101 protein-coding genes and 2 tRNA genes (2 of these 103 only partly in view) are annotated in these 115,343 nt (G+C 30.6%); 32 read left to right on the top strand and 71 right to left on the bottom strand.

Annotated elements, in window-relative coordinates:
* The 3 genes in view from bamA to GFV00_RS04960 are tightly spaced (at most 18 nt apart) and all read right to left on the bottom strand, a layout consistent with a single transcriptional unit that may run on beyond the window.
* On the bottom strand, window positions 1–1,610 hold the 5' portion of the coding sequence (gene bamA, locus GFV00_RS04950; RefSeq protein ID WP_160556990.1) for an outer membrane protein assembly factor BamA. The gene continues 955 nt to the left of window position 1, outside the view; only the first 1,610 of its 2,565 coding nucleotides appear in the window; its start codon is at window positions 1,608–1,610; the stop codon falls past the left edge of the window.
* 18 nt (window positions 1,611–1,628) lie between these two features.
* The gene (locus GFV00_RS04955) at window positions 1,629–2,378 is read right to left on the bottom strand and encodes an isoprenyl transferase (RefSeq protein ID WP_160556989.1); all 750 of its coding nucleotides are present in this window, start codon (window positions 2,376–2,378) and stop codon (window positions 1,629–1,631) included.
* A gap of 13 nt (window positions 2,379–2,391) precedes the next feature.
* A complete protein-coding gene (locus GFV00_RS04960; protein ID WP_160556988.1) occupies window positions 2,392–3,258 on the bottom strand; it encodes a DUF6089 family protein in 867 nt (288 codons plus the stop codon).
* A 262-nt stretch (window positions 3,259–3,520) separates the two neighbouring features.
* On the opposite strand from GFV00_RS04960, the gene GFV00_RS04965 reads away from it, so the two are divergent.
* On the top strand, window positions 3,521–4,498 hold the full coding sequence (locus tag GFV00_RS04965; RefSeq protein WP_160556987.1) for a polyprenyl synthetase family protein: 978 nt from the start codon (window positions 3,521–3,523) through the stop codon (window positions 4,496–4,498).
* Between the two features lie 197 nt (window positions 4,499–4,695).
* Here GFV00_RS04965 and GFV00_RS04970 read toward each other — a convergent pair whose 3' ends face one another.
* From GFV00_RS04970 to GFV00_RS04995, 6 genes are all read right to left on the bottom strand, one after another.
* A complete protein-coding gene (locus tag GFV00_RS04970; protein WP_160556986.1) occupies window positions 4,696–6,741 on the bottom strand; it encodes a S9 family peptidase in 2,046 nt (681 codons plus the stop codon).
* Window positions 6,742–7,067: 326 nt separating this feature from the next.
* Window positions 7,068–8,477: a DUF6056 family protein gene (locus GFV00_RS09700; protein ID WP_221411011.1), complete on the bottom strand. Its 1,410-nt coding sequence runs from the start codon at window positions 8,475–8,477 to the stop codon at window positions 7,068–7,070.
* Window positions 8,478–8,749: 272 nt separating this feature from the next.
* A complete protein-coding gene (locus GFV00_RS04980; RefSeq protein ID WP_160541763.1) occupies window positions 8,750–9,994 on the bottom strand; it encodes an NADH-quinone oxidoreductase subunit D in 1,245 nt (414 codons plus the stop codon).
* Between the two features lie 30 nt (window positions 9,995–10,024).
* The gene (locus GFV00_RS04985) at window positions 10,025–10,519 is read right to left on the bottom strand and encodes an NADH-quinone oxidoreductase subunit C (RefSeq protein ID WP_160557297.1); all 495 of its coding nucleotides are present in this window, start codon (window positions 10,517–10,519) and stop codon (window positions 10,025–10,027) included.
* 17 nt (window positions 10,520–10,536) lie between these two features.
* Window positions 10,537–11,085, bottom strand: a complete 549-nt coding sequence (locus GFV00_RS04990; protein ID WP_055424507.1) for an NADH-quinone oxidoreductase subunit B — start codon at window positions 11,083–11,085, stop codon at window positions 10,537–10,539.
* Between the two features lie 38 nt (window positions 11,086–11,123).
* Window positions 11,124–11,489 carry an NADH-quinone oxidoreductase subunit A gene (locus GFV00_RS04995; protein ID WP_160556984.1) on the bottom strand — a complete coding sequence of 122 codons (366 nt, stop codon included), beginning with the start codon at window positions 11,487–11,489 and terminating at the stop codon, window positions 11,124–11,126.
* Between the two features lie 244 nt (window positions 11,490–11,733).
* Between GFV00_RS04995 and GFV00_RS05000 the strand changes: the two genes are divergently transcribed.
* Entirely contained in the window at window positions 11,734–14,211 is a 2,478-nt protein-coding gene (locus GFV00_RS05000) for a TonB-dependent siderophore receptor (protein ID WP_160556983.1), read from the top strand.
* Between the two features lie 324 nt (window positions 14,212–14,535).
* Here the strand turns inward: GFV00_RS05000 and GFV00_RS05005 are convergent, their stop codons facing one another.
* The 6 genes from GFV00_RS05005 to GFV00_RS05030 all read right to left on the bottom strand — a co-directional run bounded on the left by GFV00_RS05005 (window position 14,536) and on the right by GFV00_RS05030 (window position 24,376).
* Window positions 14,536–15,300, bottom strand: coding sequence for a TIGR03915 family putative DNA repair protein (locus tag GFV00_RS05005; RefSeq protein WP_160556982.1), 765 nt, complete (start codon window positions 15,298–15,300; stop codon window positions 14,536–14,538).
* A gap of 16 nt (window positions 15,301–15,316) precedes the next feature.
* Window positions 15,317–16,573: a putative DNA modification/repair radical SAM protein gene (locus GFV00_RS05010; RefSeq protein ID WP_160556981.1), complete on the bottom strand. Its 1,257-nt coding sequence runs from the start codon at window positions 16,571–16,573 to the stop codon at window positions 15,317–15,319.
* A 248-nt stretch (window positions 16,574–16,821) separates the two neighbouring features.
* Window positions 16,822–17,964 carry an efflux RND transporter periplasmic adaptor subunit gene (locus GFV00_RS05015; RefSeq protein WP_160556980.1) on the bottom strand — a complete coding sequence of 381 codons (1,143 nt, stop codon included), beginning with the start codon at window positions 17,962–17,964 and terminating at the stop codon, window positions 16,822–16,824.
* 10 nt (window positions 17,965–17,974) lie between these two features.
* Complete coding sequence (locus tag GFV00_RS05020) at window positions 17,975–22,282, bottom strand: CusA/CzcA family heavy metal efflux RND transporter (RefSeq protein ID WP_160556979.1); 4,308 nt, start codon at window positions 22,280–22,282, stop codon at window positions 17,975–17,977.
* A gap of 193 nt (window positions 22,283–22,475) precedes the next feature.
* On the bottom strand, window positions 22,476–22,892 hold the full coding sequence (locus GFV00_RS05025; RefSeq protein WP_160556978.1) for a hypothetical protein: 417 nt from the start codon (window positions 22,890–22,892) through the stop codon (window positions 22,476–22,478).
* Between the two features lie 68 nt (window positions 22,893–22,960).
* A complete protein-coding gene (locus tag GFV00_RS05030; protein ID WP_160556977.1) occupies window positions 22,961–24,376 on the bottom strand; it encodes an exopolysaccharide biosynthesis polyprenyl glycosylphosphotransferase in 1,416 nt (471 codons plus the stop codon).
* 149 nt (window positions 24,377–24,525) lie between these two features.
* Here GFV00_RS05030 and GFV00_RS05035 point away from each other — a divergent pair, with 149 nt between their 5' ends.
* Entirely contained in the window at window positions 24,526–25,629 is a 1,104-nt protein-coding gene (locus GFV00_RS05035; RefSeq protein ID WP_185149984.1) for a glycosyltransferase, read from the top strand.
* Here the strand turns inward: GFV00_RS05035 and GFV00_RS05040 are convergent.
* From GFV00_RS05040 to GFV00_RS05080, 9 genes are all read right to left on the bottom strand, one after another.
* Window positions 25,571–26,851 (bottom strand): O-antigen ligase, encoded by a 1,281-nt coding sequence (locus GFV00_RS05040; RefSeq protein WP_306434006.1) that lies wholly within the window; start codon window positions 26,849–26,851, stop codon window positions 25,571–25,573. The two genes, GFV00_RS05035 and GFV00_RS05040, sit on opposite strands and share 59 nt — an antisense overlap.
* Complete coding sequence (locus GFV00_RS05045; protein ID WP_160556975.1) at window positions 26,826–27,893, bottom strand: hypothetical protein; 1,068 nt, start codon at window positions 27,891–27,893, stop codon at window positions 26,826–26,828. Before GFV00_RS05045 ends, GFV00_RS05040 begins: the two co-directional genes overlap by 26 nt.
* Window positions 27,886–28,947 carry a glycosyltransferase family 4 protein gene (locus GFV00_RS05050; protein ID WP_160556974.1) on the bottom strand — a complete coding sequence of 354 codons (1,062 nt, stop codon included), beginning with the start codon at window positions 28,945–28,947 and terminating at the stop codon, window positions 27,886–27,888. Before GFV00_RS05050 ends, GFV00_RS05045 begins: the two co-directional genes overlap by 8 nt.
* 9 nt (window positions 28,948–28,956) lie before the next feature.
* Window positions 28,957–29,955 carry a glycosyltransferase family 2 protein gene (locus GFV00_RS05055; protein WP_160556973.1) on the bottom strand — a complete coding sequence of 333 codons (999 nt, stop codon included), beginning with the start codon at window positions 29,953–29,955 and terminating at the stop codon, window positions 28,957–28,959.
* Window positions 29,952–31,091, bottom strand: coding sequence for a glycosyltransferase family 4 protein (locus GFV00_RS05060; protein ID WP_160556972.1), 1,140 nt, complete (start codon window positions 31,089–31,091; stop codon window positions 29,952–29,954). Before GFV00_RS05060 ends, GFV00_RS05055 begins: the two co-directional genes overlap by 4 nt.
* A gap of 638 nt (window positions 31,092–31,729) precedes the next feature.
* Window positions 31,730–32,584, bottom strand: coding sequence for a dTDP-4-dehydrorhamnose reductase (rfbD, locus tag GFV00_RS05065; protein WP_160556971.1), 855 nt, complete (start codon window positions 32,582–32,584; stop codon window positions 31,730–31,732).
* A gap of 3 nt (window positions 32,585–32,587) precedes the next feature.
* Complete coding sequence (rfbC, locus tag GFV00_RS05070; RefSeq protein ID WP_160556970.1) at window positions 32,588–33,142, bottom strand: dTDP-4-dehydrorhamnose 3,5-epimerase; 555 nt, start codon at window positions 33,140–33,142, stop codon at window positions 32,588–32,590.
* Window positions 33,143–33,150: 8 nt separating this feature from the next.
* Window positions 33,151–33,639 (bottom strand): thioesterase family protein, encoded by a 489-nt coding sequence (locus GFV00_RS05075; protein ID WP_160556969.1) that lies wholly within the window; start codon window positions 33,637–33,639, stop codon window positions 33,151–33,153.
* A 123-nt stretch (window positions 33,640–33,762) separates the two neighbouring features.
* Window positions 33,763–34,854 carry a DegT/DnrJ/EryC1/StrS aminotransferase family protein gene (locus GFV00_RS05080; protein ID WP_160556968.1) on the bottom strand — a complete coding sequence of 364 codons (1,092 nt, stop codon included), beginning with the start codon at window positions 34,852–34,854 and terminating at the stop codon, window positions 33,763–33,765.
* Window positions 34,855–35,064: 210 nt separating this feature from the next.
* Here GFV00_RS05080 and der point away from each other — a divergent pair, with 210 nt between their 5' ends.
* A complete protein-coding gene (gene der, locus GFV00_RS05085; protein WP_160556967.1) occupies window positions 35,065–36,372 on the top strand; it encodes a ribosome biogenesis GTPase Der in 1,308 nt (435 codons plus the stop codon).
* A gap of 66 nt (window positions 36,373–36,438) precedes the next feature.
* Here the strand turns inward: der and GFV00_RS05090 are convergent, their stop codons facing one another.
* From GFV00_RS05090 to GFV00_RS05120, 7 genes are all read right to left on the bottom strand, one after another.
* Window positions 36,439–37,779 carry a quinol:cytochrome C oxidoreductase gene (locus tag GFV00_RS05090; RefSeq protein ID WP_160556966.1) on the bottom strand — a complete coding sequence of 447 codons (1,341 nt, stop codon included), beginning with the start codon at window positions 37,777–37,779 and terminating at the stop codon, window positions 36,439–36,441.
* Window positions 37,780–37,786: 7 nt separating this feature from the next.
* Entirely contained in the window at window positions 37,787–38,428 is a 642-nt protein-coding gene (locus GFV00_RS05095) for a cytochrome c (protein ID WP_105296733.1), read from the bottom strand.
* Entirely contained in the window at window positions 38,412–38,954 is a 543-nt protein-coding gene (locus GFV00_RS05100) for a DUF3341 domain-containing protein (RefSeq protein ID WP_160541743.1), read from the bottom strand. Before GFV00_RS05100 ends, GFV00_RS05095 begins: the two co-directional genes overlap by 17 nt.
* The gene (gene nrfD, locus GFV00_RS05105; RefSeq protein WP_160557295.1) at window positions 38,941–40,341 is read right to left on the bottom strand and encodes an NrfD/PsrC family molybdoenzyme membrane anchor subunit; all 1,401 of its coding nucleotides are present in this window, start codon (window positions 40,339–40,341) and stop codon (window positions 38,941–38,943) included. The genes GFV00_RS05100 and nrfD overlap by 14 nt, the downstream gene beginning before the upstream one ends.
* A gap of 19 nt (window positions 40,342–40,360) precedes the next feature.
* Entirely contained in the window at window positions 40,361–43,552 is a 3,192-nt protein-coding gene (locus tag GFV00_RS05110) for a TAT-variant-translocated molybdopterin oxidoreductase (RefSeq protein ID WP_160556965.1), read from the bottom strand.
* Between the two features lie 26 nt (window positions 43,553–43,578).
* Window positions 43,579–44,901, bottom strand: a complete 1,323-nt coding sequence (locus GFV00_RS05115; protein WP_160556964.1) for a c-type cytochrome — start codon at window positions 44,899–44,901, stop codon at window positions 43,579–43,581.
* A gap of 259 nt (window positions 44,902–45,160) precedes the next feature.
* Window positions 45,161–46,291 carry a DNA polymerase III subunit delta' gene (locus tag GFV00_RS05120; RefSeq protein WP_160556963.1) on the bottom strand — a complete coding sequence of 377 codons (1,131 nt, stop codon included), beginning with the start codon at window positions 46,289–46,291 and terminating at the stop codon, window positions 45,161–45,163.
* Between the two features lie 320 nt (window positions 46,292–46,611).
* Here GFV00_RS05120 and dnaB point away from each other — a divergent pair, with 320 nt between their 5' ends.
* Window positions 46,612–48,168 (top strand): replicative DNA helicase, encoded by a 1,557-nt coding sequence (gene dnaB, locus GFV00_RS05125; protein WP_160556962.1) that lies wholly within the window; start codon window positions 46,612–46,614, stop codon window positions 48,166–48,168.
* A 123-nt stretch (window positions 48,169–48,291) separates the two neighbouring features.
* On the opposite strand, the gene rplT is transcribed toward dnaB, so the two are convergent.
* The 19 genes from rplT to nuoE all read right to left on the bottom strand — a co-directional run bounded on the left by rplT (window position 48,292) and on the right by nuoE (window position 66,828).
* Window positions 48,292–48,639, bottom strand: coding sequence for a 50S ribosomal protein L20 (gene rplT / locus GFV00_RS05130; protein WP_160556961.1), 348 nt, complete (start codon window positions 48,637–48,639; stop codon window positions 48,292–48,294).
* Window positions 48,640–48,761: 122 nt separating this feature from the next.
* Window positions 48,762–48,959: a 50S ribosomal protein L35 gene (gene rpmI, locus GFV00_RS05135; RefSeq protein WP_105296740.1), complete on the bottom strand. Its 198-nt coding sequence runs from the start codon at window positions 48,957–48,959 to the stop codon at window positions 48,762–48,764.
* 64 nt (window positions 48,960–49,023) lie between these two features.
* Window positions 49,024–50,832, bottom strand: a complete 1,809-nt coding sequence (locus GFV00_RS05140) for a hypothetical protein (protein ID WP_160556960.1) — start codon at window positions 50,830–50,832, stop codon at window positions 49,024–49,026.
* 44 nt (window positions 50,833–50,876) lie between these two features.
* Window positions 50,877–51,395 (bottom strand): translation initiation factor IF-3, encoded by a 519-nt coding sequence (gene infC, locus GFV00_RS05145; RefSeq protein ID WP_255410571.1) that lies wholly within the window; start codon window positions 51,393–51,395, stop codon window positions 50,877–50,879.
* 48 nt (window positions 51,396–51,443) lie between these two features.
* On the bottom strand, window positions 51,444–53,366 hold the full coding sequence (gene thrS, locus GFV00_RS05150; protein ID WP_160556959.1) for a threonine--tRNA ligase: 1,923 nt from the start codon (window positions 53,364–53,366) through the stop codon (window positions 51,444–51,446).
* Between the two features lie 187 nt (window positions 53,367–53,553).
* Window positions 53,554–54,036: a Cys-tRNA(Pro) deacylase gene (gene ybaK / locus GFV00_RS05155; RefSeq protein ID WP_160556958.1), complete on the bottom strand. Its 483-nt coding sequence runs from the start codon at window positions 54,034–54,036 to the stop codon at window positions 53,554–53,556.
* 45 nt (window positions 54,037–54,081) lie between these two features.
* Entirely contained in the window at window positions 54,082–55,416 is a 1,335-nt protein-coding gene (locus GFV00_RS05160; RefSeq protein ID WP_160556957.1) for a dihydroorotase, read from the bottom strand.
* Between the two features lie 18 nt (window positions 55,417–55,434).
* On the bottom strand, window positions 55,435–55,767 hold the full coding sequence (locus GFV00_RS05165; RefSeq protein WP_105296745.1) for a multidrug efflux SMR transporter: 333 nt from the start codon (window positions 55,765–55,767) through the stop codon (window positions 55,435–55,437).
* A gap of 1 nt (window position 55,768) precedes the next feature.
* Window positions 55,769–56,794, bottom strand: a complete 1,026-nt coding sequence (gene ruvB, locus GFV00_RS05170) for a Holliday junction branch migration DNA helicase RuvB (RefSeq protein ID WP_105296746.1) — start codon at window positions 56,792–56,794, stop codon at window positions 55,769–55,771.
* A gap of 415 nt (window positions 56,795–57,209) precedes the next feature.
* Window positions 57,210–58,682 carry a NuoM family protein gene (locus tag GFV00_RS05175; RefSeq protein WP_160556956.1) on the bottom strand — a complete coding sequence of 491 codons (1,473 nt, stop codon included), beginning with the start codon at window positions 58,680–58,682 and terminating at the stop codon, window positions 57,210–57,212.
* A 27-nt stretch (window positions 58,683–58,709) separates the two neighbouring features.
* Entirely contained in the window at window positions 58,710–60,602 is a 1,893-nt protein-coding gene (gene nuoL, locus GFV00_RS05180) for an NADH-quinone oxidoreductase subunit L (RefSeq protein WP_160556955.1), read from the bottom strand.
* A gap of 3 nt (window positions 60,603–60,605) precedes the next feature.
* A complete protein-coding gene (nuoK, locus tag GFV00_RS05185; protein WP_105296749.1) occupies window positions 60,606–60,929 on the bottom strand; it encodes an NADH-quinone oxidoreductase subunit NuoK in 324 nt (107 codons plus the stop codon).
* Window positions 60,930–60,961: 32 nt separating this feature from the next.
* Window positions 60,962–61,456 carry an NADH-quinone oxidoreductase subunit J gene (locus tag GFV00_RS05190; RefSeq protein WP_105296750.1) on the bottom strand — a complete coding sequence of 165 codons (495 nt, stop codon included), beginning with the start codon at window positions 61,454–61,456 and terminating at the stop codon, window positions 60,962–60,964.
* Between the two features lie 5 nt (window positions 61,457–61,461).
* Window positions 61,462–61,959, bottom strand: coding sequence for an NADH-quinone oxidoreductase subunit I (locus GFV00_RS05195; RefSeq protein ID WP_105296887.1), 498 nt, complete (start codon window positions 61,957–61,959; stop codon window positions 61,462–61,464).
* Window positions 61,960–62,038: 79 nt separating this feature from the next.
* The gene (gene nuoH, locus GFV00_RS05200; RefSeq protein ID WP_160541730.1) at window positions 62,039–63,088 is read right to left on the bottom strand and encodes an NADH-quinone oxidoreductase subunit NuoH; all 1,050 of its coding nucleotides are present in this window, start codon (window positions 63,086–63,088) and stop codon (window positions 62,039–62,041) included.
* Window positions 63,089–63,100: 12 nt separating this feature from the next.
* On the bottom strand, window positions 63,101–64,093 hold the full coding sequence (locus tag GFV00_RS05205; RefSeq protein WP_160556954.1) for a 2Fe-2S iron-sulfur cluster-binding protein: 993 nt from the start codon (window positions 64,091–64,093) through the stop codon (window positions 63,101–63,103).
* A gap of 24 nt (window positions 64,094–64,117) precedes the next feature.
* Window positions 64,118–64,921: a hypothetical protein gene (locus GFV00_RS05210; protein WP_160550006.1), complete on the bottom strand. Its 804-nt coding sequence runs from the start codon at window positions 64,919–64,921 to the stop codon at window positions 64,118–64,120.
* A 13-nt stretch (window positions 64,922–64,934) separates the two neighbouring features.
* A complete protein-coding gene (gene nuoF, locus GFV00_RS05215; RefSeq protein ID WP_160556953.1) occupies window positions 64,935–66,266 on the bottom strand; it encodes an NADH-quinone oxidoreductase subunit NuoF in 1,332 nt (443 codons plus the stop codon).
* 31 nt (window positions 66,267–66,297) lie between these two features.
* Window positions 66,298–66,828, bottom strand: a complete 531-nt coding sequence (nuoE, locus tag GFV00_RS05220) for an NADH-quinone oxidoreductase subunit NuoE (protein ID WP_105296755.1) — start codon at window positions 66,826–66,828, stop codon at window positions 66,298–66,300.
* A 410-nt stretch (window positions 66,829–67,238) separates the two neighbouring features.
* On the opposite strand from nuoE, the gene GFV00_RS05225 reads away from it, so the two are divergent.
* A tRNA-Leu gene (locus GFV00_RS05225) sits at window positions 67,239–67,320 on the top strand.
* 283 nt (window positions 67,321–67,603) lie between these two features.
* Here the strand turns inward: GFV00_RS05225 and GFV00_RS05230 are convergent.
* The 4 genes from GFV00_RS05230 to GFV00_RS05240 all read right to left on the bottom strand — a co-directional run bounded on the left by GFV00_RS05230 (window position 67,604) and on the right by GFV00_RS05240 (window position 69,851).
* Entirely contained in the window at window positions 67,604–67,807 is a 204-nt protein-coding gene (locus GFV00_RS05230) for a hypothetical protein (RefSeq protein ID WP_160556952.1), read from the bottom strand.
* Window positions 67,808–67,887: 80 nt separating this feature from the next.
* On the bottom strand, window positions 67,888–68,781 hold the full coding sequence (locus GFV00_RS05235) for a CPBP family intramembrane glutamic endopeptidase (protein WP_160556951.1): 894 nt from the start codon (window positions 68,779–68,781) through the stop codon (window positions 67,888–67,890).
* 126 nt (window positions 68,782–68,907) lie between these two features.
* Complete coding sequence (locus GFV00_RS09795; protein WP_255448782.1) at window positions 68,908–69,039, bottom strand: hypothetical protein; 132 nt, start codon at window positions 69,037–69,039, stop codon at window positions 68,908–68,910.
* A 482-nt stretch (window positions 69,040–69,521) separates the two neighbouring features.
* Window positions 69,522–69,851, bottom strand: a complete 330-nt coding sequence (locus GFV00_RS05240) for a multidrug efflux SMR transporter (RefSeq protein ID WP_160541723.1) — start codon at window positions 69,849–69,851, stop codon at window positions 69,522–69,524.
* Window positions 69,852–70,175: 324 nt separating this feature from the next.
* Between GFV00_RS05240 and thrA the strand changes: the two genes are divergently transcribed.
* From thrA to GFV00_RS05270, 6 genes are all read left to right on the top strand, one after another.
* Window positions 70,176–72,623, top strand: coding sequence for a bifunctional aspartate kinase/homoserine dehydrogenase I (gene thrA, locus GFV00_RS05245; protein WP_160556950.1), 2,448 nt, complete (start codon window positions 70,176–70,178; stop codon window positions 72,621–72,623).
* Between the two features lie 264 nt (window positions 72,624–72,887).
* Complete coding sequence (locus tag GFV00_RS05250) at window positions 72,888–73,829, top strand: homoserine kinase (protein ID WP_160556949.1); 942 nt, start codon at window positions 72,888–72,890, stop codon at window positions 73,827–73,829.
* Between the two features lie 24 nt (window positions 73,830–73,853).
* A complete protein-coding gene (thrC, locus tag GFV00_RS05255) occupies window positions 73,854–75,149 on the top strand; it encodes a threonine synthase (protein WP_160556948.1) in 1,296 nt (431 codons plus the stop codon).
* Window positions 75,150–75,399: 250 nt separating this feature from the next.
* Window positions 75,400–76,107, top strand: a complete 708-nt coding sequence (pyrH, locus tag GFV00_RS05260) for a UMP kinase (RefSeq protein ID WP_105296761.1) — start codon at window positions 75,400–75,402, stop codon at window positions 76,105–76,107.
* Window positions 76,108–76,150: 43 nt separating this feature from the next.
* A complete protein-coding gene (gene frr / locus GFV00_RS05265; RefSeq protein WP_160541719.1) occupies window positions 76,151–76,705 on the top strand; it encodes a ribosome recycling factor in 555 nt (184 codons plus the stop codon).
* 79 nt (window positions 76,706–76,784) lie between these two features.
* The gene (locus GFV00_RS05270) at window positions 76,785–77,639 is read left to right on the top strand and encodes a prephenate dehydrogenase (protein WP_160556947.1); all 855 of its coding nucleotides are present in this window, start codon (window positions 76,785–76,787) and stop codon (window positions 77,637–77,639) included.
* A gap of 158 nt (window positions 77,640–77,797) precedes the next feature.
* Here GFV00_RS05270 and GFV00_RS05275 read toward each other — a convergent pair whose 3' ends face one another.
* The 6 genes from GFV00_RS05275 to GFV00_RS05300 form a co-directional block, all read right to left on the bottom strand.
* Entirely contained in the window at window positions 77,798–78,307 is a 510-nt protein-coding gene (locus tag GFV00_RS05275; RefSeq protein WP_185149985.1) for a DUF2480 family protein, read from the bottom strand.
* Between the two features lie 21 nt (window positions 78,308–78,328).
* Complete coding sequence (gene trmD, locus GFV00_RS05280; RefSeq protein ID WP_160556946.1) at window positions 78,329–79,009, bottom strand: tRNA (guanosine(37)-N1)-methyltransferase TrmD; 681 nt, start codon at window positions 79,007–79,009, stop codon at window positions 78,329–78,331.
* Window positions 79,010–79,286: 277 nt separating this feature from the next.
* On the bottom strand, window positions 79,287–79,478 hold the full coding sequence (locus tag GFV00_RS05285) for a hypothetical protein (RefSeq protein WP_160556945.1): 192 nt from the start codon (window positions 79,476–79,478) through the stop codon (window positions 79,287–79,289).
* Between the two features lie 91 nt (window positions 79,479–79,569).
* Window positions 79,570–79,971 (bottom strand): hypothetical protein, encoded by a 402-nt coding sequence (locus tag GFV00_RS05290; RefSeq protein ID WP_160556944.1) that lies wholly within the window; start codon window positions 79,969–79,971, stop codon window positions 79,570–79,572.
* A 114-nt stretch (window positions 79,972–80,085) separates the two neighbouring features.
* Window positions 80,086–80,781: an NUDIX hydrolase gene (locus GFV00_RS05295; protein WP_160556943.1), complete on the bottom strand. Its 696-nt coding sequence runs from the start codon at window positions 80,779–80,781 to the stop codon at window positions 80,086–80,088.
* Window positions 80,782–80,786: 5 nt separating this feature from the next.
* Window positions 80,787–81,263 (bottom strand): Lrp/AsnC family transcriptional regulator, encoded by a 477-nt coding sequence (locus tag GFV00_RS05300; RefSeq protein WP_105296768.1) that lies wholly within the window; start codon window positions 81,261–81,263, stop codon window positions 80,787–80,789.
* A 228-nt stretch (window positions 81,264–81,491) separates the two neighbouring features.
* Between GFV00_RS05300 and GFV00_RS05305 the strand changes: the two genes are divergently transcribed.
* Together GFV00_RS05305 and GFV00_RS05310 are read left to right on the top strand one after the other, a co-directional pair.
* Window positions 81,492–82,397 carry an ion transporter gene (locus GFV00_RS05305; RefSeq protein ID WP_255570961.1) on the top strand — a complete coding sequence of 302 codons (906 nt, stop codon included), beginning with the start codon at window positions 81,492–81,494 and terminating at the stop codon, window positions 82,395–82,397.
* A 21-nt stretch (window positions 82,398–82,418) separates the two neighbouring features.
* Complete coding sequence (locus GFV00_RS05310; RefSeq protein WP_160556942.1) at window positions 82,419–82,850, top strand: nucleoside deaminase; 432 nt, start codon at window positions 82,419–82,421, stop codon at window positions 82,848–82,850.
* An 11-nt stretch (window positions 82,851–82,861) separates the two neighbouring features.
* On the opposite strand, the gene GFV00_RS05315 is transcribed toward GFV00_RS05310, so the two are convergent.
* The 4 genes from GFV00_RS05315 to GFV00_RS05330 form a co-directional block, all read right to left on the bottom strand.
* A complete protein-coding gene (locus GFV00_RS05315) occupies window positions 82,862–83,926 on the bottom strand; it encodes an inorganic phosphate transporter (protein ID WP_160556941.1) in 1,065 nt (354 codons plus the stop codon).
* A gap of 9 nt (window positions 83,927–83,935) precedes the next feature.
* Window positions 83,936–84,577 carry a DUF47 domain-containing protein gene (locus GFV00_RS05320; protein ID WP_105296771.1) on the bottom strand — a complete coding sequence of 214 codons (642 nt, stop codon included), beginning with the start codon at window positions 84,575–84,577 and terminating at the stop codon, window positions 83,936–83,938.
* A gap of 68 nt (window positions 84,578–84,645) precedes the next feature.
* Window positions 84,646–86,580, bottom strand: coding sequence for a DNA primase (gene dnaG / locus GFV00_RS05325; protein ID WP_160556940.1), 1,935 nt, complete (start codon window positions 86,578–86,580; stop codon window positions 84,646–84,648).
* A gap of 262 nt (window positions 86,581–86,842) precedes the next feature.
* The gene (locus GFV00_RS05330) at window positions 86,843–87,955 is read right to left on the bottom strand and encodes an efflux RND transporter periplasmic adaptor subunit (protein ID WP_160556939.1); all 1,113 of its coding nucleotides are present in this window, start codon (window positions 87,953–87,955) and stop codon (window positions 86,843–86,845) included.
* 224 nt (window positions 87,956–88,179) lie between these two features.
* On the opposite strand from GFV00_RS05330, the gene GFV00_RS05335 reads away from it, so the two are divergent.
* Window positions 88,180–90,060: an ATP-dependent DNA helicase RecQ gene (locus tag GFV00_RS05335; RefSeq protein WP_160556938.1), complete on the top strand. Its 1,881-nt coding sequence runs from the start codon at window positions 88,180–88,182 to the stop codon at window positions 90,058–90,060.
* Window positions 90,061–90,109: 49 nt separating this feature from the next.
* Window positions 90,110–90,769, top strand: coding sequence for a uracil-DNA glycosylase (locus GFV00_RS05340; protein WP_160556937.1), 660 nt, complete (start codon window positions 90,110–90,112; stop codon window positions 90,767–90,769).
* Window positions 90,770–90,808: 39 nt separating this feature from the next.
* Here the strand turns inward: GFV00_RS05340 and GFV00_RS05345 are convergent, their stop codons facing one another.
* The 3 genes from GFV00_RS05345 to GFV00_RS05355 all read right to left on the bottom strand — a co-directional run bounded on the left by GFV00_RS05345 (window position 90,809) and on the right by GFV00_RS05355 (window position 93,858).
* Entirely contained in the window at window positions 90,809–91,858 is a 1,050-nt protein-coding gene (locus GFV00_RS05345) for a hypothetical protein (protein WP_160556936.1), read from the bottom strand.
* Between the two features lie 116 nt (window positions 91,859–91,974).
* On the bottom strand, window positions 91,975–92,553 hold the full coding sequence (gene lptC / locus GFV00_RS05350) for an LPS export ABC transporter periplasmic protein LptC (RefSeq protein ID WP_160556935.1): 579 nt from the start codon (window positions 92,551–92,553) through the stop codon (window positions 91,975–91,977).
* A gap of 33 nt (window positions 92,554–92,586) precedes the next feature.
* Entirely contained in the window at window positions 92,587–93,858 is a 1,272-nt protein-coding gene (locus tag GFV00_RS05355; protein WP_105296778.1) for an OmpP1/FadL family transporter, read from the bottom strand.
* A gap of 169 nt (window positions 93,859–94,027) precedes the next feature.
* Between GFV00_RS05355 and GFV00_RS05360 the strand changes: the two genes are divergently transcribed.
* Window positions 94,028–94,100: transfer RNA gene (locus tag GFV00_RS05360), tRNA-Phe, on the top strand.
* 317 nt (window positions 94,101–94,417) lie between these two features.
* Here the strand turns inward: GFV00_RS05360 and GFV00_RS05365 are convergent.
* A complete protein-coding gene (locus tag GFV00_RS05365) occupies window positions 94,418–94,969 on the bottom strand; it encodes a hypothetical protein (protein WP_160556934.1) in 552 nt (183 codons plus the stop codon).
* Between the two features lie 387 nt (window positions 94,970–95,356).
* On the opposite strand from GFV00_RS05365, the gene GFV00_RS05370 reads away from it, so the two are divergent.
* Window positions 95,357–95,620 (top strand): hypothetical protein, encoded by a 264-nt coding sequence (locus tag GFV00_RS05370; protein WP_146105549.1) that lies wholly within the window; start codon window positions 95,357–95,359, stop codon window positions 95,618–95,620.
* A 64-nt stretch (window positions 95,621–95,684) separates the two neighbouring features.
* Window positions 95,685–97,568: an ABC-F family ATP-binding cassette domain-containing protein gene (locus GFV00_RS05375; protein WP_160556933.1), complete on the top strand. Its 1,884-nt coding sequence runs from the start codon at window positions 95,685–95,687 to the stop codon at window positions 97,566–97,568.
* Window positions 97,569–97,586: 18 nt separating this feature from the next.
* Here GFV00_RS05375 and GFV00_RS05380 read toward each other — a convergent pair whose 3' ends face one another.
* Window positions 97,587–98,300: a Crp/Fnr family transcriptional regulator gene (locus GFV00_RS05380; protein ID WP_255448154.1), complete on the bottom strand. Its 714-nt coding sequence runs from the start codon at window positions 98,298–98,300 to the stop codon at window positions 97,587–97,589.
* 85 nt (window positions 98,301–98,385) lie between these two features.
* On the opposite strand from GFV00_RS05380, the gene GFV00_RS05385 reads away from it, so the two are divergent.
* The 9 genes from GFV00_RS05385 to GFV00_RS05430 all read left to right on the top strand — a co-directional run bounded on the left by GFV00_RS05385 (window position 98,386) and on the right by GFV00_RS05430 (window position 108,959).
* A complete protein-coding gene (locus tag GFV00_RS05385) occupies window positions 98,386–100,770 on the top strand; it encodes a heavy metal translocating P-type ATPase metal-binding domain-containing protein (RefSeq protein ID WP_160556932.1) in 2,385 nt (794 codons plus the stop codon).
* A 143-nt stretch (window positions 100,771–100,913) separates the two neighbouring features.
* On the top strand, window positions 100,914–101,096 hold the full coding sequence (gene ccoS / locus GFV00_RS05390) for a cbb3-type cytochrome oxidase assembly protein CcoS (protein WP_105296782.1): 183 nt from the start codon (window positions 100,914–100,916) through the stop codon (window positions 101,094–101,096).
* A gap of 21 nt (window positions 101,097–101,117) precedes the next feature.
* Complete coding sequence (gene ccoN, locus GFV00_RS05395; RefSeq protein ID WP_160556931.1) at window positions 101,118–103,349, top strand: cytochrome-c oxidase, cbb3-type subunit I; 2,232 nt, start codon at window positions 101,118–101,120, stop codon at window positions 103,347–103,349.
* A gap of 209 nt (window positions 103,350–103,558) precedes the next feature.
* Window positions 103,559–104,563, top strand: a complete 1,005-nt coding sequence (locus GFV00_RS05405) for a cbb3-type cytochrome c oxidase N-terminal domain-containing protein (protein ID WP_160556930.1) — start codon at window positions 103,559–103,561, stop codon at window positions 104,561–104,563.
* A 157-nt stretch (window positions 104,564–104,720) separates the two neighbouring features.
* Window positions 104,721–106,181 (top strand): cytochrome c oxidase accessory protein CcoG, encoded by a 1,461-nt coding sequence (gene ccoG, locus GFV00_RS05410; RefSeq protein ID WP_160556929.1) that lies wholly within the window; start codon window positions 104,721–104,723, stop codon window positions 106,179–106,181.
* A gap of 2 nt (window positions 106,182–106,183) precedes the next feature.
* On the top strand, window positions 106,184–106,645 hold the full coding sequence (locus tag GFV00_RS05415; protein ID WP_160556928.1) for a FixH family protein: 462 nt from the start codon (window positions 106,184–106,186) through the stop codon (window positions 106,643–106,645).
* Window positions 106,636–107,367 (top strand): sulfite exporter TauE/SafE family protein, encoded by a 732-nt coding sequence (locus GFV00_RS05420; RefSeq protein ID WP_105296788.1) that lies wholly within the window; start codon window positions 106,636–106,638, stop codon window positions 107,365–107,367. The genes GFV00_RS05415 and GFV00_RS05420 overlap by 10 nt, the downstream gene beginning before the upstream one ends.
* Before the next feature lie 65 nt (window positions 107,368–107,432).
* Window positions 107,433–108,179, top strand: coding sequence for an ABC transporter permease (locus tag GFV00_RS05425; protein ID WP_185149986.1), 747 nt, complete (start codon window positions 107,433–107,435; stop codon window positions 108,177–108,179).
* Between the two features lie 3 nt (window positions 108,180–108,182).
* Entirely contained in the window at window positions 108,183–108,959 is a 777-nt protein-coding gene (locus GFV00_RS05430) for an ABC transporter ATP-binding protein (protein WP_105296789.1), read from the top strand.
* Window positions 108,960–108,973: 14 nt separating this feature from the next.
* Here GFV00_RS05430 and GFV00_RS05435 read toward each other — a convergent pair whose 3' ends face one another.
* Window positions 108,974–110,071: a mannose-1-phosphate guanylyltransferase gene (locus tag GFV00_RS05435; protein WP_160556926.1), complete on the bottom strand. Its 1,098-nt coding sequence runs from the start codon at window positions 110,069–110,071 to the stop codon at window positions 108,974–108,976.
* On the bottom strand, window positions 110,068–110,682 hold the full coding sequence (locus tag GFV00_RS05440) for a SprT-like domain-containing protein (protein ID WP_160556925.1): 615 nt from the start codon (window positions 110,680–110,682) through the stop codon (window positions 110,068–110,070). Before GFV00_RS05440 ends, GFV00_RS05435 begins: the two co-directional genes overlap by 4 nt.
* Window positions 110,683–110,850: 168 nt before the next feature.
* Here GFV00_RS05440 and GFV00_RS05445 point away from each other — a divergent pair, with 168 nt between their 5' ends.
* From GFV00_RS05445 to GFV00_RS05460, 4 genes are all read left to right on the top strand, one after another.
* Window positions 110,851–112,080: a regulatory iron-sulfur-containing complex subunit RicT gene (locus GFV00_RS05445; protein WP_160556924.1), complete on the top strand. Its 1,230-nt coding sequence runs from the start codon at window positions 110,851–110,853 to the stop codon at window positions 112,078–112,080.
* 19 nt (window positions 112,081–112,099) lie between these two features.
* Window positions 112,100–112,552 (top strand): gliding motility lipoprotein GldH, encoded by a 453-nt coding sequence (locus GFV00_RS05450; protein ID WP_160556923.1) that lies wholly within the window; start codon window positions 112,100–112,102, stop codon window positions 112,550–112,552.
* Window positions 112,553–112,573: 21 nt separating this feature from the next.
* Window positions 112,574–114,982 carry a penicillin-binding protein 1A gene (locus GFV00_RS05455; protein WP_160556922.1) on the top strand — a complete coding sequence of 803 codons (2,409 nt, stop codon included), beginning with the start codon at window positions 112,574–112,576 and terminating at the stop codon, window positions 114,980–114,982.
* 225 nt (window positions 114,983–115,207) lie between these two features.
* On the top strand, window positions 115,208–115,343 hold the 5' end (the start) of the coding sequence (locus tag GFV00_RS05460; RefSeq protein WP_105296795.1) for a LysE family translocator. 542 nt of this gene lie beyond the right edge of the window; 136 of the gene's 678 nt are visible here — the first part of the coding sequence; its start codon is at window positions 115,208–115,210; the stop codon falls past the right edge of the window.

The raw sequence follows: 115,343 nt of genomic DNA on the forward strand, positions 1-115,343 counted from the left end.
GAAGTAGGCCTTTTACCTGTAATCCATGGTTCTGTGAATGAAATGCTGTAATTCTGATAATTACTTCCTGCTTGGGCTCTTAAAGATATACTTTGTCCATCACCAGAAGGAATAGGTTTCCAAGCTTTTTTCTTGAAAAAATCATTAAATGAGAAATTACCAAAAGTTAAACCTAAAGTTCCAATAAAACGATTTCCTCCATAACCTCCTTGTAATTCTATTTGACTGTTTGTTCCCTTTTCTTCTAATTTATAATTAACGTCTACCGTACGAGTTTCAACATTCGGTGTAATATCAGGGCGCAAAGTCTGTGCTTCAAAGTATCCCATTTGGGCTAATTCCATAATGGTTCTTTGTATATCTTCTTTTGAGAAAAGATCTCCGGGTCTTGTGCTTAATGATCGTTGGATCACGTGATCATGGGTTTTGGTATTTCCTGAGAAAGTAACTTTGTCCCAATAAGCTTGTTCTCCTTCTCTTATTTTAATTTCTATATCTATCGTATCATTTCTAACTGCTTTTTCAATGGGAATTACATTGGCAAAAACATACCCGTTATTATAATATAGTGTTGAAATATCATCGTTTTTTTCTGATCCTGATACTTTTTTATTGAAACCTACCGCATCATAGGGTTCTCCTTTTTTATATCCGATAACTTTTGAAAGTGTCTCACTAGAATATGCAGAATTTCCTGAGAAAGTTACATTTCCCAGATAATATCTTTTTCCTTCTGATACATGAACATCTATATCAAAATTCTTTTTATTGGCTCTGAGCACAGTATCTGAAGTTATTTTTGCATCTCTAAAACCATACGATTGAAAAGTTTCAACAACTCTATTTAAATCTTCCAGGTATTTTTCAGGAACATATTTTGATTTCTTCCAAAAGCGATAAAATCTTTTTTGTTTAGTATTTTTGAAAGCTCGTGATCTGACGGTTAAAGCTTTTAATACTTTAGTTCCTTCTATTTTAATTGTTTTAACTTTAACTCTAGGACCTTTATCTATAGTTACATTCCAATTGACTAAGTTAGGATCTGTTGGATTGGTCGATTCTTTAATTATTGCTTTGGCATCCGGAAATCCTTTATCTGTATATTCATTTCTTATGGAGTTTTGAAGTTTAGAACGCAGATCATCGGTAATTTTAGCCTTTGTTTTAAGACCATTGTCTTTTATTAACTTTTCGCCTTTAGATTTACTGATTCCATGAAATTTTACAGTACCTAAATCCGGAAGTGCTACCAAATTTATACGAAGGTATACCTCATTGTTGATTACTTTAGTTAAAAAAATTTCTACGTTAGCGAAAAGCTTAGAATCCCAAAGTTTTTTGACTGCCGTGTTAATTTGCATTCCCGGTATTTCCACAAAATCTCCTTCATACAACCCCGTATACCTCATGATTTGATTCTTAGAATATTTATCGGTTCCGGTAATTTTGATTTCTTTAATACGTAAAGCAGAATCGTCTTTTTTAATAGGGTCTATATCTTTTTTAACATCAGCCTTTGGTTCTTGTGGTGATATTTGAACACTGTCTGCAACCTGACCAAATATAAATATGTTTACTGAGAATAAAACGGCCGCTAATAATATCTTCATGTACACTTTTTACTTCTTTTACTTTACTTTTAATTGTTCACTTATTTTCCCGAATCTTCTTTCTCTGCTCTGATAAAAATCTAATGCTTTTAAAAATTCTTCTTTATTAAAATCAGGCCATAATGTATCTGTAAAATATAATTCTGCATATGCTATTTGCCAAAGTAAAAAATTACTTATTCTTTGCTCTCCACTCGTTCTAATGAGAAGATCTACATCCGGTAGATCGTTTGTATATAAATATTGATTAAAGGTATCTTCATTTAATTGTTCCAAAGATATTTCGTTATTTGAATAATCCAGAGCAATTTTTTTGGCAGCATCTAGAATTTCATTTTTAGCACCATAACTTAATGCCAATGTCAATGTGCCCCTTTGATTATTGCATGTATCTTTGGTAAGCAGGATTAATTCCTCTCGGACGTTAGTTGGAAATTTATCAATATTGCCGATAACTTTAACTCTAATACCTTTTTCTTTTAATTTTTTTGTTTCTTTTTTTATAGTGTTAATCAATAGACTCATCAAAGAATTCACTTCTAAAATAGGTCTATTCCAATTTTCTGTTGAAAAAGCATATAAGGTAAGATAGGGAATATTTGCATCATCACAAAATTCAATCGCCTCTCGAACTGCTTTAATAGCATTTTGATGGCCAAGACTACGAATCATACCTCTTTTTTTAGCCCATCTTCCATTACCATCCATAATAATGGCAACGTGTTTAGGCATTTTATTTTCTTCTATAAATATATCTTTTTTAGACATTAATAATTATAATTTAATAACAATAACATGGAGGTCTTCCAAATGTGTAAGTAAGATTTATCCCCCATATTAAATACCAATCGTTACTTTTATATGTATTACCTGTTTGATGTTTTCCTATGATTTTAGCATTTCTTCTATTTATCTCATCCTTAAGTTTAGGGTCTACATTACTTATATTGTTTAATTGAGGATCTATGTTTATAGTTATATTTTTGTTTTTTATAGAACTATAATCAAGATTATCCTGGAATGTATATCTCGCTCCTATTTCAAGAGATAATAACCAATCGTATTTAATTTTAAATTTATATCCCACGCCAAAAGGAATATTAAAATCGAATTTCATAGATTTCTTATAATTTTCTTCTGTTACAAAATCCTGATAATTTAAAGGATATCTGTAAGAACCATTATAATCTTTAGCTCTCGTATGATTAATTGTATATTTCCTGTCATAAAACCCATATCCGCCCACTCCGGCAAATATATATGGAGAAGAACCTGAATATTTTATATCATTGATATCAAAGAAATAATATTCAAATAAAACTGAGGTTTCAAAAATGGTATTACTTCCTGATATTTTTCTTTTAAATCTATAATCTTCACTTGCTTTCTCATCGTCAAAATAGACTCTGTTATAAATTAAATTTAAACGTAAACTTTGTCTATTATCTAAATTATACCTATAAAGTACTCCTAGAGAAATTGGAATTCTATACCTATCCATAGGAAATATTTCAATATAATCGGTTTTACCTATATCACCAATTATATTGGCTCTTCCAATAGATATTCCTACTTCATTACGTTGAGCTTTTATATGCATTAAACAACAAGTACAAATCAGAATAATCAGTAAGAAAACTTTTTTCATTTTAATTTAATATTATTTCACGTAATTGCATAATTGCTTTAAACGTGAAATAAAGTCATTTTGTTGCATTATCCTTTGCAATATTATGTATCTTCTCAAGCAACAAAGATAATAATTCTTTTTATGTTTATACTCTTTATTTTGTTATTAACTTATTTTTAGTATATAACCTTTATTTTAATTATCTTTTTACCTCTTCTTTATAAAATAAAATGGAAATTTCAAATTAAAATATGTAAAATTTGATTATTTTTGAAACCTAATGTCCAAAGTTACTGAACAAATTAAAATCCCAATAGCAGATGAAATGAAGCTTTTCGAAAAAAGGTTCTATGAATCCATGAAAAGTAAAGTTCCCTTATTGGATAGAATCACCCAGTTTATAGTTAGAAGAAAAGGTAAGCAAATGCGTCCCATGTTTGTTTTTTTAACTGCTAAGCTTACCGGCACTGTAACGGATAAAACATATCGAGCTGCTTCATTGATCGAACTTATCCATACAGCCACTCTTGTTCATGACGATGTAGTAGATGAAAGCTACATGAGACGAGGTTTTTTTTCAATAAATGCTTTATGGAAAAATAAAATTGCTGTTTTAGTGGGCGATTATCTCCTATCAAAAAGTGTATTATTAGCTACTGATAATCAAGATTTTGATTTATTATCTATTATTTCCAGAACTATACGAGAAATGTCTGAGGGAGAACTGCTGCAATTGGAAAAAAGTAGAAAACTTGATATTACGGAAGAGGTCTATTTCGAAATTATACGTCAAAAAACGGCTGTATTAATATCTGCCTGTTGTGAATCCGGGGCACGTTCTACCTATGCTTCGGATGAAAATTCCGAAAAACTTCGCCTTTTTGGAGAATATACCGGAATTGCGTTTCAAATAAAAGATGATTTGTTTGATTATACAAGTACTAACTTAATCGGAAAACCGGTCGGTATTGATATTCAAGAAAGAAAAATGACGCTTCCATTAATTTATGTGCTTAACAACGCAAGTAAAGAAAATAAAAAATGGTTGATAAATTCCATTAAAAATCACAATAAAGATAAAAAAAGAGTTGCTGAAATAATCAAATTTGTAAAGGAAAATGGGGGGATTAATTATACGATTGATAAGATGAATGAGTATAAGCAAAAAGCGCTCGATATTTTAATTAATTTTCCAAAAAATAAAAATAGAGATTCATTGGAATTGATGCTTAAATACGTTATTGAAAGAAAACACTAAATTACCTCGACTTATTTCTTCAATTTGCAATTATTTTCATATTAGTAAAATCCAAAAAATTATTTATTTTTTACCTATAAGTAAACTTATATTTACCACGCGCCAACATATAAATATCTATAAAAAATTATATTGGAATTAGGTAAGGAAATTTAAAAAATAATTAAATCATTTTTCAAATTTCCTAAAGTCATTTACTAGTTTAATTTATTTTCTAAATATAAATAAAAGGCATATTCCAAGGCTACTTCTTTTAAGGATTCAAAACGTCCGCTAGATCCTCCATGCCCTGCATCCACATTAGTTTGAAGTAATAAAAGGTTAGAATCTGTTTTCATATCCCTAAGTTTAGCCACCCACTTGGCCGGTTCCCAGTATTGTACTTGAGAATCATGTAAGCCGGTTGTTACCAACATATTGGGATATTCTTTATTTTCAACATTATCATAGGGTGAATACGATTTCATATAATTATAGTATTCTAGTTGATTCGGATTACCCCATTCATCGTATTCTCCCGTCGTTAAAGGAATACTGTCATCTAACATAGTTGTAACTACATCTACAAAAGGTACATCTGCCACTACTCCATGAAATAGTTTGGGGGCATAGTTAATAACTGCTCCTATTAATAATCCACCGGCACTACCTCCATTGGCATATAAATGATTAGACGATGTATATTCTTTTTTGATTAAATATTCAGCACAGTCTATAAAATCGTAAAATGTGTTTTTCTTTTTTAACATTTTTCCATTTTCATACCAAGGCCTTCCTAAATCTTCTCCACCTCTCACGTGAGCAATTACATAAATAAAGCCCCGATCTAACAAGGATAACCGTATGGAGCTAAATGTTGCATCCATTGAATATCCATAGGATCCATAAGCATATAATAACAAAGGGGTATTTTTAGATGGCTGAGTGTCTTTCTTCATTACTAAAGATAAAGGGATTTGTACTCCGTCTCGAGCTTGAGCCCAAATTCTTTTAGTAACATAGTTATCTTTATTAAAATTACCCAAAACTTCTTGCTCTTTTAAAACCTTTTTTTCTTTGGTGCGCATATTAAAATCAATATCGCTCCACGGGGTGGTCATTGAAGTATAACGATATCTGATAATATCCGTATCGAAATCTCTGTTTACAGAAGTTCCTACTGTATAAACTTCTTCTTCGAAAGGTATCTCATAATTAATTAAATTATCCCAACTCTTAATTTTTATATGAGTTAACCCTCTTTCTCGTTCTTCAGTTACTAAATAATTTTTGAATAGTTCAAACCCCTCCAATAAAAATTCCTTATTGTGTGGTATTACTTCAATCCAATTTTCAATTGAAGTATCTGTTATTGGGGTCTTCATTAATTTAAAATTAGTTGCCCCGTCTTTGTTCGTAAGAATATAAAAAAATCCTTCATAATGATCAAAGGAATATTCCACTCCCCTAATCCTTTCTTGAAATATTTTCCATTCAGCTTCGGGATGATCGGCAGGAATAAATCTATATTCATCTGTTAAGGTACTTCCGGAGGCTATTACAATATATTGTAAGGATTTAGTTTTGGTTACATAGACATTAAATGTTTCGTCATGTTCTTCAAAGACCAAAAGGTCTTCCTCTTGAGAAGTTCCTAAAATATGTTTATATATTTTAGATGAACGTAAAGTTTTAGGGTCTTGTACGGAATAAAAAATGGTTCGGTTATCATTGGCCCATACTACATTTCCTGTGGTATCTTTTAATTCATCGGAAAGTATTTTGCCGGTTACCAAATTTTTTATTTGAATGGTATATATTCTTCGACTCACTGTATCAACTGAATAACAAGCCATGGTATTATCCGGACTAACGCTAACACTCCCAATTTGGTAAAATTTATGTCCTTTGGCCATCTCATTGACATCAAACATAATTTCTTCTTTGGCTTCTAAAGAGTCTTTTTTTCTTATATAGAGAGGATATTCTCCTCCTTTTATGTATTTGGTGATGTACCAATATTGATTGAATTTATAGGGAACGGACTCATCATCTTCTTTTATCCTGGACTTCATTTCCTCAAATAATTTTTTTTGCAATATATCGGTAGATTTCATCTGCTCTTTTGTATAAGCATTTTCTTCCTCCAAATATTTTATTACTTCAGGGTTTTCTCTATCATTAAGCCAATAATAATTATCAATTCGAATATCGTTATGGGTAATTAATTTTTTAGGAATTTTTTTTGCTACCGGTGCCTTCATAGATACTTTATTTATATAAACATCAAAAATAAGGGTAATACTATAGAAAATCAATTATATTAGTCTTTTTCTTTAAAAGCGTTTTTTTAATTGAAATAGATCTATTATATTCGTAAGTAATTGTTAATATTTTAATAATTAAATTATCTTATTAGTCCAGAGATTTGTTCTAAACTTAATACATTTAAATTGTAGTATAATGATTGATTTAATTATGGAATTTTTATAATATATTTTAGGAATATTCACAAAAATAAAACCTATTAGTAATATTATCTTATTACCCTTTAGAATTGCCGTTTAAATACTATTTTAATGTCAAATTATTAATTATCAGCATTAGATCTTCGTAATATTATAGCTTTTTTACCAAAAAAAATGGCCATATTTTGATTGTAAAAGTGGTTGTTTGTTTCTTTAAGATCACTTCTTAAAATTGTTTTAGGTATATTTTTAATTGGTTTAACATAAACAGTATCTTTTTTAGAATTACGAATGGTATTGTATCTTTCTTTCATCTCTTCTTTATACTTTATCATATTTCCAGTTAATACATCCTTATATGAATTATAAAGATTATTTGAAAAATTATAAATATTCTTATCTCGTATAGTAAATGTGTAACTAAAGACTATTAATAATAAAATTGCTAATAAGGTATAAGGTGAAAATTTGATGGTATTAAAAAAAGGTAAGGTTACAATTTTATAGGCAATGATCATAGACAATATATTCATAGCAAAGAAAATCACATTTACGGTTCGTAACGGCGGAAAAAATCCTACCGACCATAAACTAGGAAAAGAACCTAAAAACATAAATATCAAAAAGGTAATAATATAAAATATATTTGAAAATTTTAAAAAAGGTAGATCAATATTTTTAAGCCAATTTCTTAAATTATAAAGCACTAATAGATGAATTGAAAATACTATTATAAAATATCTTATAATTATTACAGTAGTCTTCCATAACATGCTTATTATACAATTAACTAAAGACAAATGATATTGAGCAGTAGTTGAAGATCTGAATTTGTTTCCTGGAGATACCAAAATATACATGGTTAAAATCCCAGCGAATATTAGTAAACTTAAATAAAATGTATTAATTTTTTTACTATTGTAATAACTACATGAAATTAATAAAAATATAAAAATATCTAAATATATCATGGAAATTTCATTACATCCAATGATTAAAAATATTAGTAAAAATGATAATATTTTGTAAATTAAACTATGATTTCTATAAAGTTTTAATATAATTCCAATAAAAAATAAAGATAAAATATTACCCAAATGATATGTTGCTGAACCTGCTAACCAATAGAATGCAGAGGTAATTTCTGGCAACATAAAAAAATAAGTAAAACAAAAAGTAGATAATAAAATTAAAGTAAATTTTTTATTTAGTGTAATTTGATAAAACATGAAATAAGAACCGATAACAAAAAGAAATATCATTAAAAAAGAAATAATACGATATCCATCAAACCATCCAAAATAAATTGGATCAGTAATAAGTAAACCAGTAGAGGTATATCTACTCCCCCAATTCATATAATCATTAATTTGTACCTCTAAAAAACTTTTATGTCTTAGCTTTAACGCATATACATAATCATCGAGAATTGGTTCTGTATAGAAACTTAATATTAAAAGAGGGATAAGCGATGCTATAAATAAGATTATTATGCTCCAATTAAAAAAATTTGAGTAGATAGAAATTTTCATATTTGTTTTACTTACAAAATATTTATCTAACAAAAATATTAAATTTTACTCTAACTCTCTTATTTCTCTATCTTATATATTAAACCATATATTTTTTATAATTATTTGAAAAATATAAAATTTTAAAAATATTACTATTTTATAATTATTTTTACAAATCGTCTACAAATAAATTTTAAATATTATTATATTAGTATAATTACATAAAAAAACTCTCAAAAATGAGAGTTTCAATAATTTATATTAGTTTAATTTTGTGTTATGTAAACTCTTTATGCATCAAGTTCACCTGCAATCACGTTTAAACTTCCTAACGTAATAATAGCATCAGACAGCATTTGGTCTTTGATTAATTCCGGATAGGCTTGATAATAAATAAAGCAAGGTCTTCTAAAATGTAATCTATAAGGACTTCTTCCTCCGTCACTAACCATATAAAATCCTAATTCACCATTTCCTCCTTCAACTGAATGAAAAACTTCACCGGTTGGAATATCTGTTTCTCCCATGATAATTTTAAAATGATAGATAAGAGCTTCCATACTGGTATAAACATCAGGCTTATCCGGTAGATAATATTCGGGAACCTCTACATGATAATTACCTTCAGGTAAATTTTCATAAGCATTTTTAACCAATTTGAAACTTTCCCTCATTTCTTGCAAACGAACCATAAAACGATCGTAAGCATCTCCTGAAGTCCCAATAGGAATAATAAAATCAAAGTCATCATAAGAAGAATATGGGCTCATGACTCTCACATCATAATCTACCCCTGCTGCACGTAAGTTCGGACCGGTAAATCCATAATTCAAAGCTCTTTCAGCTGAAATACCTCCTACCCCGATCGTACGGTCCATAAAGATTCGATTTCTTTCCAATAATTTAGCAAATTCTTCCAATCTTTTTGGAAATTCTGCAATAAATTCTTTAATTAATTGATGGAATTTAGGACTGAAATCTCGTTCAAACCCTCCAATTCTTCCAATATTGGTTGTCATTCGAGCTCCGCAAACCTGTTCATAGAGGTCATATATCTTTTCTCTATCCTGAAATACATAAGTAAATCCGGTTAAAGCACCTGTATCAACTCCCATTACTGAATCGCAAACCAAATGGTCCGCAATTCTTGCCAACTCCATAATAATGATACGCATATAATCAATCTTTTTGGATACTTTCACGCCCAAAAATTTTTCCATGGTCATATGCCATCCCATATTATTTATGGGAGAAGAGCAATAATTAAGTCTATCGGTTAAGGTGGTTATTTGCGAATATGTTCTTCTTTCAGAGATTTTTTCAAATGCACGGTGAATATATCCAACGGTTGATTTTGCTGAAACAATCCTTTCCCCATCCATTAATATTTTATTTTCAAAAATACCATGGGTAGATGGGTGTGTTGGTCCTAAATTTATTTTTTGCAATTCTCCATCGACTTGTTCCTTCACAATGTATTTGTCCACCGTATTGGATAAATCGACCAAATCACTTATATTTTTTTGTTTAGACATTTTTTAATTCTAACTTTTATAATTTACTAATTATCTGCCGAACATGGCATCATTCTTATCCGTACGGGTAGTATCTTCCAGCGTATATTGTTTTAAAAGCGGATGATAGTCCATATCATCCCTGTTTAAAATCCTTGTTAAATTAGGATGTCCTTTAAATACTATTCCGTAAAAATCAAAAGTCTCTCTTTCCTGCCAGTTAGCTGCAGAATAAATTGAGGTAACCGAATCAATTTCAGGATTCTCAATAGAAAAGAATGCTTTAATTCGTATTCTAAAGTTGTTTATGAAACTATGAAGATGGTAAATAACTCCTAATTCCGATCCTTTATTATCGGGATAATGTATTCCGCACACATCAGTTAAAAAATCAATTTTTATCTCATGATTTTTAATAAATGTTAGTAAGGAAAGTACAATATCTTTTTTTATTTCAATGGTTAAAATTCCATCCGGCTCGTATGCCCTTATAATACCATCACCAAACTCATCAGATATGAGTTGCAATACCAATTGATTATCTATAATTTTTCCTTCCATGATTACGATATTTCATAGGATTTTAACAACTCTTTATATTCAGCAGATTCTCTTCTTCGTAAGCTTTCATTTCTAGCTATTTCTTGTATCTGCATAAAACCTTCTATAATTTGTTCGGGTCTTGGAGGACAACCGGGTACGTATACATCAACAGGTATAACTTTATCTATTCCTTGCAATACAGAATAGGTATCAAAAATTCCACCGCTGGAAGCACAAGCTCCAACAGCCATTACCCATTTAGGTTCTGCCATTTGAGTGTATACACGTTTTAAAACCGGAGCTAATTTTTTGGATATCGTTCCGCAAACCATTAAAAGGTCTGCCTGTCTTGGCGAAAAACACATGTTTTCTGCTCCAAAACGCGATAAATCATAATTGGCAGCTTGTATAGCCATAAACTCAATTCCACAACAAGAGGTAGCAAACGGTAACGGCCATAAAGAATATGACCTTGCCAATCCTATAATTTTATCAAAACTTCCGGCAAAATATCCGGGCCCACTTACTCCTTCAGGAGCATCAACAATCTTAACTTTTTTTTCTGCCATGTCTTTTTTAAAAAATATTTAAAATAGATATTTTATTCCTATTTTTCCCAGTCTAATGCTCCTTTTTTAACTACATATACGAATCCTAAAAGAAAAACCGAGATAAAGGTTAATACTGCTAAAAAGCCTTCAACCCCAAAATCTCTGATATTCAACGCATAAGGATAAAAGAAGATAATTTCAATATCAAATAGTACAAATAATATTGCTGTTAAAAAATATTTAACTGAAAAAGGCGAACGGGCATCACCTTCATAAGAAATCCCGCATTCAAAGGTATCATCCTTAACTTTACCGTGTACTCTCGAACCTAACATTGCTGAACCGACCAGTGCTATCACACTGAAACCCAAAGCAACTGCAACCTGTATAAGTACCGGAACATAATCTATAGGTAAACTCATCCTTTCTAATTTATTATACTTTCTAATTTAGATTGCAAAGTTAATATATTTTTTAGAGTTGATCTCTATTTAAACCTGTAAACATCACCTAATTAGTCCTTATTTTATTCATATTAAAAAAAACCTAAAAAAACACATATCTTGTTATATTTTAACTGTTTACAAAAAAAGATAATATAAAACATTCTTTTTATTTGTAATTGGTCTAAATTAAAATTATATTTGCCTAAAAATAAAAATTATTATGAAAAAAACATACATAGCTTTTGTTCTTTTATGTTTAGGGCAGCTTCTATTAGCGCAATATACATCAGGGATCAGAGGATATTTATTTGATGTAGAAGATAAACCGATAAAAAAAGCAACTCTCTACATTGACGGTGAAAAAATTTCTGAGATCGACAATCAAACCGGTTTTTTTGAAATATCGGGATTAAGTGATGGATTTCATAAATTTACCATTTCTTCTCCTAAATTCAATGATTATAACGAATCCGTTATTCTCAATCCTGATGAGGTAAAAGAAATTAATATAACATTATACGGTAAGGGAGATATTGATGATGTTACCATATACGGAACTAAACAAATACATGGTTTAGACATGATAACTCGTTTACCGGTTGCTCCGAGAGAATTACCACAAAATATCTCCGTAATTTCCAGTGAAATTATTAACGAACAGGGTGCTCTTACTATAACCGATGCAGTTAGAAATGTTCCGGGGGTTAACTTATTCGGTACTTATGGAGGCTCTTCGGAAAGTATGTCTATCAGAGGATATCGTGGAACTCCTGTGTTGAAAAACGGAGTTCAGGTTGATTCTGATTTTCGTTCTGCGTCTTTGTTGACAGATATGCAAGGGGTATCAAGCATTCAAGTTTTACGTGGATCAGCGGCTATAACTCAAGGTATTGGTAACGGATTAGGAAGTCCGGGGGGTGTAATTAATGTAGTTACCAAGACACCATTATTTTTAACCGGAGGAAATGTTGCTATTGAAACCGGAAGCTGGGGGTTATTTCGACCAACTTTTGATTATCAAACCATTTTGGACAAAAAAGGTACTGCTGCATTTCGTTTAAATGGTGCATATCAAAGAGCGGACAGCTATAAACCAAGAGTTGACAATAATAGAGTTTATATAAATCCTTCTTTTGAATGGAGACCGGATGATAGAACGACTGTTACTTTAGAAATGGATTATATCAATAACAATATAACTCCAGACAGAGGTACTGTAAATTCAACTGATGCCGATAAAAATAATTTATTAGATACTACCCATAAATTTTATGGTTGGACAACGGATAATCAAAATACTAGGACTACTACCTATAGCGCCAAAATTGTACGAAAATTAAATGAAGTATTAAGTCTACGTGCCTTATATGCGGCATCAATAAATAACGAAGAAACTTATGGATTAGGTTCTTTAGCTAGTCCTTATACTTTTACTGATAAAGCTACCGGTAAAAAAGTTTCGGATTTTTTAAGACGTACAAGAAATCTAACTTGGTCTGAAAGTGAAGATAAAAACAAAGTGATTCAGATTGATTTAATTGGAAAAAATTTATATACCGGTAAGGTAAAACATACTTTTCAGACAGGATTTGATTATAAGATCAATAATACGAATTCTACCACTCACGGAAAATACAGAAAAGATAAAGACGGTAAAGTTATGTTAGATCCAAAAACCGGTTTGCCTCTTATTGACAGATCCATTGAAGTAGATGTTATTAATATATTTGACAAAATACCTAATGTATTACCTAAGGGAATCAATAAATCATCTTTTGATGCCATAGCTTCTACCAGCTCCAGCGAATCTGAAGTTTATGGTATTATGATTCAAGATGCTGTTGAAATTAATGAATATATAAGAGCCAATGTTGGATTACGTTTTAGTCAAGATGCTAAAAAACCCAATATAGGAGCTGCTAATGAAGCATGGGATCCTTTTGTAGGAATCATGGTTAGTCCGGTAAAAAATATAAGTCTTTTTGGTAATTATGCTACTACAACCAATTTGCGTTCAGCAAGTAATCCTACCAAAGATGGAGGGACTATCGGATCTTCAGTTACCAACCAATTTGAAGTTGGAGTTAAATCTGATTGGTTTAATAAAAAATTGGATTTCAATGTAACCTATTACTTTATTAAAAATAATGATATTTCATATCAGATATACGAAAATGGAGTGGGAACAGGCTTTTACTCTAAAGCTGGTGATTTACGTAGAAACGGTATTGAAATTGAGGCAAACGGGCATATTTTAGAAAATTTACAAGTAATTTTAGGATATTCTTATTCGGATGTTCAATATAAAAACAGTGTTGCTTATGTAAACGGTTCCAGACCAATGAATGCTCCATATTCTACCGCTAACGGATGGGTACAATATTTATTTAATCGAGGAACATTAAAAAATCTTGTTTTGGGTGTAGGTGTTTATTATGTGGGAGATCGCCCAATTAATGACTACAGTTCAAACTTAAGAGCAGATGGACACGGTTCAACACCGGGCATTAAACCTTTCAACATGCCGGATTATACAACTGTTAATGCTCAATTGGGATATACGTATAAAAAAGTTGGTTTGAAATTCTTCTTTAATAATATATTCGATAAAATTGGTTATACTTCATATTATAGAGGAGGTTATATTAATCAAATCGATCCTAGAAATTTTAAACTTCAACTTTCATATAATTTCTAATTTTTTCATAAAATAATTTTTAATTACACTATAAAAACTACCTGCTTTGCAGGTAGTTTTTTATTTATAAAAGATTTTTATTTCTTAATAATTCAATATGATATAAATAGGATTGATAATTTTTGAAAATTAACTTATGACTTATACCACTTTTGCCAGGTTTAAAATTCCGTATGTATTACGTAATTTTTCATCTGTCTTAAAAACTTGTTTACATTTTTTGAAACGAAATTGAATATATGAGTTATTCTTCAAAATAGAATACTTTCTCTTTTTCAATTCATATATGTCCTAAGAAATTAGAGTTCAAATACCTTTTTATATTTATTGCATTTCTGTGAGATATTTCCAATACCTTTTAGGCATATGTTGTTTTTGTAGATTCAAATTAATTCTCTCTTTTATAGATAAAGCTTGAAAGTATTTTTTCCACGATTCTTGAAATAAAATTTCTTTTGAATCTAATAATTTTTCGTTGGGTTGTTCTGAATTAAAATATTCATTATCGCTTTCCAAAGTCATTTCAATCACTACTTTTCCATCATAATAAAATCCATAATTGCGGTTTAAATCATAAATAATCCAAGACTGTGAAGAAAATCGATCTTTAAAATGAGGAATCGCCAATGGTAAACTATTATAAATTGGATATACGGGAGCAAAATAAATTCCGTCTTTCGACTTTTTAAATCTTACAAATTGTTTCCAATTATAGCCTTCTTTGTAAACTTTTTTAGCCAAATTATGAATGTTAATAATGTCATCATCCCCAAAATCAGTATGCCCTGTAAATTTTGTATCAATGGCTTTTTTAATAAATTTATATAATAGCCAATCTCTATCATCTTGTTCTGATAACCAAACTGCTTGCATCATATTGAGAGATTCTTTAGACATCTTTTTCTCTAAATATGCCCAAGTTTTACTAACAATTTCATCTCGTGTTTGTATTTCAAGTAATTGATCAACGAACAACGGGAGTATTTCTCCCGATTGAATTAATAGTTCAGGACAAATTTTTCTTTCGTATGCTTCATAAATTACACATAAAAGCCCATCCAACGATTTATCATAAGAGAATACTATCATAATTTTAATAGCTTTTTTAAGGGAAAATCAAAGATATTTGATTGGTGTTTTGGGATGTATGTTTTTTGTTTACAAGTATTTTTTTTAGAAATTCAGGCTTTATTTCATTAATTGTTGTTCCTGACGAATCTCTACAGGTAATAAAATATTGGGCTCTTTTTATGATAACACCTATTTTTTTTAATTGATACCTATCTAATTTACCAAATTTACGGGAGGCTATAATCAATTTAGCCGATTTAATTCCGATGCCGGGCACTCGTACTATTTGCCTGTATTCTGCTGTATTTACATCAACAGGAAACATTTCGGGATGTCGAAGAGCCCAGGATAATTTGGGATCTACTTCCAAATCAAGGTTTGGGTTTGTATCATCAATTATTTCATCAGCCGTGAAATGATAAAATCTCATTAACCAATCTGCCTGATATAATCGATTTTCTCTTACTAGAGGTGCTTGTTGTAAAGCAGGAAGTCTGTTATCATGAGGATTGACCGGTATGAATCCCGAATAATACACTCTTCTCATGCTTGATTGCATATATAAAAGTGAAGAAACTTTCAATATATCCTGATCGGTTTCATTAGTTGCTCCGATAATCATTTGTGTACTCTGCCCGGCAGGGGTGAATTTAGGAATAGATTTATATTTTTTCTTTTCTTCTTTATATTCTAATACCCCGTTTTGAATGTACTTCATAGGTGCAAAGACACTTTTATGGTCTTTTTCGGGAGCTAAAAATTTGAGATTTTTTTCTGTAGGTATTTCAATATTTACGCTGAGCCTGTCTGCATATAATCCGGCTTGTGTAACTAACTCTTTACTGGCGCCAGGGATGCTTTTCATATGGATATATCCATTGTATTTATGAACCGTTCGGAGTTCTTTAATTACCCGCACCATTCTTTCCATTGTATGATCCGGACTTTTAACCACTCCTGAACTTAAGAATAAGCCTTCTATGTAATTCCTTTTATAAAATTCTAAGGTTAATTCCACCAATTCCTTAACGCTAAACGAGGCTCTTTTTATATCATTGCTTTTACGACTAATACAGTAGGCACAATCGTACATGCAATAATTGGTCATCATAATTTTTAATAAGGATACACATCTTCCATCTTCAGTAAATGTATGACAAATTCCTGAAGATGAAGTTGAGCCTATACCTCCGACTTTACTCTTTCTTCCAACTCCACTTGAGGAACAAGAAACATCATATTTAGCTGATTCTGCTAAAGTTGCGAGTTTATTGATAATTTGTTCATTCATATATAACAAAATTACAAATACTGCTATTTTTAAGGAAATATTAAATCATAAAAGAAACTTAAATATTTAATTAACAACTACTTAAGATAAATTTTTTATTTAGTTTTTTTAAATTTAGCCATTAAAAAAAACTATTTTCATAATTGGATGTTATTGATCATTTAATTATGCCAAGTTGTGTTTATTAACTTTCCATAACCAAATGACTGATTTTTATTATTTATTCAATAAGTTTAGTAATTTTTTAATCAGTGATTATGTCCGGATTCCATTTCTCCTGATTGTAGATAATAAACCCCTGAAATTACAAGTTCTTGATGAGGATCTAAATTAGTCACTTCCACAAAATTATTATTTGAATTTCCAATTAGTACTTCTTTTTGTTCTATTTGATTATTTTTTCTAATAAATACATAATTTTTACCTTCTTCTTCATATACTGCCTCTTTAGGTACAGTTAGCACTTCTTTACTTTTATTAATTATATATGCATTTACAAATCGATTTTCATAGAAATTTGTGTCAGGCAGTTTTGTTTGAATATCTGCATGAACCTGTATGGTGTTGTTTTCGGTACTTGTTACTTTTCCTATGATGTGAATAGTTCCTTGTAAGGTATCTGAAATTTCAGGCAATGTGAATTCAATTTTATGTCCTACAAAGAGGGTTGAAGCATATTTTGCGGGAACATTTAATTCTACATGTAGTTTTTCCTGATTTATTATTAAGAATAATTCTTCTGTGGTAGTGATTTGTTTACCGGGAGAAATTTCCTTTGCTTGAATAAATCCGCTTAAAGGACTTATAATTTTTAATTCCGGATTAATTTTTCCTGTTTTAATTATAGTAGCAGGAGAAAATCCCAGTAATTGTAATTCAGATTTCAGACTTTCATATTCTGCAGTTGAAACTTGATATGTTGCTAAAGATTGTTCAAACGATTTTCTGCTAATTGCATCACTTTCTAATAGGGCATTTTTTCGCTGATAATCCTTATATGCCAAGTTCATTGTATAATAACTTTCTAAAAATTGTTTTTGTAAAGAGATAAATGAAGGGTTATTTACCGTTGCCAATTCTTGCCCCTTATCAACGAAATCTCCGGTTATGAAGTTTATTTTTCCAATAAATCCATCTACTTTACTATGTATAGATGCCTTATTTTGAGGCAAGGCATGTATTACGCCGGTAACCATAATTTTGGATTCAATGGGACGTAATTCTGCATTACCGAATTTTATATCATTGGTTTTAATCTGTTCTTCGCTCAAGATAATTCCTGAATGTACACGGGATTCTTTTTCGATAGAGTTTTCTTTATTTTTAGATGAACAGGAATAACCAAGCAATATTGAAATAAAAAATAGTATTATATGAGTTATTATTTTCATGATGGATAAATTAATTGGATTGTGTTAAATAGTTTAGCTCAATTAAGGTTTGATTGTAGTTGTTTAATAAATCTAAATAGGTGGTTTGAGCATCTATAGAAGATTTTAATATACTGCAATATTGCAAATAGTCTATTTCACCATATTGGTATTTAATCGTCGCTATTTTTATCATTTTTTGTAGTTCTTCTGAATGTGAAGTTCCAAATATGCTTAATTCCTTATCTAAATATTTTTGCTGCTTTTTTAATTGCCTGATTCTTAAATATAAATTTCGTGTTATCTCCTTTTTTTTAAATTCAACATTGTTATTTTCAAGAAGAGTCTGTTCTTTAATTTTTTTATAAACATTGTTAAATAAGGGAATGCTTATATTAACCACACCCGCAAAATAACTGGTTTTGTGTTCAATGCTTTGCATTAATCCGCCAATTGAAAATTCAGGTAATTTTTTGGCTTTTTCCAGAATCAATGTTTTGTTATTAACATGCAGCTCTTTATCTAATTCATCCAAGTATAGATTATTCAAACTATCCGTCAAGGGATTTTTTTCTAATTTTTTAAATGATTCAAGAGGTACTATATTTTCATCAGCACTTATTCCACATAATGAATATATCTTATTTTCAACTTCCATATTTTCTTGCTCATTTATAGTTTTTTGCTGAATTACTTGTTCTAATTCTACCTTAAAAAATTGTTTTTCCATATAATCCGTCTCTCCTTTTACATATTTTAATTCAGCTTTCTTTAATCCTTCTCTATATATGGAATCTATTCGGGTAAATAAATTATTCTTTTCTAAGATATAAATCCATTTATTATATAATTGTTCTAATTGATAGGTTATTATATGTTTTTGTAAGTTAGATTTAGCCGTTAACCATTCTAACCGGCTATCAATGAGGCTCTTTTTTTTAGTTTGTGAAAATAGATTTCCTAAATCTTGTGACACTTCCCATTGATAATCAGCATCTTTATTGTTAAATTGTCCAAAACCGATAGTCATTGAAGTAGAATTGATTGTATAGGCATATTTTTTTTCAATCTTTTCTTTCTGTATTTGCAATTGACTAGATTTAAGCTCTCTATTTTCTTTATAAGCTCTTTCTACAAGGTAGGAAAGAGAAACTTTTTTTTGAGCACTCACTGAGCCAATACTGCCTAAAAAAATTACTATGATTAGCATCTTTTTTACATTTATATTCTTTTGAAAATTTTTATTTTCAAAAACATAATATAAAGCCGGAATAACGAGTAAGGTTAATAAAGTTGAGGTAACCAGTCCTCCAATAACTACAGTAGCCAAAGGTCTCTGTACCTCTGCTCCGTTTGATGTTGACATAGCCATTGGAATAAAGCCTAAGGTTGCAACCATTGCCGTTATAACCACCGGACGCAGACGGTTTAGTCCTCCTTTTTTAATTATTTCTTTTAGAGAAATATAGTTGCCTGAATTTTTCAGTCTATTTAATTCACTTACTAACACGATTCCATTTAAAACAGCAACTCCAAAAAGGGCGATAAAACCTATTCCTGCTGAAATGCTGAACGGCAATTCACGTATCCATAAAGCTATAATTCCTCCTATGGAAGCCAGGGGTACGGATGTAAAAATTAATATTGCATCTTTAAAGCTTTTAAAGGTTGTATACAATAATATAAGTATGATTACTAAAGCTATGGGAACTGCAATGCTCAATCTCGAAGTTGCTTCTTGTAAATTTTTAAATGCTCCACCATATTCAATAGAATATCCCGGTGGTAATTTGATGTTTTCTTCTACTCTTGATTGAATTTTTTGTACCAGGGAATTTATATCGGAATTACGCACATTTACTCCTATACTAATTTTTCTTTGCGCTTGTTCCCTTGAAATCATCATTGGTCCGGATTCATAATTCACGGTTGCCACTTCGGAAACGGGAATTAAATTTTGGGTAGCCGTACGTATTGGTAATTGATCTAAATTTAAATCTCTTCTATATTTTTCATCCAGTCGCATTACTAAATCAAAACGCCGTTCTCCTTCCATTATAACCCCTGATTTTACTCCTGCTATCCAAGATCGGATAACTTCATTTAAGGTAGTTATATCCAATCCATATTGTGCTAATTTATTTCTATCATAATTTATTTTCATTTGTTTTAGCCCTTCGGTTTGTTCTACTTTTACATCGGCTGCTCCTTCTATTTTATTTATAATCTGAGCCGTTTGATCTGCTACCTTTTTTAATTCTCTTGCATCCTCTCCATAAATTTTAATTACTATATCTGATTTTGCTCCTGTCATAAGCTCATTAAATCTTAATTGTATTGGTTGAGAAAATTCAAAAGAAGCTCCTAATATTATCGACAGCTTTTCTTTTATTTTTTCCACTAATTCATCTTGTGTTTTGGCTGAAACCCACTGATTTTTTTCTTTTAAAACAATCATGATATCTGAATCTTCTATACCCATTGGATCCGTTGGTATTTCAGCAGTTCCTATTTTTGAAATTACATGTACTACCTCCGGAAAATTGTCTTTAATTATCTTTTCAACTTTTGAAGTAGTGCGTATACTCTCTTCTAATGAACTTCCGGGCTGTATGCTCATTTGCATCGCTATATTTCCTTCTTGTAAGGTGGGAACAAATTCGGCTCCCATATTGGAAAAAACAAAGAGAAAAAAAAGCCAGATTACAAAAATGCTACCTATAAGAATATAGGGTATTTGCAACACTTTTTCTAAAACAGGCAAATAAATTGATTTTAATTTATTCATGATTTTATCTGCGAAGGTTACTTTGTTTTCAATATTTTTTTTAAGGACAAATGTTGACAATACAGGCACATAGGTTAATGATAATATAAAAGCTCCAATTATAGCAAAACTAACAGTGAAGGCCATGGGCCTAAACATTTTACCCTCTATTCCCTGTAAAGTCATAATGGGAATAAACACTAAAATGATAATAAGGATTCCGAAAGCTGCTGATTTATATATTTCTCCTGCTGTTTTAGATACTACGTTATCTAATTCTTTTTGAGTAAGCTTTTTTCCTAAATAGTTTGCATGTAAAACTGAAATGACCGATTCTATAATTATAATTGCCCCGTCTACAACTATTCCAAAATCTATAGCTCCTAAGGAAAGTAAATTTGCTGAAACTCCGAATAAATTCATCAGTATCAGAGCAAATAATAATGAAAGTGGAATAATGGATGCTACTATTAGCCCCGCTCTTATATCGCCTATTAAGATAATTACAACTAACATTACTATTATTCCACCTTCTAGTAAATTTTTTTTAACGGTTGAAATAGTCTTTTCTATAAGATTTGCTCTATCTAAATAAATATAAAGATCTAAGCCTTCAGGTAATGTTTTTTTAATTTGATTGATTCTTTCTTTTACCTTGTTAACTGTTTTATAAGAGTTTTCTCCTTTTAACATCAACGTGATTCCTCCAACCACTTCTCCCTTTCCATCCATTGTCATAGCTCCAAATCTTTGAGCAGAAGCATATTTTATTATCGCTATATCTGAAATTTTTATGGGTACTTGATCTTTTACTGTTATAACCGTATTTTCAATATCTTGAAAATTTTTTAGCCTTCCTTCTGTTCGTATGTAGAACAAATTATGTTTTTGTTGAATGTAACCGGATCCGGAATTTTGATTATTTTTCTCTAGTGCATTATTAACTTCTTCTAAAGTGATGTTATAACTTTGTAATAAGATAGGATCTATAGCTACTTCATATTCTTTAACTTTTCCTCCAAAACTTGAGATTTCTATTATTCCTTCGATTCCGTTGAGTTGCTTTTTAATTATCCACTCTTGAATAGTCCTTAATTCTTCAAGATTATAAGTAGATTCATATCCGGGATTAACTTTAATTATATATTGGCAAATTTCTCCTAATCCTGTAGTAATAGGCATTAATTGCGGTTCTCCTATTCCATCGGGAATTTCACTTATAGCGATATCTATTTGTTCTTTAACCAGCTGTCTGGCTTGTATTATGGGAATGTCTTCTTTAAATACAACGGTAATTATGGATAAACCAAATCTTGAAATAGATCGTACTTCTATAGCTCCGGGGATATTTCTTAATTCTGATTCAAGAGGTATGGTTAATAATTGTTCCACTTCTTGTGGAGCTAAGGTAGGTGAGGTAGTTACTACCTGCACTTGATTATTGGTTATGTCAGGAGTAGCATCTATGGGTATATTTTTAAGAGAATAAAGTCCCCATACCATTAATGCTACTACTCCCAATGCAACCAATAATTTATATTTTATTGATAAATCAATTATGGTTTGAAACATGATTAAAATGTTTGAATTATGAATTGAAATGGATCATTATTCTCATTATTTAAACAATAGTTTAAATAATGAGTTGTAATTCATCAATATTATTTTTTATGTAAAAAAAAACTGTTACTTAATTTTTTGAATAGAAACTTTAGTTACGGAGAATAAGAATCAATAATATATTTATTATCTCCGATTACTTAAATTAGTTTGAGTTTAAGGGATTTACTAATGGGGGAGCTCTCAAACCTCTTCCTAAAAATTTTTCAGAAATGGTTTTTGTATATGCATAGTAGAAATTTGAATCTTTATTCGAAGAATTTAATAATAGAAAATTATGCCCCAAAAAAGATTCCGGTATAATATAAATGAGTTGTTGAGAAAATTCATAATTAGAGATAGATAATTTAAAATCGTCTAAATTTTTTTCTCCTAAATTTATATGTTTGATTATATCTTCGAGTTTCTCGAATAAGTTTATAGAATGATTATTTTTAGCCTCAGATAAAAAACATTCGTGAAAAACAATTTCAAATTTAACCTTGTGCTGATGAGGAACAAAGGAATGTGCTACAATTAGTAACGTAGCAAAATATATGAATATTTTACTTATTATTTTCAAACATTACAAAAATATATATTTTATTAAAATAAATTAAATATTTTATATATTATTTTATAACAATAACTCTAAATTGCTTTCTTATCTCCTCCAACCGTTTTAAATACGGTACCTAAAATTATGACCATATCTAATAGGAAAGACCATTTTCTAACATAATAAATGTCTGCAATTATTCTTTTTTGCATATCTTCTCTGGAATTTATTTCCCCTCTGAAACCTTTTACTTGAGCTAATCCGGTAATACCTGGTTTAACATAATGTCTTAGGCTATATTTTATTAATAGATCATTATAATAATTATCTTGAAGAACCATATGTGGCCTAGGTCCTACAACAGACATATTTCCTTTTAACACATTGAAAAACTGAGGCATTTCATCCAAACTTGACTTACGCAATATACGACCTAATTTAGTCACTCTTGAATCACCTTTTACAGTGGCTTTAATGTCATTATCTTTACTGTTTTTCATCGTTCTGAATTTATAGCAATAAAATATATTCCCTCCTAATCCCACTCTTTTTTGAGCATAGATTACAGGTTTGCCAGATTCTAGTAAAATTGCTATTGCAATAAGCGGATATAGCCAACTTAAAATAAAAATTATAACAAACAATGAAAATAGAATATCAAATAGCCTTTTTATAAATTGATTCCAAAAATCATCTAAAGGAAATTTTTTAAATAACAGTATTGGAAATGTATCATAATATTCTAAATTTAAACTATAAAATGAATCATACACTGTGCTTGGAATAAATCTAATTTCAACATGAAGTTTTTGTGCTAATATTATCAGTTCATCATGTACTTTGTTTGAAAGTTTTCCATTTAATGAAAAAAATATAATTTGGATTTTCTCTTCAACTATATAATATTTTAACCTAGATAAATCAAATTGATACAAATTCTTTTTTTTATTATCATTTACACTTGATAAAAAAGTACCACAATTTATGTATCCATAATCTTTTCTTCTAGATAGAAAATTAATAAAAGAATGAGTGTTTTTATTCTCATCTATAAAAATGGCCCTTATGTAATTTCCACCTAAACTTCTATAAATTTTCAAAAATAAAAATAGAAAAGCTCTAATTATAAAGGTTAATATAAACAGAGAAATTAAAAAAGAAATTGTTACTTTATTTGAAAATAAATCATCTTTTTTTAATCCCGATACAGAGAATACTATTATGCTGAATAATATTATTTGATAAAAATTATTTTTAAAAATTGATATAATATTAGTTACTCTATCTACGACATATAATCGAGTTTTTAATGAAATAAAATACCAACTCATCAATAAGATTATCAGAGCTTTATAATGGGAATGGAATAAATCTTTTACATGTACAAAGTAAATATCTAAATTGTGATATTGGATTTTTAAAAAATGAAAAAATAAGATAATAATTAAAACTAAATCAAGTAATAGTTGAAGAATAAAACTATTCTTTGAATATTGAGTATATTTCATACATTATTAAATTTATAAAAAATAAAAAATAAACTAATATTTGATAAAAATAGTTAAATTTTCTTAAATAAATATTTTTTATTTTAGTATTTTAGTCTGTTTTAATATGAACATAATATTTACATAAAAATTATTAATTTCTCAAAATTATGGATAAAATAAAAGTTTTACATGTTGTTGAAGCTCTTGGTGGAGGTATTTATACTTATATCAAAGACTTAACGATTTTTTTTGGCAAACAATCTAACTTATTTGATACTACTATTGCATATTGTGGAAAACGTCGTGAAGTTGCTAATATAGATATTAAAAAGGAATTATCTAACGGGGTTTCATTAATTGAATTAGATATTAATAAAGAAATTTCTTTAAAAGATTTTAAAAGTATATATGAATTATTAAATATATGTAAATCATTAAAACCTGACATTATACACCTTCATTCATCTAAGGCAGGAGTTATTGGCAGATTTGTATCTTTATTTTACAAAAAAGCAGTTGTATTTTATACTCCTCATGCTTATTCCTTTTTACGTAAAGATATTTCTTATTTAAAAAAAGAATTTTATTATTACATAGAAAAGTATACATCCAAATTTTTTGGGGGAACAACAATTGCATGTGGAGATAGTGAATTTGAATATGGAAAAAAATTCGGAAAAACATTATTGGTGAGAAATGGTATTAACATTGAAACTATATCAGATAAATTTAAACCCGAACAAATTAATAATAAACGATTAGTTATAGGTATCATTGGAAGAATATCACATATTAAAAATCCCTGGTTATTTAATAATATTGCCAAAAATAACCTCGACATAGATTTTTTATGGATCGGAGACGGTGAATTACGAGATGCTATTACTTCTCAAAATATAACTATAACCGGTTGGTTAAATCGTGAAAATATATTTTATTATTTAAATCAATTAGATATTTATATACAAACATCTCTATGGGAAGGTCTACCTATAGCGCCTCTTGAAGCAATGACTTTTCAAAAACCAGTTCTTGCTACTAATATTATGGGAAATAAGGATATTGTAGTTCATGGAAAAACTGGATTCTTATTTCATGATGAAAACGATATCCAACAATATGTTGAAATTTTAAAAGATAGAGATATTCGAGAAGAAATGGGTAAAAATGGACTTACTCGCTGTAAAGAAGTATTCAACTTAAATAAAAACTTTAATAATTTGAAGAATATTTACTTAGACTGTTTAAATAAAAATAACCAAATAAACTAAAAAAAATACAGCTAAAAACTATACCGTCAAAACGAATTAAAAAGTCATCAGTCATATTTGATATTATGAAAAATAATGAAAAATAAATTATTAAAGAATTGTGCAATTTACATCCTATATAAAAAGGTATGAGCATAAATATAATTAATAAGATTAACCCCACTATTCCAAATCTTAATAAATAGTCTAAATATTGATTATGAACAGGAAATTTATACTTAAATAAAAATTTTTGATTAGTTTCACGATAATATTCAAATAATTTTCTTTTTCCATCAGATGCACCTACACCTATCCATAAGTTTCTTTTGGATAGGTCTATTGTGGATTTCCAAATAGTCAATCTTGTAACCATTGAATTATAAATCTCACTTTCGGGATCTTTAAATTCATCTAGCTTTCCCACTTTATCCAGATTATTAAAAGAAACTGTAGTATATTTTTTTATTATATATGGAAAAAAATTTATAAAAAGAAATATAAAAATCGCTAATAAAGCTGTTATTAAAACAGTTTTTTTTAATGTAAAAATGGATTTATATTTATGTAAAGTTAAATAAATAGTTCCTAATATCGCACAACATACCGCTATTCTCGTATTTATAATAAAAACTAAATTCAATAAAATTATATATATAATGAAATTAAATATACGGATTAAACGATTTTTATGTATATTATTATAATAAGTATATAATGCACAAATACAGCAAAATGAAACAATTAGATTAAGTGCAGGTGCGTGATTATTATCAATACTCCTTGAAAAACTATACCCCATATCCCACACATCTATTCCATTTAAATATTTTACAATATTTTCCCTAAATAGTACAATATATCTTACTGAGAAAAAAATTAGTGTTAAACACATAATTTTTGTCCAATAATTAATTATTCTAAATATTTCTATTTTAAATGGGGAAGTTAGAGTAAAAAAAGGAAAAAATAAATATATCATTTTTTTTTCTAATGATTTTATGCCATAATAAAAACTATCATTATTCCAAAAAAATAATATTTCAATTAAAAATGGAATAGATATCAATATTATCAAAAAATGAAATTTAATTTTATATTTTAATTTAAAAAAACTAAATACTAAGAATAAAAAATAAATTAAAATCAAAATTGAACATACTGATCTAAATATAATACTACTTAATATTAATAAAATAAATATAAAATTTATTTTTTCAAGCTTTTGATTTGTAAACATCATCAAATAAAATAAAATAAATAAGAGGGAAAATTCCAGCTTTATGTCTTATAGAAGACCCTAAATCTGGTTCAAACAAACCTTGAACTATGAAAAAAGAAAACACGATATAATAAATCCACCTAATGTTATCACTCTTTTTTAATTTCAATCTTTTTTTAAACCTCAAGGATAAACAACCAAATAAAAATATCTGCCATATTGCAAAAACTACAACTTGTGGCGCTAAAGAAAAAATGGAGTTAAATGGTATATTTACTACCATAAACCCATATAATATTGATACTGCTTCTCCATACCACGTATCAGTGGAAACAGGAGATATTATGACCGATTTCGCTTCTTCTCTAATTTTTGGATCATCTAAACGTACTTGATTTAATTCTGTCCTTGTTTGGTCAGACATGTAGTCTCCTTTTACATATCCATATGCCAAACTAATAAGGATTATTAATAATAAACCATATATAAACAGTATATATACATTGTTCGTTATACGTATTAGATGCAAAACACTAAATAACAACGTTATGATTAATACTAGAAAATAATAATTTCTAAATACTATAGCAAAAATTATAAGGAGTATGCAAACTATTATTCTATTTCTTATAATATGATTTTTCTTTTTACATATTACAACAAGTAAAGTACAGAATAAAAATGTAATAAATTCTTTAGTTTGCATAGATATATATATTCCTAAAAGGAAAAAGGCAAAATACATAAGACAGTTATTTACTCTTATTTTATCAAAATTGGAAGGAATTCCCATTTTAACTAATATATAAATAAGAATAGGATACTGTAATATAGCAACTACTGGAAAAGGTAACCATCGAACACCTGTATAAGTGTAAAATGCAATCGAAAAATTATAACTACCTATTATACCACTTAAATTCCACGTATTATTGATAATTGTCAATGCATCTGAAAAATATTTCTTAGGTAATATAAAGCTACTACAAATTGCTAAAATACACCCTAAAAAAGCTAAACTATAAAAAACAAATTGACTTTTAGTTATTACTAAGTTATTCATTATTATTTAAAAATTTAAATATTTGTGAAGAAATATTTTCCCATCTAAGTGATTCTTTCTTTTTACGCATTTTTTTAGCTAGATAATTTCTTTTATCTTGGTCATGTATTAAACCTGATAAACCTTCTTTTAAAGATTCCTTATTGGGTTCAACCCAAATACATTCATCATCATTTAATTGTTCATGAAAACCTCCAACATTGGTACATACCATAGGTAACTCTGAATTTATCCCTAACGTTATAACTCCAGATTGAGTAGCTTCTAGATATGGTAAAACTAAAATATCAGCCCAATTTAAAAGTTTTCCAATTTCTAAATCTGAAAGATATTTATCTTGAATTTTTAATTTATTTGATTTTTTGATTTTTGAATCATAAATACTTTTTCCGGCAATTATACATTCATCTATGCTCCCTGCAATTTCTTCAATAACTTCAGAGAGAAGTTCCACTCCTTTATATGGACTAATTCTACCTAGAAAAAGTATTTTTTTTCCACGATTAACTTTAAAAGGGGAATTAATTATAAATTTATTTTCAATTAAACCATGAGGTACAACAATGCTAGGTTTAATTATTTTTAAAGAATTTTCCACATTTGATTTGACATAATTAGTTAGATAAATTAGTTTGGTACTAAATTTAATATTTAAATTAGAATACCATTGTATAAAACAACCATTTTCACCCTTATGTAAAATTCCATCATGTACGGTCATTATTACATCTCGTCCTAATATCCTAAATAAAAGAATAAAAGGAAAATTCCATAAATGAAAATAAGGTAAATATAACTTTTTATAATTTCTTATAATTGTGGGTAAATGTATTGCAATATAATAGGGAAGAAAAAATAAAGTATTAATTATAAATGAAATAGTAGAATTAAATGTTTTTACAGTTTTTTGGTTAGGTATTGTAATTCCACCAATCAAATATTTAGATTTATAATAATCATAAGATTCTTTAGGAAAATGTAAAACTATGCTATCTGAATATAACGGTAAACTTCCTGTTCTCCCAAAAGATAAAATCATTATCTTATTTTTCATTTTTTAAATTTATCTCAATATTATCTTAAGTATCAAAGCTAACCTATCCCATTGCCTTCGCTTTATTCTATTTATTATAATAGGTATAAAACTTAAATATATTGTCGGCAAGTTATAAAATTTTAAATTTTTCTTAGCAAATAATATTTTATTTTTTAAAAAATAATAATCTGCGAATAAAGTTTTTCTTTGTTTTCCATCTTTTCCACAGTTTATAGTTGTTCCATGTTTATGATAAATATGAAATTTTGTTATGATTAGCGATTTCCACTTTCTCTTCTTTGCTCTGCTCGCATAATCCCATTCTTCAAAATATAAAAAATAATCTTCATCTAAAAAACCTACATCATTAAAACATTCTTTTTTTATAAACATAGAAGCACCAATTGGTATTAGATTATTTATATCAGATTTTGAGATATCAGAAAATTGTTTATTTTCATATAAAGGAAAAGTATGAGCTAGCCAAGGATTAAATTTATTACCAACACATTGTAATTTTTTAGGAAAATCATAATAACACAATGAATTACCAACTAATCCAACATTATTTTTTTCTTTACTCATTTTAATAGAGATATTGCGTAAAAAATCAGTAGGAATTACCGTATCATTATTTAGAATCCAAATATAGTCATATTTATCCTGCTTTTTAAGAAACTTTAAAACTATATTATTTGCCGCTGAGAATCCTTTATTTTCTTTTGCTTTTATAAATACAATTTTTTGTTCAATTACTTTCTTTATTTCAATTTCTTCTTCATTAATAAATAATATATCATTATTATTTTTATGAGAAATTGGATAAACAAGATCTGGAAATTTTGTACTTAAATTCAAAGGAACGTTTAAACTCCATTTTTTAAACATTTCATAATCCTTTTCTCTAGTAGAATTATCCACAACGAACAACTGAAAATTTTGTTCAGTTGATTTAAGTATAGACTCCAAACATTCCAATGTATCTGAATATCTATTATGATTTACTATAGAAATCTTATATATCAACTTAATCTAATATTTTTTGTTAAAGAACTTAAATGCTTATTCCAAGAATTATCTGTGTAATTGCTATTATGATATTGAATAAAATAATTATTATCAGAAATTATTTTTTCTATAACGGATTTTAATTGCTCACTATTATCTTGATCAATTATTTTTCCAAAATTATTATTTTTAAGAAGAATATCTTCCGCACCACCAATTCGTGTTGTTATTATATAATTTTGAAATCTATAAGCTTCAGAAAAAACTATTGGATAGCCTTCACTTCTGGAAGTTAGCACAAAAACTTTAGCCCGATTATAATATTCCCATAAAACACTCTTATCATAAATAGGACCTGTAAAAATTACTTTTTCTTTTAAATGAGTGTTAATAGCAAAAAATTGTTTTATCTCTTTTTTAAAATCATCATCGTAAGGCCCTATAAAATAAAATAACCAATTATTTACATTAGACAATTTATCTATAGCATTTAAAAACATTTGTGAGTTTTTTTCAAATGCTCCTAATCGCCCAACTGTTATAAATATATTCTCTTTCTCTTTAAAAGACCTAATTTTTAATGACAGCTTACTTAATTCCTCTTCATCAAAACCATTTTCAATAAAAAAAATTTTTTCAGGTATATTTAAATTCTTTTTCCATAATTGATATGCTAAATCAGTTTCCAAAGAAATATAATCACTTTGTTTAAGTAAGATATTATAAATCCTATTTTTAATGAAAGAGGCATTTTTTCTTACTTCTATTATATCTTTTCCACCATCTACTTTTAAATAAAACTTTCCATTTGGATTAACAAGTTTATATAACATACACAAAATGGCACTTGTTGTACGAAAATGAAAAGTCATCAATAAATCAATTTTTTTTCCTTTAAAAATCACATAAAACAAAGATGATATAAAAAAAGAGATTTTTTCTAAACCTTTTAGTAAGAAAATATTTTTAAGCGGAATTAAATTGATATTTCTAAATTTATCTTTAAAGAATCTATTTGTTAATTTATTTTGATAAACTATTGTTGTTTTGCATTTTAATTTTTTCCCTAAATAATAAGGTACCAGAAATACATCTTTCCCCAAATGTTCCTTTTCCAGATTATAAAAAATTAATGTTAAATTATTAATATTCATTTCTATAATACTTTTAAAAACATAAAAAATAATTTTTTAAAGAATTAAAATAATCTCAATATCAATAAATATTTTATACCATAAATTCAAATAAAAAAATTATCAACTAATGAAGTAAGTATTTTTATAATAATTTTCATGTTATTTTTTAGTAATTAAGGTGATCGTCTCTTAAATTTATTATAATTATATAAAAAATAACCTAAAAAATCATCATTTTAACAGATTTTGTTAATCAAAACTAATATAATTAATATTTATATTTGCCAAAAGTTAGATATTAAAAATAGTAACAAAATTTGTAACTCTATCTTTATGATCAATTTCTAATTTAGGATTAATTAAAATCAAATTTATATTGTTCATTGCTTTATATTTTTAAATATTTTATGAATCGACATAATACGCAAAAATATTCATTTAGGATAAATTAAACAACAATTATAATTATTTTATTTACTAAAATTACTCCTTATATATTATACGATAAGATAATTTTTTGGTAAATTTTATATTTAACCCTATTTAATATTATTATCTAAGAAAAATTATAATATAATTTATTAAATGAAATAAAGAAATAACATAAATTTCAAATAATAAATTAAATAAAATGAGCGAACAAATAATAATATAAATTAATAAATAAACATCCCTTTTAAACTATCTTTCCAGTCAGGAATGGAAATACCAAATGTATTTTTAATTTTAGTTTTATCCAGTAAGCTGTATTTAGGACGTTTTGCCGAAGTTAGATAATCCGAAGTTAGTATAGGATTGATTTTTATTTTAGATTTATTTATTTTTTTTATCTCTTCACTGAATTGATACCATGAACATTCTCCTTCATTAGAGTAATTATAAATACCATAAGCCCCTATATCATTTTCAATAATAGTTAGGATAGCATCTGCTAAATCCAAAGCGTTCGTAGGCGATCCTATCTGATCTTTTATGACATTTATTTCATCTTTTTCCTTAAATAATTTTAACATCGTTTTCACGAAATTAACTCCATAGGGAGAATATAACCATGAAGTTCTTATAATATATGTTTTAGGATTATAATATTGTGCAAACACTTCACCATTCAATTTTGTTTGACCATATATACCTAATGGAGCTACCGGATCATCTTCTTTGCGTGGTGTAGATTCTTCTCCTGAAAATACATAATCAGTAGAAATATGTATAAAAGTTGCTTTTTGCGATGCACTAGCTCTAGCCAAATATTTTACTGCATCTGCATTTAATTTTTCGGCCATCTCAATATCCGATTCTGCTTTATCGACCGCCGTGTAGGCCGCACAATTAATGACATAATCAAATCTATTTGAAAAAAAATATGTTTTTACAAACATTTCATCCAACACATCCAATTCCTGAATATCTGTAAAAACAAAACTATAATTAACAAGAGGTTTATCTTTTATTCGTTGCTTTAACGATCTCCCTAATTGCCCATCCCCTCCAGTAATTAAAATTTTTTTCATAATTTATATTTCAATTGGTTTAAAATCTTTAAATGAAATACCATTTAAATCTTTATTAGAAAGAATTTCTTTGCCGTTCTCAATTCCCCAATCGATGTTTAAATCTTTATCCAAGGGATTAACATTAATTTCGTTTTTTTTATTATAATATCCTTCACATTTATATGCAAATAATACTGTTTCTGATAAAACAGAAAAACCATGTAAGAATCCTTTGGGAATAAATAATTGTTTTTTATTTTTTGAAGATAATTCAACAGAAACATATTGCCCGAAAGTTGGAGAATTTTTTCGTGTATCCACTGCCACATCGATTACTTTCCCTTGTAAAACGTATACCAGTTTAGCTTGGGCAAACGGAGGTAGTTGTTGATGTAAACCTCTTATAACCCCATAAGAAGACATTGAAACGTTATCTTGAACAAAATTAGGTTTATAACCTAATTGTTTTTCAAATTGTTTAAAATTATACGTTTCCATAAAATAACCACGAGAATCCTCAAAAACCTTTGGTTCAACAACATAACATCCTTTGAGTTTGGTTTCAGTTACAATCATTTATTTTTTTAAATAATTTTTTTATTTTTCTTTCTCAAAATTTCTACTCTCTCTTCAAATAAATTTTCAGGTATAGTTACACAAATTTCTTCAAATAATTTCATAAATTGTTCAGGCTGAACTTCAGATTTTCGAGTTGCTAAATTAAAATATATTAAAGTAACCCATAAGGAAGCATGTGTTATACTCTTATCCTTACTCAACATTAGTACTTCTACAGTATTAGTTCTATCTGTATATTTTATAATTTTGCTTGTAATTACAATGTCTTTATTATATCTTACTTCTTTTATATAAGCAATTTGATTTTGCAAAGCAACCCATAGACATCCCGTTTTTTTAGACTGTTCAAAATTATCCAATTGATAATTATCTAAACAATGATCTTCTCTTGCATTAAGCATATAATCAAAATATCGAAGATTAGAAAGATGGCCTATAGGATCACAATCTGCAAATCTTACTCTATATGTAGATTCCGGTTCTTTAATTTTCATTTTGTAAATTTTATGATTTATTTTTCTAATTATTAAATAAAATCATTTTTTCTACAATAATAAAAAAAAGTTACCAACTATTAATAATTATTAAAATTTTTTATAGAAGTTAAAAAAAATTTATTACACATTATATGTATTAATAATACTGACAATCTTATTTAAATCACTATTTTCTAAACCTACATATAAAGGCAGACATAAAATTTTTTCTGATATGGACTCTGATACTGGCATTTTACTACCTTTAACATAATTTATTGTATTTAATGAAGGGTAAAAATAACGTCTGGGTACAATATTTTGTTCTGCTAATTTTTGTTGTACCTTTAAAAGTATCTTTTCAGAATTAAATATAATGGGATAGTAGCTGTAATTCCACTTAGTATTTTCTCTTATTTGGAGTGATTTTAATTTACTAAAATCTAGCGATTCATTGTAAAAATCTACTACTTTTTTCCTTTCAGCAATTATATAATCTATATAATGTAATACAGACAAGCCCATCGCAGCTTGTAGTTCAGATATTTTAGCATTAATTCCTACACCACAAATATCATTGGTTTCAGTATATCCAAAATTATGACTATAATTTAACCTTTTCATCAATTCGGAATCTTTGCAAAATAAAGCTCCTCCTTCTCCCGTATGAAATAATTTGGTAGCATGAAAACTACAGGTACTTATATCACCATATTCAAATATGGATTTGTTGTCATGCTCCACTCCAAAACAATGCGCTGCATCATAAATAACCTTTATCTGATATTTCTTTGCAATTTTTTCAATTATTTTCACATTACAAGGATTACCAAACACATGGGTTGCTAATATTGCCGTAGTTTTATCTGTAATTGCTTCTTCAATCTTATTTTCATCTATAGTCAGATGATCCGGATCAATATCCACAAACACCGGTTTACAACATTCCCATATAATGGCGGAAGTAGTAGCCACAAAGCTAAAAGGTGTAGTAATAACTTCTCCTCCCTTAGCAATATTTTTCAATGCTATTTGAATAGGGACGGTACCGTTATTAGTAACTAATATATTAGTAATATTTAAATACTTCTTGAGCTTCTCTTCAAGTTTTAAAACTAATTCACCTCTATTGGTCAGCCATTGGTTTTTCCATACTTTTTCTAAATATTCATTATATTCAGATAAAGGAGGTAGGAATACCTTAGTTACATTAATTCTTTTTTCCAAAATCAAAAAACGCCTTTAATTATTAAAATTTAAAAATCAAAAATATAACAAAATTAATAATTCTCACAAAGAATACACATAATTTTATATCTAGAGCATAATTTATTAAACACAAACATTTAAAACAATTATAATATATAATAGCTACAATAACGTTTATATACTCCATATATAAATCTGCTATTTATTTTTATTTACCTTTGCAAAAAATATGATATGTCAAATATTATAGCGCTTGTAGGAAGGCCTAATGTAGGAAAATCTACTCTTTTTAATCGATTACTACAAAAGAGGAAAGCAATTGTTGATAGTGTGGCCGGGGTTACTCGTGATCGGCATTATGGAAAAAGTGATTGGAACGGCGTCGATTTTACTGTTATTGATACAGGAGGTTACGTAGTTGGATCAGAAGATATTTTCGAAGAAGAAATAAGAAAACAAGTTGAACTTGCCGTAGATGAAGCTTCTGCGATTATATTTTTAGTTGATGTAACAGAAGGCATCACCGATATGGATAAAGAGGTTTCCAATCTTTTAAGAAAAACAGACAAACCTGTCTTTTTAGTTGTTAACAAAGTGGACAATGCTATGTTGGAAACGGAGGCCATGGAGTTTTATTCATTGGGAATGGAGAAATATTATACTATATCAGGAATGACAGGTAGCGGTACAGGAGACCTGCTGGATGATATAGTTGCCACATTTAAAGAAGAAGATTACGTAGACCCTTTTGAAGGCTTGCCGAGAATAACCATTGCAGGAAGGCCTAATGTGGGAAAATCAACATTTACCAATGCTTTATTGGAAAACGAGCGTAATATCGTAACAGATATAGCCGGTACTACCAGAGACAGTATCGAAACCTTATACGAAAAATTCGGATATAAATTTGTATTGATAGATACTGCCGGTATGCGGAAAAAAACTAAAGTAAATGAAAACCTTGAGTTTTATTCCGTAATGCGTTCCATACGTTCAATTGAGGATTCAGATGTTGTAATCCTAATGATAGATGCAACCTTAGGTTGGGAAAAACAAGATATGAACATCTTATTTTTAGCTCAAAAATACCGAAAAGGAGTTGTTATCGTCGTTAACAAATGGGATTTAGTTGAAAAAGAAACCAATACGTTAAAACAATTTGAAAATTTTATAAAAGAAAAGATTGCTCCATTTACGGATGTACCCGTCATTTTTACCTCGGCTATTACTAAACAGCGTGTGTATAAAACGGTAGAAACTGCCATGAAAGTTTATGAAAATCGTTCACGTAGGATCAAAACCAGTAAATTAAATGAAGTCATGCTTCCTATAATTGAATCTACACCCCCGCCAAGTATTAAAGGTAAATATATAAAAATTAAATACTGTACTCAACTTCCCACCAGAACTCCACAATTTGCATTTTTTGCAAATTTACCGCAATATATCAAAGAACCCTATAAACGATTTATTGAAAATAAATTACGTCAAAATTTTGAGTTGACAGGTGTTCCGATTGAAATATATTTCAGACAAAAATAAATTCCATAATAAATAAAAAGCATCCCTATCAAGAGATGCTTTTTTTATAATAAATATTTTTAAAAATTAGAAAGGATATTCAAATAATTCACTTTCATGATAGTATGGATTACCTTTAGCTTCTAAATTAAGCTTACTTATAGAATACATTACAGTAAATATAAATAGTCCCAACATAAAAATAAAAGCCCCGATTTCTAATAGCCCAATACCCCAGAAAGCACCAACAGTTCCCGGCATAATAATATTAAACATATCTAAATAATGTCCGAATAGTACCACACAAGCCATAATAGGGACAATGACATAATTTCTCTTCACTTTACTGCTTACTAATATCAAAAACGGTAATACTAAATTTGGTATCAACATGGTAAAGTAAGTAGGTCCATATAACTTGTATCTTCCAAAGAAATATACCGTTTCCTCAGGAATATCAGCATACCAATACAACATAAATTGCGCAAACCACAGGTAAGACCATAAAAGACTAAATCCAAACAAAAATTTAGCAAGATCATGCATATGGTTATCATTAAATGCGGGTAAAAAACCTTTCTTTTTCAGATATATGGAAATAATCAACATCACTCCAACGGAAGAAACCAAACAGCTGATTAATACATACCACATATATAAAGTAGAATACCAATGAGGATCAATGGACATTAACCAATCCCATGCCCAGCAAGCGGATGCCAAAGCAAAGAAAACAATAGCACCTACACTCCAATTGTATACTTTTTTATAATCGGAAACTTCTTTAGTTTCATCCAGCTTTCTCGTCAGAGATTTTATTTTCCATAAAAAGAAAATACATCCGGCTACATAAATCAGCGTTCTAATAACAAAAAACGGTCTATTTAAGAACGGTTCCTTAGATTTTATAAGTAAATCGAAATGCGAAGAATTAGGATCGGTTAAAGAGGGATCCATCCAATGATATAAATGATTCAGTCCTCCATGTTCACCACCATATGATGAAAGAAAAATAAATACAACCATTAATAAGCCGCCTACAGGTAAAAACGAAGCAATACCTTCCATTACTCTGATAACAACAATAGACCAACCGGCATTACCTGCATGTTGGACAGCAGCAAAAAACAAGGCAGTAGCTGAAATACCGAAAAATAACATCAAAGACACAAAAAATGCAGACCACGGTCTGTTATGAATTTGATGTTCAGCATGTTCAATATGTTCTTTAGAGTGCGCAACATCTCCTTTATAAACTGAATTCATGGGTTGAGCTCCCGATAATTCTTCATTATGATGTAAAATTTCCTTAACAGCATGTTCATCTATACGTGAATTCTGATAATACCCTATACCAAAGGCTATCAATCCTACTACGATTAATACTATGGACGTTAATTTAAGACTTGATGAAAATGTATATCTCATAGCTGTATTATTGTTCTGTTGTTTGTGTCTGTTCTGCAGAGTTTGATGTTGCAGAAGGTTTAAATTCGTTAATTACATATTCTGCAACTCTCCACATATCTCCGGGTAAAAGTTGCCCCGCATAAGATCCCATGGCATTTCTTCCATGTTCCATAACATAATGTACAGATCCGACTGTTATATCCCTATCCTTATAATTAGGTACTCCCGAAAATGCTCCGGATTGAACAATATCACCTTGTCCGTCTCCGGCTGTACCATGACAAGCCGAACATGTTTTTATATATAAATCTTTTCCTCTGGCTAAGTCCTTATCTTTGTTTAAAGGGTTTAGCGGTGAAACCGTTATTTTTTTAGAAGCATCGTATCCTTCAGGGGTGTTTGGCAAATCCATAGGTAGAATTCCTTCTGGATTTTGAGCTATAGTTCCGGGTACAGGCGCTAATGCGGTTGCTCCTCCTTGCTTTGAAAATAAAGGAACCGTCGTTCCTTGTTCTCCATAAGCAATTACTGCCTCTTGATAAGGATCATAAGCTACCGGATAGTACATATCTGGAAAATAAACCAAACTGGGTTTTTTCTTACTACAAGAAATTATAAACAAACTTCCTGTTATAGCAAAAAGAATATATTTAGTTATTTTTTTCATCTTCAATTTTTTTTACAGTTATTTCCTCAACACCTGTAGCTATCAAAATTTCCTTTACTTGGTCGTAATTTTGATTAGAAATTTCAACTAAAAATTTATCATCGGTAGTCCTTGGATCAGGATTTTGAGCTTTTTGTCCCGGATAATGCTTGTTTAAAATAAGGTATGTAATGGACATGAGGTGAGCGGCAAAAAATACTGTCAGCTCAAACATAATTGGAATAAAAGCCGGCATATTTTCTGTCCAAGTAAAACTCGGTTTTCCCCCTATATTTTGCTGCCAATCATAATTCATCGTATACCAAGTAAGCACAGAAGCAACAGCTAACCCCATAGCTCCATAGAAAAAAGCAAATTCAGACATTCTCGATTCTTTTAATCCCATTGCCTTATCTAACCCATGTACCGGAAAAGGTGTATAAACTTCATTAATTTCAATTCCTCTATCACGAAGTTGCTTAACCCCATCTATAAGGAGATCATCATCTCCGTATAAACCGTAAATAATTGTCTTAGTGGTGCTCATTTTCTAAATGATGTTTTTTATACCCTTCACTTGATGTTTTTATAATTGTCTTCAATTCTGCCTGAGCTATAACCGGGAAAGTTCTAGCATACAACAGATATAATACCGAAAAGAAACCTATCGTTCCGATGAATATTCCTACGTCTACAAAAGAAGGTTGGAACATTGTCCATGAACTTGGTAAATAATCCCGTGACAGATTGATAACAATAATATCAAATCTTTCAAACCACATACCGATATTTATAACAATGGAAACAATGAAAGTCCAAAGAAAGTTTCTTCTTAATTTTTTTATCCAAAGAGAAGCAGGAATTAATACATTACAAAGAATTAATAACCAAAATGCCCACCAATACGGTCCTGTGGCAGCTCCAACTGAGAAATAAGTAAAATCTTCATATCTGCTTCCTGAATACCATCCGATAAAGAATTCCGTAATATAAGCTACTGTTACCATTCCTCCTGTCACAACTATTACAATATTCATATATTCGATATGCTTTTGAGTGATATAATCCTCTAAATGACATACTTTTCTAACCACGCTAAGCAAGGTTTGAACCATAGCAAAACCGGAAAATATAGCACCCGCAACAAAATACGGCGGATATACTGTTGAATGCCATCCTTTAATAACTGAAGTTGCAAAGTCAAAGGAAACAATGGTATGAACAGAAAAAACTAAAGGAGTTGCAAGACCTGCCAAAACTAATGACACTTCCTCAAATCGTTGCCAATGCTTAGCTTTACCTCCCCACCCAAAACTCAATATAGTATAAATCTTTTTAGTTACCGGTTTAACCGCTCGATCTCTAACCATGGCAAAATCAGGAATTAGTCCGATATACCAAAAAACCACAGATACCGAAAAATAGGTACTGATGGCAAATACGTCCCATAATAAGGGGGAGTTGAAATTGGGCCATAAAGTTCCAAACTGGTTAGTTATAGGAAATACAAAGTAAGCTAACCATATACGTCCCATATGAATACATGGGAACATGGCTGCCTGAACCACTGCAAAAATAGTCATGGCTTCCGCAGAACGGTTAATGGAAAGTCTCCATTTTTGACGGAAAAGCAATAATACAGCAGAAATCAATGTTCCTGCATGACCTATTCCTACCCACCAAACGAAATTAGTAATATCCCATCCCCAATTTATCGTTCTGTTTAGTCCCCATACCCCTATTCCGGTACCTATCGTATAAGCGATACACCCTACTCCATAGATAAAGGCTACTAAAGCAATATAAAAAGCAAACCACCAAAGTTTCCCGGCTTTGGTTTCAATAGGACGGGCTATATCTTCCGTAATGTCATGATAGGTTTTATCCCCTAAAATTAACGGCTCGCGAATAGGTGCTTCGTAATGTCCTGACATAGTAACTTTCTTAAAATTTTTATGATTCTTTTCTATTCCTAATTTTGTGCTGATAGAATACATTAGGTTTTGTTCCTACTTCTTCTAACAATACATATTTCCTTTTATCTTTTGATAGCCTTGCAATTTCTGATGAAGGATCATTAATATCTCCAAATTTAATTGCTCCGCTAGAACAAGCCAGTGAACATGCTACCTGAAATTCTCCATCTTCCACTTTTCTACCTTGTTTTTTAGCCTCTAAAATGGTAGCCTGAGTCATTTGTATACACATGGAACATTTTTCCATGACTCCTCTGGAACGAACAACGACATCCGGATTTAATACCATTCTTCCTAAATCATTATTCATATTATAGTCAAACTTATTGTTAAGCGCGTAGTTGAACCAATTGAAACGACGTACTTTATACGGACAGTTATTGGCACAATAACGTGTTCCTACACATCGATTATAAGCCATATGATTTTGTCCTTGTTTTCCATGAGAAGTAGCCGCTACCGGGCAAACAGTTTCACAAGGTGCATGATTACAATGTTGACACATCACCGGTTGGAAAATTACATCCGGATTAGTTGGATTTGGTTCAATTAATTCCTTATACATAGGAACTTGATCCAAATTTTCCAAGATTTCTTCTTTTTGTTCTATCTGCTTTTTAGAAGAATAATATCTGTCTATCCGTAACCAATACATGTCTCTTGACATCCTTATTTCTTCTTTTCCAACTACGGGAACATTATTTTCGGCTTGACATGCTATAATACAAGCACCACATCCGGTACATGCATTTAAATCAACCGAAAGGTTAAAATGTGGACCGTCTGTACTGTCATAATCTCTCCATAGATCTACTTTATTCATAGGAACTTCTCCTACGTATGAATCCATTTTTAACGGCTCATTCCATTCTTTAGGATCCTCGTTTAAGAAAGTATCTAAGGAAACTTCTCTTGCTATTTCATACCTACCCATCAAGGTACCTTGCATTTGCATTGATGCAAATTCATGCATTCCTTGAGTCGGTTTAATAGTTATATTATATTGAATTAAATTAGAGTTAAGATAAAAAGGATAGGCATTTATTCCGGTTTGACCTACTTTTCCTGATTTTGATTGACCGTATCCTAAGGCTAATCCAATCGATCCTTTAGCTTGTCCCGGCTGAATTAATGCCGGAACACTTTTTATTACTTTTCCATTAACCGTTAAATCTACTAAGGAACCATCCAATTGCATTCTGCCATTGGTCTCATTCTTAATTCCTAATTGTTTAGCATCTTCTAATGAAATTGTAATATAGTTATCCCATGCTAGACGAGAGATAGGGTCCGGCAACTCTTGCAACCAAGGATTATTCGCTTGAACTCCGTCTCCAATAGCTGTTTTAAGATATAAGTTTAATTCAAAAGTTCCCGCTTTAATAACTGCTAAGTTAGATAATGCCTGTTCCGCATTTCCTCCGATTACATTTAATTCTGTAATTTCGGATGTTTCATTGTATCCATTATATAAAGCCTGATTAAAACTATAACCTAATTTAGTTCCTAACTGCGTTTGCCAATATTGTTTTAAATAATTATAATAAGCATTGGTTTGCTGGGGCGTTGCTGTAGTAGTATAGGTAGAATTAAACGGAGTGGTTGCATTTTGAACCGTATCTTTTTTAGATTGAGTAGCTAAAGAATCAACCGATGGAGTCGAACCAACGGGAGCAACTGTGGTATTTTCTTTAACCGCATTTGTTTGTAATCCTGCATTTCTCCAAACCAATAATGAATCTTGAAATTGACGAGTATCAAAAATTCTTTGGATGGTTGGTTGTGATAATAAGTAAACCCCTGTTGCCGGATTTAAATCTCCCCATGATTCTAACCAATGAGGAACCGGTGCAATGGCCTTACATATAGAAGCTGTTTCATTTTCATATTCTGAAAGAGATACAGAACAATTTACCTTTTTAAATAAATCTTTCAGTTTTTCTCCCTCTGAATATGAATAAATCGGATTAGTATTAAAGTTAAGTAATACTCCTACTTGTCCGGTTGACAACCAAGATAGTAATTCCAAAAAACGAGCATCATTGGATTCTTTAGTCAATAATACTTTATCTTTTCTAACTGCTAATGAATTTAATTTTTGATTTATCAGATTGGCTATCACATAGGCTGATTTATCGCCTTCCGCAAATACAACCGCTTTTGAACCTTTTATTATGAGTTCTTTAGCTATTTTTTGAGCAGTAGGATTGGAAGAAGTTCCATCCAATGCTTTATACACTTCACCCAATAATTTTTGAACTTCCGAAGGTTTTAACGGCATTCTTTCATCGGAACTAGCCCCTGATAAACTTAAATTGGATTCAATTTGAATATGCTTAAGCATAGTTTTCCCCGGGGTTTTGGCTTTGGCATAATCTGCCTCAAAATGTCCTCCATTCCAATCATTCAAAAAATCAGCACCAAAAGAAACCAATAATTCAACTTTAGTTAGATCATATAATGGTAAAGCTCTTACTCCATAAACCTCTTCAGCAGCATCTAACGCCGGTGAATAGGAAATCGCATCGTAAACGACATGTTCTGTGCTTGGGTATATGGTTGTAAAATCTTCAATGATTTTTTTAGTGGAGGGAGAAGGAAAAGATGGTGTTAAAATTACAATCTTTTTACCCGAAACCTTAGCTGCCTGTAATTCTTTATTTACATATTCATCTAATGATTTCCAATCGGTTTCAGATCCATTCAGTTTAGGTGCTTTAGCTCTGTTATTGTCATATAATGAAAGAACAGATGCTTGACTTCTGGCTGTGCTTTCACCAAAAAAGGCAGCATTTTTATTACTTTCAATTTTAATGGGTCTTCCTTCCCTTGTTTTAACTAAAACACTGGCAATGTCAAATCCATTGTAAAGAGTTGAGGCGTAATAACTGGGTACTCCCGGAATGATACCTTCGGGTTTAACCACATAAGGTACCGATTTAATAATTGGAGCTTCACAGGCTGCTAAAGTTACAGCTGCTGTTCCAAAACCTAAGAATTTTAAGAAATCTCTTCGAGAAGTTTTTGTAGAATACATTGCTTGATCATCTCCTAAAAATTCATCGATAGGAAGCTCTTCTACAAATTCATTTGCTGCTAATTTCTCTGGTAGTGAAGGATCTTGTAATTCTTCTAAACTCCTAAATTTTATTTTATCTTTTGAAGCCATAATGATCTTCTGATGATTTTAATTAATTAATAATGACATTTACCGCATTCTAAACCTCCTATGGCATCTACCGTTATTTTAGATTTATCTTCTCCATATTCTTTCTTCAATTTTTCATGAAGTTTATTGAAGTAAGCTGCATTATATCCATTGGTCATATCGACTTCTGTGGTACGGTGGCAATCTACACACCATCCCATTGTGAAATCATTCGCCATTCTTACAACATTCATGGTATCTATGGAACCATGACAGGCTTTACATACCACGTCAATTTGATGATTCGGGTTCTTTTTATTGAAATCGGCTATTATTGTTTTTTCTCCTGCCACTACGTGTTGTGAGTGATTAAAATATACGAAATCCGGCATATTATGAATTCTTTCCCATTTCACCGGTTTTTGTTTACCTGTGTATTTTTGGTTTTCTTCATCCCAACCAATATAGTCATAAATTTTCTTAATTTCAGCAGTATAGAATTCTTTAGATTTGCCCGGTTCGATATATTTGCCGGTATATTCGCTGATATTTCTATGACAATTCATACATACACTTAGAGAAGGAATTTCGGAAACTTTACCATATTTTGCTCCGGAATGACACAATTGACAATTGATTTTATTTTCTCCTGCATGAATTTTATGTGAAAAATAAATAGGTTGATCCGGTTCATAACCTTTATCGACTCCTATTCCCATCAACCAAGCCCATACTCCGTAAAAAGATAAAGCCAATAGTAAAGTTACCAATCCATACAAGACCCCTTTGTATTGTACATAAAATTGTGAAAAAGTTCTAATTCTTGTAGATTCAAGTTCTGATAATTCAGCGCTAGAAGTTTTTAGTTTTACTAGTTTATTGATTTTCAGTAAGGTAAAAATCAATATTACCCCTATTGAGGCAAAGGAAAGTAAAATATAGTTTAGATCATTTGATGTTTTCTTTTCAACTACGGCGGGAGCAGCTTCTTCCGGTAGAGCCGGTGGATTTTCAAGATAAGCTAAAATATCATCGATATTTTGTACTGATAATCTGCCTTCGAAAACATCCATAGCAATTTGATTGTTCTCTTCGAAGATTTTATTCGCACGCTTATCTCCACTTTTTCTTAAGGCTTCATTATTCATGATCCATTTTTGGATCCATTCTACATCAGCGCCTTCTTCAGTTAATTTTGTTACAATTCCTTTTAGTGCAGGTCCTGTAAGTTTTCGGTCTAACGCGTGACAAGCGGTACAATTGTCTTTGAATAATTTCTCTCCATTCTTTACATCTCCATTTACTTTCTGCGCTAAAACAGAAACACTTGTAAAGAGAGTCAGCATACAGACTGCTATAATTTTATTCATAATAATTGATTTCAATTGAATGAAACTTATTTATAATATAATTGTCCCATTAAAAGCGACTTATGCAAAAATAAAAATATGCTCTATATTGCCAAATGTTTTTTTTAACATATCTTTTAGTTTTTGTTAATTTGTAATTATTCTAAATAACGATCGCTTTTATCTAGCTGTTAAACAGCTTATTAAATTGAAATACACGCAAATAACCTTTCTAAAAACCAGATGAAAAAACAGTTTTTTTTATCTTATACGGCAAAATTTACTCATTTTTTCTAGCCAAAAATCGTGTTAATTTAATACCCATATCTAAAAAAATGATTTTAGCACTTCCATTTCTTTCAATATGAAAAAATGCGTTATTAATTTCTTCTAAAATATCTTCTATATTTTTCCCGTGAACAAAATGACTAAAATTATCCCATTTAAAGTTTTCATATGTTAATGGATTATTTACTAAGCTTGATGATTCGTAATTTTGAAGTAAGGCTTGTCTAAAAGTTTCGGCACAAAATTGTAAGAAATTCTTTTGTTTTTCTCTACCCCAAGCAGATATTTCTAAAGACCAATCTACTATTTCTCTTAAAAATTGTGGTTTTTTAGGAGCCATGACCGCTGCACGGTTCCATCGAATAAAATATTTCTCGAATTCTTCTTGTAAAGTATTGTTTTTTATTAGTTTACAAGCTACATCCCAATCGCCTTCAGCTCTTTTTGCTAAAATATCGGCCGTTTCTTTGTCTAAGGAAAACCTATTTTGTAAATGATCGGATATTTCATTGTTTTCCAAAGCATTAACAGTTATTTTTTGACAACGAGACAATATGGTTGGAAGAATTTTTTTATCATCTTCAGCAATGAGTATAAACAAAGTTTTAGCAGGCGGTTCTTCCAATATTTTAAGTAATTTATTGGCAGCTTCTACTCTCATAGTTTCTACCATCCAAACTATTTGAACTTTATATCCTCCTTCAAAACTTTTTAAGTTTAGGTTATCAATTATATTTTCTATTTCTTTAACAGAGATGATCCCTTGTTTTTTATCTTCATTAATATATGCATACCATTGGTTTATATCCCTATAAGGATCTTCGATAATAAACTCCCTAAACTGTTTAATGTAGTCAGAGCTTATGGCTTCTTTTTTTTCTGTTGAATTATTAATGGTAGGAAAAGATAAATGCAAATCGGGATGTTGCAATTGATTAATCTGTAATAAACATTTTTCAGATTGTTTGCAAATAACTTCTGAAGCATAGGTAAGTGCAAGCGGTAAAACTCCGTAACCCGGTTTTCCTATATACAGTTGCGCATGGCTAATTCTATCTTCCTTAATTGAATTTTGCAATTGCTTTTTTAAATTTTGCTGACCTATTATTTCATCCCATTTCATGTAAACAAAGATAGATCAACTTTTCTAATTCACTTACTTTTATATAATAATTGAATCACTTGGTAGGTTTACTTTTTTATCTTAGGCTTAATAAATTTAGTTTTATATAGACTGACAATCGATAGCCGAAAATCGTTTCCATTATTTACTAAAATGAATAAAAGACAGCATATCTCAAAATTGTTCATAAGTTGTTTAGATGAATTTACATATATGAATAATTATTGCAATAGTTTATTAAACGTTACATCTGACTTCTAAAAAATTGTTTAGAAAAAAGATAGGTCTACCTTATAATTTTGCATATTTTTGAAACTGATATGGAACAACTAGAATCTAAATACAATAAAATTCCTAAATCCAACAAAATCATTAACTTAGAAAAAGGAAAGCTTCCCCCTCAAGCTATTGATTTAGAAGAAGCTGTACTAGGTGCCATGATGATCGATAAAAAAGGGTTAGATGAAATTATAGATATTTTATCTCCCGAAGTATTTTATAAAAGAGAGCACCAACTAATATATGAAGCCATTGAAGATCTTTTTAAGCAAACAGACCCTATTGATATTCTTACTATATCCAATAAATTACGATCTCAGGGTAATTTGGAGGCTGCAGGAGGCGATTTTTATTTGATTCAACTTTCCAACAAAATATCTTCTTCGGCTCACATTGAATACCATTCAAGAATTATTCTTGAAAAATATATACTAAGGAAACTCATCGAAATATCATCTAATATGATTGAAAAATCGTATGATGAAACTTCAGATGTTTTCGATTTGTTGGATTATTCTGAAAGTCAGTTATATGAAATTACCAATGGTACTTTGAAACGAACTTTCAATGAAGCTAAAAATTTAGTTTCCAATGCTTTAAAAAAGATTAAATCTTTAGAATCTAAACAAGGAATGAGCGGTATCCCTTCAGGATTTAAGCATGTGGATAAAATTACTGCCGGTTGGCAACCTTCGGATCTTATAATTATTGCAGCAAGACCCGGAATGGGTAAAACGGCTTTTATTCTTTCCATGGCCAGAAATATTGCCATAGGGGCAGAAACTCCGATCGGTGTATTTTCATTAGAAATGTCCGCAGAACAGTTGATGATGCGTATGATATCCAGTGAAACCGGAATTGAATCTGAAAAGTTGAGAAAAGCCAATTTATCCGAATTAGAGTGGCAACAACTTTATTCCCGAGTTAATAAATTGGAAAATGCGCCGATATTTATAGATGATTCTCCCGGGATTTCTGTTTTCGATTTGAGAGCTAAGGCTCGTAGACTTGTTTCACAGCATGGAGTAAAAATGATTATGATCGATTACCTCCAATTAATGTCGGCAGGAGGAAAAGGTATAGGAAATAGGGAGCAAGAGATTGCTACGATTTCTCGTTCACTAAAAGCTATTGCCAAAGAGCTTGAAATACCTGTTATAGCACTTTCGCAGTTATCCCGTTCTGTGGAAACTCGCGGAGGAAGTAAAAAACCTTTACTTTCGGACTTAAGGGAATCGGGGGCTATTGAACAGGATGCCGATATTGTAACCTTTATATATCGACCGGAATATTACAAATTAGATACTTGGGAAGACGGAACACCTTGTACAGGTCAAGCAGAATTTATTATTGCAAAGCATAGAAACGGTGCTCTCGAAGATGTTCGATTGCGTTTTACAAGTTCTCAGGCTAAATTTTCGGACATCGATGAAGATTATTTTTCCGTACAGGAAAGTATAAGTTCTACCACTTTTGAAAGTAAAATCAATGATGAAACTTCATTTGACAGTTCCATAAATATTCCATCTATTAATCCTAGCGATTCGTTTGGAATTGATGATACTATTGATGATCAGGATTCTGATATGCCTTTTTAAAACTTTGGCTGCATCTTGTGAATCTTCTGCGTATATTAAGCATTTAAATCAAGTATAATAAAAATAAAAAACACTCACTATATAGTGAGTGTTTTTATTATGATAACGAAAATATTATTAAATTTATTTTTTTACAGTATCCACAACCGCTTTAAAAGCTTCTGGATGGTTCATAGCTAAATCTGCAAGAACCTTTCTATTTAAATCTATATTATTTTCTTTTAGTAAACCTATAAATTTAGAATAAGAAAGACCGTATTGTCTGACACCTGCGTTAATTCTCTGTATCCATAAAGCTCTGAAATTTCTTTTCTTTTGCTTTCTACCTACATAGGCATATTGCAAACCTTTTTCAACAGCATTTTTCGCTACCGTCCAAACATTTTTTCTTCTCCCGTAATAGCCTTTAGCTAATTTTAGGACTCTTTTTCTGCGCGCTCTTGACGCTACTGAATTGACTGATCTTGGCATACTTTTTTGTTTTTTTGAAGTGGGTGGAAGTATTTTTTATCTTCTCTTCTTTTACCCAATCCAGGGTTAAACTTTTAAATGATTTTTAAAAAACCGGAATATCTTTCAAAAGATATTCTCTCTTACTTAATTAATAATTGTCTTTTAACGCTTTTTTCATCTGCGATATCTACTAAAGTAGAATACGTCAGATTACGTTTACGTTTTGTGCTTTTTTTAGTTAAAATGTGGCTTTTAAATGCATGTTTTCTTTTAATTTTACCAGATCCGGTAATTGAAAAACGCTTTTTAGCACCTGATTTTGTTTTTAATTTTGGCATTTTCTTATTTATTTACCTCGTTATCAATGCTACAAAATTAGATATTTTTCAAAAAATAAACAAATCATTTATCATATGCTAATTTTATTTCATCAATATCAATTTCTTTAACTAATGAGGTAAGGTTAATAGTGATACTATCATTTTTAAAATTACTAGTTAGAGTAATTTTTATATTATTAAGATCGGGCTTTTGATTATTGATTGAATAAATTCTCCACTTTTTATTTTTAGAATTTAAAGTTATTGTAGCAGTCTTGTTAAATAATATTTTAGTTTTAAACTTATTATCTTTTTTATCTAATGCTACTACATTATTCTTTGAATCTCCCAAAAGATACCCCGGTATTGTTATAAATTTATCATATTCACGTATCCCCAATTTATCCCCATATTTATTCATGAATAATGTGGGATTATAAGAATCATTGATGGTGAAAAGAACAGGCTTATATTTTCTTAAAAATTCATTATTTTTTTTAAGTTCTTCTCCTATTCTAAAGCTAGGAGTTGATTGTCCTACTGTAAATATTAGTATATCAGAATTACGTTTCAAAATATAATTTACATCCCCTAATTCATGACCAATATACCCTCCTTTAGCATAATCTTTGGGTGGGTGTCTAGCGATATAATAATCATTTAAACCTAACATATCCAAACAAGGCAAATTTGATGAATAGGGTATACATCCGGCGGCTGTAACTCCTAACAAAGGCTGTTGTTTATAAAAACCTCTTTTCAAAAATTCTCCTAATAGTAAACCATCCCATTCCCATTTTTCATGTTTAACAATTTTATTGCTAGAGTAATTAATTTGCAGATATAAATAGCAAGGGATACATATAAAAGTAAATATTGCTAAAAAATATTTTGTTTTAAAAAATTTAAATTTACATTTTATAAATCCTTCTATTAAAGCATAAGTTAAAATTACATAAACTAGAACAAAATGCCTGAATGCCGGGAATATATCACCTCCAACCAAGGTTACATATACTACCCAACTACCCATCACAGCTAAAAGATAGATGAATTTACTGTTCTTTTTAACAATTGAAAAATATATAATAAATAGTATACCTATTATTGAAATAGGCAAAGTATTTATAAAAGCTCTAGCTGAATATATTAATCCAATCCAAATTGTATATAAGGTAACTTTAGCTTTAACAAAAGCGGTATTTGGTAACCATTCTCCATAATAATTTAACCTAAATAGTAATTGAATAACGTAAAAAATTATAGGTAAGGAGAGGATTTTTATCAGAAAAGCAATTATAAATTTATACGGTCTTTTTTGATATAGTAAGAAAAAAAAGAAAAAAAAAGAAGTTATAACTGAAAATAAAACCCCATCGGGTCTTGATATAACTAAAACAGCTAAGGAAATAGAAAGTAACCAATTATATTTTCTAAAATTATATAAATCAATAATTTTAAAGACAGAATAAATCATTAAGCAAATAGACAAAGTGTATAGGGGCTGTTCTAAACCGGCTATTGTCCAAGTAGCGAATGCAGAGGTACAAATAAGAAATGATAAACCTACAAAAAGAGCATTAAAATCTTTATCTTTATAATATAAATAAATGATATAAAGTACACTAATACTACAGATAAGACCTGCTAACCTTAGGGATAAAATTAAGTTAAATCCTAATTTACCTAAAATAGATATTAATAGTATCCATGATAAATTAGAATATCCTTCAACAGGTCTTTCATTATCATTCCATGTTAATCCTTTACCTTGTAAAAAACGATCAGTGTATCGTAAGGAAATCAAACTATCATCTGACAGATACGGGTAATAATAGTAACAATGTAAAATGAATAGAGATATTAATAATAAAAATAAAAATCTTTTCACATAAACGATTTAATTTTTAAATTAAAAGTTATTCATTTCTTATCCTATTTTTTGGGAGACATCATCATAATCATTCTTTTCCCTTCGAGCTTTGGCATTTGCTCTACTTTACCCCATTCTTCTAATTCTTGCGCTAATCTTAATAATAAAATTTGTCCTTGGTCTTTAAAAACAATGGAACGCCCTTTAAAGAAAACGTAAGCTTTTAGTTTAGAACCTTCTTCCAAAAATTTTTGAGCATGTTTCTTTTTAAATTCGAAATCATGTTCGTCGGTTTGTGGTCCAAAACGAATTTCTTTAACCACTACTTTGGTTTGCTTAGATTTGAGTTCTTTTTGCTTCTTTTTCTGTTCGTACAGGAATTTTTTATAATCAACAACTCTACAAACAGGTGGATTTGCACTTTCTGTGATCATTACCAAATCCAACTCTAAATCTTCGGCAATAGCTAATGCTTCTTTTATAGGATAGATTCCTTGAGTAACATTATCTCCTACTAAACGAACTTCCGGAACATCAATTTTTCCGTTAATTTTGTGTTCTGGCTCTTGCTTCTTTGGGATATACTTCCCTCTTGAATTATTTCTGTTAAGTGCTATGGTATTTAAATTTTATTGATTATTTGTTGCTTTTTTCATCATCGTTACTACTTCTTCTAAAGAAAAAGTACCTAAATCTCCTTCTCCACGTTTACGAATCGACACAGTATCGGAGGAAGCTTCCTTCTCTCCTACTACAAACATGTAAGGAATTTTATTGATCTCTGCATCTCGTATCTTTTTACCTGTCTTTTCGTTACGATCGTCTATTCGTCCGCAAATATCCGAATTTTCCATTAAATCCAAAACTTTTTTTGCATAATCTACATACTTTTCACTAATAGGAAGTATAATAAACGGTTCAGGACTTAACCATAAAGGTAAATCTCCGGCAGTGTGCTCTAACAGAATGGCTACAAAGCGTTCCAAAGAACCGAAAGGCGCTCTATGTATCATTACAGGACGATGTTTTTCATTATCTGCTCCTATGTAATAAAGATCAAACCTTTCAGGCAAATTATAGTCTACTTGAATAGTACCTAATTGCCAATTTCTACCTAAGGCATCTTTAACCATAAAATCGAGCTTTGGTCCGTAAAAAGCTGCTTCGCCATATTCAACAACTGTCTGCAATCCTTTCTTTTCAGCTGCTTGTTTAATCGCATTTTCAGCTTTCTCCCAATTTTCATCACTTCCAATGTATTTTCCTTTATTTTCTTTATCTCGTAATGAAACTTGGGCTGTAAATTCGTTAAATCCTAATGATTTAAATGTATATAATACGAGATCTATTACATTTTCAAATTCCCCGATCAATTGATCCGGAGTACAAAAGATATGGGCGTCATCCTGAGTGAATCCTCTAACACGGGTAAGTCCATGCAACTCTCCACTTTGCTCATATCTATAAACGGTTCCAAATTCTGCGAATCGTTTCGGTAAATCTTTATACGACCAAGGGGAAGATCGATAAATTTCACAGTGGTGTGGACAATTCATCGGTTTTAATAAAAATTCTTCACCCGCATTAGGTGTTTTTATAGGTTGGAAGCTATCTGCTCCGTATTTTTCGTAATGTCCGCTGGTAACATACAAATCTTTATGCCCGATATGAGGGGTTGCTACAATTTCATATCCTGCTTTTCGCTGTGCCGCTCCTAAAAAGTCAATAAGTTTTTGTCTTAGTTTTGCACCTTTTGGTAACCATAAAGGTAATCCTGCTCCTACTTTTTCGGAAAAAGTAAATAATTGAAGCTCTTTTCCTAATTTTCTATGATCACGCTTTTTTGCTTCTTCTATTCTTTCTAAGTATTCAGTTAATTCTTTTTGTTTTGGAAAAGAAATTCCATAGACACGAACCAACTGTTTATTTTTTTCGTCGCCTCTCCAATAAGCTCCTGCTGCATTTAATACTTTTACGGCTTTAATTATTCCGGTAGAAGGAATATGTCCACCTCTACACAAATCGGTAAAATTATCGTGTGTTACAAATGTGATCGATCCATCTTCTAAATTTTCAATTAATTCAGTTTTAAACGGATTATCTTTATAGGCTTCTAATGCATCATTTTTAGAAACAGAACGGATTGCGAACGTTGAGTCTTTTTTGGCATTTTCCAACATTTTCTTTTCAATTTTTTCAAAATCTTTTTCTGAAAAAACTTCATCTCCAAAATCAACATCGTAATAAAATCCGTTTTCAATGGCCGGACCAATAGTTAATTTGGCATTTGGATAATACTCCATTATCGCCTGTGCCAATAAGTGGGCAGAAGAATGCCAAAACGCTTTCTTACCTAAATCATCATTCCATGTTAATAATTGTACCGTTGCATCCTCCGTAATAGGATCGGTAATTTCAACTTGTTTACCATTTACTATTGCAGAAATTGTATTTCTAGCCAAACCTTCAGATATGGATTTGGCAATGTCCAACGGTGTTACGGAATTTTCAAATTCTTTCACACTTCCATCAGGAAGAGTAATTTTTATCATTCTTCTAAAATTTTTAGGATACAAATTTACGAAAGTTTTATAAATGAAATTATTGCGTTTTTTAAATATATCGAAAATAATTTTTTATTTATTCTTGGATTGTAATTATCTCTTTACGAAATTGTTATCTTTATACTATAACCTTTTTTTGTTTTTTATGAACACAAAAAATATTTATTGATTTTATTCAACTGTTTTTAAAAATTTTTGCTTGAAGGAGTTTAATTAAATCTTGTGGATTTAATTGAATTTGTAATCCTCTTTGTCCTGCACTAATGTAAATGGAATCGAAATTCAAGCAGGATTCTTCTATATAGGTTGGAAATAATTTTTTCATGCCTATGGGTGAGCATGCTCCTCTGATATAGCCCGTTAATCCTATTAGATTTTTCATCGGAATTAAGTCGCATTTTTTATTGCCGGATAGTAATGCTATCTGCTTTAAATTAATTTCTTCATTTCCGGGAATTACACAAACAAAATAACCATTTTTATCCCCTTCTAATACCAAGGTTTTAAAAACCTGATTTATATTTTCCCCTAAAGTCTCTGCTACATGTATGGCGCTTAAATCATTTTCATCTACTTCATAGGGAATAAGATCATATGTAATTTTATGTAAATCTAGTAGTCTGGCCGCATTCGTTTTATGTATTTTCTGCTTACTCATGCAAATATTTCAGACTTTAATTCTTGACTTAATTTTTTATACAATTTATCTTTCAAATTCTAATGCCATTCCTCTTACTTCTTTTACTTCTCCTTCACTGTAAGCCAATTTTCCGTTCAAAAAAGTTTTTTCAACGGATGAACTAAAAGTTATATTTTCTAACGGTGACCATCGACATTTGTAAAGAATGTTCTCATGTGATACTGTATATGGCTTATCAGGATTAATCAAAACTAAATCTGCATAATATCCTTTACGTATATAGCCTCTTTTTTTAATCTGATACAGTTGAGCCGGGGCATGACACATTTTAGTAATAACTTTTTCTTTGGTAATTTTCCCTTGTTTAACCAATTCTAACATCATCACTAAAGAATGTTGTACTAAAGGACCTCCTGAGGCAGCTTGCAAGCATCCGCCTTCTTTTTCACTCAATAAGTGAGGAGCGTGATCAGTTGCGATAACGTCTAACCGATCTTCTACAACTGCTTTAAGTATAGAATCTCGGTCTTTTTTTGTTTTTACTGCAGGATTCCATTTTATTTTGGATCCTAATTTTTCATAATCCTCATCAGTAAACCACAAATGGTGTACACAAGCTTCTCCGGTAACTTTCTTTTCTTCTAATGGTTTATTTTCAAATAAACTCAATTCTTTTTCTGTGGATATATGTAAAACATGAAGACGTGTTCCATATTTATGGGCTAATTCAATTGCGTCAAATGAGGATTGATAGCAAGCTTCTACGCTTCTAATTAAAGGATGACAAGGAATCGGTATATATTCGCCATAAATAGCTTTATATTTTTCGATATTTTTCCTTATAATTTCTTCTTTTTCGCAATGAACCGCAATCAGCATATCAACCTCAGAAAAAATAGTCTCCAGGGCTTTTTTATTGTCAACCAGCATATTCCCTGTGGATGAACCCATAAATATTTTTATTCCGCAAACCTTCTTGGGATTAACTTTCATTAATTCTTCTCTATTATCATTGGTCGCTCCAAGGTAAAAAGAATAGTTCGCATACGATTTTTGTGAAGCAAGGGCAAACTTATTTTCCAAAGCTTCAATTGTTGTGGTCTGTGGATTGGTATTAGGCATTTCCATATAAGAAGTTACTCCACCGGCTAGAGCAGCACGGCTTTCACTATGAATATCTCCTTTATTGGTTAATCCCGGTTCTCTGAAATGTACTTGGTCATCAATAACTCCGGGAATCAGCCATAAACCTTCTGCATTTATTTTCGTTGATTGAGCACTAATTTCAGCAGGAACCTCGCCTCTGTATATTTCGGAAATGATATCTTTTTCCAGTAAAACCGATCCTATAAACGATTGTCCTTCATTTATAATTGTAGCGTTTTCAATAAGTATCATTTGTTTATTTATTTGAAGTTAATGTCCTGCTGTTTTGGAAAATAGGTTTATAATAAGTACGCCTATGATGATAAATACGATTCCAATAATAGCCGGAATATCTAATTTTTGTTTGTATAAAAAATAGCCTGAAAGACTTATTAATACAATTCCTATTCCTGACCAAATAGCATAGGCTATCCCGATTGGTATGACTCTAATGGCTTTAGTCAGGCTATATAAAGCTGCAAAAAAGAGAGCAAAAAAAAGGACTGTTGGTTTCCATTTGGTAAATTCTTTAGTCATCGGAAGTAAAGAAGTCCCCGCCGTCTCTAAGCATATAGCTATAAATAAATAGATATAGGATTTCATATTAAAATAGTTCAGATTGATTACCCGGCATTTTTATTTTGCCTAAATGTTTATAGGCTTTTTCAGTTGCTTCTCTACCTCTGGGTGTACGCATAAGATAGCCTTCTTGAATTAAAAAAGGTTCATATACTTCTTCTAAAGTTCCCGGATTTTCTCCTACTGCTGTTGCTATAGTTGTTAATCCTACCGGTCCTCCTTTAAATTTATCAATAATGGTACTTAAAATCTTGTTATCCATTTCATCTAGACCGTGTTTGTCTACTTTTAACGCTTCTAAACCAATTTCAGAAATGGTAAGATCTATCTTTCCATTACCTTTAATTTGCGCAAAATCTCTGATTCTTCGTAGCAACGCATTGGCAATACGCGGAGTTCCTCTGCTACGGGAAGCTATTTCTATAGCAGCCTGCGTATCTATCGGCATATTCATTATGCGCGAACTTCTTTCCACAATACTGCTTAATAATTCTGTGTGATAGTATTCAAATCTAAAGTTAATTCCAAAACGCGCCCTAAGCGGAGCTGTTAACAATCCTGAGCGGGTTGTAGCTCCAATTAACGTAAAAGGATTTAAATTGATTTGAACTGATCGAGCATTTGGCCCGCTTTCAATCATTATGTCTATTTTATAATCTTCCATGGCTGAATACAAGTATTCTTCAACTATGGGAGAAAGTCTATGGATTTCATCAATAAACAGTACATCATTTTCTTCCAATCCGGTCAATAAACCTGCCAGATCACCGGGCTTATCTAATACAGGCCCTGAAGTGATTTTTATTCCAACATTTAATTCATTTGCAATGATATTAGCTAAAGTAGTTTTACCTAGCCCCGGAGGACCGTGTAGTAATACATGATCCAAAGATTCGCGTCTTAATTTGGCAGCCTTTACAAAAATCTCCAGATTATCCATAATATGAGATTGACCTACAAATTCGTAAAAACTTTTAGGACGTACCTGCTCTTCTTGAGCGATATCTTCTTTTGAATATTTATTCTTATCCGGATCTAATAAATCTGACATTTTGTAAATTTAAAACTTCTGGAGAAATATAAAAAGTATACAACTTTAAAATTATTATTTACAATTTTTGAATTGTTTTCTTCCTTTTCTTAAAGATGGTAGTTTCTTAATCTCTAATTTTAGATTAGAAATTGGAAATAAAAAAACATTTTAAGCTTTTATCAGCTAAATAATTTTGTAAATAATAAAAAGAAGATAAATTTCAACAACAATTGATATGAATAATAAATGATTTATTTCTTGGAATAGTCTTTTTCCAAATTTTCACATTTACCACTCATTTACCTAGTAAAATTATCAATTGAAATGAGTTGATACCATATCAGTATCTGCCTAATTTCAAAATGTTTAAATTTTTTAATCTAACCCGAAAATTACAACTATTAGAAAAATTGTTACTTATTGATCAAGTAACTTATTTAACTAAAAGAGATACTATGTGTTGAGCCGTTTCTGAAGATAATGATAATAGGGGTTGAGGATAAATTCCACAAACTATAATTAAAGCCGCTAATACGATCAATCCTAATTTAGTTTGTAAATTAATATCTTTCTGACCTTCTAAAAATTCTTGATTTCCTTTACCAAACATTGACATTCCGTACATTTTGGTAATATAAACGGCACATAAGATTAAGGTTAATCCGGCTATAATTGCTCCCCAAATGCTTAATGTAAAAATACTTTTCAATAAAAGGAATTCACCTATAAATGCATTGGTTAACGGAACAGCCATAGTTCCAACAGAGATTATCATAAATAAAACAGCTAAAAATGGAGCTTTAGATGCTAATCCTCCCATTTTACTTAAATCTCTTGTACCGAATTTTTTAATTAATACATCCGCTACATAAAATAAACCAACTACATTAACTCCGTGTGCCAACATTTGAATTGAGGCTCCTTCAATACCGGTACTATCAATACCGCAATGCATGGATACGATTGCACTTGCAAATATACCGGCAGCAATAAGTCCCACGTGTGCCATTGAAGAGAAAGCAATAAGTCTCTTAATATCTTTTTGAACGATAGCGATTAAAGATGCATATACAATTCCAATAATTGATAAAATTAAGGCTATGGAACCGGAAGTTCCCCCTACAGCTTCAGGTGAAAGAGGTAATAAATATCTGATGATTCCAAATACTCCCATTTTAAGCATGATACCGGATAATAACATGGAGCCTTGTGTAGGAGCCATTGTGTAGGTATCTGCTTGCCAAGTGTGGAAAGGAAATATGGGTAATTTGATTGCAAATGCTAAGAAAAACATCCAAAAAATGAATGTTTGTGCTTGTGCAGGAATTTTAACTGCATATAAGGCATTTAAGTCAAATGATCCCGCTTGCAAGTAAACATATATTAGTGCAACAAGCATAAATAAAGATCCAAAAAAAGTATAAATAAAAAATTTATAGTTTATTTTCAATCTGTTTTCACCTGTTCCAAAAATTCCGCATATAAACCAAATAGGAATTAATGTTACTTCCCAAAATATATAAAACATTAAACCATCTAAGGAGGAGAAAATACCCACTAATCCAAATTGCATTAATAAAATTAATGCATAAAAGCCGGAAGGGCGTTCATCGTTCCATGATGAATAGAGTATAATTGGCGTTAATACATTGGTTAATAGAAGCATTAGAACAGTTAATCCGTCAACTCCGAAATGTAACGTAGATTTAATCGGTGAAAAATACAACTCTTTTCCAAATTCAAACTGAATTCCTGAATCTGCTTTGAAATTACACCATATAATAGCGGTTAATACCAATTCGGATATTGCAATTATAAATGCTATATATTTTGAAATATTCCCTTTTAAGGCAAATAATAAGCCTGATCCAATGATTGGTAAAAGTAGTACTGCTAAAGTTAACATTATATCTTTTTACTTTTTGTATTTTAATTAATGACTTAAAAATTCTGCAACTAATAATAATATGAATATTCCCAAGGACATTGCAAATACATAAAATTCTACATTTCCGTTTTGTATTAGTCTAAGGACACTTCCGCATCCCTTAACTGTTTTTGCTGTTCCTTCTACTATTCCGTTTACTATATATTTATCAACTATATTTTTCAGAAATTTTCCTAAGTTTAAAACCGGATTTACAATGACTTCATTATAAAATTCATTGATATAAGCAGCATGTGCTGAAAATTTTTCCCATCCGGTCATGTTTTCTACAATAGTTGCCTGTACTTTTCGTGTAACATATTTGTTGTAGGTAACAAGGGCTACCAAAGCTATCACAGCTAAAGTTATTCCTAGTAACATCATTTCAGTACCTAAAGAAGGTTCTTGATGTATAGGTAAACCTACATAAATAGGATGCAACCAATGCGACAATTTTTGAGAAATTCCTTCTCCTAAATAATAAGGTAAGTTTATTCCTCCGCCAACAACGGTTAATAAAGCTAAAACCAATAAAGGAATGGTCATTATAGCCGGACTTTCATGCAAATGTTTCTTTTGCTCCTCAGTACCTTTGAAATCTCCAAAGAATGTAAGGAATAGTAAGCGAAACATATATATACAGGTTAAAGCAGCTGAGAACAAGGTAAGTCCCCAAATAATTTTGTTTTTAGTCCAAAGTGCTACTAAAATTTCGTCTTTAGAGAACATCCCTGCTAAAGGTGGTATTCCGCAAATAGCTAACGTTCCAATTAGGAATGTCCAATAAGTTACCGGGATTTTTTTTCTTAATCCTCCCATGTATCTCATATCTTGTTCTCCACTCATCGCATGAATAACACTACCCGCTCCTAAAAATAATAATGCTTTAAAGAATGCGTGAGTGATTACATGGAATAAAGCAGTAGTGTAAGCTTCTGCTCCTAAAGCTGTAAACATTAGTCCCAGTTGTGAAACTGTTGAATAAGCCAACACTTTCTTTATATCGTTCTGTCTTAATCCGATGAAAGCTGCGAGTATAGAAGTTGCTAAACCAATATACATTATAAAGTCTAGAGTAATCGGCACTAAACTATAAATGGCATTGGATCTGATAATCATATAAATACCTGCTGTTACCATGGTAGCGGCGTGAATTAATGCAGAAACCGGTGTAGGCCCTGCCATCGCATCAGGTAACCATGTATAAAGTGGTATTTGAGCAGATTTACCCATAGCTCCTATGAATAGAAATACAGTAGCTGTAATTAATATAGGGTCATTTAATTTAAATAAATGGGCTTTGGCTGCTATGTCGGAGTATTCTACACTTCCAAAGTAATAAAATAACATGAATATTCCTATTAAGAGCCCTAAGTCTCCTATTCTATTCATTACAAATGCTTTTCTGGCAGCATATCCATATTCTTTATTGGTATACCAAAAGCCAATAAGTAAATAGGAACAAAATCCTACTCCTTCCCATCCTATAAATAGTATTAAGAAATTACTTCCCATTACTAGCAAGAGCATGGAAAATATAAAGAGATTTAAATAAGAAAAGAATTTATAAAAGCCTTTATCTTCATGCATATATCCAATGGAATACAGATGAATTAAAGATCCGATTCCTGTAACAATCATCATCATCACTAAGGATAATTGATCTATTTGAAAGGAAAAGTTAACTTTTAAAGTGTCAACTGCAAACCAATTAAACAGGGATGCTTTAACGGGTTCTGTAAACGTGCAAAATAAATATACGGATAGAAAAAAAGGTATCCAAACAGCAAGATTAGCAATTGTTCCTACTGCCGTTTTAGGCATTTTTCTTCCAAAAATTCCACAAATAATAAATCCTATAAGTGGTAAAATTGGTATTAAATATATTATATTCTCCATTTCTTATCCTTTTAATCTATTAAATAAGCTAACATCTACAGATCGTGTATTTCTATACATCATGGTTATGATGGCTAATCCTACTGCAACTTCGGCTGCTGCAACAACCATAATAAAAAATACTAATATTTGACCGTCTGCATCTCCTTTGTAGGCAGAAAATGCTGCCAACAATAGATTCACTGAATTCAACATCAGCTCCACACATCCTAAAATTATGATTGCATTTCTTCTTACTAATACTCCTGTTACTCCTATACAAAATAGTAATGCGGATAAGTATATAAAATAATCTACCGGTATACTTTGTAATAAACTGTTAACCATTTCTTTTTTGTTTCAAGAAAATAAATATTTTTTTATAAATCTCTTTTTCCTATCATAACTGCACCCACTAATGCACCTAAAAATAGAATCCCAGCTAATTCGAAGGGTAATACGTATTGACTAAATAATAAGTGTCCTAAATTTTTAGTTAATCCAATTTGACTGTCGGGATTAGTAGGAAAATCTATTTGTTGATATCCTCTTAATGCTCCAATAAATCCAATGAATACTAATCCTCCGCATATGGTTGCCAAAATTCGAAAAGCACTTCCTTTTAATGGCTCATCTTTTTCTTTCAAATTCAACATCATGAGCACATAGAGGAATAATACCATAATGGCTCCGGAGTAAACTATAATTTGAACTACACTTAAAAATTGAGCATTTAACATTATATATAAACCTGATATGGAAAAAAAGGTTATGATCAATGAAATGATGCTGTACATAGGGTTTTTACTGAATACAACAAATAATGCGCTCACAATTGCACTAGCAGATATTAAATAAAACAAAATTGCTTCCATATTCTTTATTTTTCTACCGTATATTTTTTTATTTGCCTTTGTGAAACGTCTATTCTATTGTCCATGCTTTCTACAAGCTTATCTTTCTTGTATATAAATTCTTTGCGTAAATGTTCCGGCATTACTAAACGGTCAGTAAGAAATATGGCTTCTTTAGGACATGCTTCTTCACACATTCCGCAAAATATGCATCGTAACATGTTTATTTCATAGTTTTCTGCATATTTTTCCTCTCTATATAAGTGCTCCTCTCCTCGCTTTCTTTCAGCGGCAACCATTGTAATGGCTTCAGCCGGACAGGCTAATGCACATAATCCACAAGCTGTACAACGCTCTCTTCCTTCATCGTCTCTTTTGAGTACATGTCTGCCTCTGTATACAGGACTAAACTCTCTTTTCTTTTCTGGATATGAAGTGGTAACCGGTTTTTTGAAAAAATGACTAAAAGTGATTTTCATACCTCCTAATACTGCAGGAAGATATATTTTTTCTTTTAAGGTCATTTCTTTATTTGAAATTATCTTAGATTTATTGGTAAGCCTCTGCATAAATTTAATTTCTTTCTTTACTTTTTTCTTTATTTTAGCCAAATACTACAATAGTAGCAGTTATTAATAAATTGAGAATGGACAAAGGTATCATGACTCTCCAACCTAAACGCATTAATTGGTCGTATCTGAATCTAGGTAATGTCCACCTTACCCACATAAAACAGAATATACAAAAGACTATTTTTATTAAAAATGCTACTATACTTATAATTCCTATTGCATTTTCTCCGAGTGTTCCATTTTTGGCCAATTCATTCATAAACGGAAAGCTGTAACCTCCAAAAAATAGAGTGCTTATTAAAGCTGAACTAATAAACATGTTTATATATTCTGCAAAAAGGAATGTACCGAATTTCATGGATCCGTATTCTGTATGATAACCTCCGATCAACTCGGATTCACACTCTGCCAAATCAAAAGGGGCTCTGTTTAGTTCTGCAAACGAACAGGTAACGAACAATACGAATGCTAAGGGTTGATAAAATACATTCCAAGCCATACCATTTAAAAATGATAATCCGTATAAGTTGGAAGCTTGTTGCTCTACCATGGCTCTTAAATCCAATGTTCCTGTCATCATAATGATGGATAGAAGGGATAATCCCATAGCCAACTCGTAAGAGATCATTTGTGAAGAAGCTCTTATAGCCCCTAACAATGAATACTTATTATTGGAAGCCCAACCTCCCAGCATGATTCCGTATACTCCGATGGATACGATACCCATTATATACAGAACTCCTACATCAATGTTTGCTACTTGAACTAAATGAGATTCTCCTGCTATAAATAAAGATTTTCCCCAAGGAATCACTGCTCCTGTGCTTAATGCTATTAGCATTAAAATTCCCGGTGATATGATAAACAACCATTTTTCTGCATTTTTTGGAACAAAATCTTCTTTGAAAAAAAGTTTTCCTCCGTCGCATAAAGGTTGCATTAAACCAAATATTCCTGCTCTATTGGGTCCTATTCTATCTTGTAAAAAGGCTGCTACTTTTCGCTCCATTAAGGTTTCATAAGCTGCAGCTCCTAAACACAACGCAAATAAAATAACTACCAATACTACTGTAAACCACATATTATATATATATTATTCTAATGTTTTAGCTTTAAATTTTTCGAATTTATAATGCGGATCATTTTTAGGTAATGGTAATTCGTAATGATTTACCGAAATTACAGAATGATCGCTGATATGGGCAGGACCTTCTATATTCCAATAATTCAGGTCTTTTCTTTCAAATCGACAATCATTGCATATAAATTCTTCTACTTCATTGTATGCATCTTTTCGCGCTGTTACCCGTATAATGGTATCTCCTTTCATCCATAATACTGCTTTACCGCTACATTTTTCACAAGTACAAGTTGCATTTACCGGTTCAGTAAACCAAACTCTACTTTTAAATCGAGCGGTTCTATCTGTTAAAGCTCCCACCGGACAAACATCGATCATGTTTCCTGAAAAATCATTTTCAATAGCTTTGCTTATGTAGGTACTTATTTCCGCATGATCTCCTCTGAATAATATCCCTTGATTTCTTTGGTCGGTAAGTTGATTGGCAACTAATACACATCTTGCACAAAGAATACATCGGTTCATGTTTAATTTTATGTACGGTCCTAAATCATCGGATTGAAAAGTTCTTCTTGGGAATTCAGAACGGGTTTTGTCCAACCCATGCTCATAAGCCAAATCCTGAAGTTTACATTCTCCTGCCTGGTCGCATATAGGACAATCTAAAGGATGGTTAATTAATAAAAATTCTGTAACTCCTTGTACGGCTTGTATTACTCTTTCAGAAGTAATAACTTTAACTTCCATACCATCCATTACATTGGTACGACAAGCCGGTACTAACTTAGGCATAGGACGTGGATCTTTTTCTGATCCTTTAGTCACTTCCACCAAACAAGTGCGGCAACGTCCCCCACTTCCTTCCAATTTACTATAATAGCACATAGTAGGCGGAACAGAGGCTCCTCCTATTTGTCGTGCTGCTTCTACAATTGGAATCCCTGGATTTACTTCTACAGTAATTCCATCTATTGTTACTTTTATTTTATTTGGTTCTTCGTTCATTAGATTTTAATATATCTTGGTGCATTAAAAATGCCAACTGAATCCGAATGTGTAATTCCATTGGAGATACAAAATATTTTGAGAAGCTTTATCTGAACTGCTGGATGTTGTTCTAATATCCGGCATGGATATAACTCCTTCTTTTAATTCCGTTCTAAGGAAAAAAAGATCCCAGAACAGCAATTCTGCTCCTACTTTCGCATCTAACCCCCATCCTGCTAAATGAAATTTATCATGTCTTTCATTATTCATTATAGTTGCATTGGTTTTTGGGATTAGCAATCCTAAACCTCCTCCTGCTATACTATTAAATTTAAAAAAGCCGGAACTTATGAAATTATGATAATATTCTATTTCTGCATTCAAGTAATTTAGACCGTCAGTATGTTCTAAATGTAAAAAATCATCAGTTAAATAAATGTATTCTCCGTCAACGATTGCATCCTCATATCCGGGAGTGTTAATTGTTCCTGTTGATTTAACCCATTGCCCCGGTCTAACTACATATTTCATATGATCCATACCTAAAGAAACCGCCCAGTTATCCTTGAAGAAATAACCGATTCTATAATTTACTTGAGGTATTGTTACTCTGGTTGGGTCTAAAAAATCGTGAAAGTTCCAGCCAATCGGCTTATCGTCGCCTTTTACTCCATGTAGGGTAAAATTATAATCATTACCTGTGAAATGGACGGATGACCTTCCATAATAGGCTCGGTTCCAACCCCAGTAGGCATATACTTCACCTTTTCTGTGGGCTTTTCTTTTGTTTTTTTCTTGTTCTTGGGCATCTACTGCACCAATTGTAAATATTGCTAATAAAAACAATAAATTACTTTTGTTAAATAGTTGCATATTCAGCTATACCATAATTTTTTGTTAAACATTCTGGATTATTTATATGCCATTGGAACTCATCTCTAAAATGTCTAATAGCTGCTGCAACCGGCCAGGACGCTGCATCTCCTAAAGGACATATCGTATTACCGTCTATCTTACTTTGTATATTCCATAGCAAATCGATATCGTCGTATGTTCCCCGTCCTTCTTCTATTTTTTTTAGTATTCTGTACATCCACCCGGTCCCTTCGCGACAAGGTGTACATTGTCCACAACTTTCATGATTATAAAAACGCGCCAGAGTCATCGTATGTCTTACTATACACTGGTCTTCATCTAAAACTATAAATCCACCTGAACCTAAGGCTGTTCCTGTAATAAACCCTCCATCTGCCATACTTTCGTAATTCATCAAACGGGTTTCGCCGTTAGCTGTCTTTAGTAATAATTTAGCGGGTAAAATAGGAACTGATGATCCACCCGGAATACAGGCTTTCAATTTTTTACCTTTAGGTATTCCTCCGCAATATTCTTCGCTGAAAATAAATTCTTCTATACTTAAATTGAAGTCAACTTCGTATACTCCCGGTTTATTCAGGTTTCCACAAGCGGAAATTAATTTAGTTCCCGTAGATCTTCCTACTCCCATTTTAGCATATTCTGCTCCGGTTATGGAAATAATAGCCGGTACAGTTGCAATGGTTTCTACGTTATTAACTACGGTAGGGCACTGATATAACCCCTTAACGGCCGGAAAAGGCGGTTTCAATCTAGGATTACCTCGTTTTCCTTCTAAAGATTCCAACAATGCGGTTTCTTCTCCGCATACATAAGCTCCTGCACCGCGTTGAACATAAATTTCCAGATCATATCCTGTATTCTTTATATTCTTACCTAAAAAACCATTGGCTTTTGCTTCTTGTATTGCGTGTTCTAATATCTCGGGAATCCAAGAATATTCTCCTCGTATATATATATAGGAAACGTTGGCTCCTAAACAAAAAGATGAAATAAGTATACCTTCTATTAATTGATGAGGTATATATTCCATTAAATATCGGTCTTTAAAAGTTCCCGGCTCTGATTCATCTGCATTAACCACTAAATAGCGCGGCACTCCTTCCGGCTTAGCCAAAAAGCTCCATTTCAACCCCGTAGGAAACCCGGCACCTCCACGACCTCTAAGTCCACTGGTCTTAACTTCTTCTAAAATTTCATCAGGAGTCATTTTAAGTGCTTTTTCCGCTGCAGTGTAGCCTCCATGCTTTCTAAAAACTTCAAAAGTTTTTATTCCTTCTACATCAATATTTTTAAGCAATAATTTTTTACTCATTATATTATAATATATGCTTCTAACTTATTATTTAATCAATTGCAATATTTCCCGCCCTGCAAAGGTCAATGATTTCATCTACTTTTTCTTTTGTCAGATGTTCATGATAAAATTTACCAATTTGCATCATAGGGGCATACCCGCAAGCGCCTAAGCATTCTGCCGGTTTTAGAGTAAACATACCATCTGCGGTTGTTTCTCCTTCTTTTATCTGCAATTTTTCTTTAATATGTTCTATGATTTGATCGCTTCCATTTAACATGCATGGACCGGTTCTACATACTTCTAACACATATTTTCCGACAGGCTGCATATTAAACATTGTATAAAAAGTAGCTACTTCATATACTTCTATTGGTGAAATATTTAATAAAGAAGCCACATAATCCATAACAGGGACATCTAGCCATCCTCCAAATTCTTTTTGAGCCAAATGCAACACAGGAATTAAAGCAGATTTTTGCTTACCTTCCGGATATCTTGCAATTATTTCATGTACTTTATTTAAGGATTCGCTGCTAAAAACTATCTCTTTATCAGGGCTTACACCGTTTTTAGTCATTTTTATTTTAATGTTAGGTTGCAAATATACAATAATGAATTTTACTTGAAAAGTTTAAGTAACTGTTTTTAATCTATATTTAACAATCTGGAATCATTATAAATAACACAAAATAACTGTTTTATAGAGATTAAACTGTTTATAAGAACCTTTGCACACCTTATTTAGGGATAAATTTACTTTTTATACACTCCTTTTTTCCTATAAGATTTGTTTTACAACGCATTATCTTACTCAATTGAAATTTATTCACACACATTATTAGTATGTTTAAATGAATAGTCCTTAATAAAATAGTATGATTTTTAAATTATATTGAATCAATGTATTAATTAAAATCTCAAAAAATAATTAAAATATTATTTTCCGTTTTATAAAATAAATGTATATTTGCAGTCCAAAACCAGTAAGCGGATGTGGTGGAACTGGTAGACACGCTAGACTTAGGATCTAGTGCCGTGAGGCGTGGGGGTTCGATTCCCTTCATCCGTACAAAAATAAAAAGCAATTAACTGAACAAAGGTTAGTTGCTTTTTTATTTTATAGAATTTGCAAAACTATTACACGATTATATTAACACTAAGAATGATTTCTAATACCATCTTTGTAAACATATTCAATATATTTTAACGTCTCTTTATAAGAATATTCGCTTATGGATGTAAAAAGATCATATTTGAAAAATTGCTTGTTTAGAGGCTGTTTATTTATTTCCTAAATAATTGTAAATTGTTCGTTCATGTTCAATTAAACATGATTTTTAAATAGCTTCAACCTATTTTAGTATGTTTCGATTCTTATCATTTGAAAATATACCTAAACTAACTCCGGCAGATATTTTAATAGGAGTACAACTTGTAATCATTCTTGATAGATATTTTAATAATGTATAAATACTGTTTTGAGAAAATTTATTTATAAACTGTTCCTCAACAATGATCTTATAAAGCTCTAGGGATGCTAAAAAGATAGCTTCCATAATTTTTTTTATTCAACAATTTACAGGATTTTCACTTATTTTTTTAAAAAAAATTTAAAAGGGATGTTCTTATTAAAAATTTATGAAATAAAATTTAATGGTTCATTTGTTTTTTTACTTAAATTATAATCAATTAAAAATACTGTTAATACTGAAAAAAACATTAATAATCCAACAGGGCCAAATAAATCATTATAATCAATCTGTATAAAAGCTAACGTTTGTTCAATAGCATTAATTCCTCCGTGTAAAGCGCCAATGACAAATAGGCTTTGTGTTCTTTTTAAGGCAAAAGAAAAGTAGAATGACATAGCAATACATAATATAACCATCATAAGAATCCCCCAATAAGGGTGGTTAGGATAATTATGTCCAGATATTATTATGGGTGCGTGCCATGCCCCCCAAATGACCCCGATTATTATATTTTTTTTAAAAAAAGAAAAATTTAAATTTTTCTCTAAAAAACCTCTCCAACCAATTTCTTCCCCCAAAGCAATGAAACCATTTATAGATATTGAGGACATTAAACTTGCGATGAACATTATTGGAACCAATAGGAATAATAAAGAGTCGATTTTTAATATAGATGGTATTTTTTGTAAAATTTCTGGATTTAGTTGTCGATAACTTGTAATTAGTTTTCCAAAGGGTTCAATTTCTAATACATTCCCAAATAAATACCCATAAAACATCACTAAAACTGGAAGTAACAAATTGGTTATCAGCAGATATTTAAAAGTTTGTTTCCAGTTAATATTTTTAAAATTTAATTGAAATTTTTCTGATGTTACCAAAAATTTCCTATTTTCTACTTTAAATGCTACTAAAGCAGGAATAATCATTAATACTAATGTGAATAGTAACTGAATGGGATTAACAGTATTTTGTGACTTCGGAATATTCCAGATAATTACCCCTATTATACCTGATATAAGATAACATATACTTATAAATGCAAGAACTTTCTTCATTTATAACAGGTTTTAATTTTCATATAAATATACTAATTTTCCTAATTTATAATACTTTTCTGATATATCATATTGGCTCATTTCATTTTCATTCTCTGATTTTCTCTTAAAGAAAATATCTATTTTTTACTTTAACCTATCTTTACTTATTTCAATACCATCATTATTATCTAGATTGAATATTTCAATAATATGGTTTTCTAATTTACCTAAATCTTCTTTCTCTTTTTTTGCTTCTGCAAGTTTATCATAAGGCAAATCATGTTGTTTACCATCACTTTTAAACCAAAATTTTCTATGTGAAATATAACCTATATTAATAAAATAGGTCTATTTCGTTCTTATGAATTAAATGAAGTGTAATTGCTCCTGTTTCTATTTTAGATTTGCTTCAATAGAGAAAATGAATATTAGCCTTAATTTTGAAATTTAAAATTACGCTAATATAAAAGCAAGATATACATAATATTTGCGCGATTATATTCTATTTATTTAGATTATTTTACACCAATTTAGATTTATACATTTTATATAAATATATTTAATAATAATCTAATATTAAATGAATTATAGGGTTCGATTCCCTTCATCTGTACAAAAAATAAAAAGCAATTAATTTTCAATTAGTTAATTGCTTTTTTTGTTTTATAAAATTTAGTAAATGAAATCGATAGTAATTATGCATAAAAATTTTAAATAAATTCTTTTGTAAATTATAATAAACAATTAATCAATTTCTTTTAGTGATTAGATACAAATTTAAGACCTACTATAGAGCTAACCAGAGTAATTATAAAAAATATTCTCCAAAAAGTTGCCGGTTCTTTAAAAACAAATATTCCTAACAATACTGTACCCACTGCTCCTACACCGGTCCAAACTGCATAAGCTGTACCTAACGGAAGGGTTTGAGAAGCCTTAATCAACAATAACATGCTCGAAATCATACAAATTAAAAAACTGATATACCAATAGTATACTGCATTTCCTTGAGAATTTTTTGCTTGTCCTAAACTAAAAGTAAATCCAACTTCAAACAAACCGCCGATAATTAACAAAATCCAATTCATATTTATCTCTATAAGCTTATATTTTCCACACAAAAATAAATAAAAACTTATTTTTTATTTAGTATGGTTTATATCTTTATATAATATGCGTTTATTTATAATTAACAATCTCTAGCTGTATGCAACTGTTAAATCATAAATGATTTTTTATCAAACATCGCATAAAAATAACTGATCTTAAATTATGCATATATTTAATTCAAAGTTTTAACAACTTATCTGAATATACTTTTATTCTATAAAAAATATTTAAATGCATTTTCAAGTAATATTTTTTAATCCTATAAAATTTCACTAAAATTGTAACCAATTGATAGTAATCGTATGAAAATAGTAAAATTTGGAGGATCATCTGTCGGTTCCGGTCAAAGTATACAAAATGTACTTAGTATTCTGCAGAACAAATATGCTTCAGGCGAAAAATTTATAGTAGTATCATCTGCCATGAGCGGAGTTACCAATATTTTAACAGAACTTGCCCAAATTGCCTCTGAAGGAAAGGATTTTAAAAAAGGTCTTATTGAAATTGAACAAAGACATTTTACGGTTATTAAAGAAATGATTACTGTTAAAAATCAAAATCCTGCTTTTACCCAGATTAAGATTTTTATAAACGAGATCGAAGATCTTTTGCAAGGAGTCTATAGCTTGAGGGAACTCAGCCTTCAAAGCAAAGATCTTATTTTAAGTTATGGAGAAAAATGCTCCACTTTTTTATTGAGTCAAATAGCCAAACAATATTTTTCAGAAAGTATTTATGTAGATACTTCAAACCTTATAAAAACAGACAGCAATTTTGGAAATGCCCGAGTACATACTCCCGTTACAGAACATTTATTGCAAGAATTTTACAAAGAGCATTCACATCAAATCCTGTTTTTTACAGGTTTTATTGCCTCCAATGAAAACAATCGAATTACAACATTAGGAAGAGGAGGCAGTGATTATACGGCAGCCATAATAGCTGCCGCCTTAGATGCAGAAGAAATTGAGCTTTGGTCTGATGTAGACGGTATGCTAACCGCAGATCCTCGTGTCGTAAAGAAGGCTTTTTCATTATCTGAACTTTCCTATACGGAAGCAATGGAATTATCTTATTTTGGAGCGAAAGTTATCTATCCTCCAGCCATGATTCCGGCTTTTCGAAAAAAAATACCTATTGTATTGAAAAACACCTTTAATCCTTCTTTTAAAGGAACAAGGATTGAAGAACATACTCATAAAAATGCATACCCGATTCGGGGTATTTCTTCCATAGATGAAATCAGCCTGATCAATATTACGGGAAGCGGAATGATTGGTAAGATTGGTTTCAGCGGCAAACTTTTCTCTTTATTAGCACGTGAACATATTAATGTAATCCTTATTACTCAATCGTCTTCCGAACATAGTATTACATTTGCCATTGAGCCCAAGGATGTTCATAAAGCAAAACAGCTTTTCAACAGTGAATTTGAGTTGGAACTGGAAACCAATAAATTAAATCCGCCTATCATTGAAGAAAATTTATGTGTATTAGCCATAGTTGGTGAAAATATGAAACAAACCCCGGGGATATCGGGCAAGCTTTTCCAGGCTTTAGGACGTAATGGAATCAACATACATGCCATTGCACAAGGATCATCCGAATACAATATTTCGGTAATAATAAAACGTAAGAATATATCGAAAGCTCTGAATGCTGTTCATGATGCGTTTTTCACTCAACTAACCAAAACACTTCATGTATTCAGTGTAGGAACAGGAAATATCGGGGCAACCTTGCTGCGACAAATCGATGCTCAAAGTGATTTTTTACGAGAAAACAATGGTATTGAAGTAAAGATAAACGGAATAGCAAATTCCAGAAAAATGATTATTGACGAAGACGGCATTGATCTTACACAATGGCAAGAAAGAATAAATAAGGGAGAAACCTCTAATTTGGATGAATTCATCCAAAAAATTAAGTTGTTAAATCTTTCCAACTGTATTTTTGTGGATAATACTGCAAGTCCAATAACCGGAACGTATTATAAAGAACTTTTCGAATCTAATGTTTCGGTAGTTACCTGTAATAAAATAGCTAATTCCTCTTCATATAAAGATTATAAAGATTTAAAAGATACTGCCAGAAGAAGAGGCGTCGATTTCTTTTATGAAACGAATGTAGGAGCCGGATTACCCATCATACGGACTTTAAAGGATTTAATGACCAGCGGGGACAGGATCATTAAAATTGAGGCTATTTTAAGCGGTACTATTTCTTATATATTCAACAATTTTAGAGGCAATACTTCTTTTTATGAGGTTGTTAAAAAAGCCCATGAATTAGGCTATACGGAACCGGATCCTCGAGAAGATTTGAGCGGGAAAGATTTTATGCGTAAAATGATGATTCTCGCACGTGATGCTGGATATGAAATTGAAGAAAAAGATGTTGAGTTAGGAGCTATCCTTCCTGAAAGCTGTTCCAAAGCTCCCTCGATTGATGACTTTTATGAAGAATTAAAAAAATCTGATTCTTATTTTAACGAGTTGAAAGAAAAGGCTGAAAATGAAAATAAAGTATTACGATATATAGGAAAGTTGGAAGATGGAAAGGCTTCCGTTAATTTGGAATTCGTAGACGCTTCTCATCCTTTTTACAATTTAACGGGAAGTGATAATATTATCTCATTTACAACAGAGCGATATAAATTTAATCCATTGGTAATAAAAGGTCCGGGAGCAGGTGCTGAAGTTACCGCAGCGGGGGTTTTTGCTGATCTTATTAATGTTGGAGCTAATTAATATTTTATAAAATCTAGATATTTTTTAGATTTTAGGTTGAAAACTATTTTTTTTTAATTTAGGTATAGGCTTTATTATAAAATAAGACATATAAATTTATTTAAAAATAGTACAACTTAATCGCATCGAAATATTTAAGAAAAGTATTAATTCTTGTAGAATTATAAACCTGATACACCTATTGTTTAAAAAAGTTAGTCTTTTGAAATCAAATATAATTAGCTTACATTTGTCTCACTAAAAATTGAACGTTTTCAAATTTCGATGAAAGAAAAAGATAGTGTGCATGTATTTGCTCCGGCGACTTCAGCTAATTTTATTTGTGGATATGATATTTTAGGATTAGCGTTGAATGAGCCGGGAGATGAAGTTTTTTTAAAACGCGTGGATGAACCCGGAATAAGAATTACTAAGATAACCGGAGATCAAGGGCTTTTACCTACCCATCCGGATAAGAATACGGTGAGTGCATGTGTTAAAATGATTCTCGATTTTTTGGGTAAAAAAAATTACGGAATTGAAATTGAACTTCATAAAAAAATGCCTATCGGTAGCGGTCTGGGCTCTAGTGCAGCAAGTACAATAGCGGGTCTGTTTGCTATTAACCAGCTTTTAGGAGAACCATTATCTAAAAAAGAACTGTTGCCTTTTGCCTTAAAGGGTGAAGAACTGGCTTGCGGGCATGGCCATGCCGATAATGTTGCCCCTTCATTAATGGGTGGGATAACATTAATTAGAAGCTATCAACCATTAGAAGTAATTAACCTTCCCGTGCCTACGGAACTTTGTTGTTCCATTATTTTTCCACATGTAGAGGTTCAGACTCGCGCAGCCAGACAAATTTTAAAGAATAAAGTTGAACTAAAAGACGCCGTTTCCCAATGGGGAAATATTGCCGGATTGATAACAGGCTTATTTACAGAGGATTACGACTTGTTGTCCAGAAGTTTACAAGACCAATTAATTGAACCTACCCGTTCCATTCTTATACCCGAATTTGAAGCCATGAGAAGAATTGCTATGGAATGCGGGGCCTTAGGTTTCGGTATTTCAGGTTCCGGACCTTCAGTAGTTGCTTTTACCAAAGGAATTGAAACAGCAAAAACAATTACTGCAAAACTTAAAGAACATCTTAAAAATCACGAAATAGAAAGCAATGGTTATTCCTCTCCTATAAATTGTAAAGGAGCAACTGTGCTTTCATAATTCAGCCATATAATCTACTCTAACATGAAACTATACAGCACAAATAATAAAAATCTTTCTGTTTCTTTTAAAGAAGCCGTATTTACCAGCTTTCCTTCTGATAAAGGATTGTATATGCCTTGGCATATCCCAAAATTATCGGAAAGTTTTATTCAGAATATTACGGATTATTCTTTTCCGGAAATGGCTTTAGAAATTGCTCATTCTTTTATTGGAGAAGATATCCCTAAAAAAGACTTGGAAAAAATTATAAAGGAAACGATTAGTTTTGATGCCCCATTGGTATCACTAGAAGAAAATTTGGCTGTATTGGAATTATTTCACGGTCCTTCGTTAGCATTTAAAGACTTTGGAGCTCGTTTTATGAGTCGACTTATGGCTTATTTATCCGATAAAAACGATAAAACGTTGGATATTCTGGTGGCTACTTCAGGAGATACAGGAGGTGCTGTCGCTTTAGGTTTTTTAGGGGTTGAAGGTACTCGGGTAACTATATTATACCCGAAAGGTAAAATCAGTGAAATTCAAAGAAAACAATTGACTACAAACGGTCAAAACATTAGAGCCTTGGAGGTAAATGGAACTTTTGATGACTGTCAGGCTTTAGTTAAAATGGCTTTTAATGATGCTGAACTTAATTCAAAATTACGATTAACTTCGGCTAATTCCATCAATATTTCAAGGTTATTGCCGCAAACATTCTATTACCTTTATGCTTATGCTCAAGCAGTCAAAAAGAATAAGAAAGATATAGTTTTTGTAGTTCCCAGTGGAAATTTTGGTAATATTGGTGCCGGGTTACTAGCCTATAAATCAGGTCTCCCTGTAAAACATTTTGTTGCAGCTACTAATGTAAATGATACTGTTCCCGTTTATTTACAAAAAGGTACTTATGAGCCTAAACCATCCATACAAACTTTATCTAATGCCATGGATGTAGGAAATCCAAGTAATTGGGTACGAATTACCGATTTATTTAATGAAAGCTTAGATTCCTTGCGTAATCTTATATCTGCTTATTCATTTACCGATTCAGAAACGATGAATGGTATTAATGAATTATATGAAAAATACAACTATATCGCTTGTCCTCATACTGCAGTTGCTTATCTAGCTGCAAAGAAGTATAATCATCCACAAGATTTCACCATATTTTTATCTACTGCTCATCCTTGTAAATTTATGGATGTATATCCTGAAAACTTAAAAAATAAAATTGTTATACCTGAACAAGTAAAAGAGTTGAATCATAAAATAAGTTCAGCTACGCCTCTTGAAAATAATTTTTCCGATTTGAAAACATTTTTAATGAATTCATAAATCGTAAAATATGTTGAATTCTTAAATGGAAGTGAGAACAACACATTAAGGGAAAAATAAAAAGCAGTTACATTTTTTAAAAAATTCCTTATTATATTTGCATACAGAAATTTAACATAAATGATTTTATTACTATTTATAGTACTTTCTGTATCTATTTACTTTCTTTTTACTCTTCTATTTAAGTATATAGCATTACTATCCTTTTCGAATTCATTGTCAAAAAATAATAAATATACGCTAGTTAATCATGAAATATAAAAGAATACTTTTAAAGTTAAGTGGAGAAGCTTTAATGGGAAATCAACAATATGGAATAAGCTCTGAAATTCTTCAAAGTTACTCTAAACAGATAAAAGAAATTTCTGAAATGGGAGTAGAAATAGCAATTGTTATAGGAGGTGGAAACATATTCAGGGGAGTTGCGGGAGTTGCTACCGGTATTGACAGGGTTCAAGGCGACTATATGGGAATGCTTGCCACGGTTATTAACGGAATGGCTTTACAAAGTTCTTTGGAGGCAATGGGAGTACATACCCGTTTGCAAACTTCCATAAAAATGGATCAAATTGCTGAACCTTTTATTAAACGAAGAGCCGATAGGCATTTGGAAAAAGGAAGAGTTGTAATTTTTGGTGCAGGAACCGGAAACCCTTATTTTACTACTGATACAGCCGCTACATTAAAAGCTATCGAAATTAACGCAGAAGTTATCTTAAAAGGGACTCGAGTGGACGGTATTTATGATACAGACCCGGAAAAAAATAAAAATGCAGTAAAATTCAACAGTATTTCTTTTGATGAAGTTTATAAAAAAGGACTTAAAATTATGGATATGACTGCTTTTACGTTAAGTCAAGAAAATGCGCTTCCTATCATTGTATTTGATATGAACAAAGAAGGGAATTTAAGAAAAATTATTGAAGGTAAAGAAGTAGGAACTTTAGTTTCTATTTAATTAATTAATAGTTTATATTTGCAAGGCAACTTATCTGAAAATTATGGAAGAAATAAATTTAATTATAGATACGACTAAGGAAAGCATGGAATCCTCTCTAAAACATTTAGAGTCAGCTTTTAATAAAATACGAGCAGGGCGGGCTAACCCACTCATGCTACAAAACATTTTAGTGGAATATTATGGGACTCCTACTCCTTTATCTCAAGTTGCCAATATTTCCGTTCCCGATGGAATGACTCTTAGTATACAGCCTTGGGAAAAATCTACTTTGGGCGCTATTGAAAAAGCTATTTTTCAATCCAATTTAGGCTTTACTCCAAATAATAACGGGGAAAATATTATTATCAACATTCCTCCTTTAACAGAAGAAAGAAGAAAAGACTTAGTAAAACAAGCAAAAGCAGAATGCGAAAATTCTAAGGTTGGTATTCGAAAAGCCAGACAAGAAGCAAATGCCGATATAAAAAAGATAGAGAGTGCTTCAGAAGATGAAAAGAAAAATGGTGAAGAGCAAATACAATCGTTGACTGATAAATATGTTAAATTGGCAGAAGAACATCTTTCCGTTAAAGAGAAAGAGATCATGACAGTATAAGCCGTTCTTAACATACTTTTAAAATACCCAATCGGTTTCTTTTTTTAAGAACCGATTTTTTTTATCTTTGAATCTTTATATGTCAAAAACTATAAGTGTTATCGGATTAGGTTTGATTGGAGGTTCTATAGCTCTGGATCTTAAAAAAAGCGGATTTGCTTCAAAAGTTTTAGGGACCGATAAGTCTAAACTTCATGAAAAAGAAGCCTTGGAATTATCCATTATCGATGAAATTATGCCGATGGACGAGGCAATACGTTCTTCCGAATTAACCATTTTATCCACTCCGGTCGATGTAAGCATTAAACTTCTACCTCATCTATTGGATATTCTCCCTGACGGTTCGGTACTTATGGATGTGGGAAGTACTAAATCTTCTTTGATTGAAAAGGTTAAAAATCATTCAAATAGAAAATCATTCGTTCCTTCTCATCCCATGGCAGGAACGGAATATAGCGGTCCATCTGCTGCCTTTCATGGGTTATTTAAAGATCGGGCTGCTATCCTATGCAACTCCAATGAATCTCATCCAAAAGCAGTTCATCTGGTTTCTCAAGTTTATTATCATTTGGGTTCGCGGCTTATTCTTATGGATGCGGAATCTCATGATGAACATGTGGGGTATGTTTCACATCTTTCTCATGCTATTTCCTATGCTTTGGCCGTTTCCGTTCTTGAAAAAGAAAAAGATGATGCTGCCATATTCAATTTAGCATCCGGTGGGTTTGCTTCTACTGTTCGACTGGCTAAAAGTTCCGTTGATATGTGGCTTCCTATTTTTGAACAAAATTCCAAATATATTTTACCTATTCTTACTACTTATTTGGAAAAGTTGACTGAATTTAAATCTTATTTGGAAAATGGAGAATCTGAACATTTATATGAATTCATTAAAGAAGCTAACCGAATAAAAAATAAGTTAGAGAAAAAATAATCGTTGAATTATTAGCTTCAGTTTTCTAAATTTTATTTTTTCAAAAAACTTTTATTAAGTTAATAATTTCACAGCAAACACTAGTGAATGAAACAGTTAAATAACTAAAAAGTATTAACAATTTTTTATTCCAGTCAGTAATATTTTTAAATTTTAAATTATAATTTTTTCTTTTTGAAAATAGGAACTGTACTACAAGCCTCTCCAAACATTAAGGAAGAAGCTATAGGCTTAAGTTTTTGTATAAGTTGTAAATAAGCATTTTGTGGAACGGGTTTGCGTGAGCAGCCTTTAATAATAATTTTTTTATCTTTATAACTATCCACGTCCATTTTATCTATAATTTCTGTAAATATGTCTCTTTCCAAATCCTCTAAAGTGCCGAATGATATTAACTTTGCCACTCCTGTTAAATAATTAGCAATTAATAGATATGACCAGGAAGGCACAATTGCATCAGATGTGCAAGTTACTGCTAAATAAGCATTTTCATACATTTTCCAATCCAATTGTGAAAGATTTTCACGAAACTCTTTTTCTCTTAAAACTAAACCTTCATATAAATAGTCTTTTAAATCAAATAGCATCCTGGGTTCTTTAGGATAAAAATCTTCTAAATCTAGTGTAATGAGTCCGCTTTTTTCGACTTTATTAATTATTTCATCCATAATTTTTAATTAATAGTGATATTAATTTTTATTTAGTAAATCGGGTCTTCTCTCTTGTGTATGTTTGTAAGACATTTCCTGTCTCCATTCATCTATCTTTGCAAAATTACCACTCAAGAGTATATCCGGAACTTTCAAATTTTTATATTCTTCCGGACGGGTATAAACCGGAGGTGCAAGTAAATTATCTTGAAATGAATCGTATAAGGCAGATGTTTCATCATTTAAAACTCCTGGTATCAACCTAACTATGGCATCAACCAGTACACAAGCTCCTAATTCTCCTCCGCTTAGCACATAATCACCAATAGATATTTCACGGGTAATATATAAATCACGTACTCTTTGATCTACACCTTTATAATGCCCACAAAGTATAATTATATTTTCTTTTAGTGAAAGTGTATTGCATGTTTTCTGATTTAAAGTTTCGCCATCAGGAGTCATATAGATAATTTCGTCGTATGATCTTTGAGATAATAGTTGAGAAATACATTTATCAATCGGTTCAATCATTAAAACCATTCCTGCACCTCCTCCATATTGTGTATCATCAATCTGCCTATAATTTCCCTGTCCATATTCCCGTAAATCATGGAAATATAGTTGTACCAATCCTTTGTCTTGCGCCCTTTTCATAATTGATTCTTCTAAAGGACTTTTTAGTAATTTGGGCACCGCACTTATAATATCTATTCTCATACATTTTTTATTTGGCAATGATTGAAATACAAAAGTAACGTTTAATGATTAATTATATCAACCGGCGATGTTAACTAAGTCTTTATTATTCTAGTTTAGTTATTGAAAAAATTCTCAGTATTTTATGGCCTTTTTATTAATTCGAATATCTACATATTTTAAATTCAGCCGGTTATGACCTTTGGATCATTTGAGATTTTCGTATATATACAGAAAAGAATTATATATTACAATTATAACTTAATTTATAGGATTACTGAATATTGGAACTATATAGCTATAAATCAATTGAATTTGTTATATGGGCTAAATGATGATTTCCATACCATGTAAATAAAGTGATTACTTGCTCATTAGCTGTCTTATAGTCTACCCACCCGATCTGTAAGGCGTATCTAACTGCGTGTCTTATAGTGGAAGTACTGCTTGTTTTAATCTTTCCGGAAAAGATTTTAATTGAGTAATCCATAAAGTTATATCTTCTTTAGATATGTTTTCAGGAATTTTAAAAGTACCTATGGGATATTTTAATTTTTCAATATTTTGTATGATCTTATCATTTAGCTAAAAAATTTCCATCGAGGTATTATGGGAACTAAAGCAAAACCTATAAACAAATATAAGCCGTTAATTGCATCAAGCTCTTCAAACCCTAACGATAAATGAAATAAAATATCTACAAATAAGGTCAAACCGAAAAGAAAAATTCCCCATTTTTTAAAATAATAGGTACTGATCGATCCGATAATCATTACTATTCCTAAAATGATATTTAGAATAAAAAACCAAGCGGGAGCACCGGGAAAATAAATTTTCATAAAGCCAAGAATACCGAGAAAGATAGGTATAAAGCCCATAAAGCCCATGTAAATACATGAAAGAATAAAAGGTATTGATTTTTTTTCTTTTACTTCAAAATATTCTTTTGGGCGCTTTCCGAAAATTTCTTCATCACTACTCATATAGTATTATTTAGTAACTTAAGTAAATATACAACATTTATGATGGTATATAAAAAATACAGGAGGAATAATATTCCTCCTGTTCATCTAATTTATGAAGTATTTTTGATAATTTTAAAATAAAAAATCGTATCCTTTTAAGCTAAGTTTCTGATATTTTTCTTCATCAAATTTATACAATTTTGCTGATTTTCTTGACGAGGAATTATCCGTTAAACCTGTTTCTAAAATTAATTGAGAATTAACAATTTTTTTTCTAAAATTCCTTTTATCCATTTCTCGGTTTAATGCGGTTTCATACAACTTTTGTAATTGCGAAATGGTAAAATGTTCCGGTAATAGATAAAAACCTATGGGTCTTCTTTTAACTCTGCGTTTCAATCGTTCTTTTGCATAATCAATGATTTCATTATGATCAAATGCTAAGTCCGGGATTTTTGAGTATTCAACCCATTCTTCACCTCTTTCTTTAGTGTATTGCAATAGTTCATCATCTAATTTTACCGTTGCGTAGTAAGCAATGTTTACTACCCTTCCTAGTGGATTTCTAAAAACTTTTGCAAAAGCTTTTAGTTGTTCAACAAATATGTGGTCTTTTTGTGTATGTAAGAATAATAATTTTTCTACATTTGAATCAATGCCCTCATGGGCTTTCACATAAACTGAGGGAAGTCGTGGAGCTCCTTGAAAAGGTCCATTTTTTGTATCATTACTTAATAAAATACGCAGCATTTCCCCATCAAACCCAAATAAAACCAAAGATACAGAAATTGCTACTTTAAAATAAATTTCTTTTTCTTCAGGAAGCATTATTTTTATTTAAACAAAGCATCCATTAATCGGTTTTGATCATTGATGCTTTCTTCTAAAGAAATCATACTTTCTGTTCTTAATACGTCATCAATATCATCTATTTTATAAATAACATTTTTTGCATCTTCAGCATCTTTTGCGCTGATTTTACAATAAATATTGTATTTACCTGAAATTACATTAGCGGTTGTTACGTTTGGTATTGCTGCTAATTTTTCTAATACACTTTGAGTTTTGCTTGATTTAGTTAATAAAATCCCAACATAAGCTATAAAACTATAACCTAAAATATTATAATCAATATTTAAACATGTTCCTTTTATAACTCCTACATCTTCCATCTTTTTAACTCTTACGTGTATTGTCCCGGCGGATACATCCATTTTTTTTGCAATCTCGGTAAAAGGCATTCTGGTATTAATAGATAAAAATTGTAAAATTTTCTTATCAGTTTCATCTATATAAAATTTCTCTTTCATGGTAAAAAACTTTATTGTTTGTTAATTTAATTTATCTTTATTTTACAAATATATAAAATTAATCTTCAACCTATACATGTTTTTATATAAATTCTTTAAAATATAAACAAATTCGCTACTAAATGAACAATTCAGGGTATTCATTTTAAGTATAATTAATTTTATTTTTATCTTTGTTATCATATTAATTAATAATAAGATAATTTTTTTACTATTAATAATTTAGTTGTGAAAAAAATTGTAAAAGAAATAAAATTATTTTTTATAGGTAAGACACCGGAATGTAAAAAAGGTACTGCCATTTGGAAGGCTGAACTTCACGACATTATTTTTGAGTCTGATACGGTAAAAGGCAAAATATTTGACATCATTCTTCTCTTTTTCATCACTTTAAGCACTCTAATTATTATGTTGGAAAGTGTTCCGGGCATTAGTTCAAAAATCGGATTTTGGCTTTATATACTGGATTGGTGGGTTACTATTTCTTTTACCGTAGAATATATTTTAAGAATATCCAGTGCCAAAAAGGCAAAAAAATATTCGACCAGCTTTTATGGAATTATTGATTTGTTATCCATCATCCCAACCTATTTAAGTATTTTTTTCGTTCAATCGCATTATTTAGCCATCATACGAATATTAAGGCTTTTGCGAATCTTCAGGATTTTTAAAATGGGTACTTATATCGATGAAAGTAATTCTCTTTTAATTTCCTTACGACGAAGTAAACGTAAAATTTTTGTATTCTTATATTTTATCATAATTACTACGTTAATCTTAGGATCTTTAATGTATGTAATTGAAGGAGGAAGAAATCGAGAAAGTTTTTCCAGTATTCCTCAATCGATGTATTGGGCCGTAGTTACTTTGACAACTGTTGGTTATGGAGACGTAGCTCCTGTAACGGTCTTAGGGAAAATTATTGCATCGGGAATTATGATTTTAGGATATTCTATTATTTCCGTTCCGGCAGGTTTGTTATCTGCTGAATATACCAGACATAAAAAAAATCAATTAAACAGTAAAAAGTGTAATTTTTGTAATACCATAAATAATGAAGCGGATGCTATATACTGTAAACATTGCGGTCATATTTTAAATTCTTCTACTAACAATAATGATTTAAACAGCTGATTAAATATTTTATAATTGATCATGTTTACCGATGAATACTATATGAAAATAGCTTTACAACAAGCTAAAGAAGCTATGTATAAGGATGAAGTCCCGGTGGGTGCCATTATAGTAAGTAATAACAAAATTTTAGCTAAAGCATTTAATTTAACTGAATTATTAGTTGATGTTACGGCTCATGCCGAAATGCAAGCTATTACCGCTGCCAGTAATTTACTGGGTGCAAAATATCTTACTAATTGTACTTTGTATGTTACCTTAGAGCCTTGTACAATGTGCGCCGGAGCTTTATATTGGTCTCAAATAAGCAGAGTTGTTGTAGGGGCATCAGATGAAAAAAGAGGCTTTCAGTCTAAAGGCTTATCTCTTCATCCTCAAACGGAATACGTATCGGGAGTTTTAAAAGATGAATGTTCTTTATTGTTAAAAAATTTTTTTTCGTCTAAAAGATAGGCTTATTAGCATTACATAAAGAGTTTAACTATAGAATAAACGATCATTGCTAATACTGCACTTACCGGAATAGTTAGAACCCATGCCCACAATAATTTAATGGTAATTCCCCAGCGTACGGCAGATACTCTTTTAACTAATCCTACTCCAATTATTGAACCTGTTATAGTATGGGTTGTACTTACCGGAATTCCCCAATGTTCACTAAGGAATAAGGTAATTGCACCGGATATTTCTGCTGTTACCCCTTCTAAAGGAGTTACTTTCGTAATACGAGTTCCCATTGTTTTAATAATTTTCCATCCTCCTGACATAGTTCCTAAAGCAATTGCTATAAAACTGCTTATGGGCACCCACCAATAATCGGTTGTAAAATGCTGAAATCTTTCGGCTGTCGTTAGATTAACATATTCTGCAGAATGGGCAATATTCACTTCATAGAAGATAAAGGCTGCACCAATAATTCCCATTACTTTTTGAGCATCATTACCTCCATGACCTATACTAAAAGCTGCAGAAGACACTAATTGTAATTTTTTAAACCATTTATCTGCTTTGTAAGGATTGGCATTTCTACAAATATTCATTATTATGAGTGTAATGATGGATGAAACGATCATTCCAATTATCGGTGCTATGAAAATAAATAAAATAATTGGGATAACTACGGGATAATTGACTACTGTTTCTCCTGCTTTACTGAAACCGCCAACATGAGCAACAGCCGCTCCTATAAATCCTCCTATTAATGTATGGGATGAAGAAGAAGGAATACCCGCCCACCAGGTAAATAAATTCCATATGATTGCAGCTACCAGTCCTGAAAAGATAACTTCGAGAGTAATAAAATTCTCATGAACAGATTTTGCTATCGTATTTCCTATTTTAAATTCTCCTACGATATATAAAGAAACAAAATAGGCAACAAAATTAAAAAATGCTGCCCACAAAACTGCCTGGAATGGCGTTAATACTTTTGTCGATACAATCGTGGCTATTGAATTTGCCGAATCGTGAAAACCATTAATATAATCAAATATTAATGCTAATATGACGATGGTTATAAGTAGAGTCATGAAAAAAGGTTATGAATATTTAACTAAAATAGATTCTATAATATTTGCTGAATCTTCACATTTGTCTGTGACATCTTCTAAATATTCTAATACATTTTTCAGTTTTATAATATCTAATACATCTCTTTTGCTTTCAAATAAATCTCCAATTTCTTTGCTAAAAAAGTCATCGGCAACATTTTCAATTCTATTGATTTCTACACATGAAGCCAATACCTCTTTGGGTTTCTTAAAGTTTCTTAGATTATAGATTGCTTTTTGCAGCTCTAATACACAGTCATGTATCAGATTTGCAAAAGTAAAATATGCCGGAATATACGGAGATTTGTACAGTAATATGTATTTACAGGATGCGAACAAGATATCAGCAATATCATCAAGTGCAGAAGTTAACTGATGTATATCTTCTCGATCAAAAGGGGTAATGAAATTTTTACCTAATTCTATAAAAATATGGTGAGACAACTTATCATTAGCATGTTCATAATCTTCCATTTTTTTATAAAATGCTTCTGTTATAGTTTCTTGTGATTTCATTCCTTCTACCATATCCTTGGACATGGCAGCCAGATTATCAACAACTTGTTCGAATAAAGTATAGAAAACCTTATCTTTTGGTTGAAATAATCTAAAAAATGCACTAATACCCATAGCTTGCTTTTTAGTTTACTTTATGTAAGCAAATATATCGAATTTTAAATTAACCTAAATATCTTTTTTTAAATTACCCGATTTTCCAGCTTATGTATTTGTTTTAGAAGCTTATCTAAGGTTATAATCTGATTAAAAATTTCTAATCTTCTTTCTTCTGATATATCCCCCGAACTTAATTCTTTAGCTAAATTTTTATTCATTTCCGCTATTCTTATCGCTTTGTATTTAAGTATTACATCTTTTGTGTTTTTTGCAAGATTTTGCTCTAATGTTGGAACATATATTTCTTTGAGTTCCCAATTATTGCTTATCGAGTATTTTTTTAATAATTTTCCTACGGCAAATTCGGTGATGTCGACTTCTTTGGATTTAACAAAATATTCTCCGGTTCTCAATTGATTGTTTTCAATACCTTCCATGATTTCCAAATAAATTCTATTGTAAAAATCTACGGTAAATTGTAAATCATCTTCTTTTAAGCGGTGAACAATTTCTTCTATTACAGTAGTTTTATAGGGTTCTTCTTCTTCCACATAGTTTATTAAAATTTCATGGTCTCCATAGGATAGCATTAATTCTAAAATATCTTCTTCAATTTTATAGGTAAAATCAATTTCTTCTTGTTGAGATGTTGTTACAGGTTGTAAAGCAACTTGTTTTCTTGTATTCCGATCTCTAGAATGTATATTTTGTTGTGTTAATTGAGCCAATTCACTAAATAGAACTTGCTCCGAGATATCCAATATTCTTGAACATTCTTTTACATAAATCTCTTTTTGAATAAGATTTTTTATTAAGGCTATACTCCCAACTATATCTCTAATTAAACCGGCCTTTTTTATGGGATCGCCGTTCGTTTCTTTTAATAAAACATCTGTTTTGAATTGAATAAAATCTTTACTGTTTTCTTTAAAAAATGCTTCTATTTCATCGGCAGAATGTTTTCTTGCAAAGCTATCCGGATCTTCTCCATCCGGAAACAGCAATACTTTAACATTCATTTCTTGCTCAAGGATTATATCTATGCTTCTGAATGAAGCTTTAATTCCTGCTTGATCCCCATCATATAAAACAGTAATGTTGTTGGTTAACCTTTTTATTAGTCTAATTTGCTCAACAGTTAATGAAGTTCCTGAAGAGGCTACAACATTTTTAATACCATTTTGATAAAGGGATATTACATCCATATATCCTTCTACCAAATAACAATTATCTTCTTTAATTATAAAAGATTTTGCATGAAATAAACCATATAAAACTTGGCTTTTATGATAGATTTCACTTTCAGGGGAATTAACATATTTAGCCGTTTTTGCATTATTTTGCAAAATTCGACCTCCAAATCCCAATACTCTTCCCGAAAAACTATGAATGGGAAATAATACTCGCTCTCTAAAACGATCGAATCCTTTATCTGACCCTTCTTTAAAAATGCTTAAACCGGATTGCTCCAGTATTTCTTTTTTATACCCTTTCTCATATGCAAAATGTGTAAATGAATCCCAGTCTTTCGGTGAATACCCTAATTGGAATTGTTTAATAATGTCATCCCGTATACTTCTTTCTCTAAAATAAGATATTCCTATGGTATTGCCTTCTTCAGTTTTCCAAAGTTGGTTTTGAAAATATTCATTGGCAACCTCTGATAATTGATATAGGCTTTCTTTATTTAATTGTAATTCTTTTTGACTGTCAGACAGTTCTTTACTGTCTTCTTCAATTTCAATATTATACTTTTTTGCCAGATAGCGTAAGGCCTCCGGATAGGTATAATGTTCTTGTTCCATTATAAAGGTAACCACATTACCGCCTTTACCGGATGAAAAATCTTTCCAAATTTGTTTGGATGGGGAAACCATAAATGAGGGCGTTTTTTCATCTACAAATGGACTTAAGCCTTTATAATTACTCCCTGATTTTTTCAGATTTATAAAATCCGATATTACTTCTTCCACTCTTGCCGTAGAGAAAATCTTATCTATGGTCTCTTTAGAAATCATAAGTACAAAAATACGTTAATTTAAATTTCCATTTTTGAAAAAATCTTCACATGGTTCTTTTTAAATTTAATTATACATATATCAGTACTCACGAATAAAATAGAATTTTTAATGGTATAATAAAAACATTACCCTGCGCAATATCTTTAAAAATCTTATGTTTTAATGATTTTTATACTATCAAATAAAGATCGATTTAGATTTTATAAAATAAAAAACACCTGATTTACATCAGGTGCTTGTTTAAACTATTTTTTCAAAACTATTTTTTTCTTGATGATTTATCTTCGTCTGAAGAATTCCATATTTTAATTTGATCTTTCAGTGAAATACCTTGAACTTCAACAAATATACCGTCTGATAATCCTAGTTTTACATAAACTTTTTTGAATTTTCCATCAGGCTGTTGTACTTCAACGAAAGGTCTCTCTCCATCATATTGCATTAAAGCTTCTCTCATTGCTAAAATATTTTTTCTCTCACTTAATATTACTTCTGCATTGGCACTATATCCGGCGCGAATCGAAACCCCTTCCGGAATAATTATATCTGCTTTAATTTCATATTTAACAGCCCCGTTTTCTTCTTTACCTTGAGGAGAAATAAAGGTTAAAATACCATTTATATCTTTGTCTTGAAGCGCTCCGATTATTATTTTTAATTTCATTCCCTCATGCATTTTCCCTGCATCTGACTCGTCCACTTTACCCTCAAATATCATTTTGCTGACATCGGCAATGCTTGCAATAGTTGTTCCTGCATTAAATGTATTAGCTTCAATTACCTGATCCCCTACTTCTACGGGTACTTCCAGTGCCTGTCCATTTGCAGTAGAACGAACTTGAATACTCGCTAAATCTTCTAATCCTGAAGTAATACCTGTTTTAGCAATATCATAATCTTTCTGTGCTTGAATTAAATTTTGTTTTGCTATTTTATATTCCGTTTCAGCACTTTCATAATCCTGCTTAGAAATTACTCCTTGCTCATATAATAATTTTTGACGATCAAAAATTCTTTTTTGATTATTTAACTTAATTTCTGCTGAATTTATATTCTGCATAGCAGTATTTACTGTAGAAACGACCGGAACCACTTTAATCGTAGCCAATAATTGTCCTACTTTTACTTCATCTCCTTCTTTAATATAAATCTCCTTGATAATCCCGGATATATTAGGTTTGATTTCTATCTTTTCTTTTGGATTAATTTTACCGGTTGCCACAGCTTTTTGCTGAATAGTCATAGTAACCGGAGACTCTGTCTCAAACTTATCATTAGATCGTGTATTGGTTATAATTACGTACCATATACAATACAATAAAAGTGCAATAAAAGCAACAGATAAAACTATTTTAAGAACCTTATTATTCATGACAACTTTTTTCACTATAATTTGTATTATCTTAACAAATTTTGTTACGTTAAAATCACTTTTTTTAAGTATTTTTTTTATTACTTGTTTATCTTGCCTGTAAATATATAATTCTTTTTTAATTTATCTTGCATAAAATCAACACCAAACAATTGTGTCAATTCAAATTAGGATAATTTTTTCTTTTATATATTTGTTACTTGCCAATAAAAATTCTAGTCTAAATGGACTTTTCATTACCAAATAAAATTCTTGAATCTTACTGGGGATATAAAGAATTCAGACCTCTTCAAAAAGAGATCATGCTTTCTATATTGGAAAGTAAAGATACTATTGCTCTTTTACCTACAGGAGCAGGAAAATCTATTTGCTATCAAGTCCCCGCTCTTTTGGTTCAAGGCACTTGTATTGTTATTTCTCCATTATTGGCTCTTATAAAGGATCAAGTATATTCATTAAAAAGGAAATTAATTCCGGCCGAATATATTTCTTCGGATCAAACAGCGGATCAACAACTTTCCGTATTTAATAAATTGCGAAATAATGAATTGAAATTATTATACGTATCTCCGGAACGATTGTTAAATAAAACTTTTCTAGAGATCATTAAGGATATTGAAATTTCATTTATCGCAGTTGATGAAGCTCATTGTATTTCTGAATGGGGTAATGATTTTCGTCCATCGTATCAACAAATTATAAAGTTTAGAGAATATATCGGGATTCAAATTCCTTGCATGGCACTTACTGCAACCGCAACTGAAAAGGTCTTAATTGAAATAATAAAAAAACTCGATTTACATAATGTTCAGGTATTTAAAAGATCATTTAATAGAGAAAATCTTTCTTTACAAGTTTTAAATGCCGGAGACAAATTTGGAGAAATTGAAAGAATTTTACATAGGTATAAGGGTTCGGGAATTATTTATTGTAGAACTCGAAATGAAACTAAAACTTTGTCTGAAACATTAAAAAGAAAGGGATTTGAGGTTGAATTTTTTCATGCAGGATTATCCCCTAGTGAGAAAATGCAAAGACAAAAAAATTGGACGGAAAGTACCAACCAAATTCTAATTTCAACTAATGCTTTTGGAATGGGTATAGATAAGAAAGACGTTCGTGTGATCATTCATCTTTCTCCTCCTTATTCATTAGAAAATTATTATCAGGAAGTTGGTCGTGCAGGAAGGGACGGACTTTTATCACATACATTTTTATTGTGGAATGAAGCGGAACTTTCTGATATATACTCATCACTCATACAAACTATATCTTCAAAATCTGAATATGAAAAAGTTATCCGTTATTTATATTCAATGTTTTGTATTGTTCCTAATGAGTTACCTGATACAATTTTTGATTTCGACTTGAATTTATTTCAACAACGTACAAAAATTAATAAAAGTAAGATTATACCTATTTTAGAATTTCTTCATAATAGCTCAGTTCTTCAATGGAAATATGAGCCTTCAGATAGTCTGCTTAAAATTAACTTTCCTATAGAAAGACTTGACACTAATTTTTACGGCAATGATTCCTTTTTATTTGAAAAAATTGCCAGAAAAATAACAGGTGTTTTTTCTTATCAAATAAAATTTGATGAAAAAAAATTAGCCGATAGCCTTTTAATTCCTTTTTCCGTATTACACTCCAAATTCATTAAATATAGCCAATCAGGTGATATTTCTTACGTTGATGGTAATAAGCAAAAAATTTACTTTTTAGAACCACGGAACGATCAAAAACTTTTAGGAAGTTTTTGGAATGAATTTCAACTTATACAACAAAATAAATTAGTTAAATATAAAGAGTTGGAATTTTTTATCAGAAATTTAAAATATTGCAGGATGAAATTAATCCTTGGATATTTTGGTGAAAAAACCAATCAAACATGCGGTAAATGTGATGTATGTTGTAAATCCAAATTAGATGAACAATCTTATCTGAAAGATATTTTATCTTATATAAAAGAACAGCCTAGAAGCAGAGAGGATATTTATGCCGAATTTAGGAATGTTTCTTTTGAAAAAATTCATGAATGCTTACAAGATCTAATTTCAGAAAATAAAATTAAAGCATTAAATTTCAACACCTATTCGGCTTAATATTTGTCTTATTTCCAACTATTTTTATATTTATTTTTACCTTTACTGAATGAATATAAATATTGAAGAATCATGGAAAAATTTATTAAAGCCTGAATTTGAAAAGCCTTATTTTTCATCTTTAATAAATTTTGTTAAGCAAGAATATAAAGAACATACTTGCTATCCAAAAGGTAAAAATATTTTTAAGGCTTTTGAACTGACTCCCTTTGATCAAGTAAAAGTGGTTTTACTGGGTCAAGATCCATATCATGGAGAAGGACAAGCTATGGGATTATGTTTTTCCGTTCCCAATGGAATAGTATATCCGCCTTCTTTAAGGAATATTATTATTGAATTAAAAAATGATACCGGAATTGAATTAAAGTCGGGGGATTTAACTCCGTGGGCAAAACAGGGTGTTTTTTTGCTCAATGCTACTTTAACGGTACGAGCGCATCAAGCGGGTTCTCACCAAAAAAAAGGATGGGAAACGTTTACGGATTCTGTAATTCATAAAATATCTGAAGAAAAAGAACATGTTGTATTTATTTTATGGGGAAGCTATGCACAACAGAAAATTAATTTAATAGATACTCGAAAACATTTCATAATTAAATCGGTACACCCCTCTCCTTTATCCGCACATAGAGGCTTTTTCGGTTCAAGACCTTTTAGTCTTACTAATGAATATTTAACCTCAAAAAAAATTGAACCTATTCAGTGGTAGACCGAATAGGTTCATTTTTTATATTAAATTTTATATCTATTAATTTTTAAGTTCTTTTTCTAATTGCTTCATTAATTTTTTTTCATTCTTTTTATATAATTTCTTTTCCTTTCTAGACATGTCCTCATAATTTTTTTCAAACATATTAGACACATCTCCTACTTCTCCATCTATCACTTGAATTTCTTCAATTCCATCATCTCCTATAGTAGAAATTATAGTTTTATCTTCCTCCGGGGCATCTTCTTCTAAAATAATTTTTTCTTCTGATGGTACTGAAACTTCTGAATTAGCTTCCTGACTAGGAATAGATTCGATTTCTACTGTTTCTGCTTCTTCAATTTGTGGAGTTGGGGTTGAAATTTCTTCTACATTTTTTGATTCATTTTCATCTATAACTATGCTAGAAGCACTAGGTACTGTTTCAACTTCTTCTGTTGCAGATGGAGTAGGAATAGCGATTGACTCTGCTTGTTCAGTCTCAGATACATCATCTGAATCTTGTTCATTTATAAATTGAGCTTCCGGTATTAGTGTTTCCTCTTCAGGTTTTTCTTCAGCTATGTCTGCCTCTTCAATTTCTATTTCTATTTCTTTTTCCGGTAAAGCATTTACTGTTTCCGGCGTTTCAATTACTTTTTCTTCAACAACTTCTATAGGAACTTCTTTAATTACTGTTTCAACCGGAACTTCATTTACTACTGCATTATTTTCTTCTTTTCTGATTACAGAAACTTCCTTAGCAGCCGCAGATTTTGATACTTCTCCCGCTAATTCTGTTTTTACAATAGTTCCATCAATCAATTTCCAATATCGATTTCCTGCAGCATCTTGAACTATTACCACATCATTGGGTGATTTAAATGTAGGAGCAGATGCTTTTCCTTTTACTTCTAATGTTCCATCTTTTCCATAAGTGAATGTATAGCCACTATTAGCTTTACCTTCCTTTGATCCCCTATAAACTAAAATCATTTCCCCATTCTGTTCAAAATAAACTCCTTTTTCAGAAGTTTCTTTTACTTTTCCTTCTTGAGCATAAACAGAAAGCGTAAGTATTAAAAGAAAAACAGTATACTTTTTTTTCATTGTTCGCTATTTTTATTAAAAATATAAATTTTGAAGCTACTAATATACATCTTTATTTAATAATTTCATATTTTATTTGTAAATAACATTTATATTATTTTTATTCAAAATAAAATTTATTTGCTATCTGTTTTTAAATCATTTGCATAGGGCAAAGTACCTGTGTTTTTTTTCAGTTTAAAATTCTTAAAGTCTTCTGAAGATTCGATTCCATGAATAGAAATATTCGTAGTTACCCCGTCTGCCCTGTAGATTTTAACGGTATCGTTTGAAAAAATTTTTCTTTCTTTCTTATTCCAAAAAATTTGATTGGTTTTTAATGTATCTTTATCCGAATTAATAATAACTACATTTTTCCTTGCTTCATACCATCCTGCATTTTCAATTATCTTGGCATAATCTGCTTTCAAATGCCCGGGATCTTTACCTTTTTGGTAGAAATCCATGTCTAAACCTTTAGGAAAAACTGTATATGGTGTTTCTACAAATTCATATTCTTCCATAAGTGGAGTCCTTAATCTAATAATTGCATACACTGAATCAGTTAAAGTTATATTAGCATTATAGATTCTCCTGGAAGCAAAGTTGGTTTTTTTTTCTCCTAAATTATCCCCTTTTTCATCGGAACATGAAATGGAAATAATCGCAAAAAAAATAAGATATAAATAGATTTTTATTTTTTTTATAGTCACCATCTTTCCATGGATAAAAAATGATAGTTATAAATTTTAATCGTACTGTCTCTTTCTAAACCAAAGATCATCAAAATTAAATCCAACTTTAAAATTTACGAAGTTCTCTTTGATTAAACCGTTTGATTTTGAACCTCTTTGTCCTAGTTCAATTCCTAAATTTAGCATGGAAGGATCATGTTTACCGGATTTACCCAAAGGCAGGCCTAGACCGGCGGTTACCCCATATTGGTCAATGGTTTTATTGTTCACATTAAGCCCTGTATTTTCATAATACAGCCCATATCGATAAATAATTTTTTCAAAATAAGATCTGAAACCGTTTATATTAGGCAAATACCAGCCTCCTACAGCTACGCGATACTTATTTTTGTAATCAAAATTATCTTCCGGTATCTTTAGTTTAAATTGATCTGTAAATTTAAAATCTGCTCCTAATGACCATTTATGCTCTTTTCCATAGGCTACTCCTATTGAGTATGATGAAGGTAATTTTGCATCATGCGTTCCCTTAACATAGTTTAAGGTATCCATTGAAACTTTTTCATTATTATTGTTATAATAATAGGTTGAATACAAATAATTTACATCAGCATCTATGGTATGCCCTATATTATAAGTTGCTCCAATTTTAAGTAAATGATTATTAGTTAATTTTTTTCGATAGGCTACTCCTAAAGTATAATCGAAAAAACCATATTCTTGCTTATTAAATATACCGGAAATCAAATTAGCATTCTGTAAAGATGTTTCTTGATCTTTTTTCAAATCGCCCCAAACATACCCAATTTTAGCTCCTAAGGAAAATTCATTGGATATATTATATGAATACATACCACTAAAAGCATTAAGTCCTCCCCTTCCCTTAAATAATGATTTTTGATTTACAACATCTGAATTATCTGTATTTATATCATATCCTATGTTGGTGTAGGGTTGTAAATTTACTCCTACTCTGGACTTAGTTCCGATTGGAAAGGCTAATGATAAATTAGCTAAATAAGTAGTAGATCGATCACTGCTTACGTTTGAAGTTTTAGCATTGGTATAATCGGTATTGATCACTATATTATAACTGGTATATCGCAAGTTTCTATTCGCTGCCGGATTTACAAAATTAGCTTCGTTGGTAAAATCTGAAATATATGAGGTTCCCAATCCTCCCATAGAAGAAATTACTATATCGGAATTGGTTTTACTTTCTCCTAAGCCAAATGAAGAATAAGGAGAGGTAGAAGTTTGCTGAGCATAAGCTGCATTCAGAAATATGATAAATGATGATATTATGGAGAAAAATCTAATTTTCATTCAGTGTGTTTTATATACAAAGTACAAATATGTTAATAATGTACCGATTATAAAAATAATTATAAGTAAAAATTCTTAGTCAAATTTTATAGTCTAAAAAAAATTCATTTTTTTTAAAAAAATATTTTGTGATTTAAAAATATGCCCTATATTTGCAATCCCAAACGAGGGTACCTTAGCTCAGTTGGTAGAGCAAAGGACTGAAAATCCTTGTGTCCTTGGTTCGATTCCAAGAGGTACCACTTCAAAAATCCATAATTAATTCAATAAGAAAAGATTGTGGATTTTTTGTTTTTTAATGAGACATATTCCTTAAGAATTTATATAAAAAATTATTGAGAAGTATTTTAACTAAACTAATTAGAAAAATATTTATAAAAAATTACAATTGAACGAATTAAAATGAATTTACGTTCCGTATATAATTAATATTTATAAAAATTTATCTGTAAACGATATTCATCTTTTATTGCTTTGTAACGAAGTTTTGTATTTCTTTGAGATATAGTATACATATAACAAAATTTCTGAATTTGAACTAAATATACAAAAATGTATATTACCACGCTTTTAATTCCCAAATAGGAGAATCTGATTTATAATTTTGAAATGTATATTTTGTATCATTAATTTTAATTACTGTGTCTGAGTAAGATTTATGCCCCTCTGTTAATTTTATTGCGTCTGCATCAGGTTTAAAAACTAACTTCCAAATTGGAAATAAATCTAAGAATTTAGCCTCTATCTTATCAAAAAAATAAAATTCTTCACCTTTAATCTCTAATGATGGGTTTGCTCCTTTAAAATATTTAACAAAAATTACATTTATACATTGTTCACATCTCCTATCTATATATTTTTCTTTATCTTCTGTTTCTGCCGGAATATATCGTAATATGTAATGAGATTTTAGCATTGTATTATTACTAACTTGTAGAAATTTATATTTAGTTTTGGAAGTATTAGCTATGCTGTCGGAAAACTTTTTAACCCCTTCTTTATCTAATTCCCTTAAAGAATTTATGTAATTAATTTGAGATTGGTTTAATTCTGTTTGTGAATATAAAAACGTAGATAAAGAGCAACAAGCAATAAATAGTAATTTTTTCATATAAATAACTTTTCAACAAATATAAACATTTGGACAAAAAAAAATTCATAACTAGTTATAAATTATAATTATAGATAATATATTATTTACATTATAAATTTTAATTTTTTTATATAAAAAAATTTTATAATACAAACTTTTCTTGAACATATAGTTTTTTAACCTAGTAATAAGCTTACATTAATTAATTTGCACAATAACATATTACCTCTATTTCTTAAACATCGAATATTTAATATTTTTTGTTTGATTGTTTAAATCTTGGAATAAAATTAGATTATTAAAAATGTAACACTATTAATTTCTTTTACTTAAATATATCATTTAGAAATTAAAGAAAACATCTTATACATAATAAGCATTTTTTAAATTTAATTTTAATAAATTATGAATAACGTCAGTATTTTCGTGTTTTTAGCAGGAATAGTTATTTTAAATCTAATAGCTTTCTTGCTTGGCAATTTATATTGTTTTGTACCTTCCTGGCTAAACTATACTATGGTTGGTGTTGAATTATTCTGTCTCCTGCTTAGTATTTATGCCCGTATTAAAGATTTTAAAAATATTGATGCTTCTGTAGGAGTTATACTCAATGTTTTTCTAACTATTTTGCTGGTTTGTCATATGATATTATATAAATCATCAAACTAATACCCAAATTGACTTTTTATAAAATAATATAGAAAGCGTATTTTTGCTTTTCTATATATACCCTATGAATTATCTTTCAGTTGAAAACATCAGTAAGTCTTTTGGCATAAGAACTTTATTTTCCAATGTCTCTTTTCATATAAATGAAGGAGATCAAATTGCTTTAGTCGCTAAAAACGGTAGTGGAAAAAGTACCTTATTAAAAATCCTGTCCGGATTAGAATCTGCCGATTCCGGATCGGTTACGCTCAATAAAGACATAAAAGTAGTTATGTTTGAACAATCTGAACTATTTAATGATGATTTGACTGCTGAAGATTATATATTTACCCATTCTAACCCTGTATTGGATATTGTTCATCAATACGATACCATGGTCCAAAATGATCCTTCCAATCCTGAATTATTAGGATTAATAGAAAAAATGGATCAATGGGACGGATGGAAAGTAGAACCTGTAATTCAAGAAATTATCAATAAATTAAAAATTGATTTCCTTGATCAAAAGATAAAAAATTTATCGGGTGGACAACAAAAAAGAATTTCTCTTGCCAAATTCTTGATCGATATAAGCTTTGAAAAAGGCACTGTATTATTAATTCTGGATGAACCAACTAATCATTTAGATATTGAAATGGTAGAATGGTTGGAATTTTTCCTTAACAAAGAAAATAAAACCCTTATTTTAGTTACTCATGATCGATATTTTTTAGATGCTATTTGCACTCGGATCTTAGAAATGGAAGACGGAACCTTATATTCGCATAATGGCGATTATGAGACCTATGTAACCAACAAATCTCTAAGAATTGAAAATCAAATAGCTCAAACCGATAAAGCTAAAAATTTATATCGAAAAGAGCTGGAATGGATGCGCAGGCAGCCTCAGGCTAGAACATCCAAGTCAAAAAGCAGAATTGAAAGTTTTTATAAAACGGAAGAACTTGCTAAAAAAAGTATTTCTGATGCTCAAGTTCAATTGGACATGCAAATGACTCGTTTGGGAAAAAAAATCATTGAATTAGAACATGTTTCCAAACATTTTGGAAATAAAATAATCTTAGACGATTTTTCCCATACTTTTGCCAGAGGATCAAAAATCGGGATCATCGGTAAAAATGGAGTGGGTAAAACAACTTTTTTGAAGATACTTGAAAGAAAGGAAGAATTTGATTCCGGAACTATTGAATGGGGCGAAACTTTACAAATAGGGCATTTTAAACAGGAAGGCCTCGCATACAAAGAAGATCAACGAGTTATTGATTTTGTAAAAGAAATAGCAGATTATTTCCCTCTATCCAATGGAAAACAAATTACTGCCGGTCAATTCTTAGAAATGTTTCTTTTTACACCGGAATCCCAATATACTTATATATCTAAATTAAGCGGCGGAGAGAAAAAGAGATTACAATTGCTATCTATTTTATTTAGCAATCCCAATTTTTTAATACTTGATGAGCCTACAAATGACTTAGATTTACCAACTTTAACTGTTCTTGAAAATTTTTTAAATGAATATCAAGGCTGTGTTTTGATCGTAAGCCATGACCGATACTTTATGGACAAAGTGGTTGATGAATTGATGATTTTTGAAGGCAACGGCAAAATTTCCTGGTTTATAGGTAATTATACAGATTTTTATTTAAAATCAAAGGAAAAAGAAAATGAAATCATCAAAGACGTTTCTAAAAAGGAAATAAAAAATAGTAATCCAACTAACGGGAACAAATCTCCTAAACTTTCTTTCAAGGAAAAAAGAGAATTAGAAATGCTAGAAAAAGAAATTCCTCAATTAGAAGAAGAAAAAAATAAATTAACTGAACAATTATCCTCTTCGAGTTTAAGTTTTGATGAAATACAAGAAATTAGCAATAAGCTGGAAAATCTTATTCAAAGTTTAGATTACAAAGAATCTAGATGGCTGGAACTCAGCGAGCTCAACGCTTAAATTTAAAATTAATAAATTTTATGACATAACATGCCCTAGTCGGGATAATTTTTGATGATTAAGAATTTTTATTCTTCTTCCCTCCACTTCTATAAGCTCATCATTTTTAAATTCAGAAATTAATCGTATCGCACTTTCTGTTGCTGTACCGATTAAATTTGCCATTTCTTCACGAGTAAGAGTAATTTTAATGAAGCCTTCATGATCAACATCAAGTTTTTTCTCTAAAAGAAGTAAAACGGCAGCCAATCTTTCTCTCACCGTATTTTGAGCTAACCAAGTGATGGTTTTTCCTGCTTCTCCTAAGTCTTGGGATATTTTTTTTAATACATCAAAAGAAACTCTGGAACTTATTTCTAACAGTCGATGAAAAATAATTTCAGGGATATATACTGCAGTAATATCTTCAAGAACGGTACAAGAAGCACTAAAACTTTCTCCCCCTAATAAAGATCGGTATCCTACAATTTCTCCTTTTTTTACTAAACGCAGTATTTGATCTTTACCATTATATCCTTTTCTGTTAATTTTACCCGTACCGCTTATAACTCCAAATATTCCGGTAGGTTTATAACCTTCATGTATAATTTCTTGACCTCTTTCAAAACGAATCTCCTTCATTTCTTTATCCAATATGCTATGTTCTTCTTTTGTAAATTGGCTTAAAACATCCTTATTTTTTAATTCTGATATTATTAAATCTACTGAATTTTTAGGCATGATATTACTCATATTTTTAATAATTTACGGACAAAAATAATACTTTAATTTTAAATAAAAGGATATAACTTTGCAGGTTTAGTGATAATACAAATATATGAGTGAGCATTGTTATCATTGCGGACAGATCATTGAGGAAACTCCAATTGATTTTGATAATAAATTATTTTGCTGTAACGGATGTAAATCTGTATACGAAATTTTAAATCAAAATAAATTGGAAAATTACTATAGTTTAAACTCCAAAGCCGGAATAAAACCTGAAAAGGGGCAAAATTATTTTGAATTTTTAGACACCCCTCAAATCTTTGATAAAATTATTGATTATTCGGAAGGGGGATTAACTCTTATAACTTTTAAAATACCCGTTATTCATTGCAGTGCTTGTATTTGGTTATTGGAAAGTTTAAAAAATATTAATACTAATATTACATATTCTACTGTAAATTTTTCTTCTAAAACGGTACAAATTGCCTACAAAAATGAATTCTATAAATTAAGTGAATTAGCTAATTTTCTAACAGATTTAGGCTATAAGCCGGTCATTAATTTTGAAACTACTGAAAAAAAACCTGAAAAAGTAGATCACACCCTACTTGTAAAAATAGGGATAGCCGGATTTGCTTTCGGAAACATTATGCTTTTTGCCTTTCCGGAATTTCTCGAAACTGAAAAAGACCCTTGGCTTCAACAATACAGTTATTTTTTCAGAATCCTTATGTTCCTTTTCTCATTACCCGTAGTTTTTTATTGCGCTTCAGATTATTATAAATCTGCATGGGGAGCTCTAAAACACGGAGTATTAAATATTGATTTGCCCATTGTTATCGGTATATTTGCCTTATTTTTCCGTAGTTGCTTTGAAGCGTATACGGGAATGAGTAACGGTTATTTCGATTCTCTAAGCGGACTTTTATTTTTTATGCTTTTAGGTAAGTATTTTCAGCAAAGAACTTATAAAACTTTAGCTTTTGATAGGGATTACAAATCCTTTTATCCCATAGCCGTAACTAAAATTACTTCCAATAAAACTCATGAAAATGTTCTGATCTCAAATTTAAAAATTGGTGACAGAATACTAATACGCAATCAAGAAATTATTCCTGCCGATTCTATTCTTATTCATGGAGATGCTTTTATTGATAACAGCTTTATTACCGGAGAATCCAAACTAATAGAAAAGAAGACAGGAGAAAAAATATTTGCCGGAGGAAAACAATCCGGCACTACTATAGAACTCGAGATCATTAAAGAAGTTAATCAAAGCTATCTTACCCGACTATGGAATAATGAAGCATTTAAAAAAGATACTTCAACTATTGATTCAATCACCAATAATATAAGTAAATATTTTGTGATGGTAATACTGATCATCACAATTATAAGCGGATTATACTGGTATTTCATTGAAAAAAACACTTCGCAAATGTACCAAGTAATCACGGCTATATTGATTGTTGCCTGTCCTTGTGCATTAGCTCTTTCCGCACCTTTTACCATTGGAAATATCATGAGAATTTTCGGTAAAGAAAAATTTTACGTAAAAGATGCTCTCACAATTGAAAAACTGGCAAAAATAGACCATATAGTTTTTGATAAAACCGGCACTTTGACAATTAATAAAGTCAACAAAATTAGTTATGAAGGAGAAAAACTTACTATTGAAGAGTTAAAAAACTTAAAAGCTATACTTCAAAATTCCAATCATCCTTTAAGCAGATCGCTTTATGAATCTATTTCCATGCCCATTGATCATATACCTATTAAGGACTACGAAGAAATATTAGGTAAAGGAATAAAAGGGTTCATTAAGGGTATAGAATACAAAATAGGCTCATGCGACTTTGTAGGAAATAAAAAAAATATTAATTCTGAAACTTCAGTTTATATTTCCATCAATGGCGTATACAAAGGGTTATATAAAATTAAAAACCAATACAGAAAAGATTTAAAAGAAATTATCAGATCACTTAACCATTATAAAATATCATTATTAAGTGGAGATAATAATTCCGAAAAGCATAATTTAGAAAAAATATTTTCCACAGACACGGTTATTAAATTTAATCAGTCTCCTCAAGATAAGCTCGATTATATTAAAAATTTACAAGATCAAGGGCATACAGTTTTAATGCTTGGCGACGGACTCAATGATGCAGGAGCCTTAAAACAATCTAATGTGGGTATTGCCATATCAGATGATATAAACAGTTTCACTCCTTCGTCAGATGCCATATTAGACGGAAACAATTTTGCTTATCTACCTAAATATTTAAAATTATCAAAAAAAGCCTTAGTTATAGTTTCCATTTGTTTCATTATTAGTTTTTGCTATAATATAATCGGATTAAGTTTTGCTGTTTCTAACAGGCTTTCCCCCTTAGTAGCAGCCATACTTATGCCTGTAAGTTCCATTTCAGTAGTACTTTTCACCACCGTGGTAAGTAAAGTTATTGGATATGAAACATTTAAAAAAAGATAAGGTAATTTTTTTATTTGAAAATCCATTAAATAACTCGATTTATACCTCAATTTAGAAATATTCTAAATTAAAGATGCAATGTAAAAATATGTTACAAATCATTATCATTCATATCAAATAAAATGTATTTTTGTTCAGTCAGTATGGAAATATTATATTTAATGATATTATGCAGTGTTTCATTAGCTGTTATATTTTTGATCCTTTTTATCTATGGAATCAAGAAAGGACAATTTGATGATGATGAATCACCTGCGGTAAGAATTTTATTTGATTCCAATGATGGCAATTCAAAAGAATCCAAAAACGATAAGAAAGAAAAATAATAAAGTAACTACATAACACCAATGGAAACACAAAAATTTTCATATGATAATAAAATTACAAAAGCGTTTGCCTATGCCACTATACTTTGGGGTATTGTTGGTTTTATAGTCGGACTTACTGTAGCCTCATTATTATTCATACCGACATTACCTGAATTTTTCTTTGGTACTGAAGGAGCCGATTTAGCCAGATCTCAAGGCTTTTTGGGATATGGAAGATTGAGAATGCTTCACACCAGTGCCGTTATTTATGCGTTTGTAGGTAATGGATTTTTTACAGGGTTTTATTATGCTACCCAGCGATTATTAAAATCTCGAACCAATGATCTGTTAAGTTGGATTCATTTTTGGGGATGGCAATTAATTATCGTTTCTGTAGTAATTACCTTCTTAATGGGAATCAATACATCCAAAGAATATGCAGAGCATGAATGGCCGATTGATATTATGGTAGCCATAATCTGGATATTATTCGGATTGAACATGTTTATCACCATTGCCAAAAGAAGAATCAGTCATATGTATGTTGCCATTTGGTTTTTTATAGCTACTTGGGGTGGAATTACCCTGTTGTGGGTATTTAATAACTTGGCAATCCCGTTAGATTCAAATATTTTACGAGCAAAAAGTTACTCTATATATTCAGGAGTTCAAGATGCCATGGTACAATGGTGGTTCGGCCACAATGCAGTAGCATTCTTCTTGACTACTCCTATCTTAGGATTAATGTATTATTATTTACCTAAAGCTGCCAATAGACCGGTTTTTTCTTACAAATTATCTATTATACACTTTTGGTCCTTAATATTTGTCTACATGTGGGCCGGTCCTCACCACCTACTATATACCTCTTTACCTGCATGGGCACAAATGCTGGGAACCGCATTTTCCATCATGTTAATAGCACCTTCTTGGGGAGGTATGCTTAACGGGTTATTAACCTTACGAGGTGCATGGGACAAAGTACGAGAAGATCCTATTCTTAAAATGTTTGTTGTGGCAGTTACTTGCTACGGTATGGCTACTTTTGAAGGTCCTTTATTGGCTACTAAAACATTAAACAAAATCGGACATTTTACCGATTGGGTTATAGGACACGTGCATTTAGGAGCTTTAGGATGGAACGGTTTCATCATTTTTGGAGTTATTTATTATATCATTCCAAGAATATTTAAAACCAATCTATATTCTGTAAAATTAGCCAACTGGCATTTTTGGTTAGGAACTATGGGAATCATCTTATATGTTATCCCTATGTACATGAGTGGTTTTACTCAAGGCTTAATGTGGAAACAATTTAATCCGGATGGAACTCTTGTTACAAAGAATTTCCTTGAAACCGTTACATCGCTAAGATATTTCTTTATATTTAGATTTATTGGAGGGGTACTTTATCTTTCAGGAGCTATATTATTAGTTATAAACATTATTGCAACTGTTAGAAAAGGTACATTTGAAGCTAACGAAGAGGCAGAAGCCCCTGCTTTACATGTTTCTCCGGCAAAAGGCCCGAATGAAAAAACGCATTCCTGGTTAGAAAGAATGCCTCTATTCTTCTCTGTTTTAGCAATAATTGCTTTGGCAGTTGGGGGAGCCGTGGAAATTTTACCAACCATATTCGTTAAATCCAATATACCTCAAATAACAAGTGTAAAACCCTATACCCCTTTAGAATTGGAAGGAAGAGACTTATACATCCGTGAGGGTTGTAATGCCTGTCATTCCCAAATGATACGTCCTTTTAGAGATGAAGTAGTTCGATACGGAGAATATTCTAAAGCAGGAGAGTACGTATACGATAGACCTTTCCTTTGGGGATCTAAAAGAACCGGACCTGATTTACACAGAGAAGGAGGAAAAAATCCGGATTCATGGCATTTTACTCACTTATTCGACCCTAGAGAAACTTCTCCAGGATCCATTATGCCCAGATATCCGTGGTTAATTTATAACGAATTAAATGTCTCCAAAACTAAAGAAAAGTTAGAATTAATGAAAAATTGGTTCAATGTTCCCTACGAACAAAAGGATATTGACAATTATAAATCTAATATGGAGGCTCAAGCAAAAGAAATTGCAGCCAGTATATTTACAGACAGACCCGACTATAAGGCTGGTTTTGATGCCTCTGCAAAGGCTGAGGGTGCTAACTTTGTTCCATTGGAAAAAAGGGAAATTGTAGCTATAATTGCTTATTTACAAAGACTTGGTGTTGATATCAAAAAAACACAGTTAGAAACGGCAAATAATTAGAAAAATGCTCAAATTTTATAATAAAATAATTGCAGGAGTAGATAATGCCATAATTTATCAAAGCTTAGCTCTTCTGCTTTTTGTCTTATTTTTTCTTGGAGTAACTTTTATGGTAATGAACAAACCAAAAAATTACTATAATTATATGAGCAATCTACCCTTAGAAGATAATGAAAAAAGAACTAATAATATAAATACTAAATGATCATATGAAACCTAGAACACCCTTTGTCATAAATGCTATCTTATCGGTATTTTTAATTACCGGTGCATTTTACATGTTCTTGCAAAACTTTGATTTCATCACAAATCCTATATTTTTAGCCACTATTGCCATTTCATTTGTGTTATTACTTATTAACAATTCTTTAAATGCTTTAATAGATGCTGAAAAATTTAAGTTACTTTCTGAAAGTGAAAAAAAGGACTATTTAGAACTTTTAAAAACCCCTTATTTAACTCGACTTTGGAGAGACGCATTCAAACAAAGCAAAGCAGAAGAAACCGGTGAGATTAAATTAATAGATCATGGGTATGACAATATAAAAGAATTGGATAATCAATTGCCTAGATGGTATATAGGTTTATTTGCCGTAACTATTACTTACGGTGTTGTATATCTTTTTTCCTATGCATTTACAAGTTTTGCGCATCCGGATGTTGAATATGAAGAAGAATATAAAACTCAGATGGCTGAAATTGCCGAATATGAAAAGATAGCTCCTCAAGCCACTATAGAAACTGCTCAATTTAATCCGGATGCAGTAGCAGATGGAAAGGTAATTTATGAACAAATTTGTAAAACTTGTCATGGCGAGGGAGCTAAAGGACTTTCCGGACCTAACCAAACGGATGATTATTGGATTAATATTCAAGAAGAATACAATAACGCAAAAGAAGACTCTGAATTTAAAAATATTTTTTATACAGTATGGAACGGTAGTAAAAATAATCCTACCATGAGAGCGTTCGGAGCGACCGGAGAAATAAAAGGAAATGATATTGTTAAAGTGGCAAGTTACTTGTACCAACTTAATAAAAATTCTCCTAAAGATTCTGAAGGCCGTTCAGTTGATAAAACTGCCAAAGAACCACAGGGTAATTTAGCCCCTTGGTCCAAAGCATATAAAGGGGGATCCGGTACAGCTGCAACACCAACTGAAACACCCCCCCCGGCTGCAACTACGCAAAACTCATCAAACTCAGAGAAGTAAAATAAAAATTATATAAAAGTCTGTTTAGTTTCAATTGAAGATTAACAGACTTTTGTTTTTAAATATAATTTTACTCTTTTTTATAAATGTATAATTTAAAGAAATAAAGTATAATTATAGATATCAAACTTAATAATTAACTAATAAACAAAACACCATGTCTCAGGAAACGGAGGATAAAAAAATTCCTGACCTTGAACTACAAAAGGAAGAATTCAGAGAGAACCTTGCTACTGCAGACGTATCAGGAGAAAGAAAATGGGTTTATGTCCGAAAGCCTCATGGCAAATTCACAAAATACAGAGATATAGTCAGTGCATTCCTTCTCATCATTTTGTTTATATTCCCATTTGTTAAAATCAATGGAAATCCTATTTTCCTATTTGATATATTAAACAGGCAATTCTATATATTCGGAGCTTATTTTTCCCCATCCGATTTTTATCTTTTTGGTATAGGTTTAGTGACAACTACGGTTTTCATCATTGTATTTACCGTGACATATGGGAGAATTTTTTGCGGTTGGATATGTCCACAAACTATATTTATGGAACATGTTTTCAGGAAAATTGAATTTCTTATCGATGGAGACAGAAATATGCAAATTCGCCTCGACAAACAAGAATGGAACGGCCAAAAAATTAAAAAGAGAATATTAAAATGGTCCATCTTTTTAATTGTTTCTTTACTAATATGTGCTGTATTATTTTCCTACGTTTTAGGCACCGATGAGATACTAAAAATTTTTAAAGAAGGTATTTCAAAAAATGTCACCGTATTTATAGTATATATCATATTTACCACTTTATTTTATTTTGTATTCGCTTGGTTCAGAGAACAAGCCTGTACTTTTGTTTGTCCATACGGAAGACTTCAAGGGGTACTAATTGATAAAGACACGATAAATATTGCTTATGATTTCGTGAGAGGAGAAGGTACTGCCGGGAGAGCAAGTTGGAGGAAAAATGAAGACAGAAAAGCTTTAGGAAAAGGAGATTGTATAGATTGTAAACAATGTGTTGAAGTTTGTCCAACGGGTATTGATATAAGAAACGGAAGTCAATTAGAGTGCGTAAACTGTACTGCTTGTATTGATGCTTGTGATATGGTAATGACCCGAATGAAAATGCCTACAGGTCTAATTAGGTACGCTTCGGAAAATATGATTGAAAAAAGAACGGATTTCAAATTTACTCCGAGACTAATTGCCTACACTATTGCTTTATTGGTTTTGACATCGGTTTGTATATCATTATTGTTCATTAGATCAAGTGTAGAAACCAAATTTTTAAAGATTGTAGGTACTCAGTTTACTATTGAAGAACAATTTATTGTTGATGAATATCAATTTATTTTTACTAATAAAACTACAGAAAAGAAAAAACTAAACGTAAAAATAATCAAACCCAATCATGCTAGGATAACTTTAGTAGGATATGGTACACAATTTATCATCCAACCAAAACAAACTCTCAAAGGTACAGCCACTATTAAAATTCCTCAGTCTGATTTAATTAAAACCAAAGAAGAAGTAATTATTGGTATCTTTGACGAAAATGGTAAAAAAGTAGATGAGTATAAAACTAATTTTATTGGTCCGTCTAAAATCCGATTTTAATTATGAAATTTAAATTTACTTGGGGGCACGGGGTTATTTTAGCACTTGCCTGCTTTATTATATTTATTTGTACATTGATATTCACCATAGAATTTTCAAAGAATACTTTTGACCTGGTAACAGATAATTATTATGAAGAAGAAATAAATTATCAAAAAGAGATTGATGCTACTAACCATGCTGCTTTATTACAAGAAAAACCTAAAATTGAAATAATACCTGAATCCGGCATTAAAATAATCTTTCCAAAAGAATTTAATTATACTAATACCACCGGAAAATTTAAACTTTTCAGAGCCAATTCTCAAGCTTTAGATATTAACAAGAAAGAACTTGATTTATCTCCTACTAATACCATTTTAATACCGGCTAAAGTTTTAGTAAAAGGAAATTATACATTAAAATTATATTGGGAAAAAGAAAAAACTAACTATCAGATGGAAATACCGTTAACATGGAATTAGATATTGTTTACTTATATACAGCACTTAGTTTAGGATTATTGGGGGGATTTCATTGCATAGGCATGTGCGGTCCGATCGCTTTTTCCATCGGGTTGGATGCAACTAATAAATTTAAATTCTATACACAGAATATTTTATATCAATTGGGAAGAATAACCACTTATTCTTTATTAGGAGGCATTTTAGGAATTGTGGGTAAAAGCTTTAATATAGCCGGATATCAAAAATACATATCTATCTTTGCCGGTATTTTATTAATTCTTATGGTATTATTGCCGGGAAAAACCACTGAAATAGGAGATAATTTCAGACCGATAAATAAGTTCATGATTAAAATTAAACTATTTTTAGGTAGATTTCTTCAAAGGAAAGACAATACTTCCCGATATCTTACCGGAGTACTTAATGGATTTCTTCCTTGTGGAGCAGTTTATGTGGCTTTAACCTCTTCGATTGCTGCCGGTGGAATTATTCAAGGTATGCTATTTATGGCCGTTTTTGGATTAGGGACATTTCCTTTCATGTTCATAACAACATTAACCGGTAAATTTATTGGAGCTAAAGTTAGATTTAAGATTCTAAAAATATTTCCCTACTTTATAGTTTTAATAGGCATTTTATTCATACTAAGAGGGTTGGGTTTGGGCATTCATCTATTATCTCCCTCAGATAAAGCTTTAAAATTGGAACAAAGATCACATGCGAAAAGTTGTTGCCATTAAAACGGTTTCCTTTAAAAATAATCTTTCTTTTTTTAAAAATAAAAAAATAGTAACTTCGCACCATTATGGGGATGATTTCGAATATTGGAGCATATTCTTTCTTAATGGCAAGGGTTTTTAAAAAACCTCAAAAAAGAAAAATTTTCAGAAAAAATTTACTTAGAGAAATAAATGATTTAGGAGTTAATTCCGTGGGTTTGGTTGCTTTCACCTCTTTTTTTGTGGGTGCTGTCGTTGCCATTCAAATGTATAATAATTTCAAGACATCATCTTTCCCTATTCCTGATTATTATGTGGGATATGCAACCAAAGTGGTTCTTATACTGGAATTTTGCCCTACAATAATTAGTGTTGTATTAGCCGGAAAAGTGGGTTCCTTTATTGCATCGAGCATCGGTACTATGAGAGTAACCGAGCAAATTGATGCTTTGGAAATCATGGGGGTAAACAGCCCATCCTATCTAATTCTTCCAAAAGTGGTTGCTTCTTTATTTTTTAATGTAATCTTAATCATGATTAGCCTTTTGATGGGCATTATGGGAGGTTATTTTGCGGGAAGTTTTTCAGGAAGCTGGGCACCGGTAGATTATGTTCAAGGACTTCAAATGGCCTCACCTGATTTCTTTATTTACTATTGTTTTATAAAAACTATCGTATTTGCCTTTATCATAGCAACAGTACCTTCTTATTATGGTTATACCGTAAAAGGTGGTTCATTGGAAGTTGGGCGTAATAGTACTTCAGCTGTTGTATGGACAACAGTCCTTATCATCATCACAAATTTAATGTTAACTCAACTTTTACTAGATTAAACAATGATTTCAGCAATAAACGTTACTAAATCATTTGATGGAGTAGAAGTCCTTAAAGGGATTACTACTACTTTTAAAAAAGGAAAAACAAATTTAATTATCGGACAAAGTGGTTCCGGAAAAACTGTTTTTCTTAAATGTCTTCTTGGCTTATTTGAACCTACTTCCGGACAAATTCTATACGAAAATACAGATGCATCCAAATTATCTGTATCTGAAAGGCAAAATTTACGAAGCGAAATAGGAACCGTGTTTCAAGGAAGTGCCCTGTTTGATTCCATGACGGTTGAACAAAATGTAAAATTTCCTCTTGAAATGTTTGCAAATATATCTGAAAAAGATATGAGGGAACGGGTAGATCAAGTATTAGAACGAGTAAATCTAACAAATGCGCGTAAGAAATTTCCATCTGAAATTTCCGGAGGAATGCAAAAAAGAGTAGCTATTGCACGTGCTATTGTTAATAATCCAAAATATTTATTTTGCGATGAGCCAAATTCAGGTTTAGACCCTCAGACTTCTCAAATAATAGATAAACTTATTCATGAAATAACCCGTGAATACGACACAACTACTATTATAAATACGCACGATATGAATTCTGTTCTTGAAATAGGTGAAAATATAGTTTACCTAAAAAACGGAGTTAAAGAATGGGAAGGAGATAAAAACTCTATCGTAACTTCTGATAATCAAGCTTTATTAGATTTCGTATTCTCTTCAAAAATATTTAAAATGGCTCGTGAAGCCATGCTATATCATCAAAATAATAAAAAGTAAGAAACTAAGAAATATTATTCTTTTGAAGATTTCTTACTTTCTTCCAATTTTTTAATATTTTCTAAATAATCCTTAATTTTTTGGTCATTATTTCGGGGACATACTAATAGTGCTTCTGAAGTATCCACTATTATAAAATCTGTTAGTCCATCAATAATATATATTTTATTCGATAGGTCTGTTTTTATGATGGTATTACTGGTATCGTATGTATAAATATTGTTGCCGTGTACTGCATTCCCTTCTTCGTTTTTATTAAAGTTCTCATATAATGCACTCCATGTACCTAAATCACTCCATCCGAAAGTAGAAGGAATTACCCAAACATTATCAGATTTCTCTAAAATGCCATAATCAATTGAAATTTTTTCAATTTTAGAATAAATTTTTTCTACAGCCTCCGGTTCTTTATCTGTATTATATTCTGGGATTATAGATTCAAAAGATCGATACATATCCGGAAGATATTTTTGATAAGAACTTAGAATACTTCGGCTTGACCAGATAAAAATGCCTGAATTCCATAAAAAATTCTTACTTTTTAAGAACTCTTTAGCCGTTTCAAGATTCGGTTTTTCTTTAAAGGATTTCACTTGGTAAAGTCCCTCTTTGGCTTCTTTAACGTACTCAATATATCCGTATCCGGTGTCTGGTCTTGTAGGAGCAATTCCTAAAGTTACCAATATATTATCTTGACTAGCGTGTTTTAAAGCGTTTAATACATTAATAACAAATTGATTTTCATTGATAATTAAGTGATCTGAAGGAGCAACGATAATACTTGCATCCGGATTTAATTTATGGATTTTTTCTGCCATATAAATGTTACAGGCAGCTGTATTCATCATTTTGGGTTCGCCAATAATTTGGTTTTTTGAAATATCGGGTAATTGACTCAATGTAAGATCAACGTATTCTTGGTTGGTGATAACAAAAATATTTTCTTTTGAGATAATCTTACTTAATCTTTCAAATGTTTGCTGAATTAACGTTTTCCCTGTACCTAAAATATCATGAAACTGCTTTGGGAATTTTGTGGTACTTATTGGCCAAAAACGACTACCTATACCCCCGGCCATAATTACACAATAATAATTCTTATTCTTTGTCATAAAACATTTATTTCAGTAACCGGAGCATTCTCCGCAATCAAATATCTTTTACCTGTATTTTTTTCAATGCAAATATAGCGAGTTTTTGATTTCTTTAATTTATAAAAAAATTTATTATTAATTTTAAATAAAGCATTTACATGTAAATCTTTCAATAACAACGCATTCGGATCTTGCTTTCTTATAAAATATTCAGATAATTTTTTATCTGCATAAAAACTTGCTTTGGGATTCAGCATAAAAACTTTCAATATCACTTTTAATTCTTCTTCATATACATCAATACTTTCAGAAATCATTTCAGAAAATGTTTTTTTCCACTCTTTACCATGAGGTTGAATTCTTCTGGAATACAAATCAAAAGCTCTTAAATGCGCTATTTCATGGGTTAAAGTTAAAAAACATAACGATTTCAACATACCCGAATTTACTGTTATTATATGAGGATTACCTTCTTGTGGAACTCTATAATCTCCTAATTTAGTTGATCGTGGTTTTTTTATAACCAAATGAAACCAATATGGTTCCAACCATTTTTCAATATAAGCTATTGCTTCCTTAGGGATATGAGGATTTAATTTTGAATAATCTACTTTTTTAGATGTTTCCACTATATTTTTAAATATTTCTGTAAATTTTCTTCAAAAGTAAGCCTTTTATATTAAATAATGGAATATAACGACTAGATACCTTTCTCAAGAAAGGTAATTGTAAAAAATATTTTTAAGACTTATAACTTTAAAAATATCTATCTTTGTGAATTAGATTAATATCAAAATATGGAAACATGCAGTTCTTGTAGTTCGGGAGAACTACCTAAAGGATGTAAAAATAATGGAGCTTGTGGAACTGGAAATTGCAACAGTAAACTTTCTGTATTCAATTGGTTATCCGACATACACCCCCCTACTCAAAAAAATCAACCCCAATATATTGAAGTACGATTTAAAGACGATAGAAAAGATTTTTACCTAAATGATTCTCATTTACCTCTATCAATTGGTGACATAGTTGCTGTGGAAGCTAATTCAGGACATGATGTAGGGATTGTATCTTTAACCGGAGAGTTAGTCAAAATCCAAATGAGGAAAAAAAAGGCTAAAATTGATGAACTGTTTAAAGTTTATAGGAAAGCATCTCAAAAAGATATTGAAATTTGGCAAAACTATAAAAACAAAGAGCACTCGGTTATGCTTGATGCGAGACAAATTGCCAGGAGTTTGGGACTTCAAATGAAAATTTGTGATGTAGAATTCCAAGGGGATGGGTCAAAAGTTACCTTATATTATACGGCAGAAGGCAGAGTAGATTTTAGACAGTTGATAAAGGAATATGCTATGGCCTTTCGCTCAAAAATTGATATGCGGCAAATTGGTTACAGGCAGGAAAGTGCCAAAGTGGGAGGAATTGGATCCTGTGGGCGAGAGTTATGTTGCTCTACTTGGCTGACAGATTTCAGATCTGTTAACACTGCGGCGGCAAGATATCAACAATTATCCATCAATCCGCAAAAATTAGCCGGACAATGTGGTAAATTGAAATGTTGTCTTAATTTTGAGTTAGATACCTATGTGGATGCCTTAGCTGATTTTCCTTCCAGCCAAACTGTATTAGAAACTGAAAAGGGAAAAGCATATTGCATTAAAGTGGATGTATTTAGAAATCAAATGTGGTTTACTTATACTGATAATTCTATTTCTTGGTATCCTGTAAATATTTATGAAGTTAAAAAATTAGTTGAACTTAATAAAAAAGGGGTAACTATTAAACCATTAGATGAACTTCAGGAAAAAGAAGATTTAAAAGTTGATTTAATTGAAGAAAATAATTTGAATCGATTTGAAAAAAGATCGAAATCAAATACTAAACGGAAATCCAAAAATAAAAATCAACAGCGAACCAATTCAAAAAATACAACTGAAAAGCCTAAACCAAAAGCTAAAGCTAATACTAACGTTCAATCAAATTCTAATCAACCCAAAAAAAGAATTCCTAAAAAACCTAAATAATTTTTTAGAACAATTTTAAATGAAAAAATTTCTTTTTATATCTCTTTGCTCAACGCTTCTTTTCATAAATTGTAATCATAAGTATGAATACTCACAAATGAAAAGCATCAATAATTCTTGGAGTAAAAAAGATACTTTAAATTTTAATTTTACCGTTAAAAATGCTTCCGACAAAAAAAATATAAACTTTATAGTAAGGAATAATGAGGATTATCAGTTTAGTAATCTCTATTTATTTATTAAATTAAAAGAAGGAAAAAAAGTTATTAGTACCGATACCTTAAATTATATATTAGCTGATAAAACAGGAAAGTGGCTTGGTTCGGGCATGGGATCCATTAAAGAAATTTATTTTCAATATAAAAAAGATTTCTCATTTACTAAAAACGGGGACTATACTCTTTCCGTTGTTCAAGGAATGAGGAAAGACACTTTAAAAGGCATTGTAGACTTTGGAGTAACTATTGAATAAACTTACCATAGAATATATATTATGGCATTAACAAATAAAAATAAGAATAAGACCAATACTATAAATAAAATAAATAAATCTAATTCCACTAAAAAATTTATAAGAAAATTTTTTATATGGTTTTGGGGATTATTTTTTGCCGGAATTTTATCATTTGCTTTGCTTTTTTTATTAACAATTTATGGCTTTTTTGGAGAAATGCCCAATGTTAGAGATTTGGAAAATCCGGATATATTTGTTGCTTCTGAAATTATATCTACAGATGGTGTTGTAATTCAAAAGTTTGAAAAAGAAAAAAGAATCCCGGTAGAATATCAAGATTTACCTCCATACCTTATTTATGCTTTAATGTCTAAGGAAGATGAACGTTTTCCTTACCATTCAGGGGTTGATAAAAAAGCTTTATTCAGGGCTGTTTTTTATGGTGGAAAAAGAGGGGGTGGTAGTACTATAACCCAACAGTTAGCTAAACTTCTTTTTACGCAAAAAGATGATGACGAGGGTAACTTTTCTTACAAAGGGGTATCGCAAAATAAATTTCAACGAGCTTTCCAAAAAATAAAGGAAATTATAATCGCGGTTCAACTCGAAAAATTATATACTAAAGATGAAATCTTAACTCTTTACTTAAATAAATTCGATTTTTTATTTAATGCTAATGGTATTGCAACCGCATCCAAGGTATATTTTAATAAAAATGTTAAAGATTTGGATCTATCACAAAGTGCCACATTGGTTGCTATGTTAGAAAATCCGGTAGTAAACAATCCTAAAATTAATCCTGAAAATGCTAAAAAAAGAAGAAATGTTGTCTTGGGCTTGATGAAGGACCAAGGTTACATTACTGAAGCAGAATTCAATTCGATTAAAGAAACTCCTATTGAGCTTAACTACAGACCGGTAAAAGAAATTGGCGAAGGATATTCCGCTTATTTTAAACATGCATTAAAAAAAGAAGTTAATGCTGTTTTAAATGATTATGAAAACCAAACAGGAAAAAAATATAATCTTTATAAAGATGGACTAAAAATATATGTAACTCTAGATTCTAGAATGCAAAAATATGCTGAAGAAGCGATTGAAAAGCATTTAAAAAATCTTCAAAAATCTTTTTTCAGAGAACAAAAACAAAGGAAATATGCTCCTTTTTACACTTATCCCGGAGATCCAAAAATTGATTTTTTATACAATAAACTCATGACAGATGCCATGAAAAGAACCGGAAGGTATAAAAACCTGAAAAATAAGGGATTATCTGATGAGGAAATTTTAACGGAATTCAAAAAACCAATCAACTTACAAATCTTCACTTGGAAAGGCGATAAAGATACTTTATTATCTCCCTGGGATTCTATAAGATATCATAAACATATTATTCAAGCCGGACTAATGGCAATGGAGCCTCATTCGGGAAATATAAAGGCATGGGTCGGAGGTATCAATTGGAAACATTTTCAATACGATCATGTTAAACAAGCACGTAGACAGGTAGGTTCCACATTCAAACCTTTTGTATATGCCACAGCCATTAAAAACCTAAATTACACCCCTTGTACACAAGTTTCAAATGCAACTTATACCAAAGGTAAATGGACTGTTGCCGGAAATGGCGCTTCTATGCCTTTAAAAACAGCACTTGCCTATTCCAAAAATGCGGTAACAGCAAGGTTAATTGATGCTACCGGATATGATGCAGTTATAAAAATGGCCAGAGATTTAGGAGTTGAAAGTCCTATTCCCAGAAACAATACTATTGCCTTAGGTTCTGCAGACTTAACCATTTATGAAATGGTTGGAGCCTATAGCACTTTTGCAAATTTTGGGAATTATACCAAACCTGAAATGGTTTGGCGTATTGAAGACAGCAACAATAAAGTAATTAAAGAATATCAACCACAGGTAAGAGAAGTTATGAATGAAATATACGCTTACACTATGATTGAATTAATGAAAGGGGTTATTGACCAAGGTACAGGTCGAAGAGTCAGGAGTATGGGTATTGATGCTGAAATTGCAGGTAAAACAGGAACTACCAATAAAAATGCCGACGGATGGTTTATAGGAATTGCTCCTAAATTAGCTACCGGCATATGGGTTGGATGGGAAGACAGATATGCGCATTTTGAGTCAACTTCCATTGGTCAAGGAGCAAGTATGGCTTTACCTATTTGGGCCTATTTTATGCAAAAAATATATGCTGATCCTAAATTGGAAATAACCCAAAAAGATAAATTTGCCAGACCGGAAACTATGAATGACAATTTTAGTTGTGATGATTTGGCTTCTTACGGTGCTTACGACGGAAGTTATTCTTCAGATGAGAACGGAGGGTATTATAATAATTCATCGAACGAAAACCATGGTTATAATAAAACGGAAAATATAAATCGAGATAACAGAAAAAAAGATACGGTGAATTTTGATAAATAAATAATAAAAAAGTTAATTCACTCTTTATTTTACATTAAAAATAAGTTGATAAACTTTATTATTATAAAGAGCATTTTTTTTATTTTTTTCGTATTTGAGATAAAAATTAGGGATTACACTCAAATAAACATGATAAACAATCCATAAAATAATCTCATCTAACTAATATCTGTCACATTATGTTAACACAAAATTACGTACCTTGCAAATTATTATAATAATTTAATGATTTCTCTAATCACATCTGCAATTTTACTTGGGCTAATTCTCAGTCTTGTTTTAATAGGTCCCGTATTTTTTCTTCTGATTGAAACCAGTCTTACTAAAGGTATAAAACCTTCCATAGCTCTCGAAGCGGGTG

The organism is Apibacter sp. B3935, from assembly GCF_009827705.1.
GTDB lineage: Bacteria > Bacteroidota > Bacteroidia > Flavobacteriales > Weeksellaceae > Apibacter.

Coding starts and splice junctions, on each gene's coding strand:
- GFV00_RS05040 (WP_306434006.1), bottom strand. CDS start 26,851: ATGATGTTTACAAATCAAAAGCTTGAAAAAATAAATTTTATATTTATT.
- GFV00_RS05020 (WP_160556979.1), bottom strand. CDS start 22,282: ATGTTTCAAACCATAATTGATTTATCAATAAAATATAAATTATTGGTT.
- GFV00_RS05110 (WP_160556965.1), bottom strand. CDS start 43,552: ATGGCTTCAAAAGATAAAATAAAATTTAGGAGTTTAGAAGAATTACAA.
- GFV00_RS05285 (WP_160556945.1), bottom strand. CDS start 79,478: ATGGATTACTCAATTAAAATCTTTTCCGGAAAGATTAAAACAAGCAGT.
- GFV00_RS05355 (WP_105296778.1), bottom strand. CDS start 93,858: ATGAAAATTAGATTTTTCTCCATAATATCATCATTTATCATATTTCTG.
- GFV00_RS05420 (WP_105296788.1), top strand. CDS start 106,636: ATGGAATTAGATATTGTTTACTTATATACAGCACTTAGTTTAGGATTA.
- GFV00_RS05100 (WP_160541743.1), bottom strand. CDS start 38,954: ATGAGCACCACTAAGACAATTATTTACGGTTTATACGGAGATGATGAT.
- GFV00_RS05010 (WP_160556981.1), bottom strand. CDS start 16,573: ATGAATGAACAAATTATCAATAAACTCGCAACTTTAGCAGAATCAGCT.
- GFV00_RS05430 (WP_105296789.1), top strand. CDS start 108,183: ATGATTTCAGCAATAAACGTTACTAAATCATTTGATGGAGTAGAAGTC.
- GFV00_RS05015 (WP_160556980.1), bottom strand. CDS start 17,964: ATGAAAATAATAACTCATATAATACTATTTTTTATTTCAATATTGCTT.
- GFV00_RS05030 (WP_160556977.1), bottom strand. CDS start 24,376: ATGAAATATACTCAATATTCAAAGAATAGTTTTATTCTTCAACTATTA.
- GFV00_RS05035 (WP_185149984.1), top strand. CDS start 24,526: ATGGATAAAATAAAAGTTTTACATGTTGTTGAAGCTCTTGGTGGAGGT.
- rpmI (WP_105296740.1), bottom strand. CDS start 48,959: ATGCCAAAATTAAAAACAAAATCAGGTGCTAAAAAGCGTTTTTCAATT.
- GFV00_RS05270 (WP_160556947.1), top strand. CDS start 76,785: ATGTCAAAAACTATAAGTGTTATCGGATTAGGTTTGATTGGAGGTTCT.
- GFV00_RS05300 (WP_105296768.1), bottom strand. CDS start 81,263: ATGAAAGAGAAATTTTATATAGATGAAACTGATAAGAAAATTTTACAA.
- GFV00_RS05275 (WP_185149985.1), bottom strand. CDS start 78,307: ATGGATGAAATAATTAATAAAGTCGAAAAAAGCGGACTCATTACACTA.
- GFV00_RS04965 (WP_160556987.1), top strand. CDS start 3,521: ATGTCCAAAGTTACTGAACAAATTAAAATCCCAATAGCAGATGAAATG.
- thrS (WP_160556959.1), bottom strand. CDS start 53,366: ATGATAAAAATTACTCTTCCTGATGGAAGTGTGAAAGAATTTGAAAAT.
- thrA (WP_160556950.1), top strand. CDS start 70,176: ATGAAAATAGTAAAATTTGGAGGATCATCTGTCGGTTCCGGTCAAAGT.
- GFV00_RS05235 (WP_160556951.1), bottom strand. CDS start 68,781: ATGAAGAAAGTTCTTGCATTTATAAGTATATGTTATCTTATATCAGGT.
- GFV00_RS05090 (WP_160556966.1), bottom strand. CDS start 37,779: ATGAGATATACATTTTCATCAAGTCTTAAATTAACGTCCATAGTATTA.
- GFV00_RS05330 (WP_160556939.1), bottom strand. CDS start 87,955: ATGAATAATAAGGTTCTTAAAATAGTTTTATCTGTTGCTTTTATTGCA.
- GFV00_RS05060 (WP_160556972.1), bottom strand. CDS start 31,091: ATGAATATTAATAATTTAACATTAATTTTTTATAATCTGGAAAAGGAA.
- ccoG (WP_160556929.1), top strand. CDS start 104,721: ATGTCTCAGGAAACGGAGGATAAAAAAATTCCTGACCTTGAACTACAA.
- GFV00_RS05295 (WP_160556943.1), bottom strand. CDS start 80,781: ATGCTTCCTGAAGAAAAAGAAATTTATTTTAAAGTAGCAATTTCTGTA.
- nrfD (WP_160557295.1), bottom strand. CDS start 40,341: ATGTCAGGACATTACGAAGCACCTATTCGCGAGCCGTTAATTTTAGGG.
- nuoH (WP_160541730.1), bottom strand. CDS start 63,088: ATGTGGTTTACAGTAGTATTGGTAGTTATTTTATTTGCGTTGTGTTTA.
- nuoF (WP_160556953.1), bottom strand. CDS start 66,266: ATGAGTAAAAAATTATTGCTTAAAAATATTGATGTAGAAGGAATAAAA.
- frr (WP_160541719.1), top strand. CDS start 76,151: ATGGAAGAAATAAATTTAATTATAGATACGACTAAGGAAAGCATGGAA.
- GFV00_RS04980 (WP_160541763.1), bottom strand. CDS start 9,994: ATGTCTAAACAAAAAAATATAAGTGATTTGGTCGATTTATCCAATACG.
- nuoK (WP_105296749.1), bottom strand. CDS start 60,929: ATGGTTAACAGTTTATTACAAAGTATACCGGTAGATTATTTTATATAC.
- GFV00_RS05335 (WP_160556938.1), top strand. CDS start 88,180: ATGGACTTTTCATTACCAAATAAAATTCTTGAATCTTACTGGGGATAT.
- der (WP_160556967.1), top strand. CDS start 35,065: ATGTCAAATATTATAGCGCTTGTAGGAAGGCCTAATGTAGGAAAATCT.
- GFV00_RS05165 (WP_105296745.1), bottom strand. CDS start 55,767: ATGAAATCCTATATCTATTTATTTATAGCTATATGCTTAGAGACGGCG.
- GFV00_RS05450 (WP_160556923.1), top strand. CDS start 112,100: ATGAAAAAATTTCTTTTTATATCTCTTTGCTCAACGCTTCTTTTCATA.
- GFV00_RS04995 (WP_160556984.1), bottom strand. CDS start 11,489: ATGAGTTTACCTATAGATTATGTTCCGGTACTTATACAGGTTGCAGTT.
- GFV00_RS05120 (WP_160556963.1), bottom strand. CDS start 46,291: ATGAAATGGGATGAAATAATAGGTCAGCAAAATTTAAAAAAGCAATTG.
- GFV00_RS04960 (WP_160556988.1), bottom strand. CDS start 3,258: ATGAAAAAAGTTTTCTTACTGATTATTCTGATTTGTACTTGTTGTTTA.
- GFV00_RS05075 (WP_160556969.1), bottom strand. CDS start 33,639: ATGAAAATTAAAGAACCGGAATCTACATATAGAGTAAGATTTGCAGAT.
- GFV00_RS05175 (WP_160556956.1), bottom strand. CDS start 58,682: ATGTTAACTTTAGCAGTACTACTTTTACCAATCATTGGATCAGGCTTA.
- GFV00_RS05050 (WP_160556974.1), bottom strand. CDS start 28,947: ATGAAAAATAAGATAATGATTTTATCTTTTGGGAGAACAGGAAGTTTA.
- GFV00_RS05455 (WP_160556922.1), top strand. CDS start 112,574: ATGGCATTAACAAATAAAAATAAGAATAAGACCAATACTATAAATAAA.
- GFV00_RS05415 (WP_160556928.1), top strand. CDS start 106,184: ATGAAATTTAAATTTACTTGGGGGCACGGGGTTATTTTAGCACTTGCC.
- GFV00_RS05435 (WP_160556926.1), bottom strand. CDS start 110,071: ATGACAAAGAATAAGAATTATTATTGTGTAATTATGGCCGGGGGTATA.
- GFV00_RS05405 (WP_160556930.1), top strand. CDS start 103,559: ATGAAACCTAGAACACCCTTTGTCATAAATGCTATCTTATCGGTATTT.
- GFV00_RS04990 (WP_055424507.1), bottom strand. CDS start 11,085: ATGGCAGAAAAAAAAGTTAAGATTGTTGATGCTCCTGAAGGAGTAAGT.
- rfbC (WP_160556970.1), bottom strand. CDS start 33,142: ATGATTGTAACTGAAACCAAACTCAAAGGATGTTATGTTGTTGAACCA.
- dnaG (WP_160556940.1), bottom strand. CDS start 86,580: ATGATTTCTAAAGAGACCATAGATAAGATTTTCTCTACGGCAAGAGTG.
- GFV00_RS05195 (WP_105296887.1), bottom strand. CDS start 61,959: ATGACCTTAAAAGAAAAAATATATCTTCCTGCAGTATTAGGAGGTATG.
- GFV00_RS05095 (WP_105296733.1), bottom strand. CDS start 38,428: ATGAAAAAAATAACTAAATATATTCTTTTTGCTATAACAGGAAGTTTG.
- GFV00_RS05385 (WP_160556932.1), top strand. CDS start 98,386: ATGAGTGAGCATTGTTATCATTGCGGACAGATCATTGAGGAAACTCCA.
- pyrH (WP_105296761.1), top strand. CDS start 75,400: ATGAAATATAAAAGAATACTTTTAAAGTTAAGTGGAGAAGCTTTAATG.
- GFV00_RS05205 (WP_160556954.1), bottom strand. CDS start 64,093: ATGAACGAAGAACCAAATAAAATAAAAGTAACAATAGATGGAATTACT.
- GFV00_RS05380 (WP_255448154.1), bottom strand. CDS start 98,300: ATGAGTAATATCATGCCTAAAAATTCAGTAGATTTAATAATATCAGAA.
- GFV00_RS05365 (WP_160556934.1), bottom strand. CDS start 94,969: ATGAAAAAATTACTATTTATTGCTTGTTGCTCTTTATCTACGTTTTTA.
- GFV00_RS05000 (WP_160556983.1), top strand. CDS start 11,734: ATGAAAAAAACATACATAGCTTTTGTTCTTTTATGTTTAGGGCAGCTT.
- trmD (WP_160556946.1), bottom strand. CDS start 79,009: ATGAGAATAGATATTATAAGTGCGGTGCCCAAATTACTAAAAAGTCCT.
- GFV00_RS05230 (WP_160556952.1), bottom strand. CDS start 67,807: ATGGAAGCTATCTTTTTAGCATCCCTAGAGCTTTATAAGATCATTGTT.
- nuoE (WP_105296755.1), bottom strand. CDS start 66,828: ATGACTAAAAACGGTGTAAGCCCTGATAAAGAGATAGTTTTTAGCAGC.
- GFV00_RS05375 (WP_160556933.1), top strand. CDS start 95,685: ATGAATTATCTTTCAGTTGAAAACATCAGTAAGTCTTTTGGCATAAGA.
- GFV00_RS05320 (WP_105296771.1), bottom strand. CDS start 84,577: ATGGGTATTAGTGCATTTTTTAGATTATTTCAACCAAAAGATAAGGTT.
- GFV00_RS05250 (WP_160556949.1), top strand. CDS start 72,888: ATGAAAGAAAAAGATAGTGTGCATGTATTTGCTCCGGCGACTTCAGCT.
- GFV00_RS05115 (WP_160556964.1), bottom strand. CDS start 44,901: ATGAATAAAATTATAGCAGTCTGTATGCTGACTCTCTTTACAAGTGTT.
- GFV00_RS05345 (WP_160556936.1), bottom strand. CDS start 91,858: ATGAAAAAAAAGTATACTGTTTTTCTTTTAATACTTACGCTTTCTGTT.
- GFV00_RS05425 (WP_185149986.1), top strand. CDS start 107,433: ATGGGGATGATTTCGAATATTGGAGCATATTCTTTCTTAATGGCAAGG.
- GFV00_RS05045 (WP_160556975.1), bottom strand. CDS start 27,893: ATGAATAACTTAGTAATAACTAAAAGTCAATTTGTTTTTTATAGTTTA.
- GFV00_RS05160 (WP_160556957.1), bottom strand. CDS start 55,416: ATGATACTTATTGAAAACGCTACAATTATAAATGAAGGACAATCGTTT.
- GFV00_RS05340 (WP_160556937.1), top strand. CDS start 90,110: ATGAATATAAATATTGAAGAATCATGGAAAAATTTATTAAAGCCTGAA.
- GFV00_RS05005 (WP_160556982.1), bottom strand. CDS start 15,300: ATGATAGTATTCTCTTATGATAAATCGTTGGATGGGCTTTTATGTGTA.
- GFV00_RS09700 (WP_221411011.1), bottom strand. CDS start 8,477: ATGAAAATTTCTATCTACTCAAATTTTTTTAATTGGAGCATAATAATC.
- lptC (WP_160556935.1), bottom strand. CDS start 92,553: ATGGTGACTATAAAAAAAATAAAAATCTATTTATATCTTATTTTTTTT.
- ybaK (WP_160556958.1), bottom strand. CDS start 54,036: ATGAGTAAGCAGAAAATACATAAAACGAATGCGGCCAGACTACTAGAT.
- GFV00_RS04970 (WP_160556986.1), bottom strand. CDS start 6,741: ATGAAGGCACCGGTAGCAAAAAAAATTCCTAAAAAATTAATTACCCAT.
- GFV00_RS05290 (WP_160556944.1), bottom strand. CDS start 79,971: ATGAGTAGTGATGAAGAAATTTTCGGAAAGCGCCCAAAAGAATATTTT.
- rfbD (WP_160556971.1), bottom strand. CDS start 32,584: ATGAAAAAAATTTTAATTACTGGAGGGGATGGGCAATTAGGGAGATCG.
- GFV00_RS05310 (WP_160556942.1), top strand. CDS start 82,419: ATGTTTACCGATGAATACTATATGAAAATAGCTTTACAACAAGCTAAA.
- ruvB (WP_105296746.1), bottom strand. CDS start 56,794: ATGTCAGATTTATTAGATCCGGATAAGAATAAATATTCAAAAGAAGAT.
- rplT (WP_160556961.1), bottom strand. CDS start 48,639: ATGCCAAGATCAGTCAATTCAGTAGCGTCAAGAGCGCGCAGAAAAAGA.
- GFV00_RS04955 (WP_160556989.1), bottom strand. CDS start 2,378: ATGTCTAAAAAAGATATATTTATAGAAGAAAATAAAATGCCTAAACAC.
- nuoL (WP_160556955.1), bottom strand. CDS start 60,602: ATGGAGAATATAATATATTTAATACCAATTTTACCACTTATAGGATTT.
- GFV00_RS05445 (WP_160556924.1), top strand. CDS start 110,851: ATGGAAACATGCAGTTCTTGTAGTTCGGGAGAACTACCTAAAGGATGT.
- GFV00_RS05315 (WP_160556941.1), bottom strand. CDS start 83,926: ATGACTCTACTTATAACCATCGTCATATTAGCATTAATATTTGATTAT.
- ccoS (WP_105296782.1), top strand. CDS start 100,914: ATGGAAATATTATATTTAATGATATTATGCAGTGTTTCATTAGCTGTT.
- ccoN (WP_160556931.1), top strand. CDS start 101,118: ATGGAAACACAAAAATTTTCATATGATAATAAAATTACAAAAGCGTTT.
- GFV00_RS05370 (WP_146105549.1), top strand. CDS start 95,357: ATGAATAACGTCAGTATTTTCGTGTTTTTAGCAGGAATAGTTATTTTA.
- GFV00_RS05190 (WP_105296750.1), bottom strand. CDS start 61,456: ATGGAAGCAATTTTGTTTTATTTAATATCTGCTAGTGCAATTGTGAGC.
- GFV00_RS05240 (WP_160541723.1), bottom strand. CDS start 69,851: ATGAATTGGATTTTGTTAATTATCGGCGGTTTGTTTGAAGTTGGATTT.
- dnaB (WP_160556962.1), top strand. CDS start 46,612: ATGGAACAACTAGAATCTAAATACAATAAAATTCCTAAATCCAACAAA.
- thrC (WP_160556948.1), top strand. CDS start 73,854: ATGAAACTATACAGCACAAATAATAAAAATCTTTCTGTTTCTTTTAAA.